Here is an 85,227-nt window from a genome sequence, read left to right as displayed (position 1 = left end):
TTCGACCCGGGCGCCCGCGCCCGCCTGCACCGGGTGCTGGTCGATGAGCTGCGGGAGGCGCACGAGCAGCCCACGCACCTGCCCGAGCCACGCGACGACCGGCTGCGGGCCGTCGCTCGCATCCTGGGCGCCGACCCCGCCGACGCCAGTTCGCTGGCGGTGCTCGGGCGCCGGGTCGGCGCCGGCGCCCGCACACTCAGCCGGCTCTTCCACGACGAGCTGGGCATGACCTTCTACGAGTGGCGCACCCAGCTGCGCGTCTGCCACGCGCTCGTCCTGCTCGCCGAGGGCCACGACACGACGCGCGTGGCTCACGCCTGCGGATGGGCGAACCCGAGCGGCTTCATCGCCGCCTTCACCGCGGTCGTCGGCACCACCCCCGGCCGGCACCGCGCCGGCACCGCGGGTCCGCCGCCCTGAGGTGCCTACGGGCCGGCCGGCACGGTGGTGGCGAGCTCGAAACGGTCGGCCAGCCACGGTTCGATGAACGCCGACGCGGCCGCGTACGCGGTGGGCTCGCCGGGTCGGTCCGGTTCCTCATCCGCACGTCCGCGCGCTGCTTCGTGCCCGAGCTGATGATGACCTCCGCCGGCCCGGGCGTCCTGCACTCACAGATCGACTGGGACCACGCCTCGACCTCATCCGATCAGGCCGGACCGGCTACCCGGATCCGCGCGACCGCGCACCCACGAGGGCGCCCGCGCCGAGCAGTGCCGCCGCGGCGCACAGCGACAGCAGCAACGGCCCCGGCGGTGGGACGTACCCCGGATCCACGGCCGGCAGGTACCGACCGACGGCGAACCACGCGACAACCGCCGCGGCCGATCCCACGACCAACGCGACCGCCACCAGCGCCAGCGCCGCCGCCCGCTCCACGCGGCGCGTCATCCGTGCCGGAGCGCCCTGCCGCCGCAGTGCGGTCAGGTCGGCCCGGTCCCCGCCGGCCACGGTCACCAGGAGCGCGGCCGCACCCAGCACCGCGGCGGCGACCCCGGCCAACAGCGAGAACCGCATGCCCAGGGCGCCGCCGGTCCGGCTCAGCAATGCCCGCTCACCGGACAGGGTGCGCTCACCGGTGACGGTCAGACCGGCGGCCGTGAGCGCGTCCACCACGGCCGGCGGCGCGTCGGAAGCGAGCCAGACCTCGGCGCCCTGGGTGCTGCCGGAGTCCCCGGCGAGGCGGTCGGCGTACTCGAGGTCGATCAGCACACCGTTGCGGCCCAGCCTGGGCAGGTTGCGCGCGGTCGCGACCGCGGTCGCCGGGATCGGGGTGTCGTCGAAGGCGTCGAGGAGGCCGTCCGGGGGCAGCGGCCCGGTCGGCAGCACCGGAATCCGGTCGGGGACGCCGGCCGGGCGCAGCAGGCCCGCGTCCCGGCGGGCGCCGGCGTGCAGCTCGAACCGGACGCCGTCGCCGGCCGCGGTGACCGTCGCGTCCGGGGGCGTGCGCCAATCGCGGGTCAGCGGTCCGTGCAGGGTCAGGGTGACCGTCGGGCCCGACGATCCGGTCAGGTCGACCTCGAGGCCGGCGAGGCGGCAGCCCGCGGTGCAGGGGGCGGGCCCGGAGTACATGTGGCGGCCGGGCGCCAGCTCGCCGAGGCGCACCTCGACGCCGGCCGCGCCGTCCAGCGGGGCCAGGTGCGCGACCAGGTCCGGGGTCAGACCGTCCAGCCGGGAGGCCGTGATGTCGAACGCCACCGTGTCGCCCCGCACCGCGACGGCGGGCGCGGCCGGGATCGGGTGCAGTGCGCGGGCCAGGTCCGGCAGTGCGTCGTCGGCGTACGACGGATGCCACACGGCCACCGCCGGCAGGCGGGTGGCGTCCACCGCGAGCAGGTCCTTGAACGGTACGACCGCCATGGCGTAGCGGCCCTGCGGGTCCGCGGCGCGGGTGATCGCGAGCAGTCGCTGGCGGGTGGTCGGCGCGATGCTCAGCACCCGGCTCGCGCCGATCGCGGTGTCCGCCCGCGCCTGCTGGGAGCCGACCGCGACGGTGACGCCGGTCGTCGCGAAGCCCAGCAGCGCCACTGCGGCCACCAGCACGGTCAACACCCGGCGGCCGGCCGGCTGGCGCGCCAGGCGCAGCGCTGCGAGGGCCGGCACCAGGCGACCGCGGCGCAACGCGGACGCGCCGGCCCGGGCCGCGAGCAAGGGCATGGCCCGCGCCGCCAGCACGGCCACCGCGAGCATCAGCAGGGCCGGGGCCAGCGGCGCCACACCGTACACGCTGTCGCCGGAGGCGTGGAAGTGCGTGACGGCCACGACGGCGAGGAGCCCGACCAGCACGTCGAAGGTCGCCGAGCGCCACCGGGCGGCGCGCCGGTCGACCCGCCGTAGCAGGTCGCTCAGCGGCGCCGACACCGCGCGGATGGCGACGATCGCGCTGGCGAGCACCGCCGCGACGGTGAGGCCGGCGCCGTACCCGAGCGCCGTGAGTGCCCCGGCGCCGGCGATCAGGCTGCCGGTCAGTCCTCCGGCGAGTCCACCGGCGAGGACCGGGATGACGGGCTCGGCGCTCGCCAGCCACCAGCGGGCGGCCCGGTGGGTGCCGCGCAGTGCCACGACGCCGTGCTCGAAGCGGCTCGCGCGGGCGCCGGTCGCGGCGGCGAGGACGAGCACCGCGCAGCCGAGCAACGCCACGGGGATCGCCGCGAACGGCACCGGCTCCCGGGCCGCGGCACGGTCCGCGTCGATCCGGTCGAGCAGGTCACCGAGGCCGATCGACGCCTTGCCGTCCGTGCCGGCGGCGTCGACCTGCGCCAGCCAGGCGCGCAACCGGGACAGCGTGGTGAGGCTGATCGCGCCGGGCTGCGGGTATGCGTCGAAGACCTGCAGCTCCGACGGCCGGGAGAAGCCGTCGAGCGTGCGGCGATCCACGTAGACGGGGGCGATGGCCGGGGCGTCGGAGCCCCGACCCCAGTACGGCGAGGAGATCGGCCGCACGATCCCCACGACGGTCAGGAAGCCGGGTGGGCCGGCCAGCACGAACTGGCTCGTGCTCGAGTTGTACGCCGACGCGGTCAGCGACATCGGATCGCCGAGGCGCACCTCCAGCCGGCGGGCCGTGTCCTCGGTGAGCACGGCGTCGCCCAGGCTCATCAGGCACCGGCCGGAGACGACCTGCACGTGCTCGCAGACGTCCTGCCGGTAGGTCACCTGCCGGGTCCCGTCGAGGAAGACCGCCGGCCGTTGCGCCGGCTGCGCCACGAAGGACGCCGAGAAGACCTGCGTGTAGCCGGGCGGGTCGAGGAGCCGGGCGCCCTGGCGTTCGAAGCTCTGGTCCATGGCTCCGGTGGTGTCGGGTTCCACGGTCGCGGCGACGAGCATGGCGCGCTCGTCGGCGCGGGCCAGCGCTACCTTGTCCGCGACGATGCCGGCCTCGACCCGGGCCAGGTACACCGGCGCCAGCGCGACCCCGCCGGTGGCGAGCGCGGCGAGCACGAACAGCGCGGCCGCCTGGCGACGGCGGGCCCACAACACCGCGAGCGTGAGCGCGATCATCGACGTCCGCCGATCCGGCCGGAGCCCAGCGCCGCCGCACCGAGGCAGACGGTGGCGACGGCGACCGCGACGAGGAGCGCGGGTGCCGAGGCCGCCGGCTCGTCCACGACCCAGCCGTCGGTGAACGGCCGGACCGGCGAGCGCAGCAGCCACCGGGCCAGCGCCGCGGCGACGGACCCGATCGCCAGCGCCAGCGCCACGGGTGCGAGCGCGGACCAGCGGTCCGCGGCCCGCACCACCCGTGCGGGCACCCCCTGGGTGCGCAGGGCCGCGACCTCGGCCAGCCGCTCACGCCGCTGCACGGCCGCGACGACCGTCAGCGCGCTGCCGGCCAGCAGCAGCGCGAGGGCCGCGGCCAGCAGATGGAAGCGCAGCGCGGCGGCCGGGCCCAGGCGCGCCTGCCGCTGCTCGGCGGCTGCGACGGAGTCGCTGCCGATGACGACGAGTCCGGCCGCGGCGAGCCGGTCCTCGAGGCCCGGCGGCGCTGCGGTGCCGAGCCACACCTGGTCGATGTCGCCCGGGCGGGGTGGTTCGGTGCGCCCGGCGGTGAGCCGGTTGCTGTACTCCAGGTCGACCAGCACCACCCCGCCGGCCCTGGCCGGCAGCCGGGTCTCGATGACCGGCCGGACCGGCACCGGCACGCCGGCCAGGGTCAGGTCGCTGATGCCGCTCTGGTCCGGGGCGCGGATCGCCTGTGCGGTGGCGACGACCGGCAGGGGCAGCGGGGCGTCGACGGCGTAGATGCGCCGGTCGGCCGGGCCGTCGCCGGCGGGTGCGACAAGTGCCAGCCGCATCCGGCCGTCGGCGCGCAACCGCTGCACGCCCGGGTCGACGTCACCGGTCGCGGTCCGCCATCGGGCCGGGTCGGCGAACGCGGCGCCGTCCACGACGATCCGGCCGTCGACGCGCAGCTCCACCAGGTCCAGGGCGGCGCCCGGGACACCGTCGAGCTCCAGCGCCACCAGCCGGCAGCCGGTCCCGCAGGCGGGTGCGTCGGCGCGGTACTCCCCCGCGCCGCTGATGGTGCCGAAGTCAGCGCGTGCCGTCGCACCGGTGTCCGCGACGCTCAGCAGGAGCCGCAGCGCCACGGTGCCGTCGCCGGCCGCCCGTAGCGTGAGGGCCGCGCCGGTCACGTCGGTCGGGGGCAGCGCCGCCGGGCGCAGGCGGTCGGCGGCGGCGCCGGGATCGACGGCGGCGACGGCCCGCAGCCGGGGCGAGTCGACGGCGAGAATCCGTGGACCGGGGCCGGTGGTGCCGGACGCGACGACGGCCATGGCGTGGCGGCCCTGCGGGTCGGCGGAGCGGACGGCGGCCAGCAGGCGCGCCCGCGGCACCGGCGCGACGGTCAGCACCCGGTCGGCGCCGATCTCCGCCTGGGCGCGGTGCAGGCGGGCCGCGTCGGCGCGGGTCCAGTCCTGCGCGGTGACCCCGCACACGCAGACCGCGGCGGCGAGCACCGGCACGATCCGGTACGCCGACGTCCGCCGCGCCAGGAACAGCGCGGTGAGCCCGCCGGTGAGCCTGCCACGGACCAGCGCCGCGCGTCCCGCGGCAACGACCGGCGGGAGCAGCAGCCGGGTCAGCAGCACCGCACCGGCGACCGCGAACAGGACAGGTGCCAGCAGCTCCAGCCCGAACCCGTCGACGGGCGCCTCACCGGTGACCGCGGACTGGTAGGCGGCCGCGACTGCCAGGGCGAAGACGGTCAACTCCAGGGCGGCGCCGGCGAGCGCGGCCCGGCGCGGCGGCGCGAACTGCAGCAGCTGCTGCAGCGGCGCCCGGGTGAGCCGCCAGTCGGCCGCGACGATGAGCAGCAGCGCGCCGGCGCCGACCAGTGCCGCCGCCGCTGCCGGGCCGGGCCCGTCGCCGGTGCCGGGTCCGCTTCCGGTGTCCGGCAGTAGGAGCGTGAGGAGGACGCCCGCGGCGACGGCGCCTGCGAGGGCGGGCACCGCGCTCTGCCCGGACGTGGCGACGATGACCCGGCGGCGCCGTGCCCCGCGCAGTGCGACCCGGGCGGCGTCACCGCGCCGGGCCTCGGCCGCGTACCAGGCGCTGACCGCGATGGCGATCCACCCGATCGCGGCGAGTTGGACGGCCGCCAAGACGATGCCGTGCGTCACGGCGTAGCGTTCGCCCGCCACGGCCTGCGACAGCGCGTCCGCGCCGGAGGTCACCTCGAGAGCGCCGCCCTTGCCGAGCCGGGCGACGGCGGCGGCCACCGCACCGGTGTCGCCGCCGGTGAACTGGGCCGCGGGGAGCAGCAGGTCGTAGGTCGCGGTCGCCGGGACCCCTGCCGACGCCACCGTGTCGAGCGTCGCGAACGCCGCGTCGCCCTGCTGCCCGGTCCACCACCAGCCGAGCGGGTCCCGCGGATCGAACGTGGCGACGACCAGCAGCGGGGTCGGTTCGCTGCTCTTGCCGTTGTCGTGCCGGATGCGGGTGCCGACGGCCACACCGAGCCGGAGGGCCAGGGTCGTGGGCAGCGCGACCTCGCCCGGCCCGGCCGGGCATGCGCCGGTGAGTTCGAGGTTGGCGCAGGCGTCGTCCCGGTAACGCAGTTCGGCCTCGGTGCGGCCGGCGCCGCCGGGCGGTTCGAGGACGCCCTGGAGCCGTACCCCCGCCACGGCCCGCTCCGCCGGCAGCCCCGCGGTCGACTCGGTCGTGGCGCGGAACCGGGTCATTGCCTGGGCGGGGTCGGCGCCGAGAGCGACGCTGCCGCGGACACTCAGGGTGCGCCGGGCCGGCGGTTCACCGCCGATGCGGGCCTGGGAGGCGGCCGCGGCGTCCCGGGTGGCGATCCAACCGGCCGCGCCGAGCCCGGCCCCGGTGATGGCGACCAGGATCGCCATGACCACGGCGGAGGCCCGGCGGGTTCGGATCGCACCCCAGATGATCGCCAGCACGCCGACACCCTAGCGGGATCGGGCCCTGTCGTGGGAACGCTCCCAAGCAGTGGATCGCCGCAGCGGTCAGAGCGTGGGGTTCTCGGCGATCAGGCGGATCGTGAAACCGTCTGCATCGCGCCACAGCGACACGTAGGCGCACAGCTGGTGGGCCATCCACAGGCCGAGGCCGCCCGGTCCGCCGGCGGGCATCAGCCCGGCCGCCGGGTCGGCCGGCCCGGGGCCGCCGTCGGTGACGGCGACGACGATCCGGGACGGCTCCGCCCAGGCGCGCACCCGCACCGGCGGGCGGCCGTGGATCATCGCGTTGGTGACCGCCTCACTGACGCTGAGCAGGAGCCCGTTGAGCTCGTCCTCGCCGAGCGCCGCCACCCGCTGCAGGTCCGCGACCGCGGCCCGGGCGTGGGCGGGCAGCGGGTCGGACAGCTCGCATCCGGGCGGGCGGGCCTCGACCGGGTCCGGCACCGTCGCGACCGCCGTCGCGAGGAAGTCCCGCGGCGCGTGGTACGTGGCGCTGCGCTGCCGCTGCCCGTCGGCGGTCACGACGTGCGTATGCGTGCGCCGGACGTCGTCGAGGACCTCGAGCGGTGCGGTGCGGGTGTCGTACGGGCACAAACCGTACATCGGGAACTCGGCGTAGACCTCGTTGGCGGCGGCCTCGTAGCGGGCCCACCACTCCCACGGCACCCCGACACCGGGATGCGGCACGTCGCCGGTGATGCGGATCTGCGTCGCGCCGCCGGCGACGTAGCCGGCCAACATCTCCCGGTGCCGCCGGATCGCCGCGGCCGGGCGCCGGTAGTGGGCGCCGCCGTCGATGAACACGACGTCGCTGCCGGCCCCCAGCGCGGTGCGGATCAGCTGCTGGCGGTGCCCGCCGAAGATGGAGACGGTCGGCTCGCCGGCCGCCACGCCGCCCTGGAGGAACGGCAGCACCACCGCGAGGAACTCCTCGTCGGACGCGTAGAAGGCGGCCTCGTGGAAGATCCCCTCGTGACCGACGGCCGGTCCTGTTCTCATGACGCCACCACTCGCAGATTGTCCAGTTGCAGCACTCCGGCCAGCAGCGACACGGGACCGTGCCGGCCCACCAGCAGCTCAATGGTGGCACCACGGTCGCGGACGTGCCCGGCGAGCAGGGCCAGGCCCCGGTGGTCGATGAAGGCCAGCTCGCGCGCGTCGACGGTGACGGTGCCCCCGACGGGGGTGAGGTCGGCACGGGCCAGGGCGGTCCGCAGCTGCTCGTGACCGGCCAGATCGATCTCCCCCGCCAGCGCCGCCGCGGCGGTCGTGGTCCGCGGGTCGGCGGCGAACAGCCGCAGCGCCGTCGAGGACGGCCGCGCCAGCGGGTGCATGCCGGCCAGCTCGGCCACGGCGTCCCCGCCCAGCTCACCGCGGTGGTAGCCGCACATCGCCGACATCGGATGCCGGGCCATGTAGCCGTCGACCAGGAACTCGTATCGGGCGAACGCGGCGCGCGCCTGCGCGGTGCGGACCAGCGGCGTCGCGTTCGCGGCGACCCGCAGGCCGGCGAAGCCGTCGGCGATCGCCTGCTCGGTCATCGCCGCATAGGCGCGGACCTGGGCGTCCGGGTCGACGGGCCCCGCGCCGCCATAGGCCGCGAGGTCCCACACCTGCGCGGCGCCGGCCGCCCGGGCCGCGGCGAAGCCGTCGACGCCGTCCAGGTCGCCGGGGCGGGCACCGTCGGCGACGAACACGACCCGGTGACCGCCTTCCAGCCCGTCGGCCAGGAACCTCGCCACGACGGGCAGATAGTCCTCGGGCCCGTCGAACACCCAGCAGACGTGGTCGTGGCGGCCGAGGCCATCGACCGCGTCGACGAACCCGGTGCGACGCATCGTGCAACGGTACACGCCTACTCGGCGACGGTGATCCGCACGATCACCCGTGGCCTGCGGCGGCCCGCGACGAGGCGTTCGACCAGCATCATCACGCGGTGCTCCAGGCCGTACTTGCGGCGGACGAGCGCCGCCATCCGGTCCGCCTCGGCGGGGTCGGTGACGATCTGCCCGATCCCCTCGACCGGCCGGTCCCCCTCGCGGACCTTGCCGGTGCGCCCGCACGGCACCAGCAGCACCCGCGGGTCGCGGCGCAGGCGCCTGACCTTCCAGCTCTCCGCGGGAGTGGTGACGACGAGCGCGGCGCCGTCCGGCGTGATCCACACCGGTGTGGCGACCGCGGCGCCGTTCTTCTTGAACGTGGTCAGCGAGACGAACCGCTGGGCGCCGAGCGCCGCAGCGGCCGTCATATGCGTATGGGTCATGATCGGGTCGTACCCAGGCCGCGGCGGTCGATGCACATCACCGCATGGCGGGCACGCTCGCCGGCTCCTCCACCGGCGGCAACGTCGACTCCTTCAGGCCGACCCTCCGGTGCAGGCGGCGCAGCGGCGCCGGTGCCCACCAGTTCCAGCGGCCGAGCAGGGTCATCGTGGCCGGCACGAGCAGGCAGCGCACCACGGTCGCGTCGATGAGGACCGCGGTGGCCAGGCCGAGGCCGATCTGTTCGATGCTGCCCATCCTCGCCGCGGCGAAGCAGCCGAACACGATGACCATGAGCAGCGCGGCGGAGGTGATGACCCGGCCGGTGTGCTGCAGGCCGCGCCGGACGGCGGTGTTCGTGTCGTCGCCGGCGTCGACGTACTCCTTGACCCGGCCGAGCAGGAACACCTCGTAGTCCATGGACAGCGCGAACGCGAACGCGAAGAGGATCACCACCACGAACGGGTCCAGGCCGCCGACGGTGAGGGTGCCGAGCACCCCGGCCAGCCAGCCGTGCTCGAACACGGCGACCATGACGCCGAGCGTCGCGCCGAGGGACACGACGTTGGCCAGGATCGCCTTCACCGGCACCACCACCGAGCCGGTCATCGCGAACAGCAGCACGAGCATCGCGGTCAGGGTGATCCCCAGGGCGAGGGGCAGGTCGTCGATGATGAGGTCGACCAGGTCGACCAGGACCGCCGCGTCACCGGTCACCCAGGACTGCACACCGTCGGGACGGTCGGACCGCAGCCGGCGCACGAGGTCCTGGGCCGCGTCGTCCTGCGCGCCGCCGCGCAGCCGCAGCTCGACGGCGGCGAGGCCGGACCCGGCGGGCTTCGCCGGCTGCACCGCGGCGACGGCCGGGTCGCCGGCCCAGCGGGCGGCGTACGCGTCGAGGTCCGCCGGGCCGGTCCGCGCGATGAGCGTGACCGACGGCGCGAACGACCGACCGAAGCGGGTCTTGAGCTCGCCGGCGACCTGGATCGACTCGATGTCGCTCGGGATGCCGTCCTGGCCGGGCAGTTTCACCGTCGCGGACAGCAGCGGCAGGCCGGCGGCCAGCAGCAGCGCCGCGGTGAGCACGGCGACCAGCACCGCGCGGCGCTGCACGAGCGCGGCGAGGGCGGCGAAGAACCCGCTGCCGGCCTCGTCCCGGCCGGCGCCGCGGGACGGTTTGAGGCGCTTGCGGGCCATGCCGATGAGCGCGGCGGTGAACGTCAGCGACACCAGCATCGCGACCAGGGCGATCGACACTCCCGCCGCGCCGAGCGCGGTGAGCTGGCGGACCGAGAACGCGAGGAGGCCGGCGAGCGCGGCGGCGACGGTGAGCGCGCTGAACAGGATGGTGCGCCCCGCGGTCGCCCAGGCCCGGCCGATCGCGACGTCAGGCCCGAAACCGGCGGCGAGCTCCTCGCGGTAGCGGGCCACGAGCAGCAGCCCGTAGTCGACGGACAGGCCCAGGCCGAGCAGCGAGGCGACCGTCAAGGCGTTGGCGTCGACGTCGGTGAAGGTGGTGAACACGTACAGGACGGGGAAGGCGGCGGCGACGGACACGACCGCGGCCAGGACCGGCAGGCCGGCCGCGATCAGACCGCCGAACACGAAGACGAGCACGAGGAGGGTGAGCGGCAACGACAGCAGCTCGGCGCGGTTGCGGTCGGCGGCGAGGGTCGCCCCCGAGTCGCGGCTGATCGTGGCGGACCCGCCGACGCGGACGTCGGCACCGGCCGGCAGCTCGGCGTCGAGCCGGTCGAACTCGGTCTCGACCCGGTCGACGGCGGCGTTGCGGACCGGCTTGTCGACCTTCTCCAGGGTGGCCACGACGAGCAACGCGCGGCCGTCGGCCGACACCGCCGTCGCCTCGACCTGCCGGACGTGCTGGACGCCGCGGAGGCGGGCCGTGGCCGCGTCGACGGCGGTGCGCACGTCGGCCGCGGCCGGGTCGACGTGGTCCACCAGGGCGACCACCTGACCGGATGAGTCCTCGGCGGTGCTGATCAGGTCGTACGCCTCGATCGACTCGACCTTCTTGCGCACGCTGTTGCCTTCGGAGATCGCGTCGAGCAGGGGCCCGGCGGCCATGACCCCTCCGGCGACCACGACCAGCCAGACGCCCAGCACCCACCAGCGGCGCCGGAAACACCAGCCGCCCAGCCGCGCCATGAACCCCTCAGCCATCCGCCCGGTCCTCCGTAACCCCGCCCGATCCGAAGCACCCAACGTGCCAGACGCCGCGGAGGGTTGCACGGGCGGGTTCACGGGTGTTGGCCGCGCCAACGACTGGTAGGTTCTGCCCATGCCTGCGTCGAGCCGCGCTCCCGCCCGCGTCAAGGACCGTCCGACGTGGCTCGTCAGCCGGCTCTTCGCCCGGTCGTCGGGCCTGCTCGCGGACGGGTTCGAGGCACACGGCGGTGGGCTGCGCAGCTATCACTACCGCCTGCTGGCCGCGCTCGAGGAGTGGGGGCCGGCCAGCCAGGCCGACCTCGGTCGCGCGACCGGGATCGATCGCAGCGACGTCACCGCGGTGCTGTCCGAGCTCGAGTCGCGCCGGCTCGTCGGCCGGTCCGCCGACCCGGGGCACGGTCGCCGCAACATCGTCACCATCACCGCGGCCGGGGCGGAGCAGCTCCGGGAGCTCGACGCCGTCGTCGACGGTGTTCAGGAGCGGCTGCTGAGCCCGCTGACCGCCGCGCAGCGGCGGCAGTTCGTCGCCCTCATGTCGAAGCTCCTCGCCGACGGGTCCGCGCCGCCGACGGGTTGACCGGTTCATTCGCCGTGGGTCGCCACCGCCCGGACGGCCGGGAGCCGCGTCGGCGCCATGCCGGTCACGGCTTCGGGTATGGCGCCCACCACGAACGCGTGGACGGCCGGCCCGACGGACACGGTGACGAATGACGCCCGGTCCGGAACCTCGGCGGGGAGTGCGACGGCGTGCTCCCCCGCGCCGAGGAGGGTGTCGGCCACGCGGGTCGAGGCGCTCTTCGGCTCGGGTGGCGTGAACGAGGTCAGCCACCAGGCCTCGACGACCACCCGGGCCGGTTCCCGCAGGGTGAGCCGCACCGTTCGCGTCGCCGGGTCGTAGGCCGCGTCGCCGCCGGTGCCGGCTCTCGACGTGACGCCCTCGACCTGGGCGGCGATGAGCCCGGCGATCCCGGCGAGTCCCTGCACGAACCTGACGTGGTCGTTGACCCCGGCGATCGCGTCCCTCAGGTGCTGCTTGGCGTGCGGCGGGACCATGCCACCGAAGACGACGACATCGACCGCGGCGGTGTCGTAGTCGGTCAGCACCGTGTCGAACTGGTTCGTCGCGTCCGCGCGGAAGCCCTTCCCGCGCAGGATCGCGACCGCGTCGAGGATCACGGTCGGGCTTCGGCCGATGATCAAGATGTGTGCTTCGCCCACGAGACGGCCTCCAAATTTCCAAACATTGTTGGTACGACCAACATATCAAGTGTTGGCAGTACCAACAATGTTCGGGCATTTTTCACCTCAGGAGGCCGGACGGGGTCGCAGTCCGTCGCAGGCGATCTCGATCATGCGCCGCTGGGCGGTGCCGTCGTCGGGCCGGGCGATGCAGCCGGCGATGAGGGCCTTGACGTCGGCGGCGTCGGCGTCGCCGCGCACCGCACCGGCGCGCTGCGCCCGGCTGAGCAGGCCCGCCATGGCCGCGCCGAAGTCGTGGATCGCCGTCGAGGCCGCGGCCTGCAGGTCGAAGCCTGCGCCGGTGAGGGCGTCACCGACGGCGTGGTCGGCGGCGCTCTGCCGCACCAGCAGCGCGAAGAAGGTGAAGAAGGCCGTGGCCGGGTCTTCGCGGGCGGTGATCTCCTCCGCGCTGCGGACGAGGTGCTCGATCCGGTGCAGCGCGACCGCCCGGAAGAGCGCCTCCTTGGTGGGGTAGTGCCGGGTGACCGTGCCGGTGCTGACCCCCGCCCGGCGGGCGATCTCGCGGATCGAGACCGCCGCACCGTGCTCCGCGAAGGCGGCGAAGGCCTCTTCGAGCACCCGCGCCTGATTGCGCCTGCCGTCGGCGCGCTGCGGGCGGCCCGGCGCGTCGGCGTGCAGGGCGTCCGGGGTCCGGTCCGATGGTGCCATCGCTGCGATCGTATCCGGACCGCTTCGGCGACCCGGTCCACGTCTCAGCCCCGCAGGGGACGGGCGCCGCTGACGTCGTAGCGCACGACCTCCACGGCGCGCACCTCCGGCATCGGCGCCGGCGCGCTCCCGGCCAGGTGGGTGCCGAGGTGCGCCTCGGACTCCCACCGCTCGTAGATGTTGACCCGGTCGGGTTCGATCGGGTCGGCCGCCACCACGTAGTCCAGGCATCCGGGTGCGGTCCGGGCCCGGCGCACGGCGGGCGCCAGGCTCTCCAGGAGTGCGTCGCGGTGGTCGGGGTCGACGTAGCCGGTTCCGGCGACGATCAGCATGACTGGCCTCCAGGGTTGACGTCTCGATACCTCCGGGGCACTGTATCAGCTAAACGGCACACGCGTGCCGGATAAGTTGATCAAGGAGGTTCCCGTGCGTCTGGCTGTTCTCGGCGCAACCGGCCGCGCCGGCCGCGTCGTCGTCGACCGGGCCCTGCAACGAGGCCACGAGGTCAGCGCGCTCGCCCGCGACCCGGCCCGCATCCACCCACGGCCCGGGCTGCATGTGGTCGGCGGCGACGTGCGCGACCCGGCGGCGGTGGCCAGGGCGCTCGACGGCGCCGGCGCGGTCGTCAGCACCCTCGGCCGGCCGCGGCGAGGCCCGGACATCTGCACCGACGGCATCCGCACGGTGCTGTCCACCATGGCCGGCGGCGGCCCGCGCCGGCTCGTCGTCCTGAGCAACTACGGGGTCGCGGACAGCCGGCACCGCACCGCGTACGTCGCCGTGTCATGGCTGCTCGCGCGGGCCGTGCTCCGCGACAAGGAGCGGATGGAGGCGCTCCTGCGCGACAGCGGCACCGACTGGACCGTCGTCCGCGCCCCCGTGCTCACCGACGGGCCCCGCACCGGCCGCTGCCGCGCCGGGACCGACCTGCGGCTCTCCTTCACCGCCAGGATCTCCCGCGCCGACCTCGCGGAGTTCATGCTCACCGAACTCCACGACACCGCCTACGTCCGCCGGTCGGTGGCGGTGACGTCGCCGGCCGGGTGACGGGGTTCAGTTCAGTGCCGGGGCCGGCCCGCCGGCACTGATCACGGCGGCGGAGTCGCGGGCTCGGGCGGCCAGGTCCTGCCGTCCCTCGCCGAGACCGGGGTCCTGCTCGGCACGATGGGCGACCGGCCGTCGACAGCACGATGCCGGCGGACAGGCCGGCGTACCGGTCCGGATCGACCAGCCGCGCGACCGCGGCGGGGTCGAGGTGCGCCGCGACGCGTGGGTCGGCGGCGAGCACCTCGTCGAAGCGCCGGCCGGTGTCCGCCGCCGCCCGCGCCGCCCCGGCGACGATCGCGTGCTGATCGAACGACCCGCCCCCTCGATCACCACCCGGCCGGGCGCGTCATTCGTTGGGGTACACGAGCCCGATCTGGCGGCGGATCTCATCCATCGTCCGCATGATCGACAGGGTTTCGCTCAGCGGCAGCAGCGGTGACTCGGTGGCACCCGCCGCCAGCAGGTCCGCGAAGTGCGTCGCCTGGTAGACGAGGCCCTCGTGGCCGGCGACGGTGCCCGGCGCGCTCTGCTGCGTGTCGCCGGTCAGGTCCGTGAAGCGCACCGACTGCGGCTGGTAGAAGGGGCCCGCGAGCTCGATGCGGGCCGCGGTGCCGGAGACGCTGGCCGTGGTCGGCGTCGCCGAGGTCTGGGTGGTGGAGATGATCCCGTGCGCGCGGCCGGTCCGCAGCACCGCGGACACCTGGGCGTCGACGCCGGTGTCGGTCATGGTGCCGGTCGCCTGGATCTCCTCGGGTGCGCCGAGGACGAAGGACGTGAACGAGATCGGGTAGATGCCGAGGTCCAGCAGGGCACCGCCGGCGAGGGCCGGGTTGAGCAGCCGGTGCGTCGGGGCCAGGTCGAAGTGCTGGCCGTGGTCGCCGATCACCGTCTGCACGTCGCCGAGCGCGCCGTCGGCGAGCAGCTGGCGCACGATGTCGTAGTGCGGCAGGAAGCGGCTCCACATGGCCTCCATCAGCAGCAGCCCCGAGGTGCGGGCCAGCTCGATGAGCTCCGACGCCTGCGCGGCGTTCTGCGTGAAGGCCTTCTCGACCAGGACCGGCTTGCCGGCGGACAGCGCCAGGCGGGTCTGCTCGTAGTGGTGGCTGTGCGGCGACGCGACGTAGACCGCGTCGATGTCACCGTCGGCGACGAGCTGCTCGTAGGAGCCGTAGGCGCGGGCGACCCCGTGCCGCGCGGCGAACTCCTGGGCGCGCTCCGCGGAGCTGGAGCCGACCGCGACCACCTTGGACTTCGAGTGGCGGTGGACGGCGGCGGCGAACTGGCCCGCGATCCATCCGGGCGCGATGATGCCCCACTTGATCGGCGGGGCGTCCTGCGGGTCGGCGGTGCGCGCGTTGGGCAGAGTGCTCACGTTCGTCCTTCGAGTTGGCTCGGGTACTCCCAGCGAAAACTACACCGCGTCGCCGGCCGCTACGATCATGGCCATAGCGCGTCAGATGTCGTCGATGCCGCCCGGCCCGAACACCGTGCGGACGTGGCTGCTGCACCGTCGGTACGCCGTGCCGACGGCGATGATCGACGCGGCGACCGGGTGCCGGCTCTCCGGGGACTGGCAGGGTGCCTGCGCCGCCGCGCACGTGACGCCGGACATCGACCTGCGCGCCGTCGAGCGGGAGCACGGCGCGCAGGTCGCCGCCATGATCGAGGACGACCTGCGGCACCTGGCGCCGGACCTGCTGCGCTGGCACGAACCACTCGACCGGCACTACTCCTGGTCCGCCAGCAGCGAACCGGTGCCGATGACCCGGCTCGCCGGCGGCGCCGGCCTCCACCTCGTCCAGGGCGCCAGGCAAGGGCACCGGCGGCCGTTCCGCCTCCGCGTCGGCGTCTCCCGCGGCGCGCCGCTGATCGACCGGCACCTGTGGGACGTCCGTCAGGCGCCGCTGCTGCACACCCTGTGCGGACCGGAGCCGGTCGGCACCGACGCGGTCTGCCCGCACACGACCGGCCGGCAACGCGAGGCCGCCGCGGCCGCGGGGATCGACGCGACGGCCCTGGCAGAGCCGACGTCGCAGTACAGCCTGGCCGGCTATCCGCTGGTCTGGTCGCGACTGGTGCCCGCCGCCCTCGCCCTGCTGGCACGCCACCGCAGCGACGCCGGGATGGTCGACCTCGGTGAGGGCTGGCTCGACCTCCGGGCCCGTCCGACCGTCATCGCCACGCCGGAGCTGCGGGACCGGCCGCCGAACGTGCCGCTGCTGCAGCTCTCGGACTGGCAGGAGCCGCTCGACGCCGAGCTCGTGCGTCACGGCCTCCTCGACCCGGACGCGCTGCACCCGCTCGTCCACGCCGGCCTCCTGCCCGGCCGGACCCAGACCAGGCGGCCGTGGGTCCCGCCCGTGCCCGCCGTCGTGACGATCGACTGCGGCGGGCGGACCCACCGGCTGGCCGCCCGCGACGGGCGCTGGCACCCGCTGGACCATGAGCCGGGGCACGTGGCGCGCGAGACGGTGCTGGCCGCGCTGGGCGGTCCCATCGACGGCTGCGCCGACGCGCTGCTGCACTGGCAGGCCGGCGGCCAGGGCCTCCGGATGCTGCCCCCGCCGGTGCAGCACCTGCACGACGAGCTCTGGATGCGGGTCCACCACGGCGACACCGACGGCGTCCTGCGGCTGCTCGACGCGGGACTCCCGCCGGCCGTCGAGCGCAACGGCGCCACGCTCATGCACGCGCTGCGCTCGCTCGACCATGCGCGGGTGCTGCCCCGGCTGCTCGCGCTCGGCCTGGACGTCAACGCGCGGACGCGATCCGGCGCGACGCCCCTGCACACCGCGCTGGCCCACCCCGAGGCCGGCACCGACCTCATCGCGGCGCTGCTGCGCGCCGGCGCCGACCCGCGGGCGACGAACGACCAGGGCGAACGCCCCGCCGAACTCTCCCGGAACCCGTCAACGATCGCCCTGCTGGACGGCTGAGCGCCGGCTCGCCCAGACCGGGCTGTCCACATAGTGGTTGTCGTAACGGTCCTGGGTCTCCCCGACCTGCTGCCAGGTGGCCTCGCCCCGGTGCACCTGGTCGAGCAGCCGGTAGTAGTCGAACCGCGGCTTGCCCGGCGTGATCACGACGAGGAAGTCGGCGTCGCGGCCGTCGGCGGGAGCGAACGCGTGCGGGGTGTTCGGCGGCACGAACAGCGTGTCACCCCGGTGCAGGGTGTGCAGCTCGTCACCGACGAGCAGCTCGAGCGCGCCGTCGAGGACGAAGAACAGCTCGCCGGAGCGGGTGTGCAGGTGCGGCGGCGCGCCGTCGGTGCCGTGCTTGAGCAGCGTCCGGTTGGCGGTGAGGGCGCCGCCGGTGTGCTCGGGGTCCAGCAGCAGCGTGATGACGCTCGCCGGGTCGCTGTCGAGAACCTCGGCCTTGTCCGCGCGGACCAGTGTGATGGCGTTCGTTGTCATTCCTGGATACTAGATGTCCAGGATCTACGGCCGCTACCGATCATGGCCCACGTCACAGGTTCTGGACATGTAAAGTCCAGGATTATGCGGATGAGCCAGGGCGTCGAATGGGCCCTCCACACCTGCCTGAACCTGACCTGGGTGGACGCTCCGGCACCGGCCGGGGTGCTCGCGGCGTTCTACGAGCTGCCTCCGGCGTACCTGAACAAGCAGCTCCAGGCCCTGGTCCGGGCCGGGATCCTGACGTCGGTCCCGGGGCCGCGCGGCGGCTTCCAGCTGGCCCGACCCCCGGAGACGATCTCGCTGCTGGACATCGTGACCGCGATCGAGGGACCCGAGGAGCTGCTGCGCTGCGACCAGATCCTCACCAAGGGCCCCGGCTCCCACGCCGGCGTCGACTACCGGCAGTCCTGCGCGTTCGCCCAGGCGATGCGGGTGGCCGACCTGGCCTGGCGGCGCGAACTGACCGCCAAGACCGTGGCCGACGTCCGCGCCGACGTCGTCCGCCTGCACCCCTCGTCCCCGGCAGACACCCGTTCCAGGATCGACGCATTGCGCTAGATCCTTGTTGCTGCGGCCCGTAGCCTCGGCCCGTGGACGACCGTGAGCCGTACCTGCGATATCAGGAAGACCGGACCGTGCTGCGGGCAATCGGTGTCGACTTGGATCGCCAGGTCGGCCGGGTCAGCGTGCGGTTGACCCGATCTCTGGCGGAGTCGGCGGTCGCCGCCTGGGACCGCGACGAAACGGACGAGGTCGGCGAAGAGAGCCGCGAAGAGTGCGAACTGCGTGGCGATGCCGCCGATCTGGCCCTGATCGGCCTGGCAATCAGCGAGCGCGGCAAGTGGGACGGCGACCAGGTCGTCGTCGACCTGGATGTCGCCCAGGTCGCGGCGGCGTTGCGGGCCGCCTGGTAGGTCAGCGCGCCCGGCCCGCCGGGGTGTCACCGTTCCCGGATCACCGCCTCGGGCGGCGGCCATCGCTGTCGAGAGCTTCGGCGAGCTCGGCGTGCAGCTGGCTGCGGGTGCGCACCAGAATCCGCCCGAGCATGTTCTTGCCGTTCCCGGTCCTGCCCCGACCCCAGTAGTGATCGGTGGTGGTGTCCTCGACGATCTCTTCGTCACCGGTGGACAGCAGAATGTCACGGATATCGGCATGCGCGCGGAACTTGGTTACCACCGCACGGCGCATCACGTCGTCCTTGACCCGTTCCCAGTCCCTCCGCAGAGGTTTGGATGAGTCACGGCCCAGCTCCGCCGCCCGCAGCGGTGTGCGAGCACGCCGGATGAGATCCGCGTGACGAGTGCCCTTGAATTTCTGCGCCTGGAAGTAGTGCTCCGAGGCTGGCCACCAGACCCCGTCGAGGTCGAACCCGTGATCGGAGAAGTTCGAGAAGCATCCGTAAGGGACTTCGTCGGCGCCGTAGAAGTAGATCGTCATGAGAACCTCGCGGGTGTACCAGTGGCTCCGGGCAACCGTGGATCCGTCGGGTTGTGGGACTACAGCTGAATGCTCCGCCAGGAGAAGCGCTTCTCCCAGTTGCCGTTGCCGTCCCGGAACTCGCGCATCGCCTGTGCGACCGCCCGCCGGTCCGGGGTGACCGCCCGCCGGTGCCGGTCCGGGGATCCGTCGCGGTGCTCGACGGCGTACTGCCCCGGCGGGGCGGCCGCCTGGTCGCCGTAGCCGACCTGGAAGTACGTCCCCTCGTCGGCCGTGTGCAGGATCGCGAACCAGCGCTCGCGGGACAACGTGAGGACCGTCCGCTCGATCGTCTCGTCGTCGGGATCGTCGATCCGGGTCCCGTCGGAGCGCTGGAGCGACGGACCGGTATGCGGTGCCGCCGCGGCGTGCTGGTGCACCCTGTCGTTCTGGGGGTCGTAGCAGACGAAGCCGCGCGCCACCGCCAGGCCGGGGACGAACGCGACGGCCACGGACGCGGAGCGCCAGGGCATCGTCATGACCGCGTGATCCGGTCCGATACTGGGCGTCGCCGACCACACCTCGCCGTCGACCGCGAGGCCCGCCTGCTCCAGGTGCGCGGCAACGTCCGCGACGAGGGCGGCGACCTCGACCCCGGGGACGAGGTCGTCCCCCGGCGCGTCGCAGAGATCGTGGTAGCGGGCGGTGGCCTCCTCCACTGACACTGGCGTGTCGCCGGCCTTCCACACTCCAAGATCGAAACTCATGTCGAGATGGTACGCACGTCCGCGGCCACCTTGCCGATCACGCGAGGTGGCTGACCCGGCCGCCGGTGCTGGCGTGCTGCTCGTAGGCGCTCTCGGCGTGGATGACGAGGTCGAGGCCGCCGCGCTCGTGCTCCGGGCTGACCCGGAAGCCGACCGTGCGGTCGATGACCTTCGCGACCACCCAGGTGACGGCGAACGCGTACACCGCGACCACCAGCACCGCCAGGGCCTGCCGGCCAAGCAGGTCCAGGCCGCCGCCGAAGACCAGGCCGCGGTCACCGCCGGTGACCGTGGCGGTGGCGAGGACGCCGATGAGCACCATGCCGATGAGGCCGCCGACGCCGTGGACGCCGACGACGTCGAGGGAGTCGTCGTAGCCCAGCTTGTACTTGAGGCCGACGGCGTAGCAGCAGACCACGCCGGCGACGGCGCCGATGGCGAGGGCGCCGAGGGGGTTGACGGCGCCGCAGGAAGGGGTGATCCCGACCAGGCCGGCGACGGCTCCGGAGGCGGCGCCGAGGGTGGTCGGGTGGCCGTCGCGCCAGCGTTCGACGATGAGCCAGCCGCCGACCGCGGCGGCGCCGGCCACCTGGGTGTTGAAGAACGCGGTCGAGGCGACCCCGCCGGTGGTCAGCGCCGAGCCGGCGTTGAAGCCGAACCAGCCGAACCACAGCAGGCCGGCGCCGAGGATGACCAGCGGCAGGCTGTGCGGCCGCATCGCCTCGGTGCGGAAGCCGAGCCGGGGCCCGAGCACCAGGGCGAGGGCAAGGGCCGACGCACCGGAGTTGACCTCGACCACGGTGCCGCCGGCGAGGTCGAGGATGCGCAGGTGGGTGGCGATCCATCCGCCGCCGAAGACCCAGTGCGCGATCGGGACGTACACCACCAACACCCAGATCGCCACGAAACCGATCCAGGCGCCGAACTTCGCGCGGTCGGCGATCGCCCCACTGAGCAGGGCGGCGGTGATGATGGCGAACATCAGCTGGAAGCCCGCGAACGCCATGGTGGGCACGGAGCCGGTCAGGTCACGGGGGCCGATGCCGGCCATCCCGGCGTGTTCGAGGGAACCGATCAGGCCGCCGGCGCTGTCCTCGCCGAACGCCAGGGAGTACCCGGCGACGACCCACACGACGGTGACCACCGCGAGGCAGGCGAAGGACATCATGAGCATGTTGAGCGCGCTCTTGATGCGCACCATGCCGCCGTAGAAGAGCGCCAGGCCCGGCACCATCAGCAGCACCAGCGCCGCACTCACCAGCAGCCAGGCGGTGTCGCCCGCGCTGAACCCCTCCGGCATCCCGGACCCCTCCCCTTCGCGATGTGGTCCGTGATCGCCGTTGATCGCGTGGCATGCAGCGTCGCGGCCGCGCGTTTCAGCCGGTGAACGTGCTTGTTTCCAGCGTGTTTCCGGGGTCACATTCCCGCTACGACTGATGGAGCGCGCGGCGGTGCTCGGCGTGGACGGCGAGCGCGTCGGCCAGTGCGGCCTCGTGGGCGGCCGGGTACCGCTCGGCCAGCGACCGCCAGATGGGCAGCGCCTCCTCGTCGAGGGCCACCGCCTCTTCCGAGCGGTCGAGGGCGTGCAGCGCCTCGGCCGTGTACCGCAGCGACCAGGCCAGCTCCTCGCTGTCGGGTGGCCCCGTCCGGCGTTGCAGCGCCAGCGCCTCCTCGGCCGCGGCCAGCGCCTCGCCGGCCCGTGCGAAGCGGCGCAGCAGCAGCACCGACTTCTTGCGCAGGGCGGCGGCCAGTTCGGTCGGCGTCGCGCCACGGGCCGCGGACGTGGCGCGGACGGCGGTGGCGAGCGCCTCGTCGGACGCGCCGACGTCGGACAGCCGCTCGGCGAGGATGACCAGCGCCCGGCTGTAGGCGGCCGGCCGGTGACCGGCCGCCTGGTGCAGCTCGACCGCCTCCCGGGCGACGGCGAGGGCCTCGTCGTCCCGGTCGAAGTGGGCCAGGCTGACGGCCAGGTTGGTCAGCGCGTGGCCAAGTCCGTCGGCGCGCCGGCCGGGGTCGTTGCGGTCCGCCGAGCGCAGCAGCTCGACCGCCTGCTCGTCGACGGCCAGGGCGTCCTCGCGGCGGCCGATCCGGTCCAGTTGCAGCGCGAAGTTGCTGGTCGCGATCCCCAGCGCGGTGCGGTACGTGCCGGGGTGCAGCTCGTCCAGCTCCTCGAAGATGTCCACGGCCTCGTCTGCGGCGCTCAGGGCCTCCTCGCGGTGGCCCAGGTCGCCCAGCCGGAGCGCCAGGACGTCGAGCGCATGGGCCAGCTTCGGCCGGTAGGCGGCCGGCTCGGCGACCGCCATCCGGCGCGCCAGGGCGACCTGCACGAGCTCCGAGCGGGCATCGGTCGCCTCGGGGCGCGCCGGCGCTCTGTCCGGTTCCGCTTGCGGCTCCGGTTCCGTTCGAGGCTTCGGCACGTGCACCGTCGTCGGCTTCGGTGCGTGCACCGGCGTCGGCTTCGGTGCGTGCATCGGCGCCGGCTCGGTGGGCGCCACGACCGTGAGCCACTCGGAGGAGCGGGGGCGGTACCCATGCCGCCGGAGCAGGCCGTGGACGATCGCCGCCGTGTGGGCCGCGCCGTACACGACCGCCACGTCGATCCGCTCGGCCGAACGCTCCCGATGGATCTCCGACAGCGCGGCCAGCAGGCGCTCGTCGCGGGTGCCGCCGAACACGCCGTCGAGCTCTTCGGTCAGCTCGTGGTCGGCGGCGTCGGCCGACAGGTCGTCCAGCTCGATCTCGCGGCCGAGCAACCTCCGGCGGCCACCGAAGAACTGCAGCACCGCCACCACCGGCATGACCAGCCACACGAGCAGCCGGGTCCGCAACGGCAGCCGCCGCCAGTCCTGGCCGAACTCGCCCGCGGTCACGTCCGGATTGATCACCGGTACGCCCAGCTCGGTGTACGGGATGCCGTCCTCCACCAGACCGGACCGCTGGTTGGCCGGCATGAACCGGTAGGTGGCCGTGAGGGCCCAGCTGAGCACCGAACGGCCGCTGACACCCTCGACCACGAGCAGGTCACAGCGGCGGAGCCGCTCGCTCACCGCGGCGTAGAACTCCGGGCTGGCCACGTGGAACATGGGGAACACGACGAACTGCAGTCCATGACCCGGCCGGCGCAGCCGCAGCACGGCCGAGCGGGTGCCGATGACGCTGTGCTCAACGATCTGCACGACGCCAGTGTGACCCTTCGATGCGCTCCGCGTCGCCCCGCCGACGGCGCTGTTTCAGCCCGAATGCTGCCGGCGGGCCAGATACAGCACCGTCTCCACCGTGAGCGTGACGTGCTCCCCGGCCGTGTCGAGGATCGCCTGGAACAGGTTCGCGCGGGTCTGCTCGCCGAGCATCCGGCAGGCCGACTTGGTCGAGTGGTAGGCCACGTAGTCCGCTGTGGACAGTGTGCGCTCCCGTTGGTACAGCCGCTCGGACAGCGCACCGAACTGCGGCAGCGTCCGCAGGTCCGTGCCCGGCCACGACGTCGCGAGCTCGGCCTCCAGCGTCGGTTCGGGGTCGATCTCGACCGCGGTGTCGATGTCGGGCGCGTGGGTGTGGTGCGCCGCCACGATCGCGGCCCGCACGTCCGGGTCGGCCGGCCGGCCACCGTTCCAGAACAGGGCCAGGGTCCCGCCCGGCGCGAGGGCCGCGGCGGCTCGCTGCCACCGCACGGCCGGGTCGGTCCAGTGCCACGCCTGCGCGCTCAGCAGCAGGCCGAAGGGCTGCGGCGGCACGAAGTCCTCGAACGCGCCGACCTCCACGGTCACCTCCGGGTGGCCGGCCACCCGCCGGGCCAGCACCCGGGCCATCGCCTCGTCCGGCTCGAGCGCCGTGACGGCGACGCCCCGCTCCGCGAACGCCACGGTGGCCTTGCCGGTGCCCGCCCCGACCTCCAGCGCCGCGGCACCGTCGAGCCCCGCATACGCCAGGACGTCATCGATCAACGCCGGCGGATAGTCGGGCCGGAACCGCTCGTAGTCGTCGGCCACCTCACCGAACACCCGCGCCCGAACCCGCTCCCCCGCCATGCGCCCCACCCTAGTGCCGTGAGTCGTTCCTGCGGGTGCGGTAGCGGGCGTCCACCGACGGGTGTCCACCGGCCGGTCAGATCACACCCCGTGACAACGGGCGTCCGGGCACACCGCGGCACACCGGTGACGCCACCGGCGATCCCAGTGTTGACCTTGAAGGGTGCCGGTTTCCTACGCTTTGCCGCTCCCGCCCACCGAAGCGAAGGTCACCGTCTGTGCCAACATCCCTGCGTCCAAGCCGGTCCCGCCGGCTCTGGTACGCCTTCATCGTCGTCGCGCTCACCGTCGTCGCGGGCGGGGTGACCGGCACCGCCCTGGCGGCGGCGACCCCACCGGCCCTCACCGGCCCGGGCAACCAGACGAGTGCGGCAGGCACAGCGGTCAGCCTGAGCGTCGCCCGTACGGGCGGGACCAGCCCCTTCACGTGGACCGCCACGGGCCTGCCCGCCGGGCTGACGATCAACGCGACGACGGGAGCGGTGTCCGGCACCCCGACCACGGTCGGCGCGACCACCACCAAGATCACCGTGACGGACGCGGCCAAGGCGACGACCAACGTGTCCTTCACGTGGACCGTCGTGATCGGCGTCTCCAACCCCGGCCCGCAGGCCGCCACCGTCGGCGTCGCGGTCAACCTGGCGATGGCGCGCACCGGCGGCACCAGCCCGTTCACCTGGTCGGCGACCGGCCTGCCCGCCGGGCTCGCCATCGCCGCGAGCACCGGCCTGGTGACCGGCAAGCCGACGGCGGCCGGCACCGCCACGAGCACGGTCAAGGTGACCGACTCGGCCGGCCGGACCGGCACCGCCACGGTCGCCTGGACCGTGACCACACCGCCGGCCGTCACCAACCCCGGCAACCGGACCATCACCATCGGCATCCCGGCGTCGCTGACGGTCGCCGCCACGGGTGGCACCGCCCCGTACACGTGGGCCGCGACCGGTCTCCCCGCCGGCCTGACCATGAACGCCACGACGGGCGTGGTGTCCGGCAGCCCGACCGCCGCCGGCTCGTCGACCTCGACCGTCACCGTCACCGACGCCGCCGCCCGCACCGCCACCGCGTCGTTCACGTGGAGCAGCGGCCCGGCACCCGTCGTGGCCAACCCCGGCAACCGGACCCTCACCGTCGGGACCGCGGCGTCGCTGACCGTGACCGCTTCCGGCGGCACCGCCCCGTACACGTGGGCCGCGACCGGCCTGCCCGCCGGCGTGACCATCGCCGCGTCGACCGGCGTGGTGTCCGGCACCCCCACCACCGCCGGCGCCTACGCGCCCGTGGTGACCGCCACCGACGCCGCCGGGCGGACCGGCACCGTCACCTTCTCCGCGGCCGCCGGCACGCCCGTCGCCGTCACCAACCCGGGCGCGCAGGCCGCCACCGTCGGCGCCGCCACGTCGCTGACCGTCGCCGCGACCGGCGGCACCGCGTCCTACACCTGGGCCGCGACCGGCCTGCCCGCCGGCCTCACCATCAACGCCACGACGGGCCTCGTGTCCGGCACCCCGACCGCCGCCGGCACCGTCACCGCGACCGTCACCGCCACCGACGCGGCGGGCCGCACCGGCACCGCCTCCGTGGCGTGGACCACCGCGACCGCGGTGACCCTGGCCAACCCAGGCCCGCGGACCGCGACCGTCGGCACCGCGTACACCCTCCAGCTCAGCGCTGCGGGTGGCGCCGGCGCCTACACGTTCACCGCGACAGGGCTGCCCGCCGGGCTCACCATCGCCGCGGCGACCGGCCTGATCTCCGGCACCCCGACCGCCACCGCCACCTCGACGGTGACCATCACGGTCACCGACGCCGGCCGGCGCACCGCCGGCACCACCTTCACCGTCGCCGCCGGCGTCGCGCCCACCGTGACCAGCCCCGGCGACCGCACCACCACCATCGGCGTCGCCACCTCCGTCACCGCCTCCGCGGCCGGCGGGGTCACGCCCTACACCTGGTCGGCGACCGGCCTGCCCGCGGGGCTGACCGTCGACGGCAGCACCGGCGCGATCACCGGCACGCCCACCGCGACCGGCGTCGCCTCCGTCACGCTCGCCGCGACCGACGCGGCCGGGCGCACCGGCCGCGTCACCTTCACGCTGACCGTCGGGCTCGCCGTCGCCAACCCCGGCACGCGGGCCGGCACCACCGGCGTGGCCACCCAGCTGACCCTGTCCGGCACCGGCGGCACCCTGCCCTACACCTGGACCGCGACCGGCCTGCCGGCCGGCCTGTCCATCGCCAACGGCGCGATCACCGGCACGCCGACGACCGCGGCGACCTCGACCGTCAAGGTCACCGCGACCGACGCCGCTGGGCTCACCGGCAGCGCCACCTTCACCTGGACCGTCGCCGCGCCCGTCACGGTCACCAACCCGGGTGCCCAGGCCGGCACCGTCGGCGTCGCCGCGTCGCTGACCGCCGCCGGCGCCGGTGGCGTCAAGCCCTACCTGTGGACGGCGGCCGGCCTGCCGGCCGGTCTCGCGATCAACGCCACGACAGGCGCCGTCACGGGCACGCCGACCACCGCCGGGACCGTCACCGTCACGGTCACCGCGACCGACGCCGGCGGCCGCACCGGCAGCGCCACATTCGGCTGGACCGTCGGCGCGGCCCCGATCGTCGCCGACCCCGGCGCGCAGGCCGGCACCGTCGGCGTGCAGAGCTCCGTCGCGTTCACCGCGACCAGCGGCGCCGCCCCCTACACGTGGACCGCGACCGGCCTGCCCACCGGCCTGTCGATCAACGCCACCACCGGGGTGGTCAGCGGCAAGCCGACCAAGGCGGCTTCGACGTCCGCGAAGATCACCGCGACCGACGCCGCGAAGCGGACCGGCAGCGTCACCGTCGCGTGGACCGTCACCACCCCGGTCGTCATCGACAACGTCTGGGGCACCATCTCCGTGACCGGCTCCGAGCCGAGCAGCGTTGCCCTGACCGCCACCGGCGGCGCCGGCGGCTACCGCTGGGCGGCGACCGGGCTGCCGGCCGGCCTCACGCTCAACGCCTCCACCGGGGTCGTCGAGGGCATGATCGCGGAGCCTTCGAGCGAGGACACCGCGTACTACCCGGGCGTGACCGTCACGGCCACCGATGCCGCGGGGCGCGTCGGCACGACGCAGTACCAGGTGTCGGTGTCGCGCCGGGTGATGGTCCGCCCGAAACTGAGCACGCAGATGGTCAGCGCCTACGCGACCCTGGGCACCGGCGAGACCCTGCAGGTCATCGACCAGACCGCGGGTGACCGGCTGGTCGGCAGCTGCACCGTCGCCTCCGTCGCCGCCACCGGCAGCTGCACGCCGCAGGTGAGCTACAAGGCGCAGGGCACGCACACGTTCGTCGCCCGGGTCGTCCGCGCCGACGGCTCGGTCCGCGCCGCCAGCCTCCCGCAGGACGGCACCTTCACGGCGTTCTCCCCCACCAAGCCGCTCACCGTCACGCATTTCCTCTCGTACGCCGACGCCGGCGCGGCGCAGTCGGTCGACATCACCGCCATAGTGGAGGGCGCCGGCGACCTGGTGTCGTCGCCGTACTACCTGGAAATCGAGGACTACACGAGCCACACCGTGGTGGCCTCGTGCGCCGCCGGCTGGATGTGCCGGGCCACGGTCCCCGCCGCCCTCGCCGGCCACGACTTCTGGGCGGTCCTGACCACCTACGACGTGTATCCGACCGGCGGCCGGACCTGGGACTGGCCGAAGTCCTACATCGGGAAGATCGACTTCGGCCCGGCCGTGGTGACCCTCGATCCTTACACGTACGGTGACGGCTTCTGGGGCTTCAACGTGTGGTCCAACCGCTACGACCGCACCGTGACCATGCCGGGCCGCTACGGCGGCGGCGGGTTCGTCGTCACTGACGCCACCACTGGTGTGGCGGTCGGCATCGGTACCGCCGCCGGCACCGTCTGCGGCAGCACCTACGACACGTCGGCCCGGGTGATCTACGACAACCTCGGCCCCAGCGACGAGCCGAACTCGCCCTACTGGCAGATCAAGTCGGTGCTCAAGGCGCCGGTCTGGTACTGCAACTGGACCGTCAAGGGCGACCGTCTCGACCCGACACACGAGTTCGTCGCGTCCGCCAACAACAACGCCCAGAACCGCTGCTTCAGCGTCCTCGACTGCGGCACACCGATCTACTCCTCGCCGGCCTGGTCGCTCGCCACCGGCGCCGAGTGGCTCGACACCCACGGCTACTGGCGCGGCGGCCTCAACCCCGTCATTCCGCCGCGGACCGTCGACCCGGCGGACATCCCCGCCTACGGCACCAGCGCCTCCGACGTCTCGTTGTGGTGGCAGGGCCTGAACACGATCCAGCAGAGCCCCCTGCCCTTCACCTACCCGGAGCGCATCGGCGAGCTCGACGGCATCCCCGTCGTCATCCGTGACGCCGCCAACCAGATCGTCATGGACCGGGAGCGGACCCGGCTCGTCGCCCGCGCCGCCCAGCTCGACGCCGACTACCAGCACATCCAGCAGATGCGCGAGCAGAACCGGCTGATGGAGCTGTTCCCGCAGGCGACCAGCGTCAGCGACGCCGTGAACAAGGCAGAGGCGGAGCAGCTGCGGCTGGCAGGCGACTCCGAGGCGGTCCTCAAGCAGATCGACGGCATCGACGCCGTCAAGCAGCGCCTCGCCGACCACACCGTCCCCGCCTACCTGGTGTCGTTCTCGGTGACGCGCGGCAACGGGCGAGCGGTGGTCGCGATCAACAACCCCGACACCGCCGAGAACGTCGTCACCTACGTCCCCGGCACCTACGCGGCGTTCGGCGGCGGCTTCAAGGGTGACATCGAGCGCTCCGACAAGATGGTCGCGGACGCGCTGGCGATCGCTCCGGGCAAGCGGACGTCGTCGATCAGCTGGCTCGGCTACGACGCCCCGCAGAGCATCCTCCCGGGTGCCGCGCAAGAGCAGTGGGCGGTCGCCGGGGCCCCGGACCTGCGCCGCTTCCAGGCGGGACTGAGGGCGACCCACCAGGGTGCCCTGCACTCCACCCTCATCGGTCACAGCTACGGCACGGTCGTCATCGGCTACGCGGCGCGTGAGACCGCGGGCGTCGACGCCGACGACATCGTGCTCGTCGCAAGCCCCGGCGTCGGCGTGAACTACGCGGAGGACCTGCACGGCCCGGCCTACGGTCACGTGTGGGCGTGCACCTACGGCTTCGACCTGATCCGCGCGGTCCCGAACGGTCCCTTCGGCGTCAGCCCGACCGACTGGGTGTTCGGTGCGAAGCAGTTCGGGCTGGACTTCGACCCGACGCTGAACCACACGAACTACTGGGACGGCGACTACAGCAGCAACTCGGTGCGGCAGAGCATGGCGGCCATCAACACCGGCCTGTACGGGTCGGTTCGATGACCCCGGTCGTCGGGCCGGCGGCCACGCCGCCGGCCCGCGGCCAGACCCTCGGCGCGGTCCTCGGCGCGCTGCCGCACGTGCTGCTGATGGCGTTCCTGATCCTGCAGCTCATCGTCAACGGCGACCCGGAGGCCCGGTCGTTCATGGTGCTGCTGGTGATCCCGGAGCTGGCGATCGTGCCGGTCGGGGTGTTCGTCGGCGGGGTGTGCATGACCCAGCCGTACGCGCGGGCGTTCGGACGGGGCGCGCTGTCCAGCACGCTCATCGGCGCGACCGGGTTCGTCCTGATCTGCCTGGTGACCACGTCCGTCTGACTGGTCCTCGCCCCGGTGCCCGCGGACGTGCCGGGGCGGCTGCTCGTCAATTGACGACTCACGACACGAGACCACCGGGGGTCAGGCGGCCCTGCGTCGTGGATGCACCGGCTCCCGGACCGCGCGAAATTCGCTTGACCCGGCCAAGGGTCAACCCTGCACTGTGGCCGGGCACCGCCAGTCATGGTGCCCGAATCCCACGGGAGGCAGCAGCAATGGACATCCGTCCCACGACCGACCAGGACCTCGACGCCTTCGTCAACACATTCCACACCGCGCTCGGGATCCACCCGGACACGCCGAACGAGGATGGCGGCGGTGTCTGGTGGTCGGCGTTCGAGATGGACCGCGGGCTGCTGGCCGTGACCGCGGACGGGCGGCCCGTCGGGACCGCCGCCGCGTACTCGTTCGAACTCACCCTGCCCGGCGAGGTCCTCGCCCCGGCCGCTGGAATCACCGCCGTCGGCGTCCTGCCCTCGCACCGACGCCAGGGCGTGCTCACCGCGATGATGCGGCACCAGCTCACCGAGCTGCGGGCACGCGGGGAGTTCCTCGCCGTCCTGCTGGCCTCCGAGGCCACGATCTACCGCAGGTTCGGCTACGGACCGGCGACCTACACGGGACGGATCACGGTGGCCCGCCACCAGGGTGCCCTCGCCGCACCGCGGGCGGACGTCCTGGATGCCGGCTCCAACAGCGGCCCGGTCGAGGTGATGCGGCGCGCCGAGTGCGGCGAGATCCTTGAGGAGGTCTACGACCGGTACCGCCGCGCACAGCCTGGCGCGCTGTCCCGGCCGCACCGCTGGTGGGCCCTCGGCGCGGGACAACCCCCGATCGCTCAGGCGCCGCGCTACGTCGCCGTCCACCGCGACGCCGGCGGCGTCCCGGACGGATACGCCAGCTACTCGCTCAGCGACGGCACGTTGACGGTCGACGAGACCATCGCCACCGACGACGCCGTCTCCACCGCCCTGATCGGATTCCTGCTCGGCCACGACCTCGTCACGCAGGTCGCGTTCAAGCACTTCCCGCCCGGGCACCCGCTGCGCTGGCAGCTGGCGGACTTCCGGGCCGCCCAGGTGAGCAGCGACTCCGACTGGCTCTGGGTGCGGCTGCTGGACGTGCCGCAGGCGTTGACCGCACGCGGCTGGTGCACGGACGGCGAACTCGTCCTCGACGTCGACGACCCGTTCCTCGGCGAGCACCACCGCTACCTGCTGACCGTCCGGGACGGCAAGGCCGGCTGCGTCCCTACGGATCGGGACCCCGACCTCTCCCTGGACGTGAGCGACCTCGGCTCGATCTACCTCGGCGGCACCGCGCCCAGCACGCTCGTCCGTGCCGGCCACATCCGCGCCCACCGCCCGGACGCGGCCACCCGTGCCGACATCCTCTTCCACGCCGAACGGCACCCGCACTGCCTGCACTGGTTCTGACCCCGACGCCTGCCCCCACCCACGGCGACGCCGTCCCGACGTCGTTCAGGCCCGCGTCGGTCAGCGCAGGATCGTCCGGGACCAGTCCGCCAGGAGCGTGACCAGGCCCTGGAGTCGTTGCAGGGCGGACGTCGCGGAGGCGTCGCGGCCGTACTGCGGGTGCCCGAACGTGCCGTCGCGGACCACGCGGGCGAGCGCGAGCGGCGCGAACCAGCTGTACTTCGCCGCGCCGCAGGCGGCGATCGCCCGGCGGACCTGGTCCGGTGGCCCGTTCCACCCGCCGTCGTGCAGGCCGGCGAGGTACCCCTCGGTGACGGCGGCGGCGATGTCCGGCAGGAGCGCGGCGTCCATCAGCCCGTCGGCGACGCTGTCCACGATGAGGTTGGCGACGTCCTCGCCGATGCCGCCCTCGCCGGTGAACGACCAGTCCAGCAACACCGTGGTCGCGCCGTCCTCGATCAGGTTGGTGGGCCACACGTCCAGATGGCAGAGCGTCCGCGGGGCCTCCCGCGCGGCGGCGAGGACGGTGAGCCGCTCTGCCCGCAGCCGCCGGAGCTGGTCCCGCACGGCGGCCGGCCAGACCGCGGCGACGGGGTGGTCCCAGTGCTCGTCGCCGTCGGTCCAGGCCCTGCGACCCGGTCCTTCGGCGAGGTACTGCGACAGCCAGCGACGTGAGAGCCACGGCAGGTCCGGCACCCCGTCGACCCACCGTGCCTGCGCCACGCCCAGCTGCCGGGCGAACCGCGCCAGCCGGGCCACCGGCCAGGACATGCCGGGGGCGCCCCGGGCGTCGGCCAGCCACAGCTCGACCGCGCCGTCGGGACGGTGCGCGACGTCCAGCAACTCGGGCGCGGCGATGCCGGCGTCGGCGTAGACCCGTGCCGCGAAACCGGTCGTGTACGCCGACACCTCCCGGTGCCAGAAGTTCCAGTGCGTGGGTTCGTCGCTGGTCTGCCACGCGGGCGAGCCGGCCGGTGCGGCCGCGGGCGGCCGGGCGACCTTGAGGATCGCGCTGCCGCCGGGGCCGCGGACCCGCCAGATCCCGCCCGTCGCGGCGTTGCCTTCGTTGTGGGTCAGGGCCTCCGCGGCCTCGATGCGACCGCCGAGCCGGGCGGGCAGGGTCTGGTGCGGCAGGTCCACGGTGCCTCGCTCGCCTCGTGACGGGTACGGCCAGGTCAACGTAGCCGAGCCGGGCCGCCGAAAAGATCCACGTCAGGGAGGACGACGCCGGTACCGGCCGAGTCGTAGGATGGGGGTGAGCACGCTGAACGTCAATCCGTCGGGCATGATGACCGCTTGTGGGTAACCGGGCCAATTACGCCATCATCGAGCGGGGCACGACGGTGCTGGGCTGGTCGCGGTGGGGCGCCACGTCCGTCGTGGCGGACCTGCTCGCCGGCCCCGAAGCGGCGACCGCGGCGCTACGGCCGCAGGAACGACCCGAAGCAGCGCCGCCGGACACAGCCGAGGCGCTGCGATGGACGGGTGTCACACCCGTCGACGGGCTCATGACCGACGGCAGCTGTCAGGGTGCCGCCCTGATCGACCACGACCGGCGGGTGCTGCTCGCCTTCGACGAACCCGACGACTACACCACGTTCGTCGACGGGCTGGCCGGGCTGGTCGACGCATGGCCGGGCTGGCACGTGCGGTGGGCGTTCGACGGGGTGCTCGACGTCGCGGCGTATCTCGGCCTGGACCGCGACCCGCTGCGGGACACGCGGTTTCCGGACCGGCAACGGCTCGCGGACCTGCCGGTCCCGTTCGACGGCCCGGACGAGGTCCGCCCGGACCGGCCCGACGACTGGTACCAGGGCGTGCTGAGCATCCGGCGCCCCGATGACTCGCTGGACCTGTACCTGGCCGCCGACGACCAGACCTCGATCGCCTACACCACCGCCGCGAAGGTCGAAGCCATGGCACCCGGCTTCGCCGGCCTCGAGCGGTCCGAACTGCCCCGCTGGGGCCTGCATCTGGACCAGGCCGCCCGCTCCGGCGCGCTGTGGTGCATCGACCGGCTCTGCGGCGCGCTCATCGACACCGCGCCGGCGTGGCCCGGCTGGAGCTGGACGTTGTGGGGCGCCGACGTGCGCAGGCACCTGGACGCGTGCGCGGGCGCGCTGCGGGTGCCCCCGCTGCCGGGCCGCCTGCGCGGTCTGACGACCGTCGGCCTGTGACCCAGCCGCTCCGGGCGGCGTCATGGGGCCACGGCGGGGCGGGTGTCGTAGGCGGCGCGGGCGGTGAGCACCTCGACGAGATTGTCCTGGGCCCAGTCGCGGATCGAGCTCAGCAGATCGGCCGCCCGGCGGCCGAGGGGGGTCAGCGCGTAGTCGACCCGGGGCGGGACCACCGCGAGGTCACCGTCAACGCCGCCGACCCCGGCAACGTCGCCACCGGCTTCGGGCGCAACGGCGGCGCGTTCCGGTTCTTCCAGGGACCGGCCCGGTTCCTGCTGGCCAGCCCCGAACGCGGCGCCCGCACCGCCGTCAGGCTCGCCGGCGACCCCGCCCTGGACACCGCGACCGGCGGCTACTACGCGAAGGGCCGGCCGGCGCGCTCCTCGGCCACGTCCCGCGACCCGCGGTACGGCGACCAGGTGCTGGCGATGACGGCGCGCCTGCTCATCCGATCGGGCATCGATCTGGGTCTGCCTGACGAGAGCACCTGAGCCGGGCATGCAACAGGACGCCGGACCCGGGGCGTCGAGCCAGGTATGAAGGCGATACTGCGGTGATCGAATTCGACGAGTACGTGCGGCTGCGCGGCGACCGGCTGGTCCGGCTGGCGCGGCTGCTGGTGCGCGACCGGCACCTGGCCGAGGACCTGGTGCAGGAGGTGCTCGGCCGCGCCTACGTGCGGTGGGACCGGGTCAGCCGCGCCGACGACATCGACGTGTACGTGCGGCGGATGCTCGTGAACCGGCACATCTCGTGGCGGCGCCGGCGCTCCTCCACCGAGGTCGCGATCGACCCGTCGGCCACGCACCTGGACCGGGCCGGGCTCGGCGACATCGGCACCGAGACGGCCGAGCGCGACGCCGCCTGGCAGCTCATCGCCGAACTGGCACCGAAGCAGCGCGCGACGCTCGTGCTGCGGTACTACGAGGACCTCGACGACGCCACGATCGCGCAGATCCTGCAGTGCTCCCAGGTCACGGTGCGCTCGCAGGCGATGCGGGCGCTGGCGACCCTGCGCCGCCGGCTGGCCGAGGTGCCGGCCCTCAGGAAGGACGCCACGCGATGAACGACATCGACCAGGTCTTCACCACCGCCCTCCAGGAGCGCGCCGGCGGCGACGTGCGCGTCGAGGCCCTGCTCGACGGCGCCCGCCGGCGCGGGATCCGGCACCGCCGCAACCGCCGCCTGGCCACCGGCGCCGGGGCGGCCCTGGCCGTCGCGGCCGTGCTCGCCGCGACCACGCTGCTCCCCCGCGGCGCCCCCACCCCGGCACCCGGCGGCTCGGCGCCGCCGTCCTCCGCCGACCCCTCGCCGGCCGCGTCGTCGATCGTGGAGAAGCCGCGCCCGCCGGCGGCGTCCCTGGCGCCGCTGACCGCGGGCGGCGGGGTCGGCGAGGGCCGCCAGATCCACCTCGACACGGTCGACCCGGCGCCGTTCACCCTGGCCTGGACCTCGAGCAACGGCCTGGAGACGATCCAGGCGAGCCGCGGCAAGACCTCGAAGTTCGGCTACAGCACGTACCTGGCGGTGGTCACCCAGACCGCGGAGCGCCTGGACCAGGAGACGGCGCACATGTTCGCCAACGAACCGCAGACCGAGCCGTTGCGGATCAACGGCGGCGCCACCGGGACACTGCGCTGGAGCCAGGAGATGGCCACGTTGCGCTGGCAGCCGTTGCCGGGCGTCTGGGCCATGGCCTGGGTGATGTTCCACGATAGCGTGCCCGACCCGCTGCCGGTGATCACCGCGGACGACGCCCGCGGCGCGATGCTCGAGGTGTCCAGCGCCATCCGCTACGACCGGGTGCTGCGCTGCACGGCGCAGTTCCGCCTCACCTGGGCCCCGCCCGGCACGAAGACGTCAACCTGCTCGCTGCAGTGGACCGGGACCACGGGCTCGGCCAGCTTCGGGTTCACCGTCCCGGGCCGCGGCACCTTCTCCGTCTCCGACACGGACGCGGCCGACTGGCAGCCGAACACCACATACGCCGGCAAGCAGGTGCAGTCCGACCGGGACGGCTCGCGGATCGTGGTCGACGGGCACGGGTACCTCATCGAACCCGGCGACTCGGGCCTGACCAAGGACCAGCAGCTGCACGTGCTCACCGGCATCCAGCCCAGCGCCGCGACGGACGACCCGGTCCGCTGAGGCCCGGAATGCGCATGACGGGTCCGGGCGGGATGCCTACCCTGACCCCCGGCGGTGTCGGCAGGACGGGCGGGAGCGGCAGATGGACGTCATCTGGGACATGGAGACCAGCGATCCGGACGACTTCATCACGCTGCTGCTCCTGCTCGGCCACCCGCGGGTGAACCTGGTCGGCGTCACCGTCACACCGGGGACGCCGGACCAGGTCGGGGTGGTCAGGCGGGCCCTGGACTGGTTCGGCCGGTCGATCCCGGTCGGTGCGTTCAACCTCGGGCACGTGGTCCGGGACCCGGGGCAGGGCGGGCACGGGCGGCGCGGGGCCTGCGTCTCGTCGTGGCACTACGCGGCCTTCGGTGACATGCCGCCGTCGACGGACGCCGTGCCGGGGCCCGAACTGCTCCGCGACCTGTGCGGCCCGTCGACCACCCTCGTCACCGGGGGGCCGCTGAAGAACCTCGGCGGCGCGCTGAAGTTGCCGGGGTTCCAGCTCGGTGAGGTCGTCGTGCAGGGCGGCTTCGCCGGTGCGGGCGTGGTGCCGCTCGAACGGCAGCTGGAGAAGTTCCGTGGCCTGGTGACCTGCCCGTCGTACAACCTCAACGGTGACAGCAGGTCGGCGCTCGCGGTGATCGCGGCGGAGACGATCGCCCGCAAGCGGTTCGTGTCGAAGAACGTCTGCCACGGCGTCGTCTACGACCGTGCCCTGCACGCCGAAGTCGCCGCCGTGCGCGACCGCGCCACCTCGCTCCGCCTGATCTGGCAGGGCATGGACAGATACCTGGACAACCACGCCCGGCGTCCCGCACCGCCGCGGAACACCGCGATCACGGCTGCCGAGGTACGGCTCGCCGGGGACGACGGCACGCTCGCCCTCACCGCGCGCGACGACGCGATCGCCGGTGCCGCGGCCCGTGGCCTCGACCTCGTCGCGGTCACCGCCGACGCGGTGCCGGTGTGCCGGGCGATGCCACCGGCCGTGGCACATCGCGAGTCGGCGGACCCGCAGGGCAAGATGCTGCACGACCCGCTCGCGGCCTGCTGCGCGATCGACCCGACGATCGCGCAATGGGCGGAGGTCGACCTGTACCGCGAACGCGGGGCCTGGGGCTCCCGGCTCGCGCCCGGCTCCGGCGTCCTCATCACCGTCGGCCACGACCACGCGAAGTTCGTCGCCACCCTGCTGGAGTCCTGACCACACCGCGTTTCAGCGTGGTTTCAGCCCTTCCGGCGACGGTGGGCGGGTCGGCCGAGCCCGTCGGCCGGCGTGAGCAGGAGGTAGCAACCATGAAGCCAGAACGCGGGTACTGCCGGCGGATCTTCGCGGTGATCGTCGCCGCGGGGGCGATGCTCGCCGCCTCGGCCGCCACGGCGTCGGCCGCACCGGGCGCCGCAGCCACCACCACGCGAGCCGCGCTCGCGGCGCCGCGGCTGGTGATCCTGGCCCAGGACGGCGGGGCACGGCTGTTGGACGCGCACGAGATCGCGTCGCAGGACTACAACGTGGTCACCCGGCCGTACCAGTCGGATTCCACGCAGAAGTGGTGGCTGACCGACCAGGGCGGCGGCGTGTACACGTTGCAGCAGGCCAGCAGCGGCCGGTACCTCGACGCGCACGAGATCGCCGGCCTCGACTTCCGGGTCGTGACCCGGCCGAGGCAGACGTTCGACGCCACGCAGCTGTGGCGGCTGCAGGACTACGGCGGCGCGTTCTACACGGTCCAGCAGGTCAGCAGCGGCCGATACCTGGACGCGTACCTGTCCAGCGCGCAGGACTTCCGGGCGGTCACCCGGCCGTTCAACGGCGCCAACTCGCAGGTGTGGCGGATCGTGGGCGCCTGACCGAAATCAGCCCCGGGGGTGTCAGGTCGCCGACCAGGCACCCCCGGAGCCGCCGGATACCCTTGCCAGTCGTCGGACGGGTGGGGGACGTATGCAGGTCAGGCTCCTCGGGCCGATCGACGTGACGCTCGGTGGGGCGCCGCGGGAGGTGCCGGGCCTGCGCCGCAAGGCGGTGCTCGCGACCCTGGCCATCGGCCGGGGCGAGGTCGTCAGCACCGACCGGCTGATCGACACCGTCTGGGGCGAGGACCCGCCGGCGACGGCCGTGAACACGTTGCAGCGGCACGTGTCGTACCTGCGGCAGGTGCTGGGTGGCCGCGACACGATCGTGGCCCGCCCGCCCGGGTACCTCCTCGCACTGGACGACGACGCGACCGACGTCGCGGTCGCCGAGCGCCTGATCCGGCAAGGGACCGGCGCGGCCGAGCAGGCCGAGCGGGTGCGGTGCCTGCGTGCCGCGCTCGCGTTGTGGCGCGGCCGGCCGCTCGCCGACGTCGCCGGTCTGACCGGACTGGACCTGGAGGCTGAGCGCCTCGAGGCGCTGCGGCTGCACGCGCAGTCGGCGCTCGTCGAGAGCCGGTTGCAGCTCGGCGAGCACGCACAGCTCGTGCCGGAGCTGGAGCGGCTCACCCGCGACCACCCGCTCGACGAGGGGTTGCACGCCCACCTGATGACCGCGCTGCACCGGTCGGGGCGGCCCGCCGACGCCCTCGCCACGTATCAGCGGCTGCGCCAGGCGCTCGCCGACGAACTGGGCCTCGACCCCGGGCCGGGCATCCGCGACCTGGAGGCCGCCGTCCTGCGCGGCGACGCGGCCCTGGATCCGGCCGCCCCGCCGGCCGCCACCGTCTCGGCGCCGGCGCAGCTGCCGCTGGCGGTGCGCGGCTTCGCCGGCCACGCCGGCAGCGTGGCCCAGCTGGATGCCCTTGCACAGGGAGCGGCGCGCAGCACGGTCGTGTGCGCCGTGTCCGGTCCGCCCGGCGTCGGCAAGACCAGCCTCGCCGTGCACTGGGCGCACCGCGTCGCCGACCGGTTCCCCGACGGTCAGCTGTACGTCAACCTGCGCGGCTTCGACCATCGCGGCGCGGTCATGGACCCGGCGGAGGCGCTGCGCGGCTTCCTGCGCGCGTTCCGGCCGGATGAGCAGCTCCCGGCCGCGCTGGACGAGCGGGCCACCCGGTTCCGCAGCGTCCTGGCCGGCAAACGGGTGCTGATCATCCTCGACAACGCCCGCGACGCGGACCAGGTCCGCCCGTTGCTGCCCGGCACGCCCGGCTGCCTGGTGCTGGTCACCAGCCGCAACCAGCTCACGCCGCTGGTCGCGGCCGAGGGCGCCCACCCGCTCGCCCTGGACCTGCTGAGCGCCGGTGAGGCCCGGGAGCTGCTCACCCATCGGCTCGGCGCGGCCCGTACCACCGCCGAACCCGACGCGGTCATGGACATCGTGGAACGCTGCGCGCGGCTGCCCCTGGCCCTGGCCATCGCCGCCGCGCACGCCTCGACCAGGCCCGGCACGTCGCTCGCGACGCAGGCGGCGCAGCTGCGCGACACCGCCGGCGGCCTGAACGCCCTGGACGGCGGCGACCCGATCACCGACGTCCGCGCGGTGTTCTCCTGGTCGTATCTGGCCCTGACCGACGCCGCCGCGCGCCTGTTCCGCCTGCTGGGTCTGCATCCCGGGCCGGACCTGGGCGCTCCCGCCGCGGCCAGCCTGGCCGGGGTCCCGGTGCCGCGGGCGCGGGCGCTGCTGCACGAACTGGTCGAGGCGAACCTTCTCACCGAGCACACGCCCGGCCGGTACGGCTTCCACGACCTGCTGCGCAGCTACGCCGCCGAGCAGGCCGGCCTGGCACCGGAGCGCGCCGACGCGGTCCGGCGGGTGTTCGACCACTACCTGCACGCCGCGCACGGTGCGGTGCTGCGGCTGGACTCCGGCCGGGCGCCGGCCGACCTGACCCGCCCGGCGGCCGGTGTGACCGTCGAGCGGGTCCGTGACGGTGACGCCGCGATGGCCTGGTTCACCGCCGAGGACGCCGTGCTCCTCGCCGCGGTGCGCAGCGGCGCCGACGAGGGGCTCGACGACCACGTGTGGAAGCTCGCGTGGACGCTGACCACGTATCTCGAGTGGCTGGGCCGCTGGGACGACCTCATCGACACGCAGGCCGTTGCCCTGCGGGCGCTGCTGCGGGTCGGTGACCTGGCCGGCCGCGCCCACGTGCACCGCGACCTGGGCCGCACCCTGGCCCGCGTCGGCCGCTTCGAGGACGCGGCCGGCCACCTGGACCGGGCCCTTGAGCTCTACCGCGGGCTCGGCGACGCCGTCGGGCAGGCCCGCACCCACCACAACATCGGCTGGATGCTGCAGGCCCAGCAGCGGCACGCCGACGCGCTGACCCACAGCGAGCAGGCGTTGCACCTGTTCGAGACGGCGGGCGACATCCTGTGGCAGGCCCGGACCTCGAACGCGGCGGGCTGGTTGCACGCCCAGCTCGGCAACCACCGGCGCACCCTGGACCTGTGCGGGCGGGCGCTGCAACTGCTGCAGCAGCTCGGCGACCGGCACGGCGAGGCCGGCACGTGGGACAGCCTGGCCGTCGCGCACGACCACCTCGGCGACCACGCGCAGGCGACCCGCTGCTACGAGAAGGCGATCGCGCTGTTCGAGCAGCTCGGCGACCGCCCCACCGCCGCCGACATCCTCGTCAACGCCGGCGACCGGCACCACACCGCCGGCGACGACACCGCGGCCGGCGACAGCTGGCGCCGGGCCCTGCGCCACTTCGAGGCCCTCGGCGACGCCCGGTCCGGCGAGGTGCGGCGCAAGCTCGACACCATCCGCAGCACGGCGCGGGGGCGCCGCATCGTTGGCGGATGATCCGGCCGCGCGGCAGAATTGCGTGGTGCTCCGCTTCGATGTGTGGACCCGCGCCGCCGGCCGCGTGGTCGTCGCCCTCCAGGGGCAACTGGACGACGCCGGCATCGACGTGTTCCATCAGGCGTTCGCCGCCGCCCTCACGGTCTACCCGAGCGACCTCGTCTTCGACCTGACCGAGGTGACGTCCGCCGACGCGGCGGCGATCGCCGTGCTCGTCACCGCCTGCCGGATCGCGCAGCGGATCGGCTGCCGCATCGCGCTCAGCAACCCCGAGCGCGGCATCGCGGAGCGCCTGCGCAGGCGCGGCATCGCCGCCGACCTGATCAGCGGGCAACCACCAGCAGACGGTCCGGGGACCGCCGGCCCACGCCGGGGCTGATGCGCACGTCGCGCAGGCCGCACGCGCGCAGGACGTCACGGAGTTCCGGCTCGGTCCAGGGCCGCATGGCGAAGCTGTAGTGCGACTCCTGTCTCCGAAAGCCGGGCCGGACCAGATCGTAGGTCTCCTCGACCGCCAGCCGCCCGTCGCTCCAGGTCGTGCGGGCGACGAACGTCAGCCGGCCGCCCTCGTCGAAGTGGACCTCGCGGGACCGGGCGACGCCGTCGGCGCGCAGCCGGGATGCCTCCGCCTCGCGAACGTCGAGGAACAGCACGCCGCCCGGGGCGAGGCAGCCGGCCAGTGCCCGCACCGCGGCATGACGCTCGGCATCGTCGAGCATGTCGTTGAGCACGCCGCGGCAGGTCACCGCGTCGTAGGCGGTCGGCATCCGCAGGAGGCACAGGTCCGCCAGCTGCACCCGCGAGCCCGGGCACCGGGCGGCGGCCTGGTCCAGCAGGTGGGCGGACGCGTCCACCAGGTCGACGCGGTGCCCCTTCGCGATGAGACCGGCGGCCTGCCGGCCGGTGCCGCAGCCGGCGTCCAGGATCGTGGCCGGCGACCGCCCCGAGCTGGTCAGCTCGTCGTGCACCGTGTCCACCCAGGGCTCCACGGGGTCGGTGACCAGCAGGTCGTAGGCGTCGCCGTGCAGCGAGTAGAACGGCCGTTTCGAGCTCGTCCGTGCCGACGCCGAAGCCATCGCACCACGGTATCGCAGCGACACCACCCGGCGGCTCAGACGGGCGGGTGCTGGACCCAGCGTGCCGCCGGACGAGGGCGATGGTCGCGTTACGGTGTCCACGGACCTGTCGGACACAGAACTGCCGAGGGAGCAGCCGATGCGTGGTGTTGGCCGGTTGAGCGGCGTCGCTCTCGAGTGCCCGGACCCGGCGGCGCTCGCGGACTTCTACAGCCGGCTCACCGGCTGGCCGATCGTGTGCGCCGACCCCGACTGGCATTCCGTCGGGGAGAGTGAGGACACCGGCCTGCACCTGTCCTTCCAGCGCGCGCCCGGCCACCGGCCACCGGCCTGGCCGGATCCGGCCTCCTCGATGCAGTTCCACCTGCATCTGCGGGTCGACGACCTCGCCGCCGCCGAGGAGGCCGTGCTCGCCCTCGGCGCGACGAAGCCCTCACACCAGCCGCATCCCGACACGTCCAGGGTCTTCGCCGATCCCGCCGGGCACCTGTTCTGCCTCTGCCCGGCCCCGCCGCACTGAGCCCCGCACAGCCGGCCGTCGGCCAGGCACGGCGGCCACCAGGTTGACGGTCATCGCGGTCTGTCCGGCCGCCACCCGCCTGGTCCTCCCGGCGGTGGCGGCCCTCTGCGTGACCGGCCCGCAGCCGCCGTTGCTCGAACGGCGTCTGCGGGCCGGACCGGCATTACTGCGGCAGGGTGAACTTCTGTGCGCCGCTGCCGTTGCAGTCCCAGATCTGCATCTGGATGCCCGGCGTCGTCGACCCGTTCGGGTCGTCGAGGCACTTGTTGGACGCCGGGTTGTAGTACGTGTTGTCGGCGCGGTGGATGAAGACCTGGGCGCCGGTGCTGTTGCAGTCCCAGATCTGGATCTTCGCGCCGTTGGCGGTCGAGCCGCCCGAGACGTCCAGGCACTTGCCGAACGCGCGCAGCGTGCTGCCCGCCTCGACGTAGGTCCACTGCTGCGCGCCGGTGCCGTTGCAGCCCCAGAGCTGGACCGGGGTACCGCTGGCGCTGTTGGAGGAACGGACGTCCAGGCACAGCCCGCCGGGGCCCTTGACGGCCTTGCCGCTGGTCGGGGGCGGCGTGGTGCCGCCGCCACCACCGCCACCGGCCGTGTACGCGGCGACGTAGTCGACCATCATCGCCGCGCCGGACACGGTGGAGGCGAAGGGGCCGCCGCCGAACGCGGCCGGGAAGCCACCGCCGATCGCCACGTTGAGGATGATGAAGAAGCCGTGGTGGGTCGCGTTGTTCCAGGTGGTCGCGTCGACCTGGTTGGCGTTGATGGTGAAGAAGTTGTTGCCGTCCAGGTACCAGCGGATCTGCTCCGGCGAGGTGCTGCGGTCCTGCTCGATGGCGTAGGTGTGGTAGCCGCCGTTGCAGCCGCCGCAGGGGCGCTCGCCGCTGCCGATGCCGGTGGTCTCGTTGCACGGGCCGCCGGGGTTGGTGCCGCAGTGCAGTGCGCCGAACACCGACGGGCGGCCGTTGATGTTCTCCAGGATGTCGATTTCACCGATGCCGGGCCAGCCGGTCGCGCCGGTGCCGCGGGCCGCCGCGCCCAGCATCCAGAACGCGGGCCAGTAGCCGGCGCCGTTGGAGGTGTTGACATTGGGCTGGGCGATGCGCGCCTCGACCCGCAGCTTGCCGCCCGCCGGCGCGGCGATGTTAGTGCGCTGCGTTTCGATGCGGCCGCTGGTCCAGTTGCCCGCCCCGTCGCGGAGCGGCCTGATGGCAAGGTTGCCGCCGCCGTCGAGGTACACGTTCTGGGTGCTGTTGGTCATGTTCTCGATCTCGCCGGTGCCCCAGTTGCCCGCGCCGCCGGGGTACCCGTGGCCGAGGTCGTAGAGCCAGTTGCCGGTGTTGACGCCGGTGTTGGCGGAACCGTTGAAGTCGTCGGCGAAGACCTGCGTCCAGCCGGACGGGGTGGGCGGCACCGACGCGCCGGCGTCGGGCAGCGCGGCGATCGACGCGCCCAGCAAGGCGACCGCGGCGCCGGCCAGGAGTGCGAGCCGCCGTGTGCGACTGTGTTTGATCTGTGCAGTTTCCACGAGGATGACCCTTCGTTGAAGGGAAGGTGGCCTGGGGGTGGCCGATGGCGGACAGCGAATGCTCGCGCCCCACGTTGGCGGACGTGAGAGCGCTCTCAGCATCGTTGCCCACTGGAAAGATTCTTGTCAATAAGCAAGTTGCCTGTTGATTTCTGTGCGCGGCGCGGACACGGAACATCGCCCCGGCGCAAGCGTCCGGGGCGATGCGGGGTCCGCTCAGAAGCGACCGTTCAGCAGGCGCCGTTGCAGGCCAGGACCTTGAGCCGGTCCAGCGCCCCGTTCCACTGGTTGGAGTCGCCGGCGAACGGGCCGGTGCTGGAGTACTGCCAGAACGACCAGGTCGGTGCGCCCGCCGGCAGCGTGCCGGGGGTGCTGCTGTAGCGGGCCAGCCACAACGGCGAGTTGGCCCAGAAGCCGCTGTAGTTGCCGGTGCAGGTGACCCACCAGTCGGTGGTCGTGTAGATGGTGGCCCAGCGACCGGTGCGGGTGTGGTACTGGTTCAGGAACGCCCGGATCCAGCTCACCATGCCCGACTGGGACAGGCCGTAGCAGGTCGCGCCGTACGGGTTGTACTCGATGTCCAGGGCGCCGGGCAGCGTCTTGCCGTCCTTGGACCAGCCGCCGCCGTGGCCGACGAAGTAGTCGGCCTGGGCCGCGCCACCGCCCCCGTTCGGGATGGCGAAGTGGTAGGCGCCGCGGATCATGCCGACGTTGTACGAGCCGTTGTACTGCTGAGCGAAGTAGGGGTTGGTGTAGTACGTGCCCTCGGTGGCCTTGATGTACGCGAACCGGGAGCCGGCGTTCCACTGCGCCGTCCAGTTGACGTTGCCCTGGTAACCGGAGACGTCCTGGCCGTAGGTCACGGTGGCAGCCGAGGCCGGGCTGCCGATCAGGGCGGTGGCGACCAGGGCGGCCGCCATGGACAGGGCTGCCAGTGCGCCGAGCCGTCGCTTGGACACGGTGCCTCCTTCAAGCCGGGGTTGGCAGATAGCTTCGCCGATTAGCTCACGGCCGTCGGAAACTTTCAATAGGCAGGCGTCGAACTCTGCGAGAAATCTACAGTGACTCGGATCGATAGACATGCACCCTTGAGCAGGTGTAGCGTGCCCGGCTGCAAGAAGTTTACGAACTTCGATGATCGGCGTGAATCAGCAACGGGAGGCGCCCATGTCCCGAATCACCCGCCGCGGCGTCCTGCGCGGCGCCGTCCTGCTCGGCGGCGCCGCCACGCTGCTGGGCCCGGCCGACCCGGCGTTCGCGGCGGTCGAGCAGCCCACCATCGCCAACTGCGGCACCTGGGGCGCCCGGCCGCCGTCCGGCCCGCTGACCATCGACCAGTACCGGCCGAACAAGATCATCGTGCATCACACCGCGATGGCCAACTCCACCGACTACTCGCAGGCGCACGCGTTTCAGAACTCACGCGACATCCAGGACCTGCACATGGACACCAACGGCTGGCTCGACAGCGGTCAGCACTTCACCAACAGCCGCGGCGGCTGGCTCACCGAGGGCCGCAACGGCAGCCTGTACGCGCTCCTGCACGGCCAGACCATGGTCCAGGGCTCACACTGCAAGGGCCAGAACGACCAGGCCATCGGCATCGAGAACGAGGGCACCTACCTGACGGTGCAGCCCCCGGCCGCCCTGTGGAACAGTCTCGTCGCGTTCTGTGCGTTCACCTGCCGGCAGTACGCCATCCCCGCCACCGAGATCTACGGCCACAAGGACTTCAACGTCACCGAGTGTCCCGGCCTGCTGCACGACCGGCTGCCGGAACTGCGCGCCGCCGTGGCGGCTGCGATGTCTGTCGCTGCGAGCGCAGGTGCTGGAACGTCGCGGCCATGAACAGCCACGTCGAGGTCAGCACGACGTAGAGCAGCACGGTCCCGAACGGCAGCATCAGGCACGCCGCGGTGACCAGCAGCGCCACGGCGGCCACGATGCTCAGGCGGGCCCAGCCGCGGTCACCGGCGACCGCGTGCACCCTGCCGAGCAGGACCAGCAGCGCCAGCCAGGACACCATCGACAGGCCGAACCCGACGCCGTGCAGGTTGCCGTGCGTGCTCACGGTCTCCGGCAGACCGGCCGGCGCGCCGGCGGGGAAACCGTTGGACGGGTCGAGCGTGAAGACGCCGGCGACGATCTGCCCGAGCCCGTCGATGGCCAGCAGGGTCGCGGTGGCGGTGCCGAGACGGCCGCCGACCACCTGCCGGAGACCGGTCGCGGCGACGATGTTCAGCAGCCCCATGACGACGAAGTTGGTCTGCTGGATCGGGCCGGTGTCGCCGATGCTGAGGTAGCTGAAGGCGTGCCTGGTCAGGTCGAAGCCGGGGTTGAACGGCAGCTGGAGGTAACTGACCGCGAGGAACAGGACCGGGGAGACGATCCCCGCGAGCAGTCGTGCGGAGACGGTGGGCATCTGAGCACCTTTCAGGAGAGAGTGGGACGGCCGGCGAACCCGCGGATCGCCTGTTCCAGGGCCGGCATCGCGACGTTGTGCCCCTGCCCGGGCAGGGTGGCCCGCCGCGCGGCGGGCAGTCGACCGGCGAGCTCGTCGGCCGCCAGGCCGGTGGCTTTCGGGCTCTTGCCGCCGTCGAGGACGAGGACGGGCGCCTCGATCCGCGCCCAGGGATCGCGGTCCAGCGGCCGGCCCTCGATGGTGTCGCCCATGACGGCGATGTCGGCCGGCAGCGTGTGGGCCACCGCGGTGAGGTGCTTCCAGAACGGCGCGAGCCGCATCAGGGCCACGACGGGTGCGGGCGCACCCATGCCCCTGGTCATGAACCAGCGCACGGCGGCCGACCGCCGGTCCGCGGCGACCAGGCGGTCCAGGTGCTGCGCGAAGCCGGCCGGTGGGACGGTGCCGGCGTCGCTGACGACGAACGGCGGCTGGTAGACGACGACGCCGCGTGCGGGCACCCCCGCGGCGACCGAGCGCAGTGCGAGGACACCGCCGGAGGACATGCCGAAGATCAGCGGGTCCGCTCCGGCGAGCCCGGTCACCGCGTCGAGGTCGCCGATCTCCGCCGCGACCGAGTCGGCACCGGAGGCGGGCGGCCCGGTGCCGCTGTCGCCTCGGCCGCGCCGGTCGTAGCCGTGGACGGTGAACGTGTCGGCGAGCCGGTCGGCCAGGTCGACGAAGCCCTTCCACCGGCGGTAGCTGAATGCCCCGCCGACCAGGACGAGCGGCGGCCCGGAGCCGATGACGTCGACGGCGATCGTCGTGCCGTCCGATGATCTGACCAGTGTGGTGGTGGCGCGCATGGATGTCCCCTACTGCCGCGTGGTCGTGGCTGGTGTGTAGATCTGGTACGTCACGCCGCTGTCGAACGTCTCCTGCGACTGCAGGGACAGCCCGACCGGGGCGGCGCCGGCCTCGAAGAGGTGCTTGCCAGTGCCGACGACGATCGGGTGGACCAGCAGGTGCAGCGCGTCGACGAGGCCGGCCTGCAGCAGGTGGCGGGTCAGGGTGCCACTGCCGTTGACGGCGATGGTGCCGCCCTCGGTGCGCTTCAGCGCGGCGACCCGGGCGGCGACGTCGCCGGACAGCACGCTGGAAGGGCCCCAGCCGGGGTCGGCGAGGGTGTCGCTGGCGACGTACTTGTGGGTGCCGTTGATGAAGTCGGCCAGCGGGTAGCCCCGCTGGGTGGGCCAGAACGCCTTCCACTCCTCGAAGGTGCGCCGGCCCATCAGCAACGCGTCGACGCCCTCGGTGGCGTGGCTGACCACCCGGGCCACGTCGTCGGTGGCGTACGGGAAGTGCCACTGCTGCGGGGCGTCGACGACGCCGTCGACGGAGATGAAGAAGCTGGCGATGATGCTGCGGTCTGTGTTCGTCACACCAACTACGTCGATCGGGCCGCGCGGGTTTCGACATCGCCGGCGCCCGGGTGTTTCCCGCCACGCGCGTCGAAAACCGGCCTCCTCGAACGACGTGCCTTGTGAGGACGTCGTGGCAAGACGCATGGAGGAGACGTACGGATGCGATTTCTGATCATGAGCAAGTCGAACGACCACTTCGAGGCCGGTGGCCTGCCCGGCCCCGCGCTGATGCGGCGGATGGGCGAGTTCCTGCGGGAGGCCTCGGCGGCCGGGGTGCTGCTGCAGGCCGACGGGCTGCTGCCCAGTTCCTACGGCGCCCGGATCTCGGCCCACGACGGCCGGATCAGCGTGACCGACGGGCCGTTCGCCGAGGCCAAGGAGATCGTGGGTGGGTTCGCGTTCATCGACGCGCGCAGCCTCGCGGAGGCCAGGGAATGGGGGCGCCGGTTCGCCGTCGCCCACGACGGCGAGTGCGAGGTCGAGGTCCGGCAGGTGACCGGCCCCGGCGGGCCCGGAGACGCGACAGGAGGCCCGCGCTGAGCCAGCCGACGCCCGTCGACCACGCGATGGTCGAGAGCCAGTGGCGCATCGAGTTCCCCCGGCTGGTCGCGGCCGCGCACGCCATCCTGCGCGACCCGGGCGCGGCCGAGCAGGTGGCGCAGGACGCGTTCGTGGCGGCCCTGGAGCAGTGGCCGGCCGGGGGCGTCCCGGACCGGCCCGGGGCCTGGCTGATGACGGTGACCCGCCGCATCGCGGTCAGCCAGCTCCGGCGCGACCTCGACCTGGGAGCGAAGTACGAGCGCGTCGCCGAGCGGGCGGCGGCGAGAGAGGACATCGCGGTGGAGGACCTCGCGGACGGCCACATCGACGACGACATCCTGCGGCTGGTCTTCGTGTGCTGCCATCCGTCGCTGGGCCGCGACGCACGCGTCGCGTTGACGCTGCGGCTGCTCGGCGGGCTGACCACGCCGGAGATCGCCCGCGCCCAACTCGTGCCGCCGGCCACGGCCGGCCAGCGGGTCGCCCGGGCCAAGCGGACCATCAGGGACGCCGGGCTCGCCTTCGAGAACCCGACCGGCGCCGAGCGGGTCGATCGGCTGCCCGCGGTCCTGGAGGTCATCTACCTGATCTTCAACGAGGGCTACGCCGGCACCTCCGGCACCGGCTGGACCCGGCCCGACCTGGCCGGTGAGGCGTTGCGGCTCGGCCGCATGCTGGTGCACCTGCTGCCGACGGCCGCCGAGGCGCACGGCCTGCTCGCGCTGATGGAACTCAGCGCCTCCCGGTTCCGCGCCCGCGACGGCGCGGACGGCCCGGTCCTGCTGGAGGATCAGGACCGGATGCGGTGGGACCGGCTGCTGATCCGTCGTGGCCTCGACGCGCTCGCCACCGCGGTCCGCTTCGGCGGCGGCCCGTACACGCATCAGGCCGCCATCGCCGCCTGCCACGCCCGGGCCCGCACCGCCGAGGCCACCGACTGGCCGCGGATCGCCCGGCTGTACGACGCCTACCTGCGCCGCCACCCGGGTCCGGTGGCCCAGCTGAACCGCGGCATCGCCCACTGGAAGGCCTACGGCAGCGCCGCGGCGCGCGAGATCATCGTGCCGCTGCTGTCCGATCCGCGGCTGGCGAACTACCCGTACCTGCCCGCGGCGCTGGCCGAGATCGAAACCGCCGACGGCAACACCGGCGCGGCCATCACCCTGCTGCGCCGGGCGATCGCGATGACCGACAACGGGGCCGACAAGGCGATCGTGACCAGGAAACTGCAGGCGCTCGTCCGGACCTCCGGCGGCGCGAGGGAAGAGGATCGACACCGATGACCGACCGCACCCGAATCGCCGGCGCCCTGCTCGCCGCGATCCTCACGCCGGACGCGCTCCGCGAGGACCCCTCACCGATCCGGCACTGCATCAATCACCTGCCGCGGGGCCTGCTCAACTGCGCCACTCCGGCGGAGTAGTCCACGACACGCGGCACGGGGCCGGGCCCGACGCGGACCCGGCCCCCGTGCTGTGCGGCGGACGTCACGGGATGAGCAGCCACCGGCCGTCGGAGCCCGGCGCCGCCATGGCGGCGGCGTAGAGCTCGGCGGCCTGCGTCAAGGGCCTCGTGGCGGCGATCCGGATCGGCGCGTGGCCCTTCGCGGCGAGACCGAGCAGGTCGGCCAGCGCCGCGCCGTCGGGCCGGGTCAGGACCGTGGCGACCGTGACACCACGCTCGGCGGCCACGTCCCGACCCGGCTTCACGCCGACGAACCTGCCCCCGTCACGCACCGCCGCGAGCGCGGCCTGCTGCAACGCACCGGCGTCCACGACCGCGTCGTAGGCCGCCGACGGCACCTCGGCGACCACCGAGGACGCCCCGGCGGCCAGCGCGACGGCCTCGGTGCCGGGCCGCACGAGCGCGTCGACCTCCCAGCCGTCCCGCACGCCGAGGGCGACGGCCCAGCTGCCGACGCCGCCGGCGCCGCCGGTCACCAGCAGCCGGCCGCGCCCCTCCCCCAGCAGGTCCAGCGCCTGGCGGGCGGCGAGGGCGCTCAGGGTGACCGCCGCGGCCGCCTCCAGCGTGAGGGGCTCGGGCACCGGCGCGAGGCTGGCCGCCGGGACGACGACCTCGCTCGCGTGGGCCCGCGAGCGGGCAGTGACGTCGCCGTGCAGGCCGGCGACGCGGTCGCCCACCACCACTCCGGCAACGTCGGCGCCGATTTCGGTGACCGTGCCGCTGAAGTCGAAGCCCAGGCCGACCACGTCCGGCAGGCCCAGCATGGCGTTGTCGGCGGCGGCAGCGGCGTCGTACAGGGTGAACCCGGCGGCGGCCACGGCGACCCGGACCTCGTCGGGGCCGAGGTCGCGGGGGTCGAGCTGCTCGACGCGCGGGGTCGGGTCGCCGGCACGGGAGATCAGGGCTTGCATTGGCGTCTCTCCTTCAGGAACTTGTTGGTAACCCCACTGTCGGTGACATACTCTCCATTGGGAAGTAGGCACTTTGGAGTGCAGTGGGCACCTGGAGGTTCGTTGTGGCAGCGTCGGAACCAGTCCCGGCGGAGGCGTGCTACGACGCCTTCCAGCAGGGTTGCCCCAGCCGCCGGCTGATCGAGACCATCGGCGACAAGTGGGTGAGCCTGGTCGTCGTGGCGCTCGGGCTGCGCGGCCCGCTGCGCTACTCCGAGCTCTCCGCCCAGATCGTGGGCGTCAGCCAGAAGATGCTCACCCAGACGCTGCGCGGGCTGGAGCGGGACGGCCTGATCACCAGGACGGTCACGCCGACCATGCCGGTCCGCGTCGACTACGAGCTGACGCCGCTGGGCAGCTCGCTACTGGGGGTCCTGGCCCACGTCAAGGACTGGGCCGAGCGGCACATGGGTGACATCGAGGCCGCCCGGTCCCGCCACGACGCGATGGCCGGGGTGTAGCGGGCCGCCACCGCCCGATCGGCGGCACCCACAGCAGCCCGGACCGCCACCGCCCGAACGACCGCACCCACAGCATTCCGGGCCGCCACCGCCCGAACGGCCGCACCCGCGGCAGCCGGTCGCTACCGCCCGATCGGCGGCACCCGCAGCAGCCGGCCGATCGGCAGCACCGTGGTGAGCAGCGCGAGCAGCGCCGTGCCCCCGATGACGGCGGCCCAACCCAGCGGCGGCACGTAGGGCACCGGCTCGCCGGTCACCGAGCGCACCACCATGGTCAGGGTCGCCAGCGCGATCGACGCGCCCAGCAGCACCGCGACCCCGAGCAGCCCGGCCTGCTCGGCGTGGACCATCCGCCTGGCCTGGCCGCGGGTGACGCCCACGAGCCGCAGCACGGCCAGCTCCCGGCGCCGCGCGAGGGCCGCGACGACCATCGTGTTGGCGGCGGCGAGCGCGGCGTAGCCGACCATCACGCCGACGAGCAGCTTGTTCAGCCAGGCGCTGACCGCCAGGTCGGCGGCGAGCCGGCGGGTCAGGTCACCGGTCGCCGCGACGGTGCTGCCGGGGTGTCGGGCCGCGAGCGCCGTCAGGTCCGCGGATCCGGAGGTGCGGATGAGCACCTCGTCGTCGAGGTTCCGCTCGGTGTGGCCGGCGACCGTCTCCCGCGCGAGGGTGATGTCGCCGAAGCCGAGGCCCCGCTCGTAGATGGCGACGAGGGTCAGCGTGACGGGCGTGCCGTCGCCGAGCCAGAACGCGACGCGGTCGCCGACGTCCCACCCGTGTGTGGACGCCCGGATCGACGACATGGCCACGGTGCCGTCCCGCAGACCCGCCAGGCTCCCCGAACGCACCCGGAGGTCCATTGTGGACTCGATCCCGGCCGCGTCGACCGCCTGCGCGCCGACCGTTTCCGCGCCGTCCAGGAACGCGACGACGACCGACGTCCGGCGGACCGCAGTGGCCCCGAGGACCCCCGGAGTCCCGCGTGCCTCATCGACGGCGCTTGCCGGCAGGCCCGCCGGCGAGACCAGTGCGTGCTGGGCGAGCAGGCCGTCGCGGCGCTGCGACAGGGTCTGCCGCTCCAGGTTGTCCTGCAGGAACCAGACCGAGCCGCCGAGGCCGATCGACAGCACCAGCGCGGTGAGCACGGCGGCCATGCCGCGCGCGTTGGCCCTGAGGTTGGCGGTCGCCAGGAAGCCGCTGGTCCCCCACACGGTGCGCAGCACCGGCGCGAGCGCCCCTGCCGCGGCCCGGTTGATCCAGGGTGCGAGCAGGCCGACGGCGAGCACGAACAGGTACAGCATGCCGATCGCACCGGCCAGGGCCGCCTGCCCGGCGGCGCCGAGCGTGACCGCGCTCGACGACACCGCACCGGCCAGGGCGGCCAGGCCGCAGATCAGCCGCACCTTGCCGCTGCGCGGTGGCTCGACCGCGACCTCGCCGAGCGCCTCGACGGGACGGATCGCGGTGACCCGGCGGGCGGCGATCAGCGCCGAGAGGACGGCGACGAGCGTGGTGGCGCCGGCGGCCGCGGCGGCGGCGATCGGGCCGTGGGAGATGGGGAATCCGGCGGGCACGAAGCCACGGCCGACCATCTCGTCGTGCACCCATCGGGTGGCGAGGACGCCGGCCGGGCCGCCGATCGCCACCGCGACCAGCCCGACGACCGCCGCCTCCGCCATGATCATCCGGCGGACCTGGCCGGGAGTCGCCGCGACGGCCCGCAGCAGCGCGAGGTCGCGGCGCCGGTGCCGCACCGACAGCCCGACGGTGGCGGCGACGACGAACCCGATCAGCAGGACCACGTATCCGCCGAAGCCACCGCCGGCCTGGATGAGGAGCTCCTGCGCGGCGAGCCCGGCGGACTCCTCGGCCAGCCCGCGGTCGGCGCCGGCGTGGACGCCCGCGTCGGCGGTGACGCCCGCGTCGGCGGTGAGGCCGCGGACCGCCGCCACCAGGGCGGCCCGGTCCGTGCCGGGCGCTGCGATGATCCCGATGACAGCGACCCGGCCGGGGTGCGCCGACAGCGTCGCGGCGTGCGCGTCGGTGAAGAACACCGCGGCCGCCGGCCCGTCGACCACGCCGCTGACCCGGTAGGTCCGCGCGGTTCCGCCGGCGAGCAGCTCGATCTCCTGCCCCGGCGCCAGCCCGAGCCGTCCGTCGACGGCGACCTGGTCGTCGCCGGTGGGTGGGTTCCCGTTCTGGATGTGGTACGGCGTGAGCACGGCGCTGCCCCACCCGTGCCCGGTGACCGTGGTGGTGCCCGACGGCAGCACGACGGGCACCGGGTCGTCGGCGGCGACCGTCGCGACGCCGGGCAGCCCGCGGAGGCGGTCGACCAGGCCGGCCGGGACGGTGCCGCCCTCGGGCAGCCGGATCTTCGAGCGGACGATCTCGCCGTCGAGGTCCTTGGCGCTGACGGTCATCTCGCGGTGCGCGACCACGATGTCGGCGGCGGCGTAGCGGACCGGCTCCGGCCGGTAGCGCAGCCCCGACTCGACGAGGGTGCCCATCGCCATCAGGATCATGACCCCGGCGGCGAGGGCGACGAGGGTGGCGGTCGCCGAGCCGGGCCGGTGCCGCAGCATCCGCAGCGCGAGCCCGGTCATGCCGGCACCACCCGGTGGCGGCCGAGCGACGCCAGCTGCTCGGCGATGCGATCCACGCCGGGCTGCGGCAGGTCCCGCACGATCCGGCCGTCGGCGAGGACCAGGACCCGGTCGGCATACGATGCGGCCACCGGGTCGTGCGTCACCATGACGACGGTCTGGCCGTGCTCGTCGACCACCGCCCGCAGCAGGCTCAGCACGTCCGCCGCGGTCACGGTGTCCAGGGCGCCGGTCGGCTCGTCGCAGAAGATCACGTCGGGCCGGGTGGCGAGGGCCCGGGCGACGGCGACCCGCTGCTGCTGCCCGCCGGACAGGGCGGACGGCCGGTGGTGCAGCCGGTCCCGCAGCCCGACCCGGTCGATGACGTGGTCCAGCCAGGCGTGGTCGGGTCGCACGCCCGACAGCCGCGACGGCAGCCCGATGTTCTCCGTGACGGTGAGCGCGTCGACCAGGTTGAACGCCTGGAAGACGAAGCCGATCCGGTCCCGGCGCAGCCTCGTCAGCCTGGTCTCCGACAGCCCGGACAGCTCGGTGGCGCCGATCCACACCCGCCCGGACGTGGGCCGGTCCAGGCCGGCCGCGGTCTGCAGCAGCGTGCTCTTGCCGGAGCCGGACGGCCCCATCACCGCCGTGAACGTGCCGCGGTGAAACACCACGTCGACGCCCGCGAGCGCGGCGACGGCCCCCGGTCCGGTGCCGTAGGTGCGGGTGAGCCGTTCGGCGCGGACCACCGGGTCGCCGGTGGGTCCGATGTGGACGGACATATGGTGCCTCTCCGGGTCGCTCAGCAGGACGGGTACCCGGATGACGCTAGGGCGGTGCCGGCCGGCGGACGATCCAGCGCACTGGCGAACCGTGGTACAGCAGGCTGTACCACCGCTGTAAGTTTCCCGGCCCGGCCCAGGCCGGCGGCGGTGCGGACGCGGCGCCGTTGCCCCGCGAGGACGGGTGATCGTAGCGTCGCCCGTCAATGCTCGGGCATCAACGGCGTGGGGAGAACAGCACATGGGTGGATATCAGGACGGTCGGCTGCGGGCCCGATGGCGACGGCCGGTGATCATGCTCGTCACCGCGGCCGCGGGCGTCGCCACCGCCGTGCTCGCCGCCGCGGCACCGGCCGCCGCCGCCCCGACGGTCACGAGCGTCGCCGCGGGATACGGACAGACCTGCGCGGTCCGCACCGACGCGACCCTGTGGTGCTGGGGCAGCAACTGGAGCGGCGAGGTCGGCGACGGCACCAACGACACCCGGACCACCCCGGTCCGGGTCGGCACCGCCGCCAACTGGGCCGGCATCGAGGCCGGCAGCAACTTCGCGTGCGCGACCAGGACCGACGGGACGCTGTGGTGCTGGGGCGGCAACCGCAGGGGCCAGCTCGGCGACGGCACCACCACCAACCGCAACACCCCCGTGCAGGTCGGCACCGCGACCACCTGGGCCGCCGTCAGCGCCGGCGACGCACACACCTGCGGCGTGCGCACCGACGGCACGCTGTGGTGCTGGGGCTTCAACCGGCTCGGGCAGCTCGGCCTCGGCACCGCCGACTGGACCGTGACCACACCGACGCGGGTCGGCACGGCGAGCAACTGGGCGAACGTCACCGCCGGCTTCGCACACACCTGCGCGGCACGCACCGACGGCACCCTCTGGTGCTGGGGTGACAGCTCCAGCGGGCAGATCGGGACGGGCACTCTGGCGTACTCGACGACCCCGGCGCAGGTCGGCACCGCGACCACGTGGCGCGGCGCGGCGGCCGGGCTGGTGCACACCTGCGCGACCCGCACCGACGGGACCCTGTGGTGCTGGGGCAACAACGGCTACGGGCAGCTCGGCGCCGGCACCACCCTGCAGACCACACCTCAGCAGGTCGGCAGCGGCACCACCTGGAGCGCGGTCAACACCGGCTACGACACGTCGTGCGCGTCCCGCACGGACGGCAGCCTGTGGTGCTGGGGCAACAACATGGCCGGTGGGCTCGGTGACGGCACCACGACCAGCCGGTCCGCACCTACCCGCGTCGGCACCGCGACCACCTGGACGACCGGCCTCGTCACCGGCTACCACACCTGCGGGGTGCGCACCGACGCGACGCTGTGGTGCTGGGGCAACAACGGCAACTCGCAGCTGGGCGACGGCACGACCACCAACCGGTCGGCCCCGGCGCAGGTGAGCCTGCCGGGCTGACCCTCCCCTGGGCCTGCCCGCCCCACGGCGGGCAGGCTCAGCCGCGGCGGGAGTCGTCCAGGTAGCGCAGCACCGCCGTCACCCGCCGGTCGGCGCGGTCGTCCGGGGCGAGGTCCAGCTTGGCGAAAATGCTCCGGATGTGCTTGTGCACCGCCCCTTCGGTGACGAACAGCCGCTCCGCGATCGCGGTGTTGCCGAGGCCCTCCGCCATCAGGGCGAGCACGTCGCGTTCGCGCGGGCTGAGCCGGCTCAGCGTGCTGTCGGGGCGGCTGCGGGCCAGCAGCTGACCGACGACCTCCGGGTCGATGGCCGTGCCGCCGCCGGCGACGCGGTGCAGCGCGCCGAGGAACTCCTCGACCCGCCCGACCCTCTCCTTCAGCAGGTAGCCGAGCCGGTCCGCGCCGCCCGCGAGCAGGTCGGTGGCGAACGCCTGCTCGACGTACGCCGACAGCACCAGCACCGCGAGGCCGGGCTGGCGGCGGCGGGCCTCGACGGCGGCCACGATGCCCTCGTCGGTGTGCGTGGGCGGCATCCGGACGTCGACGATCGCGACGTCGGGCCGGTGGGTGTCCACCGCGGACAGGAACGCGGCCGGCGAGTCGGTGGCGGCGACCACGTCGAGCTGCTCGGCCCGCAGCAGCAGCGCCAGGCCCTCGCGCAGCAGGGCGTCGTCCTCGGCGATCACGATCCGCACGGCAGCTCCACGAGTATCTTCGTCGGCCCACCGGGTGGGCTGGTCAGGGTGAACCGGCCGTCGTGCGCCTCGACCCGCCGGCGGATGCCGCCGATGCCGGAGCCGCGGCCCTCGTCCGCGCCGCCGCGGCCGTCGTCGACCACCGTCACGTGCAGCCGGTCGGCGTCGCGCAGGGCGGTGACGGCGACGTTGGCGGCGCCGCTGTGCCGCGAGACGTTGGTGAGCGCCTCGGCCACCACGAAGTACGCCGTCGCCTCGACCGACGCCGCGCACCGGCCCGGCACGTCGACCCGCACGAGGCACGGCACACCGCAGCCGGCGGCCAGGCCCACGAGGGCCCCGGCGAGCCCGCGGTCGTCGAGCACCGGCGGCAGGATCGCGCGGACCACGGCGCGCAGTTCGGCGAGGGCAAGCTCGGCGGCGTCGTGCGCGCGGTCCAGGATCTCCTCCGCGACGGCCGGATCGCGGCCGATGGCCCGCCGGGCGGCGCCGAGCAGCACGGTGACCGCGACGAGCCGGTTCTGCGCGCCGTCGTGCAGGGACCGTTCGATGCGCCGCAGCTCGACCGCGTGGGCGTCCAGCGCCGCCGCGCGGGTGGCGGTCAGCTCGGCGATCCGCAGCGACATGTCGGCGTCTCGCGGCGGCGCCAGCAGCCGCCGGCCCGGCACCGCCTGCAGCCGGGCCATCCTCGGGACCAGCGCGACGGCCAGGGAGAGCCAGCCGACGCCGAGGAGCGCGACCGCGAGCGCGTCGAGCAGCCCGTCGACCGGCCAGAAGACCAGGCCGGGGCGCTCGCCCGGCGGCAGCGCCCAGAAGTACAGCGGGAACAGCAGATACTGCACCGAGTCGAGTGGCAGCGCCATCCCGAAGAGGCCCAACGCGAAGCCGGCCGTGCCGTGCGCGGCCACGAACGCGACGTCGCGCCGCACCCATGGGTCACGCAGGGCGTCCCGCAGGCCGGCCGGGACCGGTGGCGGCATGGGCAGGTCCGAGCCCCACCGCGACAGCCTGGCCCGCTCGCGGTCGGCAGCGGACCGCACCACCTGCAACGCCGAGGGCACCAGGAGCAGGCCGACGCCGGCCAGACTGGCAACGGCCACGACGAGCAGCAGCAGGAGCGCCGCCAGGGCCAGGATCGCCGTGCCGAGGCCGCCGACGAGGTGTTCGAGGGCGTCGACGGTCGCGCGCACGCGATCCCGGAGATACCGCCCCCGCTCCGGCATGTCCGCACCCCCTCCGGCAGCGACAATAGGCGACCGCCGGGTCCGGCGAAGTACAGCCTGCTGTACTTCGGTGGACGCGCTGGCTGGATCGCCCGCCGGCGCGTGGCTGCATAGCGTTGCGGTCATGACTGATTCCGAGACCACCGGCAACCGTCGTGGCGTGCTGCGCCCCGTGCTCTGGCTGGTGCTGATCGTCAGTGCCGCCGCCAACGCGACCGCGTCGACCGCCGGAGCGCACCCGGTCGTGGGTGTCGGCTTCGGCCTGATCACCCTGGCCAGCGCGACCGCGCTCGTCGTGCACCACTACCGTCAGCGCAGCCGATGACTTCCTGGAAGAATTCTCCGGCGATGCTGTCGGATCGGGGCGACGCCGTTCGTAGACAGGTCGAGCGGCCGCCCGCGAGGGGCGTCCCGGAGCACAGGAGTTGGTTCAGATGCAGTACCTGGTTTCCGTGATCTTCGACTCCGACGGCCGCGCCACCCCGGAGGAGGCGGCAGCGATCGACGTGTTCAACGACCGGGTGCAGGCCGACGGTCACTGGGTCTTCGCCGGCGGTCTCGCATCGCCCGCGACGGCCACCGTGATCGACAACCGGGACGGGGCGAGCGTGTTCACCGACGGGCCGTTCGTGGAGACGAAGGAGTACGTCGCCGGCTTCTGGGTCTTCGAGGCGCCCGACCTCGACGTGGCGCTCAGACTCGCCGCCGACGGCTCGAAGGCCTGCAACCGGAAGGTCGAGGTCCGGCCGTTCCTCGCCCCGCCGGAGTGACCGACGCCCAGGCAGCCGTCACCCGCGCCCACCACGAGGAGTGGGCCCGGGTGGTCGCCACGCTGACCAGGCGCTTCGGCGACCTCGACGTGGCCGAGGAGGCGACGGCCGAGGCGTTCGCGACCGCCGTCGAGCGGTGGCCGGTCGACGGCGTGCCCCCCAACCCCGGCGGCTGGCTCACCACCACCGCCAACCGCGAGGCGATCGACCGCATCCGGCGCGAGAACAAGCGCGACGACAAGCAGAAGGCGGCTTGGATGTTGCACGACGACGACCCGCCCGAGCCCACCGGCGCCATCGACGACGAGCGGCTCCGGCTGATCTTCACCTGTTGCCATCCGGCGCTCGCGATGGAGACCCGGGTCGCGTTGACGCTGCGCATGGTCGGCGGCCTGACCGTGCCCGAGATCTCGCGGGCCTTCCTGGTGCAGGAGAGCGCCATGGGGCAGCGGATCACCCGCGCCAAGGCCAAGATCAAGGCGGCGCGCATCCCGTATCGGGTGCCGGCCGCCGAGGACCTCGCGGAACGCGTCTCCGGCGTGCTCGCCGTGCTCTTCCTCGTCTTCAACGAGGGCTACCTGGCCACCGGCCCCGACACCCCGCCCGTGCGTCACGACCTGACCGCCGAGGCGATCCGCCTCACCCGCCTGATCCGGGCCCTCCTGCCGCGCGACGGCGAGGTGACCGGGCTGCTGGCCCTGATGCTGCTCACCGAGGCCCGCCGCAGCGCCCGGGTGTCGGCGACCGGCGAGCTCGTCGCCCTCGACGAGCAGGACCGCGGCGCCTGGGACATGACGCTGATCGCCGAGGGCCACCGGCTGGTGCGCGAGCGCCTGACGGTCGTCGCCACCACCGGCGTCGCTCCGGGCCGCTACCAGATCCTCGCGGCGATCAACGCCGTGCACACCTCCGCCCGCGACATCCGCGACACCGACTGGTCGCAGGTCGTCGCCCTCTACGACCAGCTCCTGCGGGTGGACTCCTCGCCGATCGTCGCCCTCAACCGGGCCGTCGCGGTCGCCGAGCTGGACGGCCCGGAGGTGGCCCTGGCCGCCGTCGACCGGCTCGACGGCGCCCTGGACGGCTACCACGCCTACCACGCGACCCGCGCCCTGCTGCTGCGCCGGCTGGGCCGCAGCCGGCCGGCCCGCGCGGCGTACCACCGGGCCATCGAGCTGGCCGGCAACACCGCCGAGATCGCCTACCTGACCCGCCGCCGCGACCAGTTGGGGTGACGCGTTCAAGGCACCGGAGCCGGCTCATCGTCGTCCAGCCGAACGCCGCCGGCGAGGTCAACCGCGCGCCGCCGGGCACCCAGGGTGACGAGCAGCGACGCCGACGTCAGCGCCACGCCGAACCAGACGGCGGCGTTGACGCCCAGCGCATCCGCGAACAGGCCGCCGAAGAGCGCGCCGAGGGCGATCGAGGTGTTGTACCCCAGCGTGTTGATCGACATCGCCGCCTCGAAGGTGTCCGGGGCCGCCGCGAGCATGAGGTTGACCTGGCACAGGTTCGCGGCGCCGAACGACACGCCCCACAGCAGCACGCCGGCGACCAGGCCCGTGCGGGTGTGGCCGATCGCCAGGAGCAGCAGCATCGAGGCGGCCAGGCCGGCGACCGCCAGCGCGAAGCTCGCACGCGGGTTGCGGGCGACCGTGTGGCCCGCGACGAAGTTGCCGGCGGCGCCGCCGATGCCGTAGGCCACGAGCAGCGCGCTGATGAAGGCCGGTGTCACGGCCGCGTGCTGCTCGGCGAACGGGCGGATGAAGGTGTACGCCGCGAAGTGCCCGAGCACGTAGAGCGTCACCGCGTACACCGCCCGGCGCAGCGCCGGGTTGCGCAGCGGCAGGGCGAAGACCTCGCGGACCGCAACGGCGTTGTCCGACGGCAGCGACGGGATGACCACGGCCACGGCCACGCACACGACGGCGCTCAGGGCGCTCCAGATGAGGAAGGTGCCGCGCCAGTTCGTGAGGTCCTCGAGCAGCGCGCCCAGCGGGATGCCGGCCACGGCGGCGATCGAGATGCCGGACAGCGCGATCGCGGCGGCGCGGCCGGCGTGGCGGGACGGGACGAGCCGGATCGCCATGCTGACGCCGATGGCCCAGAAGACGCCGTTGGCGAAGCCCATCACGAGGCGGGTCGCGAGCACCGGGACGAAGCCCGGTGCGGCGGCGGTCACCAGGTTTCCAACCGCGAGGACGGCGAGCAGCGCGGTCAGCAGCAGCCGGCGGTTGACCCGGCGGGTCCACGCGACGATGAACGGCACGCCGAGGCCGGCCGAGATGCCGTAGAGCGTGACCATCAGCCCGGCGACGCCGACGGAGACCGACAGGCTGCGACTCATCGGGGTCAGCAGCCCGACGGGCATCAGCTCGGTGGTGACGAACATGAACAGGCTGGCGGTGATGACCGCGACGCCGAGCCACGGCCTTTCCTTGATCGGCATGCGTTCAGTCTCACGGCGGCCGATTCATGAGTCCAATGCATGTTTGTCAGCCTTGCGATCGTGATTCACGATGGATGCATGGAGCTCCAGCAGATGCGGTACGTCCTCGCCGTCGCCGAGACCGGCAGCTTCACGCGGGCGGCCGAGCGCTGCCTGGTCGTGCAGTCGGCGCTGAGCCACCAGATCGCGCGGCTGGAGCGGGAGCTCGGGACGAAGCTGTTCGAGCGCACCAGCCGGCGCGTGCGCCTGACCCCGGCCGGGTCCGCGTTCCTGCCCGAGGCGCGGCAGTGCGTGAACGCCGCCGAGCGGGCCGCGGCCGGGGTCGCCGCGGCGCTGGGCGAGGTGCGGGGCCGGCTCGCCGTCGGGCTCATCTCGACCGTGGCCGCGGTCGACATCCCGGGCGCGCTGCGGGAGTTCCGGCGGCGGTATCCCGCCGTGCGGATCAGCCTGCGTGTGCACGCCAGCGACGAGCTGGTCGAGCTGGTCCGTGACGGTGCGATCGAGGTCGCGTTCCTCGGGCTGCCGACGGACGCCCGGCCCGTCGGCGTCGAGTCCCGCGAGCTTGCCCGCGACCGGCTCGTGGCCGTCGTCGCACGCGACCACCCGTTGGCCGCTGAGCCGGCCGTCGACCTGCGCCGGCTGGCGGATGAGGTGTTCGTCGACCTGCCGGCCCGCACGGCCGGGCGCGCCCAGACGGATCAGGCGTTCGCGGCCGCCGGTCTGACCCGAGACGTGGCGTTCGAGGTCACCACGGCGTACCTCATCGCCCGCCTCGTCGAGCAGGACCTCGGCGTCGCCATGCTGCCGGCCACCTGGGCGCCGCAACTGCCCGGCGTCACGATCGTGGAGGTCACCGACGCCCCCGAGCGGATCGAGCACGTCATCTGGAGCCGCGCCGGTAGCACCCCGGCCGCCACAGCCTTCCTCGATCTGTTGCCTTGAGGCGACGCCCGTCTGAGTAGGGCCCGCACATTCCAGCGAGCCGGCCGCCCCACGGCGCAGGTCATCGCGCCGTGGGGCGGCACCTCATGCCCGGACGACCAGGAAGGTGAAGTCCTCGCGGGCCTTGGCGTCGATGGGCAGGGGCAGGCGGATGCGCCCGGAGTCGACCATGTCCCGCACGGCGGGACGGCTCAGGCCGAACCCGGCGGTGAGCAGCTTCTCGACCCGGATGGGTGCCGGAAGCTCGAACCTGATGATGACCTCGAGTGGCGCGGCATCCTCGCGCTGGACGTCGTAGAACGGGACGTCGGTGTCCAGCTGCCAGGTGCCGGTCCAGTCGAGCTGGTAGGTGGCCCTGTGGGCGAGCGTCGCGTCCATGGTCAGCTGTCGCACCATGGCCGGATCGTTGTTCTCGAACATCAGGAGCCGCTCGTGGTCCAGCGCCCGCACGTTGATGCGCTCGTGGACGGGGATCTTCGACGTGCGGCCGCACCGGTCGCAGCAGATCAGCAGCCACACGTCGAGCAGCTTGTGGTTCGCGTTGACCCGGAACTTGCCGGTGGGACGGTGCCTCGTGCAACTGCATGACACGCAGGCCTTGACGATGGTGGGCAGTCCGAGCTCACTGACCACCCACAGCGCTTTGCGGTCGATGCCGGGTCCGCGGCCGTGGGCCGGCACGCGGAAATGGCGGGAACTGTTCATGGCTTCGCCGATTCCAAAGGTCTAGGCAGGAGGCGCGCCGGGGGTGCCTCCCGGATCCAGTGGTGGGCAGCCGGCGTCTCGGTGGGGAGCACGCCGGCTGGCGCGACGTCGCAGATCACGTCGCGTGAAGGAAGCCCGCACCGGTCACGCGGTGCGGGCTTCGAGTGGCACGGCGGACGGAGACGGGGAGGTGACTCGACCCGTCTTCATCGCGCACGTGCGCCACTGATCACTGACCCATGCGCGCCAGCATGGTCAACCCGTGGGCCGCCGCGCAACGGATTTTCCGCGTGCCCCCGCCGCCGGGGGTGGGGAAATGCGCTGTCGGTTGTCGGGAGAAAGGTGGTACGAAGCCGCGGTGGAAACGACGCTGGAGTTCGCTGACCTGTTGCGGCTGATGGACGAACGATCGACCGCCTTCCGGGCGGCGGTCGCCGCGGCACCCAGCCTCGACACGCGGGTGCCGACCTGCCCCGAGTGGACGGTGTTCGACCTGGTGCAGCACCTGGGCAACGGCAAACGCCGCTGGGCCGCCACCGTCCTGGCGGGTCCGGCCTCCGACGTCGCCGTTGCGGCCGCGGCGGCGCCCCGGGAGCGGGAGGCCCTGCTGGCCTGGTTCGCCGCCTCGACGGGTGAGCTGCTGGACGCGCTGCGGGAGGTCGGCCCGGATCGGGGCTGCGCGACGTGGTGGGCAGCGTCGGAGTCGCCGGAGACCGCCGGGGCCGTCGCCCGGCACCGGCTGCAGGAGGTCGCGGTCCACACGTACGACGCCCAGCTCACCCTCGGCGCACCGCAGCCACTGCCGGACGATGTGGCCCTCGACGGTGTCGACGAGTTCCTGGCCACCTGCGTCGCGACGACGGCCGCGTGGCCGCACCAGCCCGCGATCATCGACTACCACGCCACCGAGGGCCGTTCCTGGCGGCTCTGGCTCTCCGCCGACGGCGCCCGGACCGCCCGCCTCCCCACACCCGTCACCGGCGCCGACCCGGAGGCGGCCTCTGTCTCCGCCCGAGGCACGGCCAACGAGCTGGTCCTGTTCTGCTACGGCCGCATTGCGATGGACTCGCTGCAGGTCGACGGCGACCGGCGCGTCCTCGACCAGCTGATCGCCTGGGAGCCGGAGGAATAGGACGCGACGACGGACCAGTCGGGTCAGCGCGTTTCACGGCGCCGGAAGTGGTAAGAGACGCCACGTTCCGGCAGCTTCGGCGAAGAGGTCCCCTGTGTTCGACGGATTCGAAGCGTTCGACATCGGTACGGCGGGTGCGTCGGTGCACGGTCGCGTGGGCGGCGAGGGGCCGCCGGTGCTGCTGCTGCACGGCATACCGGAGACCCACCGCATGTGGCACCGGGTGGCGCCCCGCCTCGCCGATCACCACACCGTCGTGGTCACCGATCTGCGCGGGTACGGCGACAGCGGCAAGCCGCCCAGCACCGCCGACCACGAGCCGTACAGCATGCGCGCGATCGGCGCCGACCAGCTCGAGGTCATGCGGCGGTTGGGCTACGACACGTTCAGCGTCGTCGGCCATGACCGCGGCGCCCGCTGCGCCTACCGGCTCGCGCTCGATCACCCCGAGGCGGTCACCCGGCTCGGGGTGATTGACGTGGTCCCGGTCGGCGACGCGTATGACCGCGCTGACAAGGACTTCAGCCTGGCCTACTGGCAGTGGTCGTTCCTCGCCGCGCCGGAGCCCGTGCCGGAGCAGTTCATCGGCGCCGCGCCGGCGACCCTGGTCGACTTCATGCTCGACACCTGGGCCGAGGTGAAGGACGCCTTCCCGGCCGAGGTCCGCGCCGAGTACGTCGCGAAGTTCAGCGACCCCGAAACGGTGCACGCCATCTGCGAGGAGTTCCGCGCCGCCGCGACCCTGGACTACGAGCAGGACGAGGCCGATCGCGGCCACCGCAGGATCGAGTGCCCGGTGCTGTTCCTGTGGAGCGAGCACGGCGCGGTCGCGAAACTCTACGACGACCCGCTCGCGATGTGGCGGGCGTGGGCCGGCGACGTCCGCGGCGGCCCGGTGCCGGTCGGCCACTTCATCCCGGAAGAGGCCCCCGAGGAGACCACCCGCCAGCTCGTGGACTTCCTCCGATGACCGCTGTCGCCTACCGCACCGCGGATGTGGCCGGCCTGACGGTGTTCTACCGGGAGGCCGGCCCGGCCGACGCACCCACGCTGGTGCTCCTGCACGGCTTCCCGTCTTCGAGCCACATGTTCCGCGACCTGATCCCGCTGCTCGCCGACCGCTTCCACATCATCGCGCCGGACCTGCCGGGCTTCGGCCGGTCGGACATGCCGTCCCGCGACGACTTCGACTACACGTTCGAGCGCATCACGGACGTCATCGACGGCCTGACCGCGCCGCTGCGCCGTTTCGCGCTCTACGTGTTCGACTACGGCGCGCCGGTCGGGTTCCGGCTCGCCGCCCGGCATCCCGAGCGCGTCACCGCGATCGTCTCCCAGAACGGCAACGCCTACGAGGAGGGGCTGAGCGACGCCTGGAACCCGATCCGGGCCTACTGGCAGGACCCGTCGGCGGCCAACCGGGCGGCGGTCCGGACCATGGTGGAGCCGCGCACGACGGTCTGGCAGTACACCACCGGCGTCCCCGACGAGTCCCGGGTCGGCCCGGACGGCTACAGCCTGGACAACTACTACCTCGGGCGCGACGGCGCCGCCGACATCCAGCTCGACCTGCTCCTCGACTACGCGAGCAACGTGGCGATGTATCCGACGTTCCAGGAGTACTTCCGCACCAGCCGGCCGCCGCTGCTGGCGGTGTGGGGCAGGAACGACCCGTTCTTCCTGCCGGCCGGGGCCGAGGCCTTCAAGCGCGACCTCCCCGACGCCTGCGTCGGGTTCCTCGACACCGGCCACTTCGCCCTCGAGACCAACGCCGAGGAGGTCGCCACGGCGATCCGTGCGTTCCTCGCCTGAGCCACCGCGAGGCCGTCACCTGGGCGAACCCGGCCCCCGAGCCGCCCGGCGGTGCCATGATGATCAGATGCGTGGCACCTACATCGGGCGCGACCGGATGCTCATCGACCTGGTCTACGGCGGCATGCTCGTCGTCCCCGCCGACGACTACAGCCTCATGCCCGCGCTCACCACGTGGGGAGCGATCGAGCCGCCACTGACGAAGTTCTTCGCCAGCAGCGTGAAGCCGGGGCACACGATCGTCGACATCGGCGCCAACGTCGGCTACTTCACCGTCCTGGCCGCGAAGCTGATCGGCACCGAGGGCCGGATCATCGCGTTCGAGGCCAACCCGACGACGTGCGAGCTACTCAAGGACAACCTGTCCCTGAACTGGCTGACCGACCACGACATCACCGTGCGCACCGAGGCCGCGTACTCGGAGAACACGTCGGTCAAGTTCTACGCCTCCGCGAAGTTCGTCGGCGACTCCTCCATCCAGGAACGCCCGACGCATGCGCACCGCCTCGACGACGTCACCACGATCGAGGTGCCGGCGGTGAAGCTCGACGACGCGCTGAAGGACGTCCCGGTCATCGACCTGCTGAAGATCGACATCGAGGGCGGCGAGTATCACGCGTTCACCGGCATGATGCAGCTCATCCGCGAGGACCGGATCCGGCGCATCGTCTTCGAGTGGAACGCCATCATGCTGGGCGCGGACACGGAGCGCTTCGCCGCCGTGCTGCGCACGATCCGCGACGAGTGCGGCGGCACCTTCCACGCGCTGAACCAGGAGGGCCAGCCGTCCCCGATCTCGATCGACGAGCTGGAGAAGATCCCGTTCTACCCGTTCGCGGTCATCGAGCTCTGATTCCCTATCGGGGATCTGATCGGTTTCGGAGCTGCGGTTCACCGAGTTCCACCGACACTGTCGCCGACCATCGCAATACGCCGGTGGGCAGTTCTCGTCATTCGGCTCGCAATCAGACAGCCGCTGTATCGTGCCCCAAAGAACAGGGCTGAATGGAGTGAATCTCCATCCAGCCCTGTTCTTTGCCCACCTTTCCGTTCACGTCAATACACATTGCTCCTATTGGAACGAGATGTGGTCGATGGTGATGGTGGAGTTGCCGCCGAACCAGAAGCCCATCGTCAGCTGCGACGGCGAGCTGCGGCTGATCCCGTTGGCGGTCAACGGGATCCGGACGTCCTGATAGGACGTCGTGATGACGGGGTGGGCGCCGCCGTCGAGGGTGAGGTCGCCGAACACCTTCGTGGTCCCGCCGAGCCCGAGGTTGAAGTGCGCCTGCTCTCCCCCGGCCGCGCCCTTGACCCGGATCACCAGGTAGGTGCGGTTGCTGAGGTCGACGCCGACGTCGGAGCCGAACCAGCCGCAGTTGTTGTACCGCAGGCTCAGCGCCCCGCCGGACACGACGCCGGAGCCGCCGCCGTCGAGGAAGCAGTTGCCGCCGGTCCACTTGCCCAGGTCGTTCTGCGCCGCCGACGGGTACGCCGGGGTGCCGTCGAAGTCGTCCAGGGTCAGGCCGGCCGGGCCCGCGGCGGTGGTGACGGCGACCGCGTTGCTCGCCGGTGAACGGTTCCCGGCCGCATCCCGGGCCTTGACCGTGTAGCTGTACCCGGTCGAAGCCGTCAGACCCGTGTCGACGAACGAGGTTCCGGTCGGCGAACCGACCAATGTGGACCCACGGAACACCTCATAGCCGGTGACGCCGACGTTGTCGGAAGCGCCCGACCACGACAGCGACACGCTGGTGTCGGTCTTCGCCGGTGACGTGAGCGTGGGTGCCGTCGGTGTCGTGCAGTCGCCGGAGCATCCGCTGGTCGTTGCCGGCACCACCGCCGAGGGTCCCGACACGTTGCCGGCCGCGTCCACCGCCCGCACCGTGTACTGGTAGGTCTGGCCCGGTGACCGGCCGGTGTCGGTGTACGACGTGCCGGTCGCGGTGCCGATCTGCGTGCCGTCGCGGAGCACCTGGTAGCCGGTGACGCCGACGTTGTCCGTGGACGCCGACCAGGACAGCGCCACGCTGGTGTTGGTCACCCCGGTCACCGCCAGCCCGGACGGCGCCGACGGGGCCACGCAGTCACCGGTGCAGGTGCCGCCGGTCACCAGCGGGCCGAGGTTGACCCAGCCGTCGGCGCCCTGGTTGGCGTTGGCGAAGGACAGCGGCAGCCGTGGCCGCCACTGGTCGATGATCCAGTCGGTGAGGCGGCTGGCGGCGGGGCGCGCCCGCAGCACGTCGGGTGTGACCGCCTCCAGTGGGTTGCGGACCTTCAGGACCAGGCTGTACGACCCGGCCGGCACGCCCGCGGTGCTCAGCGTCGCCGAGAAGTTGACCGGCCGGCCGAAGTCGAGCGGGTCGGTGCCGACGCCCCAGTCCGGGAACGGCCGGATCTTCAGCGGCTGCACCTGGCGCAGATCCCAGCTGGTGTCCCAGGTCTTGACGACGGCGCCGGTGGCGTCGCGCAGCCCGATGACGGTCGTCCACGGGTAGTAGAACGGCGCGACGCCGGTGTTCTGCATGGTGACGCCGACCTTGAACGTGCCGGCCGCGGTGGCGTTGAAGTTCGCCTGCGGGATGTGCAGGTTGTAGCCCATCTTGCGGACACCCGCGGCGACCTTCGGGTCGCTTGTGCTGTAGCCACCGGCCCCGGTCTGGTTGATCATCCAGGTGATGTGGGTGAGCTCGGTCGCGGCGAGGACGTCGTCGACCTGCCCGGAGCCGCCGGGCCAGTCGGTGTAGAGGCTGCCCTGGATCTCGGGCCGGGCCTCGCCGCCGATGGACTGGGTGGTCCAGCGGTTCTCGGTGCCGGTGTTGAGCTGCAGCTGCAGGAACGCGTCGTCCCAGCCGTTCATCGACATCGGCAGGGTCATGCCCTTCAGCTGCCCGCCGCGCCATTCCTTGTAGGGCCAGGAGTCGTCGTGGAAGCCGATGTTCGCCGTCTCGGTCCCGGCCAGGGGGTACCGGACCTCGAGCTGGATGTTGGCGAACGCCGCGTCGAACGCGCCGATGATGGTGCGGATCGTGGCGTCGGTCGGCATCAGGTCCGGGTAGCCGTCGGCGGCGTCCCGGTCGTAGGGCCAGGTGTGCCACTCGCCCCACAGGCCGACGAGGCCCAGGGACATGAACCCGATGCGCGGGTCGGCGGTGCCGCCGGGGCCGGCCCGGTCGTAGCGGTTGGCGAACGCGGTGATGAAGCTGGTGATCGCGGCGATGACGTCCGGGTCGTCGTAGTCGGGGCTGACGGTGCCCCAGAACCCGTTGGTACGCAACGCCATCTTGCCGTTCAGGCAGGGCGGGATGCCGTTGCCGGGGTGGGTGCCGCTGCCGCCTGGGTATTCCAGGTAGAACCGGAACGCCACCTGGCGCCCCCACACGGCGGCCTCGTCGAGGGCCTTCTCGAACACGCTCCAGTCGAACACGGCGCAGCTGGCCGGGTCCTTCATGACCTCGTTGAGGGCGAAGTAGCTCCAGACCAGGCCGCCGGGGTACTTCGTGGACAGGTTGTCACCGGGGAACAGGTACGGCGCGAAGCCCTTCAGCGGCTGCCCGAGCGGGGCGTCGGCGTAGGCGTAGGTGTGCGTGGCGAGGCTGGTGTCCGGGCCCGGGCCGGCGGCGGGCCGCGATGGTGGGCCCGCCGGTGCCGCGGTCGCGGATCCGGTGGGCACCAGCGCCAGGAGCAGGACCACGGCGGCGGCGAAGCGCAGGGATCGCATCATCAGACACCGCCCAGCGTGAGCCAGCCGGTGCCGGTGTTCTGCGCGGTGTTGGCGAACCGCAGCGGGATGCCGTTGCGCAGCGGGTTGTCCACGCGCATGACGATCGAGTAGTGGCCGGGGCGCAGGCCGCGGGTGTCGATGCGGGCGGACAGCGTGGTGGGGTCCTGGCCGGGCTGGATGCCGGTGAGGCTCCAATCGGTGTGCCAGCGCCGCACGATCCGGCCGTGGCTGTCGACGGCGGCGAGCTCGGTGCCCCAGCCGGCGTAGAACGGTGCGACGCCCCGGTTCGCGACGCGGACGGAGACCCGGTCACGGCCCAGCGCGGCCTCGGTGACGGTCAGCTCGTAGCCCAGCGACCTGGCGGCGGCGACGGCCCGCTGGTACTTGTCGCCGGTGAACCCGGTGCCGGTGAACGCGGCGTGGTTGATCAGCCAGGTCGCGTGGGTCTGCGTCACTGACTCGGCGTAGTCCTCGTGCTGGGTGCAGCTGACCGGCTCGTCCCACAGGCAGGACTGGATCTCCGGCCGCAGCTCGCCGCCGATCGGTTGGGTGCGCCACTTGTCGGTGACGCCCTCGTCGATGAGCCGCTGGACGAAGTGCCACGACGTCGGCGGCAGCGTCTCGAACGCGAACGAGTCGTCGTGGTAGCCGACGTTCAGTGGCTTGTTCTGCTGGCTGGGGTACCGCGCCAGCAGGAACGTCCGGTCGAACGCCGCCTCGTACCGGGCCAGGATGCGGCTGAGCACGTCGGTGCCCGGCATCCAGTTCTCGGGCTGGGTCCAGCCGTCGTAGGGCCAGGTGTGCCACTCGCCCCAGAAGCCGATGAGGCCGAGCGTGATGTACCCGATCCGCGGGTCGCCGTCGTAGCGCCGGCCGAGGGCGGTGATGAAGTTCTCCAGGGCGTCGACCAGGCGCGGGTCGTCGTAGTCGGGCGAGACGCTGACGCCGTTGTTGCCGAAGTCGGGGTACGGGCGGGTGAGGAGCCCGGCGTCGAGCAGGTACTGCGGGATGCCGGTGGGCTTGCCGGGATAGTCGAGGTAGAACCGGAAGACGGCCTGGTGACCGCGCCCGGCGATGGCGTTGAGCTGGGCGTCGAAGGCGTCCCAGCGGAACTGCCGCGGCCCGGTCATGACGTCGCGCAGCGGCAGGTAGAACCACTCCATGCTGTGCGGGAACGTCTGGTAGTCGCCGGCGAACGGCAGGAAGCCCTTGAGCGGGTTGTCGGCGGGCGCGGCCGTGTAGGCGAGGGGCTTCCACTGCGGTTGGGCGGGGTGGGCGGCGGCGGGGGTGCCGGCGGCGGTGAGGGATAAGGCGGTGAGCAGGGCGACGGTGAGGCGCAGGGCTCGTCTCATGGGGGTTCCTCGTGCTCGGAAAGGGGTGCCGGGACGCGTTCGGGCGCGACGCGTCGGTCACCCTCTCGGCTTCTGGCGGCAAGCTTTACGCAGAGGTGTTGACGAACTTACGAAGGACTACATCATTATTCGAAGACGAGCCAGCTGGCAAGAGCCAACTCGGCGGATCGGCCGCCACCGATCCGCCGGCGGCCCTCGGCGCCGCGCGGACTCGTGGCGCACGGGTCGTCGCGTGACATCGATGTCTGAACGGCTCCACCAGCGCGGTGCTGATGGTTGACAGGCGCCGGAAGCCGCGGTCTATATTGGCGGGAATCCATCGACCCCTTCAGGTGCGGCGGCCTGAGTGGCGGTGAAAACGTTTGCAGGATTTCTCACCAGGGGCCCATCCAGCGCAGCGCCCGCATCGGCACTGCGGTCCGCGGTGTGCCCGAAACGGCCTCCGAGAAGGAGACAACGCGTGTCCAGTACGTCATTGCGCCGGTGGCTCGCCGTCCTGGCCGCCGCCTGCCTCGCAGGCATCGTGGCGCCCACCCTCCCCGCCGCGGCGGCCGGCGTCTTCAACGTCCGCGACTACGGTGCCGCCGGCAATGGCTCGGCCAACGACACCCCCGCCATCAACCGGGCCATCGCCGCCGCCAACGCCGCCGGCGGCGGCACCGTCCGGCTCACCGCCGGCACCTACCGGTCCGCCAACTCGATCCACCTGCTCAGCAACGTCACCCTGCAGCTCGACAGCGGATCCACCATCCTCGGCGCGGCCGGCACCGGCTACGACCCGGCCGAGCCAAACCCGAACGACGCGTACCAGGACTTCGGCCACAGCCACTTCCACAACGCGATGATCTGGGGCGACCGGCTCAGCAACATCGGGATCACCGGCGCCGGCACGATCGACGGCGGCGGCTTCCTGAAGATCCACGAGAACGACCTGCCAGATCCCGGGGAGGCGGACAAGATCCTGGCCCTGACCCGGTGTACGAACCTCCGGCTCGACGGCATCACCCTGCGCCGCGGCGGGCACTTCGCCGCGCTCGTCAACGGCTGCGACGGCGTGCAGTCCGCCGGCCTGCGCATCGACACCGCGAGCGACCGTGACGGCTGGAACGTCATCAACACCCGTAACGTGGTCATCACCGACGTCGCCATCGCCGCCCAGGACGACGCGCTCGCGTTCAAGAGTGACTGGGCCCTCGGCCAGCGGTTCCAGCAGGGCCACGTGCGGGTGACCGGTGCGCGGCTGTCCGCCGTGTGCTGCAACGCCCTGAACTTCGGCTCGGAGACCTGCAGCGACTTCAGCGACTACGTCTTCGACACCGTCACCATCACCGGCGCCAACAAGGCCGGCCTGGGCATGGTGTCGATGGACGGCGCGAACATCTCCGACGTGCACTACCGCAACATCACCATCAGCGGCGTCGCCGCACCCATCTTCCAGAAGATCGGCACCCGGAAACGCTGCGGCGACAACCCCGGCGTCGGCAGCATCCACGACATCACCTACGAGAACGTCACCGCCACCGGCAAGGGCCCGCAGACCCCGACGCTGTGGGGCGCCGACGCCACCCACCGCATCAGCGGCGTCACCTTCACCGACGTCGACGTGTTCGTGCCCGGCGGCAGCGCCAACCTCGGCACCGCCGTGCCCACCAACGACCCGAACGCCTTCAACCCGGCCAGCATCGGCACCCGTCCCGCGTTCGGCTGGTACCTGCACAATGCCGACGGCATCCACTTCACCGGCGGCTCGGCGCACTTCACCGCCAATGACAACCGGCCGGCCGTCATCGCCGACGCGGGCAGCTCGGTCACCTTCGACCGCTTCGTCACCGAACGCGGCAGCGGATCGCCCTACGACACCAGGTTCCAGAGCATCGCCGGGTACTGCGTCAGCAACGGCACCAACACCACCGGCGGGGCGACGCGGGTCAGCCAGACCGGCTCGACCCAGAACTGCGCCGCGCCGCTCACCATCACCGGCGTGACCGTCGCTGGCTGGTCGGTGCAGCCGGAGCTGCGCACCGGCGTCACCCAGTACGGCGACCGGACCTACACCTTCGCGTCCGTGCCGGCCGGTCTCGCCGGCGCCCAGTGGATCCGCACCACCAACGACTCCCGAACCGCCGCGACGGACCCGCTGGTGCGGTTCACCGTCAACCGGGCGGTGACCGTGTCCGTGGCCGTCGACACCCGCCGCGGCCGCCTGCCGTGGATGGGCTCCTCCTGGACCGACACCGGTACCCAGATCACCAACACGGAGAGCCCCAGCCGCAGCTTCGCGGTGTACTCCAGCGCCTTCCCGGCCGGGCAGATCGCGCTCGGGCCGAACGCCGAACCTGCGAAGGGCAGCAGCATGTACACGGTGGTCGTGCGGTGACCTGCCGGGGCCGAAGGCTCAACTCGGCCCCGGCCCGGCCGATGATCCCGGTGTCAGGTCCGGCCGGTGTGGGTGGAGGCGGCATGAGCGCAGGTGCGACCGGGCGACGCTGGCTGGCCGTGGGCCGTTCGGACAGCCCGGACACCCGGACCGCCGCGGCAACGGCCACCCGGTCCGCCATGACCGGCCCGGAGCCGAAACTCGTCATCGTGTTCAGCGCCATCACGCACGACCCGGCCGCGGTGCTGGACGGGGTGCGTCAGGTCGCCGCGGGCGTGCCGGTGGTCGGCTGCACCACCCACGGCGAGATCGGCCCCGGTGGCCCGACGGACGGCACCGTCATGGTCGCGGCCCTCGGTGGTCCCGGCATCACCGTGACGACGGCCGTCGCCGAAGCGGTCGCCGGGCGGCAGCGCGAGGCCGGCGCCGAGGTCGCCCGGTGCGCCGAACCCCTCGCCGACCAGCCGCACCGGGTGCTGATGCTGCTCACCGACGGGTTCGTCCGGGACCAGGAGTCGATCCTGCGCGGCGTGTACAGCGTGCTGGGAGCCGGCGTACCACTGTTCGGCGGCGCGTCCGCCGACGGCTGGCGGATGACGGGCTCGCACCTCTTCGCCGGCGACCGGGTGCTCAGCGACGCCGTCGTCGCCGTCGCCATCGCCTCGGAGGCACCGTTGGCGGTCGGGGTGCGGCACGGGTACCGCAAAGTCGGCGATGCCATGATCGTGACCTCGAGTGGTGGCGGCCGGATCCAGACGCTCGACGACCGGCCCGCGCTGGACGCGTACCTGGACCGGCTCGGCGCGCCGCGCGAGGCGTACACCGACGTCGAGGCCTTCCGGGACTTCGCCCTGCTGCACCCGCTCGGCGTGCAGCGGCGCAGCGGGGTCGAGGCGCGCAACCTCAGCACCGAGATCGACCTGGAGGGCCGCACGCTGGGTGGTGGCTCCGCGATCGACCACGGCGCGCTGACCTGGCCGATGATCGGCGACGAGACGTCGATCCTGGAGGCGACCGACGGGGCGTGCGAGGCCGCGATCTCCGGGCTGGGCGGCCCGGAGCCGGTCGGCCTGCTGACCTTCAGCTGCGCCGCGATCCGGGCGACGCTCGGCGACGACGGCATCCGGCGCGAGGGCGAACGGCTGGAGAAGTGGGCCGGCGGGGTGCCGTTCGCCGGCTTCTACACCTACGGCGAGATCGCCCGGACCCGGGGCATCGACGGTTTCCACAACCAGACACTGGCTGTGCTCGCGGTGGCCTGACATGGCCCTGCCGGTCGCGGAGTCGCTGCACGTCCAGCAGCTGCTGGAGCTGCTGGCCGTGGTCACCTCGCTGCCGGACGAGGAGTCGGCCGTGCAGGGCGCTGCCGAGCGTGCGGCGCAGGCCCTCGAGGCCGAGGTCGGCGCGGTCCTGTTCGGCGACCGGGTGGGCGCCGCGATCGGTTTCCCGGCCGGCACGGTTCCGGTCGCGGACCTGCGCGCGGTCGCCGACGGCGGGCGCGACTGGCTGGACGTGCCCGGGCTCGACCGGTGCCGCGCCTTCGCCGCCGGTTGGGGCGGCACGCACCCGGGTCACCTGATCATCGCCCGGTGGGACGAGGCCCCGTTCGCCGCCGAGGAGCGCGGCCTCATCCGCGGGATGGCCCGGCTGCTGGAACTGACCCTGACCACGCTGCGGACCCTGCGGGCGGAGCAGGCGATGCGGGAACGCAGCGAGCTGCAGGCCGTGGAGAACGCCCGGCTGGCCGAGTCGCTCCGCGAACAGCAGCGGCTCCTGATCCACGTGTCGGACATCCAGCGGGCCATCTCCAGGCGCGACCCGCTGCAGCAGATCCTGGAGACCATCACCGTCGCCGCCGCGGACCTGTTCGGCGACGACGTCGTCGGCCTCTGGGTCCGCGACCGCGACGACCCGGACCGGGCCCGGCTGCTGTCGGCGGTCGGTCTGCCCACCGCGCACCTGCCCGCGATGCCGCTCGATGCCACCGGCGCGGTCGGTGAGGCGATGCGGCAGGGCGACGTCGTGCTCGTCGCCGGCTACGGCCACGCCTCACCGGCCATCCGGGACCTGACAGGCGACCGGCTGTGCGCGTCGATGGCGGCGCCCGTGCACGAGAACGGCGCGGTCGTCGGCGGGCTGCTCGTGGCCTCGTACGAACCCCTGCGCTCCTACACGCTCCACGACCAGCAGAAGCTCGGCGCGTTCGCGCAGAACGTCAGCCTCGCGCTCACCGACGCCCACACCCTCGACAAGGTGAACCGTGCGGCGCGCGACACGCTGACCGGGCTGGCCGGCCGGGGCCCGTTCCTGGAGCAGCTGACCGAGCACCTCGCCGCCGGCCGCCCGGCGGCGCTGCTGTTCATCGACCTCGACCGGTTCAAGCCGATCAACGACACGTTCGGCCACGCCGCCGGGGACCACCTCCTGGTGACCACGGCCGCGCGCATCCGCGCCGAGCTGCGCGACGCCGACCTGGCCGGCCGCCTCGGCGGCGACGAGTTCGCCGTCATGCTGCGCGGCGTCACGAAACTCGACGAGGCGATCGGGGTCGCCCAGCGGATGGTCCGCCGGATCGGCCGCCCGGTCGACCTCACCGGCCACACCGGCCACACCGTCACCGTCGACGCCAGCATCGGCATCGCGCTGTCGTCGGACGCCCGGGACGCGACCGAGCTGATGCACCACGCCGACGTCACCATGTACGACGCGAAACGCCGCGGCCGCGGCGGGTATCAGGTCTTCTCCCGCCAGCTCCTCGACGCGACGGACGCCCGCCTGTTCAAGCCGTTCGAGGCGTGACCCGGGAAGCCGCGCCCCCACCGCGGGACACACCGGCGAGCTGGTCCAGTTTCGACCGGACCAGCTCCGTCTGCGCGGACGACCCGAGGCGGCCCAGGATGCCCAGCGCCGACCGCCACACGCGGCCGGCGGCAACGGTGTCGCCCGCGCCGTGGTGCACGTCGCCGAGCCTGATCATCGAAGCGGCCTCCTCGCCCGGGTCGCCGACCCCGACGTACAGGTCGACCGCCTGCTGGTAGTACCGGGCGGCCTGCGGGTGGTCGTGCAGGCCGTGCCGGATCGCGCCGAGGCGGTCCAGGCAGGCCGCCTCGCCGTGCCGGTCCCCGAGCGCACGGAACAGCCGCAGCGCCTGCTCGCAGTGCGCCTCGCCGACCTGGGGCTCGCCGAGGCAGGCGTGCGCGAACCCGATCTCGTTGAGCGCCTTGGCCAGTCCGAGCCGGTTGCCGGCGGCCCGGTACAGCTCCTCGGCCCGCAGGCAGTGCTTCAGCAGTTTGTCGTGCTGGCCGCCGCACTGGTAGGAGTAGCCGATTCCGCGTTCGACGTGCGCCTGGCCGACGAGGTCGCCGAGGTCCTCGTAGCCGTCCAGGGCGCAGGTGAAGTGGGCGCGGGCCTCCTCCTGACGGTCCGCGCCGGTCAGGGCGTGGCCGAGGTCGCGGTGCGAGTCGGCCAGCACCGCCGGGTCCGCCAGGCGCTTCGCCGCGGCGAGCGCGGTCCTGCGGTCGGCGACCTGATCGTGCGTGTGCCCCTGGCGGCGCTGGAAGGTGTCCAGCGTCCACGCCAGCTGCCACGTGTGCAGATCGGATCCGGCTGCGGCGAGACGGGCCAGCAGCGCTTGCAGCACCCGGTACTCGGCGGTGAACCAGGACAGGGCCCGGACCTGGTCGGCGAGCGGTTCGGGGGTCGCGCCCGGCTCCGGCGCGGCGAGGGTGACCGGGTCACGGCCCGGCGCCAGCAGCAGCGCGGCCCGGTGCGCGGTGTGCAGGTAGTGGTCCCTGAGCCGGGCCGCGGCGGCGCTGCGGTCCGCGTCGGGTTCGACGATGTGGAGGAGCTCGGTGGCGTACGAGCGCAGCAGGTCGTGCAGCGCGAACCGGCCCGGCGTGTGCTCGGCGACCAGTCCGGCGCGGACCAGTTCGCCGAGCAGCGGCCGCACCCGGCCGGCACCGGCGAGACTTGCCGCGGCGGCAGCTGGGATGTCGGTGCCGGGGTGCACGCCGAGCAGCCGGAACAGCCTGGCCGCGGCGGCGGTGAGCGCGTGGTACGACCAGGAGAACACCGCCCGGACGTCGCTGTCCGGGTCGCCGGTGCTGAGCACGTCGAGCCGGCCGCTCTCATCGCGCAGTTCGGCGGCCAGGTCGCGCATCGGCGGGTGCGGGTGGGTCGCGGCGCGGGCGGCGACGATCGCCAGGGCGAGCGGCAGCCCGTCGCACCGGTTGATGATCTCGTCCACGCTGTCGGGATCGGCGGCGATCCGCGCGGTGCCGAGCCGGCGGGTCAACAGCTGCCGGGCCTCGGCCGGGGTGAACCCACCGAGGGTGATCGGGGTGGCGCCGTCGGAGGCGATGAGGCCGGCGAGCCGGTCGCGGCTGGTGACCATGACGAGGCAGGTGCCGGCGCCGGGCAGCAGGGGCCGCACCTGGGCGGTGTCGCGGGCGTTGTCGAGCAGGACCAGCATCCGCCGGCCGGCCAGTTCACTGCGGAGCAGGCCGGCGCGGGCGTCCAGGCCGGCCGGGATGCGGTGCGGCTGGACGCCGAGCGACTCCAGGAGCCGGGCCGCCGCCTCGGCCGGGTCCATCACCTGCCCGGCCGGGGAGAAGCCGCGCAGGTTGAGGTACAGCTGGCCGTCGGGGTACCGGTCGGCGACCTGGTGCGCCCAGTGCACCGCGAGGGTGGTCTTGCCGACGCCGGCCATCCCACTGATCGCGCAGATGACGACCGTCGACGAGGACGCGTCGCCGGCCAGGAGCGACAGCGCCGCGGCGAGCTCCGACCGGCGGCCGGTGAACGAGGACGGATCCAGCGGCAGCTGGGCGACCGGCCGTTCGGTGGGGGCGGGACGGGTGGCGGTGCGCTCGGTGGCCGGTTGCAGGACCCGGTCCCGGGCGGCGGCGAGCTCCGCCCCGGGGTCGATCCCGAGGTCGTCACGCAGGCTCGCCCGGACCTTGTCGAACCGGTGCAGCGCCGCGGCCTGCTGACCGGTCGCGGCGAGCAGCAGTATGACCCGGGCCTGCAACGCTTCGTCCAGCGGAGCCCGGTCGGCGGCCAGCTCGACGGCCCGCAGGACCGCACCCGGCGCACCGGCGGCGAGGGCGGCGTCGGCGGCGTCGCGGGCGGCGGCCTCGTATTCGCGGTCCAGGGCGGCGAACTCGGGCCGGCCCCGGATCTCCAGCGGGACGGTGCCGGCCGCGGGTCCCTGCCACAGGTCCAGGGCCTGCTCGAAGAGCGGCACGGCGCCGCCGGTCCGGGCCTGGCCCAGCAGCGCCCGGAACGTGAGCAGGTCGACGGTGCCGGCGTCGACGTCGAGCCGGTAGCCGCCGCCGGACCGGACCAGCCAGCGTCCCGGGTCGCGGCTGGTCAGCCCGGGTTCGAGGGCCCGGCGGAGCAGCCCGATGCTGCGGTGCACCGCGTTGACGGCCGACACCGGCGGGTCCTCGCCCCACAGCCCGTCGACGATCTCGGCCAAACCGACCGGTTGGCCGGCCTTTGCCAGGAGCAGGGCCAGCACGGACCGCTGCTGGGGGGCGCCGAGGTCGACCTCGACGCCCGACCGCCAGACCCGGACCGGCCCCAGGACCGTGAACCACATGTTGGCCATGAACCGCACCGTATGGATCCGGTGACCGCCGTCGCGAGCGTCATGTGACGGTACCTACGCCGACGCTCCCACCTGCTGGGACGGCCGGGCCGAGGTCAGAAGGTCCGGCGGAAGCCAATGTCGTCCTTGATGAGGCTGCGCGGGGACACCGGCAGCCACTCGGGGTCGGCGGGGTCGAGCCGGACGAACTCGATGCCGTTGTGGTGCACCGTTCGCAGGAACTCCTTGAGGAACTCGACGGTGAGCTGCTCGCCGCCGCAGCGGCGGTAGCCGAACCCGAAGGGCGCGTAGCCGGCCGTGTCGCACAGCGGGTGTTCCGTGCCGTCGACCACGCTGTAGACGGCACCGAAGGCACCGTTGGTCACCTCGGCCTGGCGGCCGTCGTTGAGTTTCAACGGGGCGGGCGGGAACGGGCAGCGGGCCAGGCCGGCCTGCCGCGCCCGGGACTCGTCGTCGGTCGTCGTCGGCGCCGTGAGGTAGCGGTCCGGGTCGAACTGCTCCGGGTTGCGCCACTGGCGACGGTCGTGGTTCGCCGGCGGGTGCGGGGTGACGACGCTGTGGTCGCGCGACGCCACGCCGACCGCCGTCTCCACGGTCGACAGGCTGCCCGCGTTCGGTGAGATCGTGCGGAACAGCTCCATCACGAACCGGTCCAGCGGCGGGAAGGCGGCCCCGTCGGGGTCCATGCGCATCGTCCGGGCGAACCAGGACCGCACGGCGGGATCGCCGTAGGCGGCGTCCAGCGCGGCCATGGTCTGGTAGACCATGTTGCCCCACTGGCTGAAGGCCAGGAAGTTGTGGAAGCACTCGAAGACGATGTCCTTGCGGCGGAAGTGCTCGCCGCCGCCACCGTTCTTCAGCCAGTAGTGGACGAACGTCTCCTCCGGCGCGGCGACGGTGCCGTCGATCACCGCCTGCACCCGCTCGTCGATCCACTCCGTGAGCCGGGGGCGCAGCGCGCGCACGCGCATGAAGTGCTCGTGGACGATGTCCGAGGTCGGGTACCAGTGACCGAGCACCGTGGTGAAGCTGGTGCCGAGCTCCCGCACCTCGGCCGGGATGTCCTCACCCGTGACCCCGAGGTGCAGGTCCCAGTAGAGGTCGAAGTAGGCCGCGTAGTACTGCCGCATCAGCGGCCGGCCGGCGTTGGCCGGGTCGAGGAGCCGGGCGATGAAGCGCCGGACCTTGCCGGCGTACCTGGTCGCGTAGAGGTCGGGCGTGGTCGCCGAGTGGTAGATCTTCTTGCGCTCGTTGTCCGGCCCGCGTTGCTCGTACCCCTGGATGAAGACGGCGACGCCCTCCTCCTCGGGGTCCGGCGCCCACCCGTCGTACAACATTCCCCAGAAGTGCGGCGGCGCGGCGTTCTCCTTGCTCAGCGCCAGGTCGATCATCGGCAGCGCCGGGCGTTCCCCGATGGTCTGCTCGCTCAGCAGATACGGCACGACGGCGTGTTCGACGTACTCGGGATCGAATGCCGGCGGCAGCAGCTTCGCCAGCTCCTTCGGCAAGATCATGCCTTCCAGGCAAGCCGCCGCGGTCCGGCCCGGCATGACCCGGCCGGGAGGACCCGGCGATGAAAGTTTCGGCGCTCCTCCTGCGGGTTCCCGCCACCATCTTGCCGAAAAGGTTTTCGGCCCGCACCGTGGCGAACGCAATCGGAGTCCATTGATGAAAGGGGATGCGATGCGGAACCGCGGTCTCATGCTCGCCACCGCCACGATCGTTCTCGTCGCGGGCGGCGCGGCCGAGCTCAGCACGTCGGCCGGCGCCGCCGTGGCCGGCTGCCGGGTGACCTACACGATCAGCTCGCAATGGCAGGGCGGGTTCGGCGCCAACGTGGCGATCACCAACCTCGGCGACCCGGTCAACGGCTGGACGCTCACGTGGACCTTCGCCACCAGCCAGAGTGTCACCCAGGCCTGGAACGCGACGGTGACACAGAACGGCGCCGCCGTCTCGGCCGTGAACGTCGGATACAACGGCGTCCTTGGCACCGGCGCGAGCACCTCGTTCGGCTTCAACGGCGCCTGGAGCGGCTCGAACCCGGTGCCCGCCACCTTCCGGCTCAACAATGTGGTCTGCACCGGCACCGCCGGCCCGACCATGAGCGCCTCCCCCACCAGATCCGCGTCGCCGAGCGCCTCCAGCACACCTGGCAATCCCGGCACTCCGGGCACGAAGACGGTGCGGGTGTTCTGGCTCAAGCCGACCAACGTCGCGTTCGACCAGCGCTACCCCGACGGCATCGCGACCGTGATGCGCGAGGCACAGCGCTACTACCGCCAGGAACTCGGCAGGACGTTCGCGCTCAACGCCACCGTCGTGGAGACGGTCAACGGCGAGCACGACACGTCGTGGTACATCAACACCAACTGCGACCCGAACGGCGACCGCTACTGGTGCGTGGTCGCCAACATGCAGGCGGAGCTGCGGCGCCGGTTCGGCCTCGCCAACCCCGACAGCCGCTGGCTCGTCGTCGGCGAGATCAGCGCCGAGGACCCCGGCAAGTCCGGCGGCGGCGCCAGCCCCGGCTGGGTCCTGCTCTCCGGCCACGACGCCGACGGCGGCGCCGGGCTCAACGGCCCGATGAACCGCTGGTACGGCGGCATGGTCCACGAGCTCGGCCACGGCTTCGGCCTGCCGGACTCGACGTCCACGGACGGCACGCCGATGTCCGCGTCGTTCTACAGCTACCCGAACACACACTTCAGCCAGGCCCAGAAGAACGCCATCCTCGCCGGCCCGTACGGCAGCTTCCTGAGCTGACTGTCCCCCGTGCGAGCTACCCGCGAATGTCCACCGTGCGGTGACGATCCGCGGCCGTCGAATCCATACCGTTCGAAGCAGTCGCGGCGACCGGCCGCGGGAACGTACGGAGGACAATCATGCGACTGCTGAAGCAGCTCGCGGCCGTCGCGGCGGTCGCCCTCGCCGGCAGCCTGAGCGTCGGCGCCGCCGATTGGAACGTGCCGCTCACCCTGCTGCTCGGGTTGGCGACCGCGGCGCTGGCGTTGCTGGTGTACGCCTGGGTGGTCCGGCGCACCGAGCACCGCGCACCGGTCGAGGTCGCCGTCCGGGGCGCCGGGCCCGCGCTCGGTCGTGGGGTGCTGATCGGGACCGGGATGTTCGCGGCGGTCATCGCGAGCATCGCCCTGTTCGGCGGGTACCGGGTGACCGGCTGGGGTTCGGCGGCCGGCGCGGTGGCCCTGGTCGGGTTCATGGCCGCCGGCGCCGTCACGGAGGAGCTGCTCTTCCGCGGCGTCCTCTTCCGGATCGTCGAGGAACGCGCCGGCACGTGGGGCGCGCTGCTGCTGACCGCCGCGCTGTTCGGCCTGGCGCACCTGCCCAACCCGAACGCCACGCTGTGGAGCTCGCTCGCCGTCGCGGTGGAGGCCGGCGCGCTGCTCGCCGCCGTGTACGCCGCCACCCGCAACCTGTGGGTGCCGATCGGGGTGCACTTCGGCTGGAACTTCGCCGCCGGCGGCGTGTTCGGCACCGACGTGTCCGGCAGGACCGGACCGGACGGGCTCCTCGACGGCGTGACGTCCGGCTCGACCGCGCTCAGCGGCGGCGGGTTCGGGCCGGAGGGCAGCGTGTTCGCGCTGCTGGCCGGCGTGACCCTGACCGCCGGGTTCATGTGGCTGGCCCGGCGCCGGGGCAACGTCGTGCCCCGGCGCAAGCGGGCCACCGCCGACCCGGCCGCTACGCTCGCCCCGTGAGCGAGCTGCGACGCGTCCCGGACCTGTGGCGGCGACTCGACGTCACGGTCCGGGACCTTCCGCCGGCCCTGCTGCTCGCCGTCGCGTCGCTGGTGCCCGCGCTCCACAACCGCGGGACCCAGCTCGGCGACCTGCCGGGCCGCCCGATGGACGCGCTCGCCGTCGTGGTGATCGCGCTGGAGTGCCTGCCGCTGGCCGTGCGCCGACGGTGGCCGGCGGCGTGTCTCGCCCTGGTGTCGATCGGGTTCGCCGTCGACCAGCTCCGCGGCTACCACCTGGTCGCCGGCGCGGCGCTGCCCATCGCGGTGCTGAGCGCGGCGGCGCACCTGGAGCGGTTCCGGCGCACCGCCCTGGTCGTGGCCTCCGTGGCGTACGTGCCCCTCGCGGTCGCGCTCGACCGGCGCGGGTCCACCGAAGGGGTCCTCGGCTTCGTCACGTTCTACCTGGCGCTGACCCTCGCCGGGGGTATCGGGGCGTGGCTGCGCACGACCCGGGCGAGCGAGGCGCAGCGCCGCCGGCACGTCGCCGAGGCCACCCGCGCCGCGGAACGGACCCGGATCGCCGGCGAGCTGCACGACATCGTGACGCACCACGTGACGGCGATGGTGGTGCAGGCGGAGGCGGCGCGGTACCTGACCGGCGACCCCGAACGGCTCGACCAGTCCCTGACCGCCATCACCGACACCGGACGGCGGGCGATCACCGACCTGCGACAGCTGCTGGACCTGCTCAACCCCGACCACGGCACCGAACCGCGCACCCCGCCCGTCGGCGAGGTCCACGCGCTCGTGGCGCAGGCCCGGCAGGCGGGGCAGCCGGTGGAGTTCACCGAGGACGGCAGCCCCGCGGCGCTGACCGGTGGTGCGGAGGTCGCGGCGTACCGCGTCGTGCAGGAGGCGCTGACGAACGCCCTCAAACACGCGCACGGCCACCGGACCACGGTGCGCGTCCACCACGGGAACGCCGAAACCACGGTGGCGGTCGACACCGAAGGGCCGGGCCGGCACCCCGTGACACCCGGCGGGAGCGGCCGGGGCCTGGTCGGGCTGCGCGAGCGGGTCGGCGTCCTCGGCGGCGAGTTCAGCGCCGGCCGGCGGGACGACGGCGGCTTCGCGGTGCGGGCCCGGATCCCCACCGGGAGCCAGTCGTGACCGCGCCGCTGCGCGTGCTCGTCTGCGACGACCAGGCGCTGATCCGGGCCGGCTTCACGACCATCATCGACGCCCAGCCCGACCTCGAGGTGGTCGGCGAGTGCGGGGACGGCCGCGCCGCGGTCGACCTCGCCGGCCGGCTGCACCCCGACGTGGTCGTGATGGACGTGCGCATGCCGGTCCTCGACGGCATCGAGGCGACCCGCCTGCTCGCCGGCGCGGGCGTGGACCGGCCCGTCAAGGTGCTCGTGGTGACGACCTTCAACCTGGACGAGTACGTGTACGAGGCGCTGCGCGCCGGCGCGAGCGGCTTCCTGCTCAAAGACGCCCCGCCGGCGCTACTGCTGGACGGCATCCGCACCGTCGCGGCCGGCGCCGCCCTGCTGTCGCCGGAGGTGACCCGGCAGCTCGTGGGCCGGTACGCGGCGCGGATCCGTCCCCCGCAGGACCGGCGCGACGCCGCGCTGACCCCGCGGGAGCTGGAGGTGCTGCGCCTCATCGCCGACGGCCGGTCCAACCAGGAGATCGCCGCGGCACTGGTGATCAGCCAGGAGACCGTCAAGACCTACGTGTCGCGCATCCTCACCAAGCTCGACCTGCGCGACCGCGTGCAGGCCGTGGTGTACGCATACCGCACCGGCCTGGTCAGCTGACCCGGTGCGTGAGCGCGGCCTGCTCGACCCGCTCCCGGTAGGCGGCCCACCACTTCGGGTCGGTCTCGGGCAGGTTGGAGTTGCCGTCGTACAGGCCGGCGAAGCCGTCGATCGACTCCCGGACGATGTCCGCCTGGCCGGCGTGCCGGTGGGTCTCGGCGATCACGTGGATCAGGATGCGGTGCAGTGTCACGTTGCGGGTCTCCGGCCGCCACCACGGCACCACGCCGGGCGCGTCGAGGTCGAGCGCGTCGATGGTGGCGTCGGAGTGCGCCCAGATCCGCTTGTACAGCTCGACGTGGTGCTCGCGGGTCTCCTCCGCGGTGGCCCACATGTCGGCGTTGGTCTCGGCGCTGTCGGCGAGGTAGGAGATGGGCTCCGGGAACTGCCGGCCGAACACCATGCCGAGATACTCCGACTCGACGGCGGCGGTGTGTTTGACCAGCCCGAGCAGGTTGGTCGCGGTCGGGGTGAGCGGTCGGCGGATGTCGTACTCGCCGAGCCCGTCGAGCTTCCAGAGCAGCGCGTCGCGCCCCTCTTGCAGGTAACGCTTCAGATGGTCCTTCACCGGGTAAATCCTCTACCAGCCGGGGTGGCGTCGCCAGTCGATTCCGGACACCGGCCGCGTACGCTGGCCGTCCGCACCACGAGCGCACGAGAAGGGGCCTCATGACGGATCCGGCGGAGCAGGACCTGCGGGCGTTGTTCGGGCAGTCCACCGCGGTCTTCGCCGTGCTCACGGGGCCGGCGCACGTGGTGGAGTCCGCGAGCCCGGCGTTCCTCGCCACCGTCGGCGGCGACGAGGTGCGCACCGGGGTGGCGCTCGCGGACCTGGTGCCCGGACCCGCCGGTCAGGCTCTCATCGCCCGGCTGGACGAGGTCTACGGCACCGGTGAGCCGTACACCGGCCGGGACGTGCCCGGCGCCGGCCCGCAGGCACGGGAGGCGTTCTTCGACTTCACCTATGAGCCGCGCCGGGACGCCGCCGGCGCGGTGACCGGGATCCTGGTGATCGGCGTGGAGACCACCCAGGTCAAGCATGCCCAGCGGCTGACGGCGGAGCACCGCGCCCTGCTGGAGCAGATCGCCCGGCAGGCGCCGCTGGCCGACGTGCTCGACGGGATGGCCCGCCGCATCGAGGATCTCGCGCCGCGGGAGGTGCTCGTCTCCGTGCTGCTCGCCGACGCCGACGGCCGGCACCTGCGCCACGGCGCCGCGCCCAGCCTGCCCGACTTCTACAACGAGGCCATCGACGGGATCGCCACCGGCGAGGGCGTCGGCTCCTGCGGCACGGCGGCGCACCGGCGGGAGCCGGTCATCGTCACCGACATCGCCACCGACCCGTTCTGGGCCGACTTCCGGGACCTGGCCGGGCGGGCCGGGCTGGCCGCCTGCTGGTCCACGCCGATCCTGGCCCGCGACGGCGCCCTGCTGGGCACCTTCGCCATGTATCACCGCGTGCCGCGCGTCCCGCAGGACACCGACCTGGCCCTCACCCGGGTCTTCGCCGGCACCGCGGCCCTGGCCATCGAACGCCACCACACCGAACAGGCGCAGCACGCCGCCGAGGCCCGCGCCAGGGCGGCCCACGACGAGCTGGCCAAGGCGGTGCAGGCCGAACGGGAGCTGCGCGCCGAGGCCGAGGAGCGCGCCGCCGCCGCGGCGGAGCTCAACGCCCAGATGCGCGCCGCCGCGGCCGCGCAGGCCCCGAGGCCGCACCCCGAGCAGTGCCAGCTCGGCGGCGGCGCCGGGTGCGCCGCCCCCGCCGAGATCAAGCTGGCCGACTCGTGGGGCGACGCGGCGTGGGGCTGCGCCGGCCACGTCGAGGAGGCCCTGATCAACGTGCGTTCGGTGTTCATCGCCAACGAGGAGCTCGGCGGACTGGCCGCCTACGTCGCGCGCTGAGCCGGGTCAGGCGCCGTAGGCGTTGACCTCGTCGATGCTCCACCACCACGGCGAGTTCCCGGTCAGCACCAGCCGGAGGTACCGGGCCGTGGTCGCGCCGAACGAGATGTCGATGACGGGCCCTGCGGGCGAGCCGGACGCCACCGGCGAGCCCCAGTTGCTGCCGTCGGTGGACACGTACAGCTGATAACCACGCGCGTAGTCCCCCGCGTCGTTGCTCGCGTCCGCGACCACCCGGTTCACCGTGTGCGTGGTA

The 85,227-nt window shown here is 73.3% G+C and carries 76 protein-coding genes and 1 pseudogene; 40 read left to right on the top strand and 37 right to left on the bottom strand.

Annotated features, from left to right (window positions below):
- Positions 1–420: helix-turn-helix transcriptional regulator (locus tag Dsi01nite_RS15870; RefSeq protein WP_203846905.1), on the top strand; the 420-nt coding region annotated here is incomplete at its 5' end.
- Positions 421–660: 240 nt separating this feature from the next.
- On the opposite strand, the gene Dsi01nite_RS15865 is transcribed toward Dsi01nite_RS15870, so the two are convergent.
- The 6 genes from Dsi01nite_RS15865 to Dsi01nite_RS15840 form a co-directional block, all read right to left on the bottom strand.
- Positions 661–3,498: a hypothetical protein gene (locus tag Dsi01nite_RS15865; protein ID WP_203846904.1), complete on the bottom strand. Its 2,838-nt coding sequence runs from the start codon at positions 3,496–3,498 to the stop codon at positions 661–663.
- A complete protein-coding gene (locus Dsi01nite_RS15860; RefSeq protein WP_203846903.1) occupies positions 3,495–6,401 on the bottom strand; it encodes a hypothetical protein in 2,907 nt (968 codons plus the stop codon). Before Dsi01nite_RS15860 ends, Dsi01nite_RS15865 begins: the two co-directional genes overlap by 4 nt.
- Positions 6,402–6,467: 66 nt before the next feature.
- Positions 6,468–7,421 (bottom strand): anti-sigma factor RsbA family regulatory protein, encoded by a 954-nt coding sequence (locus tag Dsi01nite_RS15855; protein ID WP_203846902.1) that lies wholly within the window; start codon positions 7,419–7,421, stop codon positions 6,468–6,470.
- On the bottom strand, positions 7,418–8,260 hold the full coding sequence (locus tag Dsi01nite_RS15850) for an MEDS and STAS domain-containing protein (protein WP_203846901.1): 843 nt from the start codon (positions 8,258–8,260) through the stop codon (positions 7,418–7,420). The genes Dsi01nite_RS15855 and Dsi01nite_RS15850 overlap by 4 nt, the downstream gene beginning before the upstream one ends.
- A 17-nt stretch (positions 8,261–8,277) precedes the next feature.
- Complete coding sequence (locus Dsi01nite_RS15845) at positions 8,278–8,685, bottom strand: PPOX class F420-dependent oxidoreductase (protein ID WP_203846900.1); 408 nt, start codon at positions 8,683–8,685, stop codon at positions 8,278–8,280.
- Positions 8,686–8,722: 37 nt separating this feature from the next.
- Positions 8,723–10,864, bottom strand: coding sequence for an MMPL family transporter (locus Dsi01nite_RS15840; RefSeq protein WP_239135918.1), 2,142 nt, complete (start codon positions 10,862–10,864; stop codon positions 8,723–8,725).
- Positions 10,865–10,982: 118 nt separating this feature from the next.
- Here Dsi01nite_RS15840 and Dsi01nite_RS15835 point away from each other — a divergent pair, with 118 nt between their 5' ends.
- A complete protein-coding gene (locus Dsi01nite_RS15835; protein ID WP_203846899.1) occupies positions 10,983–11,447 on the top strand; it encodes a MarR family winged helix-turn-helix transcriptional regulator in 465 nt (154 codons plus the stop codon).
- Between the two features lie 5 nt (positions 11,448–11,452).
- Here Dsi01nite_RS15835 and Dsi01nite_RS15830 read toward each other — a convergent pair whose 3' ends face one another.
- The 3 genes from Dsi01nite_RS15830 to Dsi01nite_RS15820 form a co-directional block, all read right to left on the bottom strand.
- Entirely contained in the window at positions 11,453–12,070 is a 618-nt protein-coding gene (locus tag Dsi01nite_RS15830; RefSeq protein WP_239135917.1) for a hypothetical protein, read from the bottom strand.
- A gap of 105 nt (positions 12,071–12,175) precedes the next feature.
- The gene (locus tag Dsi01nite_RS15825; protein WP_203846898.1) at positions 12,176–12,778 is read right to left on the bottom strand and encodes a TetR/AcrR family transcriptional regulator; all 603 of its coding nucleotides are present in this window, start codon (positions 12,776–12,778) and stop codon (positions 12,176–12,178) included.
- A gap of 44 nt (positions 12,779–12,822) precedes the next feature.
- Positions 12,823–13,110 carry a putative quinol monooxygenase gene (locus Dsi01nite_RS15820; protein WP_203846897.1) on the bottom strand — a complete coding sequence of 96 codons (288 nt, stop codon included), beginning with the start codon at positions 13,108–13,110 and terminating at the stop codon, positions 12,823–12,825.
- Between the two features lie 94 nt (positions 13,111–13,204).
- Between Dsi01nite_RS15820 and Dsi01nite_RS15815 the strand changes: the two genes are divergently transcribed.
- Entirely contained in the window at positions 13,205–13,825 is a 621-nt protein-coding gene (locus Dsi01nite_RS15815) for an NAD(P)-dependent oxidoreductase (protein ID WP_203846896.1), read from the top strand.
- On the opposite strand, the pseudogene Dsi01nite_RS58885 reads toward Dsi01nite_RS15815, so the two are convergent.
- Together Dsi01nite_RS58885 and Dsi01nite_RS15805 are read right to left on the bottom strand one after the other, a co-directional pair.
- A pseudogene (locus tag Dsi01nite_RS58885) lies at positions 13,761–14,129 on the bottom strand (hypothetical protein); the annotation flags it as partial. The gene Dsi01nite_RS15815 and the pseudogene Dsi01nite_RS58885 sit on opposite strands and share 65 nt — an antisense overlap.
- A 42-nt stretch (positions 14,130–14,171) precedes the next feature.
- Positions 14,172–15,197, bottom strand: a complete 1,026-nt coding sequence (locus Dsi01nite_RS15805) for a Gfo/Idh/MocA family protein (RefSeq protein WP_203846895.1) — start codon at positions 15,195–15,197, stop codon at positions 14,172–14,174.
- Between the two features lie 85 nt (positions 15,198–15,282).
- Here Dsi01nite_RS15805 and Dsi01nite_RS15800 point away from each other — a divergent pair, with 85 nt between their 5' ends.
- A complete protein-coding gene (locus Dsi01nite_RS15800) occupies positions 15,283–16,761 on the top strand; it encodes an ankyrin repeat domain-containing protein (RefSeq protein WP_203846894.1) in 1,479 nt (492 codons plus the stop codon).
- Here the strand turns inward: Dsi01nite_RS15800 and Dsi01nite_RS15795 are convergent.
- The gene (locus Dsi01nite_RS15795) at positions 16,735–17,238 is read right to left on the bottom strand and encodes a cupin domain-containing protein (protein WP_203846893.1); all 504 of its coding nucleotides are present in this window, start codon (positions 17,236–17,238) and stop codon (positions 16,735–16,737) included. The two genes, Dsi01nite_RS15800 and Dsi01nite_RS15795, sit on opposite strands and share 27 nt — an antisense overlap.
- Before the next feature lie 90 nt (positions 17,239–17,328).
- On the opposite strand from Dsi01nite_RS15795, the gene Dsi01nite_RS15790 reads away from it, so the two are divergent.
- The gene (locus Dsi01nite_RS15790; RefSeq protein WP_203846892.1) at positions 17,329–17,799 is read left to right on the top strand and encodes an RrF2 family transcriptional regulator; all 471 of its coding nucleotides are present in this window, start codon (positions 17,329–17,331) and stop codon (positions 17,797–17,799) included.
- A 32-nt stretch (positions 17,800–17,831) separates the two neighbouring features.
- Positions 17,832–18,155, top strand: a complete 324-nt coding sequence (locus Dsi01nite_RS15785) for a hypothetical protein (protein WP_203846891.1) — start codon at positions 17,832–17,834, stop codon at positions 18,153–18,155.
- Positions 18,156–18,195: 40 nt separating this feature from the next.
- Here Dsi01nite_RS15785 and ybiA read toward each other — a convergent pair whose 3' ends face one another.
- The 5 genes from ybiA to Dsi01nite_RS15760 all read right to left on the bottom strand — a co-directional run bounded on the left by ybiA (position 18,196) and on the right by Dsi01nite_RS15760 (position 23,449).
- Positions 18,196–18,678 (bottom strand): riboflavin biosynthesis intermediates N-glycosidase, encoded by a 483-nt coding sequence (gene ybiA, locus Dsi01nite_RS15780; RefSeq protein ID WP_203846890.1) that lies wholly within the window; start codon positions 18,676–18,678, stop codon positions 18,196–18,198.
- A 59-nt stretch (positions 18,679–18,737) separates the two neighbouring features.
- The gene (locus Dsi01nite_RS15775; RefSeq protein ID WP_203846889.1) at positions 18,738–19,424 is read right to left on the bottom strand and encodes a hypothetical protein; all 687 of its coding nucleotides are present in this window, start codon (positions 19,422–19,424) and stop codon (positions 18,738–18,740) included.
- A gap of 37 nt (positions 19,425–19,461) precedes the next feature.
- Entirely contained in the window at positions 19,462–20,724 is a 1,263-nt protein-coding gene (locus Dsi01nite_RS15770) for an ammonium transporter (protein WP_203846888.1), read from the bottom strand.
- A 127-nt stretch (positions 20,725–20,851) separates the two neighbouring features.
- Entirely contained in the window at positions 20,852–22,600 is a 1,749-nt protein-coding gene (locus Dsi01nite_RS15765; protein ID WP_203846887.1) for a tetratricopeptide repeat protein, read from the bottom strand.
- A 54-nt stretch (positions 22,601–22,654) separates the two neighbouring features.
- Entirely contained in the window at positions 22,655–23,449 is a 795-nt protein-coding gene (locus Dsi01nite_RS15760) for a class I SAM-dependent methyltransferase (protein WP_203846886.1), read from the bottom strand.
- A 218-nt stretch (positions 23,450–23,667) separates the two neighbouring features.
- On the opposite strand from Dsi01nite_RS15760, the gene Dsi01nite_RS57325 reads away from it, so the two are divergent.
- The 3 genes from Dsi01nite_RS57325 (at position 23,668) to Dsi01nite_RS15720 (ending at position 30,562) form a co-directional block, all read left to right on the top strand.
- Entirely contained in the window at positions 23,668–28,812 is a 5,145-nt protein-coding gene (locus Dsi01nite_RS57325; protein ID WP_275423371.1) for a putative Ig domain-containing protein, read from the top strand.
- On the top strand, positions 28,809–29,126 hold the full coding sequence (locus Dsi01nite_RS15725; protein ID WP_203846885.1) for a hypothetical protein: 318 nt from the start codon (positions 28,809–28,811) through the stop codon (positions 29,124–29,126). The genes Dsi01nite_RS57325 and Dsi01nite_RS15725 overlap by 4 nt, the downstream gene beginning before the upstream one ends.
- A gap of 215 nt (positions 29,127–29,341) precedes the next feature.
- Positions 29,342–30,562 (top strand): GNAT family N-acetyltransferase, encoded by a 1,221-nt coding sequence (locus Dsi01nite_RS15720; protein ID WP_203846884.1) that lies wholly within the window; start codon positions 29,342–29,344, stop codon positions 30,560–30,562.
- Between the two features lie 60 nt (positions 30,563–30,622).
- Here Dsi01nite_RS15720 and Dsi01nite_RS15715 read toward each other — a convergent pair whose 3' ends face one another.
- Positions 30,623–31,702: a hypothetical protein gene (locus Dsi01nite_RS15715; protein WP_203846883.1), complete on the bottom strand. Its 1,080-nt coding sequence runs from the start codon at positions 31,700–31,702 to the stop codon at positions 30,623–30,625.
- A gap of 158 nt (positions 31,703–31,860) precedes the next feature.
- Between Dsi01nite_RS15715 and Dsi01nite_RS15710 the strand changes: the two genes are divergently transcribed.
- The 8 genes from Dsi01nite_RS15710 to Dsi01nite_RS15675 all read left to right on the top strand — a co-directional run bounded on the left by Dsi01nite_RS15710 (position 31,861) and on the right by Dsi01nite_RS15675 (position 39,977).
- The gene (locus tag Dsi01nite_RS15710) at positions 31,861–32,739 is read left to right on the top strand and encodes a hypothetical protein (protein ID WP_203846882.1); all 879 of its coding nucleotides are present in this window, start codon (positions 31,861–31,863) and stop codon (positions 32,737–32,739) included.
- Positions 32,736–33,230, top strand: a complete 495-nt coding sequence (locus Dsi01nite_RS15705; protein ID WP_203846881.1) for a Rossmann-fold NAD(P)-binding domain-containing protein — start codon at positions 32,736–32,738, stop codon at positions 33,228–33,230. Before Dsi01nite_RS15710 ends, Dsi01nite_RS15705 begins: the two co-directional genes overlap by 4 nt.
- Positions 33,231–33,295: 65 nt before the next feature.
- Positions 33,296–33,805 (top strand): SigE family RNA polymerase sigma factor, encoded by a 510-nt coding sequence (locus tag Dsi01nite_RS15700; RefSeq protein WP_203846910.1) that lies wholly within the window; start codon positions 33,296–33,298, stop codon positions 33,803–33,805.
- Positions 33,802–34,887 carry a hypothetical protein gene (locus Dsi01nite_RS15695; protein ID WP_203846880.1) on the top strand — a complete coding sequence of 362 codons (1,086 nt, stop codon included), beginning with the start codon at positions 33,802–33,804 and terminating at the stop codon, positions 34,885–34,887. The genes Dsi01nite_RS15700 and Dsi01nite_RS15695 overlap by 4 nt, the downstream gene beginning before the upstream one ends.
- Positions 34,888–34,969: 82 nt before the next feature.
- A complete protein-coding gene (locus Dsi01nite_RS15690) occupies positions 34,970–36,076 on the top strand; it encodes a nucleoside hydrolase (protein ID WP_203846879.1) in 1,107 nt (368 codons plus the stop codon).
- A gap of 92 nt (positions 36,077–36,168) precedes the next feature.
- A complete protein-coding gene (locus Dsi01nite_RS15685) occupies positions 36,169–36,723 on the top strand; it encodes an RICIN domain-containing protein (RefSeq protein WP_203846878.1) in 555 nt (184 codons plus the stop codon).
- A gap of 91 nt (positions 36,724–36,814) precedes the next feature.
- A complete protein-coding gene (locus Dsi01nite_RS15680; protein WP_203846877.1) occupies positions 36,815–39,598 on the top strand; it encodes an AfsR/SARP family transcriptional regulator in 2,784 nt (927 codons plus the stop codon).
- A gap of 25 nt (positions 39,599–39,623) precedes the next feature.
- On the top strand, positions 39,624–39,977 hold the full coding sequence (locus Dsi01nite_RS15675) for an STAS domain-containing protein (RefSeq protein ID WP_203846876.1): 354 nt from the start codon (positions 39,624–39,626) through the stop codon (positions 39,975–39,977).
- On the opposite strand, the gene Dsi01nite_RS15670 is transcribed toward Dsi01nite_RS15675, so the two are convergent.
- Entirely contained in the window at positions 39,922–40,674 is a 753-nt protein-coding gene (locus tag Dsi01nite_RS15670; RefSeq protein ID WP_203846875.1) for a class I SAM-dependent methyltransferase, read from the bottom strand. The two genes, Dsi01nite_RS15675 and Dsi01nite_RS15670, sit on opposite strands and share 56 nt — an antisense overlap.
- Positions 40,675–40,813: 139 nt before the next feature.
- Between Dsi01nite_RS15670 and Dsi01nite_RS15665 the strand changes: the two genes are divergently transcribed.
- The gene (locus tag Dsi01nite_RS15665) at positions 40,814–41,194 is read left to right on the top strand and encodes a VOC family protein (RefSeq protein WP_203846874.1); all 381 of its coding nucleotides are present in this window, start codon (positions 40,814–40,816) and stop codon (positions 41,192–41,194) included.
- A 163-nt stretch (positions 41,195–41,357) separates the two neighbouring features.
- Here the strand turns inward: Dsi01nite_RS15665 and Dsi01nite_RS15660 are convergent, their stop codons facing one another.
- The gene (locus Dsi01nite_RS15660) at positions 41,358–42,722 is read right to left on the bottom strand and encodes a ricin-type beta-trefoil lectin domain protein (RefSeq protein WP_203846873.1); all 1,365 of its coding nucleotides are present in this window, start codon (positions 42,720–42,722) and stop codon (positions 41,358–41,360) included.
- 230 nt (positions 42,723–42,952) lie between these two features.
- The gene (locus Dsi01nite_RS15655; protein ID WP_203846909.1) at positions 42,953–43,642 is read right to left on the bottom strand and encodes a lysozyme; all 690 of its coding nucleotides are present in this window, start codon (positions 43,640–43,642) and stop codon (positions 42,953–42,955) included.
- A gap of 247 nt (positions 43,643–43,889) precedes the next feature.
- On the opposite strand from Dsi01nite_RS15655, the gene Dsi01nite_RS15650 reads away from it, so the two are divergent.
- Entirely contained in the window at positions 43,890–44,570 is a 681-nt protein-coding gene (locus Dsi01nite_RS15650) for a peptidoglycan recognition protein family protein (protein ID WP_203846872.1), read from the top strand.
- On the opposite strand, the gene Dsi01nite_RS15645 is transcribed toward Dsi01nite_RS15650, so the two are convergent.
- From Dsi01nite_RS15645 to Dsi01nite_RS15635, 3 genes are read right to left on the bottom strand one after another with little or no spacing between them, the layout of a single operon-like run.
- Positions 44,461–45,144: a DUF998 domain-containing protein gene (locus Dsi01nite_RS15645; RefSeq protein WP_203846871.1), complete on the bottom strand. Its 684-nt coding sequence runs from the start codon at positions 45,142–45,144 to the stop codon at positions 44,461–44,463. The genes Dsi01nite_RS15650 and Dsi01nite_RS15645 overlap by 110 nt on opposite strands.
- Before the next feature lie 11 nt (positions 45,145–45,155).
- Complete coding sequence (locus Dsi01nite_RS15640; RefSeq protein WP_203846870.1) at positions 45,156–45,989, bottom strand: alpha/beta fold hydrolase; 834 nt, start codon at positions 45,987–45,989, stop codon at positions 45,156–45,158.
- Between the two features lie 9 nt (positions 45,990–45,998).
- Positions 45,999–46,565, bottom strand: coding sequence for a dihydrofolate reductase family protein (locus tag Dsi01nite_RS15635; protein WP_203846869.1), 567 nt, complete (start codon positions 46,563–46,565; stop codon positions 45,999–46,001).
- A gap of 141 nt (positions 46,566–46,706) precedes the next feature.
- Here Dsi01nite_RS15635 and Dsi01nite_RS15630 point away from each other — a divergent pair, with 141 nt between their 5' ends.
- Genes Dsi01nite_RS15630 through Dsi01nite_RS15620 form a run of 3 tightly spaced genes read left to right on the top strand, consistent with a single transcriptional unit; the run spans position 46,707 to position 48,510 of the window.
- On the top strand, positions 46,707–47,087 hold the full coding sequence (locus Dsi01nite_RS15630) for a YciI family protein (protein ID WP_203846868.1): 381 nt from the start codon (positions 46,707–46,709) through the stop codon (positions 47,085–47,087).
- A 26-nt stretch (positions 47,088–47,113) separates the two neighbouring features.
- Positions 47,114–48,370 carry an RNA polymerase sigma factor gene (locus tag Dsi01nite_RS15625; RefSeq protein ID WP_203846867.1) on the top strand — a complete coding sequence of 419 codons (1,257 nt, stop codon included), beginning with the start codon at positions 47,114–47,116 and terminating at the stop codon, positions 48,368–48,370.
- The gene (locus Dsi01nite_RS15620; protein ID WP_203846866.1) at positions 48,367–48,510 is read left to right on the top strand and encodes a hypothetical protein; all 144 of its coding nucleotides are present in this window, start codon (positions 48,367–48,369) and stop codon (positions 48,508–48,510) included. The genes Dsi01nite_RS15625 and Dsi01nite_RS15620 overlap by 4 nt, the downstream gene beginning before the upstream one ends.
- Positions 48,511–48,574: 64 nt before the next feature.
- On the opposite strand, the gene Dsi01nite_RS15615 is transcribed toward Dsi01nite_RS15620, so the two are convergent.
- Positions 48,575–49,462 carry an alcohol dehydrogenase catalytic domain-containing protein gene (locus Dsi01nite_RS15615; protein ID WP_203846865.1) on the bottom strand — a complete coding sequence of 296 codons (888 nt, stop codon included), beginning with the start codon at positions 49,460–49,462 and terminating at the stop codon, positions 48,575–48,577.
- A 104-nt stretch (positions 49,463–49,566) separates the two neighbouring features.
- Here Dsi01nite_RS15615 and Dsi01nite_RS15610 point away from each other — a divergent pair, with 104 nt between their 5' ends.
- Positions 49,567–49,962 carry a winged helix-turn-helix transcriptional regulator gene (locus tag Dsi01nite_RS15610; RefSeq protein WP_203846864.1) on the top strand — a complete coding sequence of 132 codons (396 nt, stop codon included), beginning with the start codon at positions 49,567–49,569 and terminating at the stop codon, positions 49,960–49,962.
- A gap of 122 nt (positions 49,963–50,084) precedes the next feature.
- Here the strand turns inward: Dsi01nite_RS15610 and Dsi01nite_RS15605 are convergent, their stop codons facing one another.
- Both Dsi01nite_RS15605 and Dsi01nite_RS15600 read right to left on the bottom strand, forming a co-directional pair.
- Positions 50,085–52,568 carry an FtsX-like permease family protein gene (locus Dsi01nite_RS15605; protein WP_203846863.1) on the bottom strand — a complete coding sequence of 828 codons (2,484 nt, stop codon included), beginning with the start codon at positions 52,566–52,568 and terminating at the stop codon, positions 50,085–50,087.
- Positions 52,565–53,332 (bottom strand): ABC transporter ATP-binding protein, encoded by a 768-nt coding sequence (locus Dsi01nite_RS15600; RefSeq protein ID WP_203846862.1) that lies wholly within the window; start codon positions 53,330–53,332, stop codon positions 52,565–52,567. The genes Dsi01nite_RS15605 and Dsi01nite_RS15600 overlap by 4 nt, the downstream gene beginning before the upstream one ends.
- A gap of 241 nt (positions 53,333–53,573) precedes the next feature.
- On the opposite strand from Dsi01nite_RS15600, the gene Dsi01nite_RS15595 reads away from it, so the two are divergent.
- Entirely contained in the window at positions 53,574–54,752 is a 1,179-nt protein-coding gene (locus Dsi01nite_RS15595; RefSeq protein ID WP_203846861.1) for an RCC1 domain-containing protein, read from the top strand.
- Between the two features lie 37 nt (positions 54,753–54,789).
- Here Dsi01nite_RS15595 and Dsi01nite_RS15590 read toward each other — a convergent pair whose 3' ends face one another.
- Positions 54,790–55,446, bottom strand: coding sequence for a response regulator (locus Dsi01nite_RS15590; RefSeq protein ID WP_203846860.1), 657 nt, complete (start codon positions 55,444–55,446; stop codon positions 54,790–54,792).
- Positions 55,434–56,669 carry a sensor histidine kinase gene (locus tag Dsi01nite_RS15585; RefSeq protein WP_203846859.1) on the bottom strand — a complete coding sequence of 412 codons (1,236 nt, stop codon included), beginning with the start codon at positions 56,667–56,669 and terminating at the stop codon, positions 55,434–55,436. The genes Dsi01nite_RS15590 and Dsi01nite_RS15585 overlap by 13 nt, the downstream gene beginning before the upstream one ends.
- Before the next feature lie 124 nt (positions 56,670–56,793).
- Between Dsi01nite_RS15585 and Dsi01nite_RS15580 the strand changes: the two genes are divergently transcribed.
- From Dsi01nite_RS15580 to Dsi01nite_RS15570, 3 genes are all read left to right on the top strand, one after another.
- A complete protein-coding gene (locus Dsi01nite_RS15580) occupies positions 56,794–56,994 on the top strand; it encodes a hypothetical protein (RefSeq protein ID WP_203846858.1) in 201 nt (66 codons plus the stop codon).
- A gap of 109 nt (positions 56,995–57,103) precedes the next feature.
- Entirely contained in the window at positions 57,104–57,439 is a 336-nt protein-coding gene (locus Dsi01nite_RS15575) for a YciI family protein (RefSeq protein ID WP_203846857.1), read from the top strand.
- A complete protein-coding gene (locus Dsi01nite_RS15570) occupies positions 57,436–58,674 on the top strand; it encodes an RNA polymerase sigma factor (RefSeq protein WP_203846856.1) in 1,239 nt (412 codons plus the stop codon). The genes Dsi01nite_RS15575 and Dsi01nite_RS15570 overlap by 4 nt, the downstream gene beginning before the upstream one ends.
- A gap of 5 nt (positions 58,675–58,679) precedes the next feature.
- Here Dsi01nite_RS15570 and Dsi01nite_RS15565 read toward each other — a convergent pair whose 3' ends face one another.
- Positions 58,680–59,888 carry an MFS transporter gene (locus Dsi01nite_RS15565; protein ID WP_203846855.1) on the bottom strand — a complete coding sequence of 403 codons (1,209 nt, stop codon included), beginning with the start codon at positions 59,886–59,888 and terminating at the stop codon, positions 58,680–58,682.
- A 78-nt stretch (positions 59,889–59,966) separates the two neighbouring features.
- Between Dsi01nite_RS15565 and Dsi01nite_RS15560 the strand changes: the two genes are divergently transcribed.
- The gene (locus tag Dsi01nite_RS15560; RefSeq protein WP_203846854.1) at positions 59,967–60,830 is read left to right on the top strand and encodes a LysR family transcriptional regulator; all 864 of its coding nucleotides are present in this window, start codon (positions 59,967–59,969) and stop codon (positions 60,828–60,830) included.
- Positions 60,831–60,914: 84 nt separating this feature from the next.
- Here Dsi01nite_RS15560 and Dsi01nite_RS15555 read toward each other — a convergent pair whose 3' ends face one another.
- Positions 60,915–61,535, bottom strand: a complete 621-nt coding sequence (locus Dsi01nite_RS15555; protein ID WP_203846853.1) for a DUF1062 domain-containing protein — start codon at positions 61,533–61,535, stop codon at positions 60,915–60,917.
- A gap of 358 nt (positions 61,536–61,893) precedes the next feature.
- On the opposite strand from Dsi01nite_RS15555, the gene Dsi01nite_RS15550 reads away from it, so the two are divergent.
- From Dsi01nite_RS15550 to Dsi01nite_RS15535, 4 genes are all read left to right on the top strand, one after another.
- Positions 61,894–62,667, top strand: coding sequence for a maleylpyruvate isomerase family mycothiol-dependent enzyme (locus tag Dsi01nite_RS15550; RefSeq protein WP_203846852.1), 774 nt, complete (start codon positions 61,894–61,896; stop codon positions 62,665–62,667).
- A gap of 94 nt (positions 62,668–62,761) precedes the next feature.
- The gene (locus tag Dsi01nite_RS15545; protein WP_203846851.1) at positions 62,762–63,637 is read left to right on the top strand and encodes an alpha/beta fold hydrolase; all 876 of its coding nucleotides are present in this window, start codon (positions 62,762–62,764) and stop codon (positions 63,635–63,637) included.
- Complete coding sequence (locus Dsi01nite_RS15540) at positions 63,634–64,479, top strand: alpha/beta fold hydrolase (protein WP_203846850.1); 846 nt, start codon at positions 63,634–63,636, stop codon at positions 64,477–64,479. The genes Dsi01nite_RS15545 and Dsi01nite_RS15540 overlap by 4 nt, the downstream gene beginning before the upstream one ends.
- Before the next feature lie 67 nt (positions 64,480–64,546).
- Complete coding sequence (locus Dsi01nite_RS15535) at positions 64,547–65,332, top strand: FkbM family methyltransferase (RefSeq protein WP_203846849.1); 786 nt, start codon at positions 64,547–64,549, stop codon at positions 65,330–65,332.
- Between the two features lie 219 nt (positions 65,333–65,551).
- Here Dsi01nite_RS15535 and Dsi01nite_RS57320 read toward each other — a convergent pair whose 3' ends face one another.
- Together Dsi01nite_RS57320 and Dsi01nite_RS15525 are read right to left on the bottom strand one after the other, a co-directional pair.
- Positions 65,552–68,203, bottom strand: a complete 2,652-nt coding sequence (locus Dsi01nite_RS57320) for a fibronectin type III domain-containing protein (protein WP_239135916.1) — start codon at positions 68,201–68,203, stop codon at positions 65,552–65,554.
- Positions 68,203–69,555 (bottom strand): DUF4832 domain-containing protein, encoded by a 1,353-nt coding sequence (locus Dsi01nite_RS15525; protein ID WP_203846848.1) that lies wholly within the window; start codon positions 69,553–69,555, stop codon positions 68,203–68,205. The genes Dsi01nite_RS57320 and Dsi01nite_RS15525 overlap by 1 nt, the downstream gene beginning before the upstream one ends.
- 460 nt (positions 69,556–70,015) lie before the next feature.
- Between Dsi01nite_RS15525 and Dsi01nite_RS15520 the strand changes: the two genes are divergently transcribed.
- From Dsi01nite_RS15520 to Dsi01nite_RS15510, 3 genes are all read left to right on the top strand, one after another.
- The gene (locus tag Dsi01nite_RS15520; RefSeq protein WP_239135915.1) at positions 70,016–71,932 is read left to right on the top strand and encodes a glycoside hydrolase family 28 protein; all 1,917 of its coding nucleotides are present in this window, start codon (positions 70,016–70,018) and stop codon (positions 71,930–71,932) included.
- Positions 71,933–72,015: 83 nt separating this feature from the next.
- Positions 72,016–73,194: an FIST signal transduction protein gene (locus Dsi01nite_RS15515; protein ID WP_203846847.1), complete on the top strand. Its 1,179-nt coding sequence runs from the start codon at positions 72,016–72,018 to the stop codon at positions 73,192–73,194.
- A gap of 1 nt (position 73,195) precedes the next feature.
- The gene (locus tag Dsi01nite_RS15510) at positions 73,196–74,731 is read left to right on the top strand and encodes a sensor domain-containing diguanylate cyclase (RefSeq protein ID WP_203846846.1); all 1,536 of its coding nucleotides are present in this window, start codon (positions 73,196–73,198) and stop codon (positions 74,729–74,731) included.
- On the opposite strand, the gene Dsi01nite_RS15505 is transcribed toward Dsi01nite_RS15510, so the two are convergent.
- Together Dsi01nite_RS15505 and Dsi01nite_RS15500 are read right to left on the bottom strand one after the other, a co-directional pair.
- Positions 74,712–77,543: an AfsR/SARP family transcriptional regulator gene (locus Dsi01nite_RS15505; RefSeq protein WP_203846845.1), complete on the bottom strand. Its 2,832-nt coding sequence runs from the start codon at positions 77,541–77,543 to the stop codon at positions 74,712–74,714. The genes Dsi01nite_RS15510 and Dsi01nite_RS15505 overlap by 20 nt on opposite strands.
- Positions 77,544–77,638: 95 nt before the next feature.
- Positions 77,639–79,057, bottom strand: coding sequence for a cytochrome P450 family protein (locus Dsi01nite_RS15500; RefSeq protein WP_203846844.1), 1,419 nt, complete (start codon positions 79,055–79,057; stop codon positions 77,639–77,641).
- Positions 79,058–79,226: 169 nt separating this feature from the next.
- On the opposite strand from Dsi01nite_RS15500, the gene Dsi01nite_RS15495 reads away from it, so the two are divergent.
- From Dsi01nite_RS15495 to Dsi01nite_RS15480, 4 genes are all read left to right on the top strand, one after another.
- Positions 79,227–80,309: a cellulose binding domain-containing protein gene (locus Dsi01nite_RS15495; RefSeq protein ID WP_203846843.1), complete on the top strand. Its 1,083-nt coding sequence runs from the start codon at positions 79,227–79,229 to the stop codon at positions 80,307–80,309.
- A gap of 119 nt (positions 80,310–80,428) precedes the next feature.
- Positions 80,429–81,262, top strand: a complete 834-nt coding sequence (locus Dsi01nite_RS15490) for a CPBP family intramembrane glutamic endopeptidase (protein ID WP_203846842.1) — start codon at positions 80,429–80,431, stop codon at positions 81,260–81,262.
- Positions 81,259–82,413 carry a sensor histidine kinase gene (locus Dsi01nite_RS15485; RefSeq protein ID WP_203846841.1) on the top strand — a complete coding sequence of 385 codons (1,155 nt, stop codon included), beginning with the start codon at positions 81,259–81,261 and terminating at the stop codon, positions 82,411–82,413. The genes Dsi01nite_RS15490 and Dsi01nite_RS15485 overlap by 4 nt, the downstream gene beginning before the upstream one ends.
- Positions 82,410–83,066 (top strand): response regulator, encoded by a 657-nt coding sequence (locus Dsi01nite_RS15480; RefSeq protein ID WP_203846840.1) that lies wholly within the window; start codon positions 82,410–82,412, stop codon positions 83,064–83,066. Before Dsi01nite_RS15485 ends, Dsi01nite_RS15480 begins: the two co-directional genes overlap by 4 nt.
- On the opposite strand, the gene Dsi01nite_RS15475 is transcribed toward Dsi01nite_RS15480, so the two are convergent.
- Complete coding sequence (locus tag Dsi01nite_RS15475; RefSeq protein ID WP_239135914.1) at positions 83,059–83,634, bottom strand: DinB family protein; 576 nt, start codon at positions 83,632–83,634, stop codon at positions 83,059–83,061. The genes Dsi01nite_RS15480 and Dsi01nite_RS15475 overlap by 8 nt on opposite strands.
- Before the next feature lie 101 nt (positions 83,635–83,735).
- On the opposite strand from Dsi01nite_RS15475, the gene Dsi01nite_RS15470 reads away from it, so the two are divergent.
- Positions 83,736–84,971: a GAF domain-containing protein gene (locus Dsi01nite_RS15470; protein ID WP_203846839.1), complete on the top strand. Its 1,236-nt coding sequence runs from the start codon at positions 83,736–83,738 to the stop codon at positions 84,969–84,971.
- Between the two features lie 6 nt (positions 84,972–84,977).
- On the opposite strand, the gene Dsi01nite_RS15465 is transcribed toward Dsi01nite_RS15470, so the two are convergent.
- A partial coding sequence (locus Dsi01nite_RS15465) for a discoidin domain-containing protein (protein WP_203846838.1) occupies positions 84,978–85,227 on the bottom strand: 250 nt, incomplete at its 5' end.

Origin of the sequence: Dactylosporangium siamense, from assembly GCF_016862795.1 — a bacterium.
Classification (GTDB): domain Bacteria; phylum Actinomycetota; class Actinomycetes; order Mycobacteriales; family Micromonosporaceae; genus Dactylosporangium; species Dactylosporangium siamense.
Note: the sequence above shows the minus strand (reverse complement) of the source record. Positions and strands in the feature narration are given on the sequence as shown.

Excerpts from the sequence above, each read along its gene's own strand:
- Dsi01nite_RS15630 (WP_203846868.1), top strand. The coding sequence starts at position 46,707 with ATGCGATTTCTGATCATGAGCAAGTCGAACGACCACTTCGAGGCCGGT.
- Dsi01nite_RS15795 (WP_203846893.1), bottom strand. The coding sequence starts at position 17,238 with ATGACAACGAACGCCATCACACTGGTCCGCGCGGACAAGGCCGAGGTT.
- Dsi01nite_RS15690 (WP_203846879.1), top strand. The coding sequence starts at position 34,970 with ATGGACGTCATCTGGGACATGGAGACCAGCGATCCGGACGACTTCATC.
- Dsi01nite_RS15500 (WP_203846844.1), bottom strand. The coding sequence starts at position 79,057 with ATGATCTTGCCGAAGGAGCTGGCGAAGCTGCTGCCGCCGGCATTCGAT.
- Dsi01nite_RS15865 (WP_203846904.1), bottom strand. The coding sequence starts at position 3,498 with ATGATCGCGCTCACGCTCGCGGTGTTGTGGGCCCGCCGTCGCCAGGCG.
- Dsi01nite_RS15540 (WP_203846850.1), top strand. The coding sequence starts at position 63,634 with ATGACCGCTGTCGCCTACCGCACCGCGGATGTGGCCGGCCTGACGGTG.
- Dsi01nite_RS15640 (WP_203846870.1), bottom strand. The coding sequence starts at position 45,989 with ATGCGCGCCACCACCACACTGGTCAGATCATCGGACGGCACGACGATC.
- Dsi01nite_RS15505 (WP_203846845.1), bottom strand. The coding sequence starts at position 77,543 with ATGGCCAACATGTGGTTCACGGTCCTGGGGCCGGTCCGGGTCTGGCGG.
- Dsi01nite_RS15555 (WP_203846853.1), bottom strand. The coding sequence starts at position 61,535 with ATGAACAGTTCCCGCCATTTCCGCGTGCCGGCCCACGGCCGCGGACCC.
- Dsi01nite_RS15565 (WP_203846855.1), bottom strand. The coding sequence starts at position 59,888 with ATGCCGATCAAGGAAAGGCCGTGGCTCGGCGTCGCGGTCATCACCGCC.
- Dsi01nite_RS57320 (WP_239135916.1), bottom strand. The coding sequence starts at position 68,203 with ATGATGCGATCCCTGCGCTTCGCCGCCGCCGTGGTCCTGCTCCTGGCG.
- Dsi01nite_RS15790 (WP_203846892.1), top strand. The coding sequence starts at position 17,329 with ATGAGCCAGGGCGTCGAATGGGCCCTCCACACCTGCCTGAACCTGACC.
- Dsi01nite_RS15515 (WP_203846847.1), top strand. The coding sequence starts at position 72,016 with ATGAGCGCAGGTGCGACCGGGCGACGCTGGCTGGCCGTGGGCCGTTCG.
- Dsi01nite_RS15820 (WP_203846897.1), bottom strand. The coding sequence starts at position 13,110 with ATGCTGATCGTCGCCGGAACCGGCTACGTCGACCCCGACCACCGCGAC.
- Dsi01nite_RS15495 (WP_203846843.1), top strand. The coding sequence starts at position 79,227 with ATGCGGAACCGCGGTCTCATGCTCGCCACCGCCACGATCGTTCTCGTC.
- Dsi01nite_RS15825 (WP_203846898.1), bottom strand. The coding sequence starts at position 12,778 with ATGGCACCATCGGACCGGACCCCGGACGCCCTGCACGCCGACGCGCCG.
- Dsi01nite_RS15680 (WP_203846877.1), top strand. The coding sequence starts at position 36,815 with ATGCAGGTCAGGCTCCTCGGGCCGATCGACGTGACGCTCGGTGGGGCG.
- Dsi01nite_RS15725 (WP_203846885.1), top strand. The coding sequence starts at position 28,809 with ATGACCCCGGTCGTCGGGCCGGCGGCCACGCCGCCGGCCCGCGGCCAG.
- Dsi01nite_RS15600 (WP_203846862.1), bottom strand. The coding sequence starts at position 53,332 with ATGTCCGTCCACATCGGACCCACCGGCGACCCGGTGGTCCGCGCCGAA.
- Dsi01nite_RS15835 (WP_203846899.1), top strand. The coding sequence starts at position 10,983 with ATGCCTGCGTCGAGCCGCGCTCCCGCCCGCGTCAAGGACCGTCCGACG.
- ybiA (WP_203846890.1), bottom strand. The coding sequence starts at position 18,678 with ATGACGATCTACTTCTACGGCGCCGACGAAGTCCCTTACGGATGCTTC.
- Dsi01nite_RS15625 (WP_203846867.1), top strand. The coding sequence starts at position 47,114 with ATGGTCGAGAGCCAGTGGCGCATCGAGTTCCCCCGGCTGGTCGCGGCC.
- Dsi01nite_RS15695 (WP_203846880.1), top strand. The coding sequence starts at position 33,802 with ATGAACGACATCGACCAGGTCTTCACCACCGCCCTCCAGGAGCGCGCC.
- Dsi01nite_RS15645 (WP_203846871.1), bottom strand. The coding sequence starts at position 45,144 with ATGCCCACCGTCTCCGCACGACTGCTCGCGGGGATCGTCTCCCCGGTC.
- Dsi01nite_RS15840 (WP_239135918.1), bottom strand. The coding sequence starts at position 10,864 with ATGGCTGAGGGGTTCATGGCGCGGCTGGGCGGCTGGTGTTTCCGGCGC.
- Dsi01nite_RS15850 (WP_203846901.1), bottom strand. The coding sequence starts at position 8,260 with ATGCGTCGCACCGGGTTCGTCGACGCGGTCGATGGCCTCGGCCGCCAC.
- Dsi01nite_RS15580 (WP_203846858.1), top strand. The coding sequence starts at position 56,794 with ATGACTGATTCCGAGACCACCGGCAACCGTCGTGGCGTGCTGCGCCCC.
- Dsi01nite_RS15845 (WP_203846900.1), bottom strand. The coding sequence starts at position 8,685 with ATGACCCATACGCATATGACGGCCGCTGCGGCGCTCGGCGCCCAGCGG.
- Dsi01nite_RS15470 (WP_203846839.1), top strand. The coding sequence starts at position 83,736 with ATGACGGATCCGGCGGAGCAGGACCTGCGGGCGTTGTTCGGGCAGTCC.
- Dsi01nite_RS15595 (WP_203846861.1), top strand. The coding sequence starts at position 53,574 with ATGGGTGGATATCAGGACGGTCGGCTGCGGGCCCGATGGCGACGGCCG.
- Dsi01nite_RS15575 (WP_203846857.1), top strand. The coding sequence starts at position 57,104 with ATGCAGTACCTGGTTTCCGTGATCTTCGACTCCGACGGCCGCGCCACC.
- Dsi01nite_RS15650 (WP_203846872.1), top strand. The coding sequence starts at position 43,890 with ATGTCCCGAATCACCCGCCGCGGCGTCCTGCGCGGCGCCGTCCTGCTC.
- Dsi01nite_RS15510 (WP_203846846.1), top strand. The coding sequence starts at position 73,196 with ATGGCCCTGCCGGTCGCGGAGTCGCTGCACGTCCAGCAGCTGCTGGAG.
- Dsi01nite_RS15605 (WP_203846863.1), bottom strand. The coding sequence starts at position 52,568 with ATGACCGGGCTCGCGCTGCGGATGCTGCGGCACCGGCCCGGCTCGGCG.
- Dsi01nite_RS15620 (WP_203846866.1), top strand. The coding sequence starts at position 48,367 with ATGACCGACCGCACCCGAATCGCCGGCGCCCTGCTCGCCGCGATCCTC.
- Dsi01nite_RS15525 (WP_203846848.1), bottom strand. The coding sequence starts at position 69,555 with ATGAGACGAGCCCTGCGCCTCACCGTCGCCCTGCTCACCGCCTTATCC.
- Dsi01nite_RS15775 (WP_203846889.1), bottom strand. The coding sequence starts at position 19,424 with ATGAGTTTCGATCTTGGAGTGTGGAAGGCCGGCGACACGCCAGTGTCA.
- Dsi01nite_RS15585 (WP_203846859.1), bottom strand. The coding sequence starts at position 56,669 with ATGCCGGAGCGGGGGCGGTATCTCCGGGATCGCGTGCGCGCGACCGTC.
- Dsi01nite_RS15760 (WP_203846886.1), bottom strand. The coding sequence starts at position 23,449 with ATGGCGGGGGAGCGGGTTCGGGCGCGGGTGTTCGGTGAGGTGGCCGAC.
- Dsi01nite_RS15855 (WP_203846902.1), bottom strand. The coding sequence starts at position 7,421 with ATGAGAACAGGACCGGCCGTCGGTCACGAGGGGATCTTCCACGAGGCC.
- Dsi01nite_RS15720 (WP_203846884.1), top strand. The coding sequence starts at position 29,342 with ATGGACATCCGTCCCACGACCGACCAGGACCTCGACGCCTTCGTCAAC.
- Dsi01nite_RS15655 (WP_203846909.1), bottom strand. The coding sequence starts at position 43,642 with ATGGCGGCCGCCCTGGTCGCCACCGCCCTGATCGGCAGCCCGGCCTCG.
- Dsi01nite_RS15670 (WP_203846875.1), bottom strand. The coding sequence starts at position 40,674 with ATGGCTTCGGCGTCGGCACGGACGAGCTCGAAACGGCCGTTCTACTCG.
- Dsi01nite_RS15770 (WP_203846888.1), bottom strand. The coding sequence starts at position 20,724 with ATGCCGGAGGGGTTCAGCGCGGGCGACACCGCCTGGCTGCTGGTGAGT.
- Dsi01nite_RS15535 (WP_203846849.1), top strand. The coding sequence starts at position 64,547 with ATGCGTGGCACCTACATCGGGCGCGACCGGATGCTCATCGACCTGGTC.
- Dsi01nite_RS15800 (WP_203846894.1), top strand. The coding sequence starts at position 15,283 with ATGTCGTCGATGCCGCCCGGCCCGAACACCGTGCGGACGTGGCTGCTG.
- Dsi01nite_RS15665 (WP_203846874.1), top strand. The coding sequence starts at position 40,814 with ATGCGTGGTGTTGGCCGGTTGAGCGGCGTCGCTCTCGAGTGCCCGGAC.
- Dsi01nite_RS15685 (WP_203846878.1), top strand. The coding sequence starts at position 36,169 with ATGAAGCCAGAACGCGGGTACTGCCGGCGGATCTTCGCGGTGATCGTC.
- Dsi01nite_RS15560 (WP_203846854.1), top strand. The coding sequence starts at position 59,967 with ATGGAGCTCCAGCAGATGCGGTACGTCCTCGCCGTCGCCGAGACCGGC.
- Dsi01nite_RS15490 (WP_203846842.1), top strand. The coding sequence starts at position 80,429 with ATGCGACTGCTGAAGCAGCTCGCGGCCGTCGCGGCGGTCGCCCTCGCC.
- Dsi01nite_RS15615 (WP_203846865.1), bottom strand. The coding sequence starts at position 49,462 with ATGCAAGCCCTGATCTCCCGTGCCGGCGACCCGACCCCGCGCGTCGAG.